The 112865-nt window shown below is 66.8% G+C and carries 98 protein-coding genes and 2 pseudogenes (2 of these 100 running past the window's edge); 47 read left to right on the forward strand and 53 right to left on the reverse strand.

Going from position 1 to position 112865, the window contains the following annotated elements; genetic code table 11:
- Together LPB04_RS16670 and LPB04_RS16675 are read right to left on the reverse strand one after the other, a co-directional pair.
- A protein-coding gene (locus tag LPB04_RS16670) for an ABC transporter substrate-binding protein (protein ID WP_193685629.1) crosses the window boundary here: on the reverse strand, positions 1–67 show its 5' end (the start). It extends 1088 nt beyond the left edge of the window; 67 of the gene's 1155 nt are visible here — the first part of the coding sequence; it begins with the start codon at positions 65–67; the stop codon falls past the left edge of the window.
- A gap of 115 nt (positions 68–182) precedes the next feature.
- Positions 183–989, reverse strand: a complete 807-nt coding sequence (locus LPB04_RS16675; RefSeq protein ID WP_193685630.1) for an IclR family transcriptional regulator — start codon at positions 987–989, stop codon at positions 183–185.
- A 313-nt stretch (positions 990–1302) separates the two neighbouring features.
- On the opposite strand from LPB04_RS16675, the gene LPB04_RS16680 reads away from it, so the two are divergent.
- The 7 genes from LPB04_RS16680 to LPB04_RS16710 all read left to right on the forward strand — a co-directional run bounded on the left by LPB04_RS16680 (position 1303) and on the right by LPB04_RS16710 (position 9537).
- Positions 1303–3423, forward strand: a complete 2121-nt coding sequence (locus LPB04_RS16680) for a 3-hydroxyacyl-CoA dehydrogenase NAD-binding domain-containing protein (RefSeq protein WP_193685631.1) — start codon at positions 1303–1305, stop codon at positions 3421–3423.
- 24 nt (positions 3424–3447) lie between these two features.
- On the forward strand, positions 3448–4629 hold the full coding sequence (locus LPB04_RS16685; RefSeq protein ID WP_193685632.1) for an acetyl-CoA C-acyltransferase: 1182 nt from the start codon (positions 3448–3450) through the stop codon (positions 4627–4629).
- Between the two features lie 21 nt (positions 4630–4650).
- The gene (locus tag LPB04_RS16690) at positions 4651–5859 is read left to right on the forward strand and encodes an acyl-CoA dehydrogenase family protein (RefSeq protein ID WP_193685633.1); all 1209 of its coding nucleotides are present in this window, start codon (positions 4651–4653) and stop codon (positions 5857–5859) included.
- Between the two features lie 12 nt (positions 5860–5871).
- Complete coding sequence (locus tag LPB04_RS16695) at positions 5872–7014, forward strand: acyl-CoA dehydrogenase family protein (RefSeq protein WP_193685634.1); 1143 nt, start codon at positions 5872–5874, stop codon at positions 7012–7014.
- Positions 7011–7811, forward strand: a complete 801-nt coding sequence (locus LPB04_RS16700) for an oxepin-CoA hydrolase, alternative type (protein ID WP_193685635.1) — start codon at positions 7011–7013, stop codon at positions 7809–7811. The genes LPB04_RS16695 and LPB04_RS16700 overlap by 4 nt, the downstream gene beginning before the upstream one ends.
- A 2-nt stretch (positions 7812–7813) precedes the next feature.
- Positions 7814–9019, forward strand: coding sequence for a CaiB/BaiF CoA transferase family protein (locus LPB04_RS16705; RefSeq protein ID WP_193685636.1), 1206 nt, complete (start codon positions 7814–7816; stop codon positions 9017–9019).
- A gap of 128 nt (positions 9020–9147) precedes the next feature.
- Positions 9148–9537, forward strand: a complete 390-nt coding sequence (locus LPB04_RS16710) for a CzcE family metal-binding protein (protein ID WP_193685637.1) — start codon at positions 9148–9150, stop codon at positions 9535–9537.
- Positions 9538–9549: 12 nt separating this feature from the next.
- On the opposite strand, the gene LPB04_RS16715 is transcribed toward LPB04_RS16710, so the two are convergent.
- From LPB04_RS16715 to LPB04_RS16740, 6 genes are all read right to left on the reverse strand, one after another.
- The gene (locus LPB04_RS16715; protein ID WP_193685638.1) at positions 9550–10731 is read right to left on the reverse strand and encodes an ABC transporter substrate-binding protein; all 1182 of its coding nucleotides are present in this window, start codon (positions 10729–10731) and stop codon (positions 9550–9552) included.
- Positions 10732–10792: 61 nt separating this feature from the next.
- Positions 10793–11500: an ABC transporter ATP-binding protein gene (locus tag LPB04_RS16720; protein WP_193685639.1), complete on the reverse strand. Its 708-nt coding sequence runs from the start codon at positions 11498–11500 to the stop codon at positions 10793–10795.
- Positions 11487–12251, reverse strand: a complete 765-nt coding sequence (locus tag LPB04_RS16725) for an ABC transporter ATP-binding protein (protein ID WP_193685640.1) — start codon at positions 12249–12251, stop codon at positions 11487–11489. The genes LPB04_RS16720 and LPB04_RS16725 overlap by 14 nt, the downstream gene beginning before the upstream one ends.
- Positions 12244–13266 carry a branched-chain amino acid ABC transporter permease gene (locus LPB04_RS16730; protein ID WP_193685641.1) on the reverse strand — a complete coding sequence of 341 codons (1023 nt, stop codon included), beginning with the start codon at positions 13264–13266 and terminating at the stop codon, positions 12244–12246. Before LPB04_RS16730 ends, LPB04_RS16725 begins: the two co-directional genes overlap by 8 nt.
- Positions 13266–14129 (reverse strand): branched-chain amino acid ABC transporter permease, encoded by an 864-nt coding sequence (locus tag LPB04_RS16735; protein WP_193685642.1) that lies wholly within the window; start codon positions 14127–14129, stop codon positions 13266–13268. Before LPB04_RS16735 ends, LPB04_RS16730 begins: the two co-directional genes overlap by 1 nt.
- A 60-nt stretch (positions 14130–14189) precedes the next feature.
- Positions 14190–14330, reverse strand: coding sequence for a hypothetical protein (locus LPB04_RS16740; RefSeq protein WP_193685643.1), 141 nt, complete (start codon positions 14328–14330; stop codon positions 14190–14192).
- A gap of 325 nt (positions 14331–14655) precedes the next feature.
- On the opposite strand from LPB04_RS16740, the gene LPB04_RS16745 reads away from it, so the two are divergent.
- The gene (locus tag LPB04_RS16745; protein ID WP_193685644.1) at positions 14656–15474 is read left to right on the forward strand and encodes an IclR family transcriptional regulator; all 819 of its coding nucleotides are present in this window, start codon (positions 14656–14658) and stop codon (positions 15472–15474) included.
- Positions 15475–15706: 232 nt separating this feature from the next.
- Entirely contained in the window at positions 15707–16516 is an 810-nt protein-coding gene (locus LPB04_RS16750; protein ID WP_193685645.1) for a hypothetical protein, read from the forward strand.
- A 15-nt stretch (positions 16517–16531) separates the two neighbouring features.
- Here the strand turns inward: LPB04_RS16750 and LPB04_RS16755 are convergent, their stop codons facing one another.
- The 5 genes from LPB04_RS16755 to LPB04_RS16775 all read right to left on the reverse strand — a co-directional run bounded on the left by LPB04_RS16755 (position 16532) and on the right by LPB04_RS16775 (position 21650).
- Positions 16532–16990 (reverse strand): PaaI family thioesterase, encoded by a 459-nt coding sequence (locus tag LPB04_RS16755; RefSeq protein ID WP_193685646.1) that lies wholly within the window; start codon positions 16988–16990, stop codon positions 16532–16534.
- A gap of 84 nt (positions 16991–17074) precedes the next feature.
- Complete coding sequence (locus LPB04_RS16760; RefSeq protein WP_193685647.1) at positions 17075–18208, reverse strand: porin; 1134 nt, start codon at positions 18206–18208, stop codon at positions 17075–17077.
- Between the two features lie 345 nt (positions 18209–18553).
- Positions 18554–20056, reverse strand: a complete 1503-nt coding sequence (locus LPB04_RS16765) for a tripartite tricarboxylate transporter permease (protein WP_193685648.1) — start codon at positions 20054–20056, stop codon at positions 18554–18556.
- A 12-nt stretch (positions 20057–20068) separates the two neighbouring features.
- Positions 20069–20530, reverse strand: a complete 462-nt coding sequence (locus LPB04_RS16770) for a tripartite tricarboxylate transporter TctB family protein (protein ID WP_193685649.1) — start codon at positions 20528–20530, stop codon at positions 20069–20071.
- A gap of 145 nt (positions 20531–20675) precedes the next feature.
- Complete coding sequence (locus tag LPB04_RS16775; protein WP_193685650.1) at positions 20676–21650, reverse strand: tripartite tricarboxylate transporter substrate binding protein BugD; 975 nt, start codon at positions 21648–21650, stop codon at positions 20676–20678.
- Positions 21651–21968: 318 nt separating this feature from the next.
- Here LPB04_RS16775 and LPB04_RS16780 point away from each other — a divergent pair, with 318 nt between their 5' ends.
- The 3 genes from LPB04_RS16780 (at position 21969) to LPB04_RS16790 (ending at position 25552) form a co-directional block, all read left to right on the forward strand.
- Entirely contained in the window at positions 21969–23252 is a 1284-nt protein-coding gene (locus LPB04_RS16780; RefSeq protein WP_193685651.1) for a sialidase family protein, read from the forward strand.
- Positions 23253–23291: 39 nt separating this feature from the next.
- Complete coding sequence (gene pnuC, locus LPB04_RS16785; protein ID WP_193685652.1) at positions 23292–23885, forward strand: nicotinamide riboside transporter PnuC; 594 nt, start codon at positions 23292–23294, stop codon at positions 23883–23885.
- A 266-nt stretch (positions 23886–24151) separates the two neighbouring features.
- Positions 24152–25552, forward strand: a complete 1401-nt coding sequence (locus LPB04_RS16790; RefSeq protein WP_193685653.1) for a GntP family permease — start codon at positions 24152–24154, stop codon at positions 25550–25552.
- 57 nt (positions 25553–25609) lie between these two features.
- Here the strand turns inward: LPB04_RS16790 and LPB04_RS16795 are convergent, their stop codons facing one another.
- The 10 genes from LPB04_RS16795 to LPB04_RS16840 form a co-directional block, all read right to left on the reverse strand.
- A complete protein-coding gene (locus LPB04_RS16795; RefSeq protein ID WP_193685654.1) occupies positions 25610–26761 on the reverse strand; it encodes an HlyD family secretion protein in 1152 nt (383 codons plus the stop codon).
- A gap of 12 nt (positions 26762–26773) precedes the next feature.
- On the reverse strand, positions 26774–28216 hold the full coding sequence (locus tag LPB04_RS16800) for an efflux transporter outer membrane subunit (RefSeq protein ID WP_193685655.1): 1443 nt from the start codon (positions 28214–28216) through the stop codon (positions 26774–26776).
- Between the two features lie 19 nt (positions 28217–28235).
- Complete coding sequence (locus LPB04_RS16805; protein ID WP_193689047.1) at positions 28236–29750, reverse strand: MDR family MFS transporter; 1515 nt, start codon at positions 29748–29750, stop codon at positions 28236–28238.
- Between the two features lie 49 nt (positions 29751–29799).
- On the reverse strand, positions 29800–30237 hold the full coding sequence (locus LPB04_RS16810; RefSeq protein WP_193685656.1) for a MarR family winged helix-turn-helix transcriptional regulator: 438 nt from the start codon (positions 30235–30237) through the stop codon (positions 29800–29802).
- A gap of 237 nt (positions 30238–30474) precedes the next feature.
- A complete protein-coding gene (locus tag LPB04_RS16815; RefSeq protein ID WP_193685657.1) occupies positions 30475–33747 on the reverse strand; it encodes an EAL domain-containing protein in 3273 nt (1090 codons plus the stop codon).
- 190 nt (positions 33748–33937) lie between these two features.
- The gene (locus LPB04_RS16820) at positions 33938–35515 is read right to left on the reverse strand and encodes an aldehyde dehydrogenase (NADP(+)) (RefSeq protein WP_193689048.1); all 1578 of its coding nucleotides are present in this window, start codon (positions 35513–35515) and stop codon (positions 33938–33940) included.
- Between the two features lie 104 nt (positions 35516–35619).
- The gene (gene kdgD / locus LPB04_RS16825; protein ID WP_193685658.1) at positions 35620–36534 is read right to left on the reverse strand and encodes a 5-dehydro-4-deoxyglucarate dehydratase; all 915 of its coding nucleotides are present in this window, start codon (positions 36532–36534) and stop codon (positions 35620–35622) included.
- A 218-nt stretch (positions 36535–36752) separates the two neighbouring features.
- Positions 36753–38600, reverse strand: a complete 1848-nt coding sequence (locus LPB04_RS16830) for a glycoside hydrolase family 28 protein (protein ID WP_193685659.1) — start codon at positions 38598–38600, stop codon at positions 36753–36755.
- A 75-nt stretch (positions 38601–38675) separates the two neighbouring features.
- Positions 38676–41372: a TonB-dependent receptor gene (locus tag LPB04_RS16835; protein WP_193685660.1), complete on the reverse strand. Its 2697-nt coding sequence runs from the start codon at positions 41370–41372 to the stop codon at positions 38676–38678.
- 168 nt (positions 41373–41540) lie between these two features.
- Positions 41541–42248, reverse strand: a complete 708-nt coding sequence (locus tag LPB04_RS16840) for a FadR/GntR family transcriptional regulator (RefSeq protein WP_193685661.1) — start codon at positions 42246–42248, stop codon at positions 41541–41543.
- A gap of 242 nt (positions 42249–42490) precedes the next feature.
- On the opposite strand from LPB04_RS16840, the gene garD reads away from it, so the two are divergent.
- The 3 genes from garD (at position 42491) to LPB04_RS16855 (ending at position 46466) form a co-directional block, all read left to right on the forward strand.
- Entirely contained in the window at positions 42491–44005 is a 1515-nt protein-coding gene (gene garD, locus LPB04_RS16845; protein WP_227496762.1) for a galactarate dehydratase, read from the forward strand.
- Positions 44006–44142: 137 nt separating this feature from the next.
- The gene (locus LPB04_RS16850; protein ID WP_456238194.1) at positions 44143–45579 is read left to right on the forward strand and encodes an MFS transporter; all 1437 of its coding nucleotides are present in this window, start codon (positions 44143–44145) and stop codon (positions 45577–45579) included.
- A gap of 2 nt (positions 45580–45581) precedes the next feature.
- Complete coding sequence (locus LPB04_RS16855) at positions 45582–46466, forward strand: SMP-30/gluconolactonase/LRE family protein (protein ID WP_193685663.1); 885 nt, start codon at positions 45582–45584, stop codon at positions 46464–46466.
- A 24-nt stretch (positions 46467–46490) separates the two neighbouring features.
- Here LPB04_RS16855 and LPB04_RS16860 read toward each other — a convergent pair whose 3' ends face one another.
- Positions 46491–47141, reverse strand: coding sequence for an FMN-binding negative transcriptional regulator (locus LPB04_RS16860; protein WP_193685664.1), 651 nt, complete (start codon positions 47139–47141; stop codon positions 46491–46493).
- Positions 47142–47161: 20 nt separating this feature from the next.
- The gene (locus LPB04_RS16865; RefSeq protein WP_193685665.1) at positions 47162–47785 is read right to left on the reverse strand and encodes a LysE/ArgO family amino acid transporter; all 624 of its coding nucleotides are present in this window, start codon (positions 47783–47785) and stop codon (positions 47162–47164) included.
- Positions 47786–47858: 73 nt separating this feature from the next.
- Between LPB04_RS16865 and LPB04_RS16870 the strand changes: the two genes are divergently transcribed.
- Entirely contained in the window at positions 47859–48755 is an 897-nt protein-coding gene (locus LPB04_RS16870) for a LysR family transcriptional regulator ArgP (protein WP_193685666.1), read from the forward strand.
- 28 nt (positions 48756–48783) lie between these two features.
- A complete protein-coding gene (locus LPB04_RS16875) occupies positions 48784–49638 on the forward strand; it encodes an oxygenase MpaB family protein (RefSeq protein ID WP_193685667.1) in 855 nt (284 codons plus the stop codon).
- Positions 49639–49650: 12 nt separating this feature from the next.
- On the opposite strand, the gene LPB04_RS16880 is transcribed toward LPB04_RS16875, so the two are convergent.
- Both LPB04_RS16880 and LPB04_RS16885 read right to left on the reverse strand, forming a co-directional pair.
- A complete protein-coding gene (locus LPB04_RS16880) occupies positions 49651–50877 on the reverse strand; it encodes a DUF4861 family protein (RefSeq protein WP_193685668.1) in 1227 nt (408 codons plus the stop codon).
- A 17-nt stretch (positions 50878–50894) separates the two neighbouring features.
- Positions 50895–52298 carry a glycoside hydrolase family 88/105 protein gene (locus tag LPB04_RS16885; RefSeq protein WP_193685669.1) on the reverse strand — a complete coding sequence of 468 codons (1404 nt, stop codon included), beginning with the start codon at positions 52296–52298 and terminating at the stop codon, positions 50895–50897.
- A gap of 142 nt (positions 52299–52440) precedes the next feature.
- On the opposite strand from LPB04_RS16885, the gene LPB04_RS16890 reads away from it, so the two are divergent.
- The 3 genes from LPB04_RS16890 to LPB04_RS16900 are packed head-to-tail and all read left to right on the forward strand — an operon-like array spanning position 52441 to position 55208.
- Entirely contained in the window at positions 52441–53280 is an 840-nt protein-coding gene (locus tag LPB04_RS16890) for an NAD-dependent epimerase/dehydratase family protein (RefSeq protein WP_193685670.1), read from the forward strand.
- 8 nt (positions 53281–53288) lie between these two features.
- Positions 53289–54209 (forward strand): aldose 1-epimerase, encoded by a 921-nt coding sequence (locus LPB04_RS16895; protein ID WP_193685671.1) that lies wholly within the window; start codon positions 53289–53291, stop codon positions 54207–54209.
- A 12-nt stretch (positions 54210–54221) separates the two neighbouring features.
- Positions 54222–55208, forward strand: a complete 987-nt coding sequence (locus tag LPB04_RS16900) for an alpha/beta hydrolase (protein ID WP_193685672.1) — start codon at positions 54222–54224, stop codon at positions 55206–55208.
- 99 nt (positions 55209–55307) lie between these two features.
- Here LPB04_RS16900 and LPB04_RS16905 read toward each other — a convergent pair whose 3' ends face one another.
- From LPB04_RS16905 to LPB04_RS16930, 6 genes are all read right to left on the reverse strand, one after another.
- Positions 55308–58784, reverse strand: coding sequence for a pectinesterase family protein (locus LPB04_RS16905; RefSeq protein ID WP_193685673.1), 3477 nt, complete (start codon positions 58782–58784; stop codon positions 55308–55310).
- Positions 58781–59560 (reverse strand): rhamnogalacturonan acetylesterase, encoded by a 780-nt coding sequence (locus LPB04_RS16910; protein WP_193685674.1) that lies wholly within the window; start codon positions 59558–59560, stop codon positions 58781–58783. The genes LPB04_RS16905 and LPB04_RS16910 overlap by 4 nt, the downstream gene beginning before the upstream one ends.
- A gap of 64 nt (positions 59561–59624) precedes the next feature.
- Positions 59625–62432, reverse strand: a complete 2808-nt coding sequence (locus LPB04_RS16915; protein WP_193685675.1) for a TonB-dependent receptor plug domain-containing protein — start codon at positions 62430–62432, stop codon at positions 59625–59627.
- A gap of 389 nt (positions 62433–62821) precedes the next feature.
- Entirely contained in the window at positions 62822–63520 is a 699-nt protein-coding gene (locus tag LPB04_RS16920) for a FadR/GntR family transcriptional regulator (protein WP_193685676.1), read from the reverse strand.
- A 102-nt stretch (positions 63521–63622) separates the two neighbouring features.
- Positions 63623–64372: a FadR/GntR family transcriptional regulator gene (locus LPB04_RS16925; protein WP_193685677.1), complete on the reverse strand. Its 750-nt coding sequence runs from the start codon at positions 64370–64372 to the stop codon at positions 63623–63625.
- 86 nt (positions 64373–64458) lie between these two features.
- Entirely contained in the window at positions 64459–68793 is a 4335-nt protein-coding gene (locus LPB04_RS16930) for a DEAD/DEAH box helicase (protein ID WP_193685678.1), read from the reverse strand.
- Positions 68794–68929: 136 nt separating this feature from the next.
- Between LPB04_RS16930 and LPB04_RS16935 the strand changes: the two genes are divergently transcribed.
- Together LPB04_RS16935 and LPB04_RS16940 are read left to right on the forward strand one after the other, a co-directional pair.
- Positions 68930–69124, forward strand: a complete 195-nt coding sequence (locus LPB04_RS16935) for a hypothetical protein (RefSeq protein ID WP_193685679.1) — start codon at positions 68930–68932, stop codon at positions 69122–69124.
- Between the two features lie 34 nt (positions 69125–69158).
- Complete coding sequence (locus LPB04_RS16940; protein ID WP_193685680.1) at positions 69159–69539, forward strand: hypothetical protein; 381 nt, start codon at positions 69159–69161, stop codon at positions 69537–69539.
- 47 nt (positions 69540–69586) lie between these two features.
- On the opposite strand, the gene LPB04_RS16945 is transcribed toward LPB04_RS16940, so the two are convergent.
- From LPB04_RS16945 to LPB04_RS16960, 4 genes are read right to left on the reverse strand one after another with little or no spacing between them, the layout of a single operon-like run.
- Entirely contained in the window at positions 69587–70807 is a 1221-nt protein-coding gene (locus LPB04_RS16945) for a CaiB/BaiF CoA transferase family protein (RefSeq protein ID WP_227496447.1), read from the reverse strand.
- The gene (locus tag LPB04_RS16950) at positions 70804–71586 is read right to left on the reverse strand and encodes an enoyl-CoA hydratase/isomerase family protein (RefSeq protein WP_193685682.1); all 783 of its coding nucleotides are present in this window, start codon (positions 71584–71586) and stop codon (positions 70804–70806) included. Before LPB04_RS16950 ends, LPB04_RS16945 begins: the two co-directional genes overlap by 4 nt.
- Before the next feature lie 47 nt (positions 71587–71633).
- Positions 71634–74666, reverse strand: coding sequence for an FAD-binding and (Fe-S)-binding domain-containing protein (locus tag LPB04_RS16955; protein ID WP_407943865.1), 3033 nt, complete (start codon positions 74664–74666; stop codon positions 71634–71636).
- Positions 74667–74671: 5 nt separating this feature from the next.
- A complete protein-coding gene (locus tag LPB04_RS16960; protein WP_193685683.1) occupies positions 74672–75379 on the reverse strand; it encodes a GntR family transcriptional regulator in 708 nt (235 codons plus the stop codon).
- A gap of 237 nt (positions 75380–75616) precedes the next feature.
- On the opposite strand from LPB04_RS16960, the gene LPB04_RS16965 reads away from it, so the two are divergent.
- The 4 genes from LPB04_RS16965 to LPB04_RS16980 all read left to right on the forward strand — a co-directional run bounded on the left by LPB04_RS16965 (position 75617) and on the right by LPB04_RS16980 (position 80006).
- Positions 75617–76840: a pyridoxal-phosphate-dependent aminotransferase family protein gene (locus LPB04_RS16965; RefSeq protein WP_193685684.1), complete on the forward strand. Its 1224-nt coding sequence runs from the start codon at positions 75617–75619 to the stop codon at positions 76838–76840.
- Positions 76841–76909: 69 nt separating this feature from the next.
- Positions 76910–77923 carry a Bug family tripartite tricarboxylate transporter substrate binding protein gene (locus tag LPB04_RS16970; protein ID WP_193685685.1) on the forward strand — a complete coding sequence of 338 codons (1014 nt, stop codon included), beginning with the start codon at positions 76910–76912 and terminating at the stop codon, positions 77921–77923.
- Between the two features lie 11 nt (positions 77924–77934).
- Positions 77935–78453 (forward strand): tripartite tricarboxylate transporter TctB family protein, encoded by a 519-nt coding sequence (locus tag LPB04_RS16975; protein WP_193685686.1) that lies wholly within the window; start codon positions 77935–77937, stop codon positions 78451–78453.
- 11 nt (positions 78454–78464) lie between these two features.
- Positions 78465–80006: a tripartite tricarboxylate transporter permease gene (locus LPB04_RS16980; RefSeq protein WP_193685687.1), complete on the forward strand. Its 1542-nt coding sequence runs from the start codon at positions 78465–78467 to the stop codon at positions 80004–80006.
- A gap of 37 nt (positions 80007–80043) precedes the next feature.
- Here the strand turns inward: LPB04_RS16980 and LPB04_RS16985 are convergent, their stop codons facing one another.
- Entirely contained in the window at positions 80044–81246 is a 1203-nt protein-coding gene (locus LPB04_RS16985) for an ammonium transporter (RefSeq protein ID WP_193685688.1), read from the reverse strand.
- 390 nt (positions 81247–81636) lie between these two features.
- Here LPB04_RS16985 and LPB04_RS16990 point away from each other — a divergent pair, with 390 nt between their 5' ends.
- The 5 genes and pseudogenes from LPB04_RS16990 to LPB04_RS17005 all read left to right on the forward strand — a co-directional run bounded on the left by LPB04_RS16990 (position 81637) and on the right by LPB04_RS17005 (position 85168).
- A complete protein-coding gene (locus tag LPB04_RS16990) occupies positions 81637–82434 on the forward strand; it encodes a creatininase family protein (protein ID WP_193689051.1) in 798 nt (265 codons plus the stop codon).
- An 11-nt stretch (positions 82435–82445) separates the two neighbouring features.
- Complete coding sequence (locus LPB04_RS16995) at positions 82446–83708, forward strand: YncE family protein (RefSeq protein WP_193685689.1); 1263 nt, start codon at positions 82446–82448, stop codon at positions 83706–83708.
- Between the two features lies 1 nt (position 83709).
- Positions 83710–83847, forward strand: a pseudogene (locus tag LPB04_RS24465) (cold shock domain-containing protein); the annotation flags it as partial.
- Between the two features lie 3 nt (positions 83848–83850).
- Positions 83851–84288, forward strand: a complete 438-nt coding sequence (locus LPB04_RS17000) for a DUF1294 domain-containing protein (protein ID WP_229515050.1) — start codon at positions 83851–83853, stop codon at positions 84286–84288.
- 79 nt (positions 84289–84367) lie between these two features.
- Entirely contained in the window at positions 84368–85168 is an 801-nt protein-coding gene (locus LPB04_RS17005) for a ferritin-like domain-containing protein (RefSeq protein WP_193685691.1), read from the forward strand.
- On the opposite strand, the gene LPB04_RS17010 is transcribed toward LPB04_RS17005, so the two are convergent.
- Both LPB04_RS17010 and LPB04_RS17015 read right to left on the reverse strand, forming a co-directional pair.
- Positions 85137–85418, reverse strand: a complete 282-nt coding sequence (locus tag LPB04_RS17010; protein ID WP_307727229.1) for a hypothetical protein — start codon at positions 85416–85418, stop codon at positions 85137–85139. The two genes, LPB04_RS17005 and LPB04_RS17010, sit on opposite strands and share 32 nt — an antisense overlap.
- Positions 85419–86100: 682 nt before the next feature.
- A complete protein-coding gene (locus LPB04_RS17015) occupies positions 86101–86976 on the reverse strand; it encodes a TIR domain-containing protein (protein ID WP_193685692.1) in 876 nt (291 codons plus the stop codon).
- A gap of 186 nt (positions 86977–87162) precedes the next feature.
- Between LPB04_RS17015 and LPB04_RS17020 the strand changes: the two genes are divergently transcribed.
- Complete coding sequence (locus LPB04_RS17020; RefSeq protein ID WP_193685693.1) at positions 87163–88095, forward strand: hypothetical protein; 933 nt, start codon at positions 87163–87165, stop codon at positions 88093–88095.
- Positions 88096–88204: 109 nt separating this feature from the next.
- Positions 88205–88309: pseudogene (locus LPB04_RS24100) on the forward strand (DUF455 domain-containing protein); the annotation flags it as partial.
- On the opposite strand, the gene LPB04_RS17025 reads toward LPB04_RS24100, so the two are convergent.
- Positions 88278–89507 carry an MFS transporter gene (locus LPB04_RS17025; RefSeq protein WP_227496448.1) on the reverse strand — a complete coding sequence of 410 codons (1230 nt, stop codon included), beginning with the start codon at positions 89505–89507 and terminating at the stop codon, positions 88278–88280. The pseudogene LPB04_RS24100 and the gene LPB04_RS17025 sit on opposite strands and share 32 nt — an antisense overlap.
- A 107-nt stretch (positions 89508–89614) precedes the next feature.
- Here LPB04_RS17025 and LPB04_RS17030 point away from each other — a divergent pair, with 107 nt between their 5' ends.
- The 3 genes from LPB04_RS17030 to LPB04_RS17040 all read left to right on the forward strand — a co-directional run bounded on the left by LPB04_RS17030 (position 89615) and on the right by LPB04_RS17040 (position 92001).
- Complete coding sequence (locus tag LPB04_RS17030) at positions 89615–90556, forward strand: LysR substrate-binding domain-containing protein (RefSeq protein ID WP_193685694.1); 942 nt, start codon at positions 89615–89617, stop codon at positions 90554–90556.
- Complete coding sequence (locus tag LPB04_RS17035; RefSeq protein ID WP_193685695.1) at positions 90553–91131, forward strand: flavin reductase family protein; 579 nt, start codon at positions 90553–90555, stop codon at positions 91129–91131. The genes LPB04_RS17030 and LPB04_RS17035 overlap by 4 nt, the downstream gene beginning before the upstream one ends.
- A 168-nt stretch (positions 91132–91299) precedes the next feature.
- Entirely contained in the window at positions 91300–92001 is a 702-nt protein-coding gene (locus LPB04_RS17040) for a pirin family protein (RefSeq protein WP_193685696.1), read from the forward strand.
- A gap of 57 nt (positions 92002–92058) precedes the next feature.
- Here LPB04_RS17040 and LPB04_RS17045 read toward each other — a convergent pair whose 3' ends face one another.
- The 3 genes from LPB04_RS17045 to LPB04_RS17055 all read right to left on the reverse strand — a co-directional run bounded on the left by LPB04_RS17045 (position 92059) and on the right by LPB04_RS17055 (position 94881).
- Entirely contained in the window at positions 92059–92970 is a 912-nt protein-coding gene (locus LPB04_RS17045) for a LysR substrate-binding domain-containing protein (RefSeq protein WP_193685697.1), read from the reverse strand.
- 73 nt (positions 92971–93043) lie between these two features.
- Positions 93044–93643: an outer membrane beta-barrel protein gene (locus tag LPB04_RS17050; RefSeq protein ID WP_193685698.1), complete on the reverse strand. Its 600-nt coding sequence runs from the start codon at positions 93641–93643 to the stop codon at positions 93044–93046.
- A gap of 185 nt (positions 93644–93828) precedes the next feature.
- A complete protein-coding gene (locus LPB04_RS17055) occupies positions 93829–94881 on the reverse strand; it encodes a branched-chain amino acid aminotransferase (protein ID WP_407943905.1) in 1053 nt (350 codons plus the stop codon).
- 189 nt (positions 94882–95070) lie between these two features.
- Here LPB04_RS17055 and LPB04_RS17060 point away from each other — a divergent pair, with 189 nt between their 5' ends.
- The 5 genes from LPB04_RS17060 (at position 95071) to LPB04_RS17080 (ending at position 101248) form a co-directional block, all read left to right on the forward strand.
- Entirely contained in the window at positions 95071–95937 is an 867-nt protein-coding gene (locus tag LPB04_RS17060) for a MaoC/PaaZ C-terminal domain-containing protein (RefSeq protein ID WP_193685700.1), read from the forward strand.
- Positions 95938–96027: 90 nt separating this feature from the next.
- On the forward strand, positions 96028–96504 hold the full coding sequence (locus LPB04_RS17065) for an acyl-CoA thioesterase (RefSeq protein WP_193685701.1): 477 nt from the start codon (positions 96028–96030) through the stop codon (positions 96502–96504).
- Positions 96505–96644: 140 nt separating this feature from the next.
- Complete coding sequence (locus LPB04_RS17070) at positions 96645–98633, forward strand: hypothetical protein (RefSeq protein WP_227496449.1); 1989 nt, start codon at positions 96645–96647, stop codon at positions 98631–98633.
- A 240-nt stretch (positions 98634–98873) separates the two neighbouring features.
- Positions 98874–100442 carry a S8 family serine peptidase gene (locus tag LPB04_RS17075; protein ID WP_193685703.1) on the forward strand — a complete coding sequence of 523 codons (1569 nt, stop codon included), beginning with the start codon at positions 98874–98876 and terminating at the stop codon, positions 100440–100442.
- A 137-nt stretch (positions 100443–100579) separates the two neighbouring features.
- A complete protein-coding gene (locus tag LPB04_RS17080; protein WP_193685704.1) occupies positions 100580–101248 on the forward strand; it encodes a glutathione S-transferase family protein in 669 nt (222 codons plus the stop codon).
- Positions 101249–101253: 5 nt separating this feature from the next.
- Here the strand turns inward: LPB04_RS17080 and LPB04_RS17085 are convergent, their stop codons facing one another.
- Entirely contained in the window at positions 101254–101985 is a 732-nt protein-coding gene (locus LPB04_RS17085; RefSeq protein WP_227496764.1) for a siderophore-interacting protein, read from the reverse strand.
- A gap of 37 nt (positions 101986–102022) precedes the next feature.
- Between LPB04_RS17085 and LPB04_RS17090 the strand changes: the two genes are divergently transcribed.
- Positions 102023–102499 (forward strand): MarR family winged helix-turn-helix transcriptional regulator, encoded by a 477-nt coding sequence (locus tag LPB04_RS17090; protein WP_193685706.1) that lies wholly within the window; start codon positions 102023–102025, stop codon positions 102497–102499.
- Here the strand turns inward: LPB04_RS17090 and LPB04_RS17095 are convergent.
- The 5 genes from LPB04_RS17095 to LPB04_RS17115 form a co-directional block, all read right to left on the reverse strand.
- The gene (locus tag LPB04_RS17095) at positions 102496–102885 is read right to left on the reverse strand and encodes a c-type cytochrome (protein WP_193685707.1); all 390 of its coding nucleotides are present in this window, start codon (positions 102883–102885) and stop codon (positions 102496–102498) included. The genes LPB04_RS17090 and LPB04_RS17095 overlap by 4 nt on opposite strands.
- Complete coding sequence (locus LPB04_RS17100) at positions 102882–103508, reverse strand: TetR/AcrR family transcriptional regulator (RefSeq protein ID WP_193685708.1); 627 nt, start codon at positions 103506–103508, stop codon at positions 102882–102884. The genes LPB04_RS17095 and LPB04_RS17100 overlap by 4 nt, the downstream gene beginning before the upstream one ends.
- Positions 103509–103523: 15 nt before the next feature.
- The gene (locus tag LPB04_RS17105) at positions 103524–103937 is read right to left on the reverse strand and encodes a hypothetical protein (RefSeq protein WP_193685709.1); all 414 of its coding nucleotides are present in this window, start codon (positions 103935–103937) and stop codon (positions 103524–103526) included.
- Positions 103938–104021: 84 nt separating this feature from the next.
- Positions 104022–105707: a 2-isopropylmalate synthase gene (gene leuA / locus LPB04_RS17110; RefSeq protein WP_193685710.1), complete on the reverse strand. Its 1686-nt coding sequence runs from the start codon at positions 105705–105707 to the stop codon at positions 104022–104024.
- Positions 105708–106100: 393 nt separating this feature from the next.
- Complete coding sequence (locus LPB04_RS17115) at positions 106101–106430, reverse strand: hypothetical protein (RefSeq protein WP_193685711.1); 330 nt, start codon at positions 106428–106430, stop codon at positions 106101–106103.
- A gap of 149 nt (positions 106431–106579) precedes the next feature.
- Here LPB04_RS17115 and LPB04_RS17120 point away from each other — a divergent pair, with 149 nt between their 5' ends.
- Entirely contained in the window at positions 106580–107704 is a 1125-nt protein-coding gene (locus tag LPB04_RS17120) for a branched-chain amino acid ABC transporter substrate-binding protein (protein ID WP_193685712.1), read from the forward strand.
- A gap of 199 nt (positions 107705–107903) precedes the next feature.
- Positions 107904–110000 carry a putative bifunctional diguanylate cyclase/phosphodiesterase gene (locus LPB04_RS17125; RefSeq protein ID WP_193685713.1) on the forward strand — a complete coding sequence of 699 codons (2097 nt, stop codon included), beginning with the start codon at positions 107904–107906 and terminating at the stop codon, positions 109998–110000.
- A gap of 9 nt (positions 110001–110009) precedes the next feature.
- Here the strand turns inward: LPB04_RS17125 and LPB04_RS17130 are convergent, their stop codons facing one another.
- The 3 genes from LPB04_RS17130 to LPB04_RS17140 all read right to left on the reverse strand — a co-directional run bounded on the left by LPB04_RS17130 (position 110010) and on the right by LPB04_RS17140 (position 111656).
- Positions 110010–110510 (reverse strand): ankyrin repeat domain-containing protein, encoded by a 501-nt coding sequence (locus LPB04_RS17130; RefSeq protein ID WP_193685714.1) that lies wholly within the window; start codon positions 110508–110510, stop codon positions 110010–110012.
- Between the two features lie 74 nt (positions 110511–110584).
- The gene (locus LPB04_RS17135) at positions 110585–111151 is read right to left on the reverse strand and encodes a M23 family metallopeptidase (protein ID WP_193685715.1); all 567 of its coding nucleotides are present in this window, start codon (positions 111149–111151) and stop codon (positions 110585–110587) included.
- A 127-nt stretch (positions 111152–111278) separates the two neighbouring features.
- A complete protein-coding gene (locus tag LPB04_RS17140) occupies positions 111279–111656 on the reverse strand; it encodes a hypothetical protein (RefSeq protein ID WP_193685716.1) in 378 nt (125 codons plus the stop codon).
- Between the two features lie 219 nt (positions 111657–111875).
- Between LPB04_RS17140 and LPB04_RS17145 the strand changes: the two genes are divergently transcribed.
- From LPB04_RS17145 to LPB04_RS17155, 3 genes are all read left to right on the forward strand, one after another.
- On the forward strand, positions 111876–112232 hold the full coding sequence (locus tag LPB04_RS17145; protein ID WP_193685717.1) for a YciI family protein: 357 nt from the start codon (positions 111876–111878) through the stop codon (positions 112230–112232).
- A 115-nt stretch (positions 112233–112347) separates the two neighbouring features.
- Entirely contained in the window at positions 112348–112773 is a 426-nt protein-coding gene (locus LPB04_RS17150) for a YciI family protein (RefSeq protein WP_193685718.1), read from the forward strand.
- 10 nt (positions 112774–112783) lie between these two features.
- Positions 112784–112865 carry the beginning of an SRPBCC family protein gene (locus LPB04_RS17155; protein WP_193685719.1) on the forward strand. It continues 458 nt past the right edge of the window, so 82 of the gene's 540 nt are visible here — the first part of the coding sequence; its start codon is at positions 112784–112786; its stop codon lies beyond the right edge, outside the window.

The following is a 112865-nucleotide window of genomic DNA, read 5'->3' on the forward strand; positions in this document are numbered from 1 at the left end:
GCTCGTCGGCCTGCGCACCTGCGCACAGGGTCATGATTGCCAGGGCGATGCTTGTTGCCTTTTTCATGTCTCCACCTTTTCAGTTATGTTCACGATCTGGTCCCGTGGCGGGACCGGCGTTGTTGCGCCGGCGGCTGTCGTGCCGCCGGCAAGGTTCTGCAATGCTGTGGGCGGGCCGCCCGCTACCCCAGGTTGCGGCCCATGCTCATTTCGACGTTGCGCACCAGTTGCACCAGGCGCGGGCCGAGGTCGTCGATCAGTTTTTCCTGCGGCAGGAGAAAAGAAGGGCCGCCGCAGTTGAAGGCCATGGTCTTGGCCGGGTCCGGATCGACCAGGGGCACGCCGACGGCGCTGATGTTCGCGTCCCACAGGCCCGAGGACAGGCAGAAGCCCCGGTCCTGGTAGTCGCGGAAACCCTGTTCCAGGTCGGCCTTGATCTTCGGCCAGTTGGTTTCGGTCTGCAGGCGGATATGGTCCATCAGGAAGTCGCGGTCGTTCTGCGGCAGGCCGCACAGGTAGGCCTTGCCCATCGCGGTGGTGGCCAGCGGGATGCGCGAACCGGCGTCGCGGCGCAGGGTCACGGCCGCGCTGCCGCGGCAGGCTTCCACATACACCATCGACAGGCGGTCGCGGATCCCGATCGCCACGCTGCACTGGGCGTATTCGGCCAGTTCCTGCATCGCGGGACGGGCAAGCTTGCGCACGTCGAGATTGGCCAGCAGCGTATAGCCGAGGGCCAGCACGGCCGCGCCCAGCTGGTAGCGGCCCTGGTCGGGCGAATAGCTGAGGTAGCCGAGCTTGGTAAGGGTATAGGTCAGGCGCGAAATCGTCGGTTTCGGCATGGCGGTGCGCTTCGCCATTTCGCTGTTGGTGAGATAGGTCTCGCCAGGGCGGAAGCAGCGCAGGATCTCCAGGCCGCGCGCCAGGGCCGTGACGAACTGGCGGTCCTTGGCTGCATCGTCTTCGAATGACTCGATCTCGTCTTGCATGGGTTCTTTCGTTGTCTCGGTGCCCAATCTGAGGCTGGGTCTGGGCGGATATTCACACACCGAAAACCGAAGTGTCAACAGTTTCGTGAAATGGTCGTTCGCACAGCGAAACATTTTACCGCCGCTCCTATATGTCGCCTGTCGCGCTCACCGATGCCTCATGGAAATGCTCTGCATACCGACTGTAAAGACTCCCCAACAAGGGCATTTACACCGCCGTTGGAAATGCGGTATCGTAGTTTTTGCCGCAATCTGCAAAACATAATTCCGCACAGCGAAACGCTTGGCGAAAACCTACAAGGAGACAGGCTTGATGAATACCGCTGAAGCTGCTGGAGCCGCCGCCGTCGCGTCTGCCCGCCATGACGATATCCTCGTCGTCACGATCGACAACCCGCCCGTGAACGCGCTTGGCGTCGACGTGCGGCGCGGCCTGATGGAGGCCATCGAAGCCGCCGACGCCGACCCGGCCGTCAAGGCGGTGGTCCTGCTCGGCGCCGGCCGCAACTTCCTTGGCGGCGCCGACATCCGTGAATTCGGCAAGCCGCCCCAGGCGCCCGCGCTGCCGGATGTCTGCAACCGCATCGAAGCCTGCTCGAAGCCGGTCGTCGCCGCCATCCACGGCGCGGCCCTCGGCGGCGGCCTGGAAGTGGCGCTCGGCGCGCACTACCGCGTGGCCCTCGCCAACGCCAGGCTGGGCCTGCCGGAAGTGCTGCTCGGCCTCCTGCCCGGCGCCGGCGGCACCCAGCGCACGCCGCGCCTGATCGGCGCAGCTGCCGCACTCGAGCTGATGCTGAGCGGCCGCCACATCGGCGCGCGCGAAGCATTGAAGCTCGGCCTGGTCGACAAGGTGGAAGAGGGTGATGACCCTGTGGCCGCGGGCCTGGCCTATGCGCGCGAACTGATTGCATCGAACGCGGCGCCGCGCCGCACCAGCGAAGGCACGGCCCTGGCCGACCGCCCAGCCACCCAGGCCGCGATCGACGCCGCCCGCGCCGACACAGGAAAGAAGGCGCGCGGCCTGTTCTCGCCCCTGAAGATCGTCGACGCCGTGCAGGGCGCGCTCGACCTGCCATTCCTTGAGGGCCTGGCGCTGGAGCGCACGCTCTTCCTCGCCTGCCTGGACAGCCCGCAGCGCGCCGGCCTGGTACACGCCTTCTTCGCCGAGCGCGAAGCGGCCAAGGCGCCCGAGACCCGCAGCGCGCAGCCGCGTGAAGTCAACAGCGTCGGCATCGTCGGCGGCGGCACCATGGGCGCCGGTATCGCCGTGGCGGTGCTGGACGCCGGCCTGCCGGTCGTGATGATCGAGCGCGACGAGGAAGCGCTGGCGCGCGGCCGCGCCAACGTGGAGAAGGTCTACGACGGCCTGATCGCCAAGGGACGCATCAAGCCCGAGGCGAAAGAAGCGATCATGAACCGCTGGAGCGGCAGCACCGCCTACGATGCCTTGAGCCAGGTCGACCTGGTGATCGAAGCCGTGTTCGAGGACATGGCCGTGAAGCAGGCGGTGTTCAAGGAACTCGACCGCGTCTGCAAGCCAGGCGCCGTGCTGGCCACGAACACCTCCTACCTCGACATCGACCAGATCGCCGCCTCCATCACGCGTCCGCAGGACGTGATCGGCCTGCACTTCTTCTCGCCGGCGAACATCATGAAGCTGCTCGAGATCGTGGTGCCGGCGAAAGTCGCGGCCGACGTCGTCGCCACCGCCTTCGAGCTGGCGAAGAAACTGAAAAAGACCGCGGTACGCGCCGGCGTCTGCGACGGCTTCATCGGCAACCGGGTGCTGGCCGTGTATGGCCAGGCGGCCCAGATGATGATGGAAGACGGCGCTTCTCCCTACCAGATCGACAAGGCGGTGCGCGGCTTCGGCTATCCGATGGGACCGTTCCAGGTCTCGGACCTGGCCGGCGGCGACATCGGCTGGGCCACCCGCAAGCGCCGCGCCGCCACGCGCGACCCGCAAGCACGCTATGTGCAGATCCCGGACCGCCTGTGCGAACGCGGCTGGTTCGGCCAGAAGACGGGCCGCGGCTACTACCTGTATCCGGACGGCGCCCGCGTCGGCACGCCCGACCCGGAAGTCGAAGCCATCATCGATGCCGAACGCCGGCGCGCCGGCGTGACGCCGAAGACCTTCACCGACGAGGAGATCGTGCGCCGCTACCTGGCGGCGATGATCAACGAAGGCGCGAACGTGGTGGACCAGAAGATCGCCCTGCGTCCGCTCGACGTCGACGTGACCTTCGTGCACGGCTACGGCTTCCCGCGCTACCGCGGCGGCCCGATGCACTACGCCGACACGGTCGGGCTGGACAAGATCCTGGCCGACATCCAGGAATTCGCGAAGGAAGATCCGCTGTTCTGGAAGCCGTCGCCGCTGCTGGTCGATCTCGTCGCGCGCGGCGCGAATTTCGCCAGCCTGAATAAATAAGAGAACACTCACAGGAGACTCGCCATGCGCGAAGCCGTCATCGTTTCAACCGCCCGCACCCCGCTCACGAAAGCGCACCGCGGCGAATTCAACATCACCACCGGCCCGCAACTGGCCGCCTTTGCCGTGCGCGCCGCCGTCGAGCGCTCTGGCATCGATCCGGAGCAGATCGAGGACGCCATCCTCGGCTGCGGCTACCCGGAAGGCACGACCGGCCGCAACGTCGCGCGCCAGACCATCATCCGCGCCGGCCTGCCGATTTCGATCGCCGGCACCACCGTGAACCGCTTCTGCGCTTCGGGCCTGCAGGCGATCGCCATCGGCGCCGGCCGCATCGTCGTCGACGGCGCCCCGGCCGTGATCGCCGGCGGCGTCGAATCGATCTCCCAGATCCGCACCCGCGATTCCGGCGATTCGGGCATGGACCCGTGGATCCTCGAAAACAAGCCGGCCCTCTACATGCCGATGATTGAGACCGCCGATATCGTGGCCGCCCGCTACGGCATCTCGCGCGAAGCCCAGGACCGCTTCTCCTTCGAGAGCCAGCGCAAGACCGAAGAAGCCCAGCTGGCCGGGCGCTATGCCGAGGAAATCGTCGCCTGCACCACGACGATGGCGGTGACCGACAAGGAAACGAAGGAAGTCACGCAGCGCGAAGTGACCGTCAGCGAGGACACCTGCAACCGGCGCGGCACCACCTATGAAGGCCTGGCAAAATTAGCGCCGGTCATGGGCGAAGGAAAATTCGTCACCGCCGGTAATGCCTCCCAGCTGTCGGACGGCGCCTCGGCCTGCGTCATGATGGAAGCGAAAGAGGCCGAGCGCCTCGGCCTGGCCCCGCTGGGCGCCTTCCGCGGCATGGCGGTCGCCGGCTGCGAGCCGGACGAAATGGGCATTGGTCCCGTGTTCGCGGTGCCGAAACTGCTCAAGCGCTTCGGCCTGACGGTGAACGATATCGACCTGTGGGAGCTGAACGAAGCCTTTGCTTCGCAGGCCATCTATTGCCAGCAAAAGCTGGGTATTCCGGATGAGCGCCTGAACGTGGACGGCGGCGCGATCTCGATCGGCCACCCGTTCGGCATGACCGGCGCACGCCTGGCCGGCCACATTTTGCTGGAAGGCCGCCGCCGTGGCGCAAAATACGCTGTCGTCACGATGTGCATCGCGGGTGGCATGGGTGCCGCCGGCTTGTTCGAGATTTTCTAAGGGACGCATTTAAGGATACCTATGGACCTGAATTTCACTCCGCAAGAAGAAGCCTTCCGTGCCGAAGTGCGCGCCTTCCTGGCCGATAAGCTCCCCAAGCGCCTGTCCGATAAAGTCGCCGAAGGCAAGCACCTGAGCAAGGCCGACATGGAGGAGTGGCACGCCATCCTCAATGAACGCGGCTGGCTGGCGAACCACTGGCCCGAACAATACGGCGGCCCCGGCTGGACGGCCGTCGAAAAATTCATCTTCGAGAACGAGAGCGCCATCGCCCATGCGCCGCGCATCGTGCCCTTTGGCGTCAACATGCTCGGGCCGGTGCTGATCAAGTACGGCAACGAGGCGCAAAAGGCCTACTGGCTGCCGCGCATCCTGAACGGCGACGACTGGTGGTGCCAGGGTTATTCGGAACCGGGCGCCGGATCGGACCTGGCGGCCGTGAAATCCACTGCCGTACGCGGGACCGACGCCGAGGGCGAGCACTACATCGTCAACGGCCAGAAAACCTGGACCACGCTCGGCCAGCACGCCAACATGATTTTCTGCCTGGTGCGCACCGACCGCGAGGCGAAGAAGCAGTCCGGCATCAGCTTCCTGCTGATCGACATGAACTCCCCTGGCGTCGAAGTGCGTCCGATCATCACGCTCGACGGCGAGCATGAAGTCAACGAGGTCTTCTTCACCGACGTGCGGGTGCCGGTCCAGAACCTGGTGGGCGAGGAGAACGCCGGCTGGACCTGCGCCAAGTACCTGCTGACCTACGAGCGCACTAACATCGCCGGCGTCGGCTTCTCGGTGGCGGCGCTCGCGCGCCTGAAGCGCATCGCCGCGACCCAGACCCGCAACGGCAAGCCGCTGTCGGAAGACCCGGCCTTTGCCGCGCGCCTGGCGCGGGTCGAGATCGATCTCGAGAACATGAAGACGACCAACCTGCGCGTGATCGCGGCGGTGGCCGGCGGCGGCGTGCCGGGCGCGGAAAGTTCGATGCTCAAGATCCGCGGCACCGAGATCCGCCAGGAGATCACCTCGCTGGCCCGGCGTGCGATGGGCGTGCATGCACGCCCCTTCACCCAGGACATGCTCGATGCGGACTACCAGGGCCCGACTTTCGGCCCCGATTTTGCGCCAGCCGCATCGGCCCAGTACTTCAACAACCGCAAGCTGTCGATCTTCGGCGGCTCCAACGAGATCCAGAAGAACATCATCTCGAAGATGATCCTCGGACTGTAAGGAGTAGGTCAGATGAACTTTGAACATACCGAAGAACGGCGCATGCTCGCCGACAGCCTGAACCGCTTCATCGCCGAGCGTTACAACTTCGAGACGCGTAACAGGATCGCCGGCAGCGCCGAGGGCTATTCGCCCGAGATGTGGAACCACTTCGCCGAACTGGGCGCGGTCGGCGCCCTGATGCGCGAGGAAGACGGCGGCTTCGGCGGCGCCGGCTTCGACATCGCGGTGGTCTTCGAAGCGCTGGGCCGCGGCCTGGTGCTCGAACCGCTGCTGGCGAGCGCGGTGCTGGCGGCCGAAGCGATTGCAAGGAGCGGCAACGAAACCCAGCGCGGCCTGCTGGAGTCGATCGCCGACGGCAGCACGATCGCCAGTTTCGCGCATGACGAGCCGGACACGCATTACGAACTGGCGCGCGTCGGCCTCATCGCCCGTCGCGAAGGCGAGGGCTGGTCGCTGAACGGCGTGAAATCGGTCGTGGCGCTGGGCGAGCAGGCCGGCGTCTTCGTCGTCTCCGCGCGTACTGCGGGCGCGGTCGACGAGCAAAACGGCATCTCGCTCTTCCTGGTCCCGGCCGGCACCGCTGGCCTGACCGTGCAGGGCACGCCGACCATCGACGGCGGCCACGTGGCCGAGCTGCGCTTCGAGAACGTGCTGCTGGAGCGCGGCGCGCTGCTGGGCGAAGAGGGCGCGGCTTACGCGACGCTGGAACGCGCCGTCGGCCGCGGCATCCTGGCCCTGTGCGCGGAAAGCCTGGGCGCGATGGAAGCGGCCAAGGAAGCGACCCTCGACTACCTGCGCACCCGCAAGCAGTTCGGCGTCCCGATCGGCAGCTTCCAGGCCCTGCAGCATCGCATGGCCGACCTGCTGCTGGAGATCGAGCAGGCACGCTCCGCCGTCATCAACGCGGCCGCCGCGCTGGACAGCGAAGACCGCATTACCCGCGAGCGCGCCCTGTCCGCCGCCAAGATGTCGATCGGCCGGATCGGCACCAAGGTGGCCGAAGAGTGCATCCAGCTCCATGGCGGCATCGGCATGACCTGGGAATTGCCGCTGGCGCACTACGCCAAGCGCCTGGTGATGATCGACCACCAGCTGGGCGACGAGGACCACCACCTCGAGCGCTACATTTCGCTCGGCCGGCAGCCGGCATGAGCGGGCTGCTGATCCGCACCGAGGGTGCGGTGCGCATCCTCGTCAACAGCAATCCGTCGGCACGGAATGCGATCACGCCGGCGCTGTACGACGCCTTGCCCGCCGCGCTGAACGAGGCTGCGGCCGACCCTGCGATCGGCGCGATCGTCTTTGCCGGCGACGGCGACTTCTTCTGCGCCGGCGGCGATTTGCGCCAGCTGGCGACGCGGCGCGAACTCCCGGTGGCGGGGCGCCTGGAGAAAATCGGGCGCCTGCACGACCTGATCCGCGCCTTGCGCGCCTGCCCGAAGCCGGTCATCGCGGCTGTGGAAGGCGGCGCGGCCGGCGCCGGCATGTCGATGGCGCTGGCCTGCGACATGCTGGTCGCGGCCGAGAATGCCTTCTTCACGATGGCCTATGTGAAGGTGGGGCTGAGCCCGGACGGCGGCGCGACTGCCTTTCTGGCGGAGTTCCTGCCGCGCCAGCAGATGATGGAGCTGTGCCTGCTGGGCGAGCGGATTCCCGCGCAGCGCCTGCATGCGCTGGGCGCCGTCAACCGCCTGGTGGCGCCCGGAGCGGCGCTGGCCGAAGCGGTGCAACTGGCCGAACGCATCGCCGGCGGACCCGCCAACGCGGCCGCGCGCATCAAGCGCCTGTGCGACAACGCGGGCCACGCCAGCCTGGACCAGCAGCTCGACCTGGAAGCGCAGCTGATGGCCGAGTCGCAGGGCGACGACGAAGCGCAGGAAGGCATCAAGGCCTTCTTCGAGAAACGCAGGCCGGATTTCGCTTCCCTACGCGGACGCACTGGAGACTGAACGTGACAACACAATCGAATCTGCCGCTGGCCGGCGTGCGCGTCCTCGACCTGTCGCGGGTGCTGGCCGGACCCTGGTGCGCGATGGTGCTGGGCGACCTCGGCGCCGAAGTGATCAAGGTCGAGCACCCGCAGCGCGGCGACGACACCCGCGACTGGGGCATGCGCGTGGGCGCCACCGAGACCGCCTATTTCAACAGCGTCAACCGCAACAAGCGCTCCATTTGCCTCGACCTGAAGACCCCGGAAGGCCAGCAGATCGCGCGCGACCTGATCCGTAAAAGCGATATCGTCATCCAGAACTTCAAGTTCGGCGACATCGAGCGCCTGGGCCTGGGCTACGAGCAGATGAAGGAAGAGCAGCCTGGCCTGATCTACTGCTCGATCACGGGCTATGACCGCACTGGTCCGGAAGCGGCCCGTCCCGGCTACGACCTCGTGATCCAGGGCGAGGCCGGCCTGATGGCCCTGAACGGCGAACCGACCCAGCCGCCGCTGAAATTCGGCGTCGCCGCGGTCGACATGATGACCGGGATGTACGCGGCCCAGGGCGTGCTCGCGGCACTGTACGACCGCGAGAAGACGGGCCTGGGACGCCACGTCGGCATGGCCCTGTTCGACTGCGGCCTGATGATCACGGCGTATTACGGGCTGGAAGCCCTGCTGCGCGGGAACGACCCGCCGCGCTACGGCAACGCCCATCCGTCGATCATGCCGTATGGGGTGTACGAGGCCGAGGACGGTCCGCTGGTGATTGCAGTCGGCAACAACAGCCAGTATTTGCGCTTCTGCACCGAGGTGATCGAGCGGCCCGACCTGGCCGAGGACGAGCGTTTCAAGACCAATCTCGAGCGCACGAAACACCGCGAGGAACTGGTGCCCCAGCTGCGCCAGGCCGTGGGCGCGCGCAAGCGCAAGGAGCTGCTGGAGCGCATGACCCGGGTCGGCATTCCCTGCGGCGAGGTGGCGGGGCTGTACGAGGCGATGACCTCGCCGCGAACGGTCGAGGCGGGCCTGGTCAACAAGATGCCGCATCCGGTGGCGGGCACGGTCGATGTGATGTCGTCGCCCTACCGCTTCAACGGCGAACGCCTGCCGGTGCGCAGCGCGCCGCCGACGCTGGGAGAAGGCACGAACGAGGTGCTTGCCGATTTGCTGGGTTTGTCGGAAGAGACCTTGAAAGCCTTGAAGAAACGCGGTGTCGTGTGATCATCCGGGTGCAATCGCCTGGTGAATGCGCCCGTCCCGCGACATTTTATTTTCCTATGCCGCTTACATTCCGCGCTCCGGGAGCTAGATTGAATAAAGAATCTTCTGGTTTTCCTTTGGAGCGCATCATGACATCCCGTCTGTTTGTTCCCGCCGTCGCCGCAGTGCTGGCGACGGCCTGCATGTCGGCCAGCGCGGTCGAACCGCGTCCTGACCTGCTCGGCTCGCGCGTCCCAAGCGCAGCCGCCGTCCGTACCGTCAACCTCGGCTCAGGGGTACAGTCGATCAACGTCGTCAGCGGCGACACTGTCCGCTTTGTCGGTAGCGGGGGAGAATTTGCCTGGACCTTCAATACCAGCCCCATCGTCCAGGTCTTCAACCTGAGCCAGGTGGCGCCGAACGGCACCGTGGGTCAGGAAACGCGCGTGTATGTCGCGCCCAGCCCGCTGTATTCCGAACGGGCGCAGTTCAACGACAACGACCGCCAGGATACGCGGCTCCCGGCGGTCGTCAGGTAGTGCGCGTGTTGCTTATTTTCCGGCGTTCAGGGCGCGCAGGAACTGCCCCTTGATCTTGCCGCCCTCGACCGTGCCCAGGATGGTATTGGCGATCGTGCCGCCCTTGCTGTCCAGGCCGTCGATGTCGTTCGGGTTGTATTCCGGCGGCAAGGTCGTGAAGGCCTTCTGCATCTGCGCCCGGATCGCCGTGGCATCGGTCGTGGTGCCGGCCAGCTTCATGGCGGCAACCGTGGCGTGCACGGTCGAATAGTTCAGGCTGATCTCGGTGCTCGGATCCTTGCCCGGATTGAGCTTGCGGTAGCGCTGGGTGAAGGCGACCGCTTCCGGACGGTCGTCGTTTGCCAGCGGCATCACGCCGATCGAGCCTTCCAGCGGCGCCAGGCCGCCCACGACCTTGGCCATCTCATCGATCTTGGCCTGGTCGAGGATGATGAAGCCGCCCTTGAAGCCCAGTTCGCGGGCCTGCTTGGCCACCAGCGCGGTCGGCTCCGAGGCGCCGCCGATGAACATGACGTCCGGCTTGGCCTGCACCGCACGGCTCACGCCGCTGTAGAAATCGGTCGCCTTGTTGTAGGACATCGGGTTTTCCGCGACGATCTTGCCGCCGGCGCCTTCCCAGACCGGCTTGAAGGCCGCTGCCCAGGCCTTGGCGTAATCGTGGTCGGCTTGCAGCATGGCCACGTTCTTGCCGTGCTTGGCCATCATGGCCTTGGTGAAGGGAGCGATGTAGCCGGTGAAATCGGGCGGGATGCGGATCGTCAGCTTGTTGCCGCGCTCGGTCACCTGGGGCAGGCTGGTGTACGCCAGCAGCAGCGTGTTTGCCTTTTCGTTGAAAGCCTGGACCGCGAACACGCCGCCCGAGTGCGGCACCAGCACGGCGGCCGTCTTGTGCTGCTGTACCAGGCGCTGGACGTTGATGGCGGTCTCGGCCGGGTTGTACTTGTCGTCGAGCGGGACGATCTCGACCTTGTAGTTCTTGCCGCCGATGGTGAGCGGCTTGGCATTGATTTCGGCGGCGGCCATTTCCATGCCGCTCAGGACGTTCTTGCCGTACAGCGCAGCGCCGCCGGAGAGCGGTCCGGAGTAGCCGATCTTGATGACTTCCTGCGCCTGGGCGCCGCCGGCGGCGAAGGCGAGGGTGGCTGCAGCGGCTGCCAGCAGGGTGCGGCGGGTGAACTTGGCTTGCACTTTCATGTGTGTGTCTCCTGAGAGTTGCTTGTTGTGGGTGCTACGCTTTACTTCTTCATCCCGGGATCTACGCCCCGATATACGCTTTGCGCACTTGCGCGTTGTTCAGCAATTCCTCGCGGCCGCCTTCCATCACGATGTGGCCCTGTTCGATCACATAGGCGCGGCTGGCGATGTTGAGCGCCGCGTACGCGTTCTGCTCGGCCAGCAGCACCGTCGTGCCGGCCTTGTTGATGCGCGCGATCACCTCGAACATCTGTTTCACCACCAGCGGCGCCAGGCCGAGCGAGGGTTCGTCCAGCAGCAGCGCCTTCGGGCGGCCCATCAGCGCGCGGCCGATCGCCACCATCTGCTGCTGGCCGCCGGACAGCGAGCCGGCCGCCTGCTCCTTCTTCTCATGCAGGATCGGGAACAGCTCGAACACTTCGTCCAGGGTCTTTTGCGTACCCTTGCTGTCGCGCCGGTGCACGTAGGCGCCCAGCGTCAGGTTCTTCAGCACCGACATGCCCGGGAACAGCTTGCGGCCTTCCGGGCAGTGCACCAGGCCGTCGGCCACGATCTGCGAAGGCTTGCGCCCGACCAGCTCGTGGTTGCCGAAGCGGATGCTGCCCGCGTCGGCGCGCTGCAGCCCGCTCATGGTGAGGAAAATCGAGCTCTTGCCGGCGCCGTTCGAACCGAGCAGCACCACCAGTTCGCCTTCTTCGGCGTGGATGGAGACGTCGTGCAGCGCGCGGAAGCTGCCGTAGGAGAGGGAGACCTTGTCAAGCCGCAGCATGTTCGCTCCCCAGGTAGGCTTCGATCACGACCGGGTTGGCGCGGATCTCGGCGGGCGTGCCCTCGGCGATCTTTTCGCCGTAATTGAGCACCAGGATCTTGTCGGCGAGGTTCATGATCATGTCCATCTTGTGTTCGATCAGGCAGACGGTCAGGCCGCTGTCGGCCATCTTGCGGATCAGCGCCGCAAGGCCCACGGTTTCCTCGGGATTCACGCCGCCGGCCGGTTCGTCCAGCAGCAGCAGGGTCGGATCGGTCGACAGGGCCAGTGCAAAGGCGACGCGCTTCCTTTCTTCCTGCGAGATGTCGCCCGCGATGCGGTTCTCGACATGGCCAAGCCCCACGAAATCCAGCGCCTGGCGTGCCTTCTCGCGGCAGATCCGTTCCTCGTCCTTCAGGCGTTTCGTCCCCAGCACGACGTCGAGCAGCGAGGATTTCGTCCGCAGGCGGTGGCCGACGATCAGGTTGTCGAGGACGGTGGCCGTGTCGAACAGGGTCGTGCTCTGGAAGGTGCGCGCCATGCCCAGGCGTGCCACCTGGTCGGCGCGCAGGCCGGTCACGTCGCGGCCGTCGAAGACCACCTTGCCCGAGGTGGGCGCGATCGCTCCGCTGACCAGGTTGAAGAAGGTGGTCTTGCCGGCGCCGTTCGGGCCGATGATGGCGTTGATCGTCCCGCGCGCGAAGCTGACGCTGACGTCGTTCACGGCCGCCAGGCCGCCGAAGCGCTTGGTGAGCGAATCGATTTCAAGCATGGGTCGCTCCTTTCGCGGTGGAGATCGAAGACAGGTCGCGTGGTGCGGACGAGGCCGCGGCTTGGGCCGCCAGCGCTTCCTTCCTGCGCTTGCGGTTCATCCAGGTGCCGACGATCCCGTAGGGCAGGAAGATCACGAGGATCACCAGCAGCGGGCCGAAGACGACGAAGCGGTAGTCCTGCAGCACCTGCAGGTACTGGGTCAGCCAGGGCACGCCGATCGCGCCCAGCAGGGGCCCGAGCAGGGTGCCGATGCCGCCGACCAGCATGTACATCGTCATGTCGAAGGTATGCTCGACGCTGGCCACGCCAGGGCCGATGAAGCGCACGAAACCGGCATACAGGCCGCCCGCCAGGCCGGCGAAGAAGACGGACAGCATGAAGGCGAGCAGCTTGTTGCGCATCAGGTTGATGCCGAGCGCCTGGGCCAGGTCGTCGCCGTTGCGGATCGCCATGAAGGTGCGGCCCAGCAGCGAGCGCACGATGCGGTGCATGATCCACAGGCTCGCGACCAGGAACAGCAGCACCAGGTAGTACTGCGGACGCGGCTCGGTGAAATCGATGCTGCCGATGCTCGGTGGCGCCGGGATGCCGATGATGCCGACCGTGCCGTGGGTCAGGCTTTCCCATTTCTCGATCAGCAGGTACATGATGTAGCCGACGCAGAGGGTAAAAATCGAGAAGAAGTGGGTCTTCAGGCGCAGCGACACCAGGCCCACGAAGAAGCCGAGGGCAGCGGCGACCACGCCCGCGAGCAGGAAGGCGATCCAGAACGGCACCTGGTGGTCGACCGTCAGGATGCCGACCGTGTAGGCGCCGACCGCCATGAAGCCGCTGTGGGCGAGGTTGTACTGGCCGGTGTAGCCCGTGATCAGGTTCAGGCCGATGGTGGCGATCGCGTAGATATAGGCGGTCGACATCACGGTCAGGTGGTAGTCGTTCCCGGCCAGGAAGGGGAAGGCCAGGGCGAGCGCCAGCAGCAGGAGCCAGCCGGTGGTTGAATTAAAGAGCTTCATCAGTGCGCCCCTTTCGCGAACAGGCCCTGCGGACGCACCGACAGGATCAGCACCAGTAAAGCGAAGGCGATGATGTCCTTGTAGTCGGTCGAGATGTAGAAGGCGCCGAAGGCTTCCGCGAAGCCGATGATCAGGCCGCCGACGATGGCGCCCGGCACACTGCCCATCCCGCCCAGCACGATGATGACGAAGGCCTTGGTGATGACCAGGTTGCCCATCGAGGTATAGACCAGGTTGATCGGCGCGTACAGCACGGCGGCCATCCCGGCCAGGGCGCCGGCGATCGCAAAGGTCAGCATCGCGACGCGGTTGGCGTCGATGCCGACCAGGGCCGCGCCTTCGCGGTTCTGGGCCATGGCGACGATCGTCGCGCCGGTGATGGTCTTTTTCAGGAACAGCTGCAGGAGCGCCACCAGCAGGAAGGCTGCGCCGATGATCAGGAGGCGCTGCGCCGGCAAGGTGAGGCCGCCGAATTCGAGCAGCTGGGTGTAGGGCGTCTCCATGCGGTGGAAGTCCGCGCCCCAGATCGCCTGCGCACCCGCTTCCAGGAACAGCAGGATGCCGATCGACGCAATCATGTGGTGCAGGTAGGGCGCCTTGCGCAGCGGGTGGAACACCAAACGCTCGGACAGCACCGAGATCAGCGCAACCACGACGGCGGCGCCCAGCATGCCCCACCAGTAGTTGAGGCCGAGTTTCGTCATGATGAAGAAGGCCGAATAGGCGCCCGCCATGTAGAAGGCGCCATGGGCAAAGTTCGGCACGTGCAGGATGCCATAGACGAGCGTGAGCCCGAGTGCGACCAGGCTGTAGACCCCTCCAAGGGTCAGCCCGTTGAGGACTTGTTGCAGGAAAAGCTCCAAAATCGTGTCTCCGTTATTGGTGTGATCGTGTTGATTTGGATGCTGCCGGCGCGGGACGTGTTACTGCATGGGCGCACCTCGCGGCGTGGAGCGGGCCGCTGCCGGCCGGAAGGGGGAGAGGGAAACGAGGATGGCGCGGCGGGCAGGACCGCTTGCGGCCTGCGCTGCCTTCGTATTCGCCAGCACATGGTCTGTAATCATGCGACTCCTCGAAGTGGGCGCGCTTATGCGTACCCGATGAACCCAGCGATTTTAGTTTTACTCTGCGAAACTGCAGGGTGTAAAATGGAACAAAAAAAGGATACGATACTTTCAGATGAGTAGCAACGTTTTGTTCGCGAACCGAATTTGCTGCCCAGTTCCTTGCCCGTGAGCGGCGCGCGGGGCCTGGAGGGACGGGTGATCATGGGTATGCCGCATCGAACAAAACTGCCCGCTCAGTGTGCCATGCCTCGCGCATCCCGCAAAGGCTCTTTTGCGGCGGCGGTCCGCCTCGTATTCCCAACGTCCAGACTGGGGTCCAACCATGCAGCTTAGCGACACGAACACCACCGGCCCGGGTCACGATTCCGGCGAGCTCATCGAGGGCGCGCGCAAGGGCGAGGAACGTTATTTCATCACGGCGCTGGCGCGCGGACTCGAGGTGCTGGCCTGCTTCCGCTCGGCCGACAAGGGACTGACGAACCAGCAGATTGCAGAACGCTGCGGCCTGCCGAAATCGACGGTCACCCGTTTCACCTACACGCTCACGCGCCTCGGCTACCTGGTGCAGGACACCAGCGGCCGCTACGTGCTCGGCACGGCGACGCTGGGCCTGGGCAGCGCGATGCTGGCGCGGCTCGACATCCGCCAGCTCGCCCGTCCGATGATGCAGGAACTGGCCGAGTTCTCCGGCACCACGGTCTCGATCGCGGTGCGCGACCGGCTGTCGATGATCTACATCGAGGTCTGCCGCAGCACGGCGGCCCTGGCCCTCGCGCTGCAGGTGGGCTCGCGCATGCCGCTCGCGGTCTCGGCCATCGGGCGCGCCTACCTGGTGAAAGCGAGCGAGCAGGAACGCAAGGAAATCCTGGCGCGCTACCAGGAGCTCGACGAGATGGCCTACGAAGCGGTGCTCGAGGCGATCGCGCGCGGCCAGCGTGACTATGCGCAGTACGGCTGCACCACCTCGTTCGGCGAGTGGCAGAAGGACGTCAACGGCATCGCCGTCGGCTTTTATCCGATCGGCGGCAACCAGCTCATGTCGATCAACTGCGGCGGACCATCCTCGAGCGTGTCGAAGGAGTTCCTGCTCGAGGAAGTGCGGCCGCGCCTGATCGAGATCGCGGCGCGGCTGGAGTCCTAGGGTGGGCTCCGCCCACGCGGTGATATGCGACCGCGAGATGGTCGAGCACGAAATCTGAACCAGTCACAATCTGACGCACGAGCGGGACGACCGAAGCTCCCGCGCAGCGGCTGTTCGCGTCAGGATGGACGCCATGAGCGTGTGAACAGATTTTCATGGCTGCCTTGCATCGGCTACGGAAATTGCACGGCTTGGCAGCCGCGTTTGGACCGCTATGGGCAAGGAGGTCGAGATGCTGACGTTTCGCGTTGACGTATTCGCATGGATACCACAGGCCGATGTTCCGAATCCAATCCACTCATTGCCGGGAGGCGTTGCGCGCTGGGGCCCGGGAGCATGCGGCCCACGCTTCGGCGGCGACGGCTTCGTCACGCCGCCGGCCACCCATGCCGGCTGGACCAGGCCCAGCTACAGGGCGAAACAGACGCTGGCGTTCAAGATACAGCGCTTCGGCGCCAGGCCCGACGCGGATGCCGGCACCGCCGTGGTGCCGGGATTGACGACCGTGTTGACCGGTCCCCGGTCCGCGGGTGGACGCGTCTGCACGTCGCTCACGCCAACCGTGACCAGATCGCAGGCGAGCGCCAGGTGGATGGACAGCGACGAGTGGTATGAAATGCGCCTGCAGGGAGCGGCGCACGACCCGATACCGGAGGCCGCCCTGAAGTTTTTTTCCGGCGGTGCCGGTTCCACAGTCGGCTCCGCGCTGACGCCGGACCTGGAATGGGACCTGACGATCCGCATCCAGCTCGACAAGGAAATCAGGTCGCGCCTGACGAAATTGCGTTACGGCGTGGCCGATGTCATGAACCTCGACGTATCCGAACAATTGACTGCTCCCCAGAACTTTGGCGGAACAGCCAATCTGGTGCATGGGCTGGCGTATGTCCGCCGCTTTCCGAGCTATGTCGTGTACGTGTCGGTGTCCGGCGACGGCAGGGCGCCGGCCTGCCTTCCGGTTTATTTCGCCGATGCCAGTCGCCGCAGCCTGGGTGAAATCATCGTCGGCCAAAGCGACCTGATTCGGCAGCTGGCGTGGTGAAGCCGGGGCAGCTGCTCAATACCCCGCGTCCAGCTGCGCCGCCGTCAAGGCCTTCATCACCGCAAACACGCCGCTCGCGCGCAGGATGCGCTTGTCCTTCACCATCAGTTCGCAGTCGGCAAAGGCCACGCGCGAGCCGATGCGGCCGATGTGGATGTGCGCCTCGACCCAGTCGCCGGGACGGGCGGCGTCGATGAAGTCCGTGCTCAGGTTGACGGTGACGAAGGAGTGCCTGTGGTCGCAGGAGAGCGTCAGCCCCAGGCCCAGGGCCGAATCGGCCAGGCTGGCGAGCATGCCGCCGTGGACGATGCCGCGCATGTTGGTGTGCTGGTCGGCCATGCGCATCGCGATCGTGATCTTGCCGGCTTCGCGCCGGCAGTACAGGTAGCCCAGGCCGGCCATGTAGGGGCCGCCGCGCTTGAGGCGTTCGAAGCCTGCGGGCACGTCGGCGATATCGGTGTGTTCTCGTGTCATGTGAAACAGTATCTACTCAAATGAACACGGCGGCCAGTGGCCGCCGTGTTGCTTCAGCTTAGCTTGTCAAGACAAGCCGCGGCATCAGAACATGTGCATCACGCCGACGACGAAGCGGTTCGCGCTGTCGCTGCCGACGCTCACGATACCCTGGGCCAGGTTGATGTTGCCGGCGGCGATGCCGGCCGCGGTGCCCGACGCCGCCTCGACCACCAGGTCGGTATTGGCGCGGGTGTAGGCGGCGTACACGGTGCTGCGCTTGCTCAGGGCATAGCGGGCGATCGCATGGTACTGCTGCGAGTCGTCACGGCGTGGGCCGGTGAGCTTGGTGTTGTAGAAGGCGCCGGTCAGCGTCAGGGCTGGAGCGACAGGGAAGTCGACGCCGACGCCGGCGACGGCGATCTTGCGGTTGTTGCTGTCGACTTCGTTGGTGATGTAGGTCGCCTTGATCACGGCCACCGGCAGCGTGTACTTGGCGCCGATGCCCCAGGAGGTCAGCAGGTCGGTGTTGACGCTGTTCTTCATGCGCGCATAAGCGCCGGCGGCGCCGAACGGGCCCGCATTGTAGAAGACCGACGCGCCCTGGTAGGAGCCGCGCTGGATGCCGCCGGCCTGTTCGCCGAAGGCGCGCATCAGCGCGAAGCCGGCGCCGCCCATGGTCGGCGAGACGTACTTGATGGAGTTCGACTGGCGCAGGGCGCTGTTGCCTGGGCCGTTGGCGCCGAAGCCGCCGTAGACGGCGCCGTTGTTCATGGCGCCGTACAGCACGTTCGGGCTGGTGGCGGCGAAGGCCAGGCCCATCGGGTCGGCCAGGCCGACCGAGCCGATACCCAGGATGTTCTGGCGGCCGATGTCGATCGAACCGAAGGCGCTGCTGACGCCGACGGTGGCTTCGCGGTCGAACAGGGCGGTCGAGTTGGCGGTGCCGCCCGGGGTGCCGGTGTTGACGCCGGCGCCGCCGACGTCGTTCAGCAGGGTGCCTTCGAGGGCGAAGCGGGCCTTCATGCCGCCGCCCAGATCTTCGACGCCCTTGAAGCCCCAGCGCGAGGTCTGCATCAGGCCTGCATCCACCGTGGTGCGGTCGTTGGCCGAGCCGTTGTTGTTGTCCACGTGGGCGAGGCCGGCATCGACGATGCCGTAGATGGTGACGCTGGTCTGCGCCGACGCGGTCGACATGCAAGCAGCAAGCACGGCCATTGCAAGGATGGTCTTCTTCATATTAATGCGGTCTCCTGGTTTTCGAGGTGCTCCGGCCCCGACGAGGCCGGACGGCGGGTAATTCAGGTATAGCGGCGGCGTTTCTCTTGGTGGAACTCAGCCATCTATTCTGAAACTGTATTTTCTTGCATCAATATTGTCAACGACTTCGTGGCACTTGCGACCTGTTTGTGCAATTTCGCACAGGAAGTGTGTTCAATAAGCGAAAGAAGTGGACAGGAGCGTCCGATTCGGCACGCCGACGGGCCGTGTAAGGAAGGAGAAAGGAAGGAGAGGTAAGGCGGCGGGCAAAAAAAAGCCCCCGGCATCCGCATGCCGGGGGCTTCTGGTCTGATCATTCCGCGATCAGTCTTCCTGGAAGGCTTCCTCGCGTTTCTGGCGCAGCGAAGGCAGCAGGACGACGGCCATCGCGATGGCGGCCAGGGCCAGCATCGTGGCGCTGATCGGACGCTGGACGAAGACCAGCGGGTCGCTGTGCGAGAGCAGCAGCGCGCGGCGCAGGTATTCTTCCATCATCGGTCCGATGATGAAGCCCAGCAGCATCGGCGCCGGCTCGGCACCCAATTTTGCGCAGATGTAGCCGAACAGGCCGAACAGGGCCATCAGGTAGACGTCGAACTCGCTGTTGTTCAGGCTGAACACGCCGATCGCGCAGAACATCAGGATGGCCGGATACAGGCGGTGGTAAGGCACCATGATCATCTTGACCCAGAGGCCGATCATCGGCAGGTTCAGCACGACGAGGAACAGGTTACCGATCCACATCGAGACGATCAGGCCCCAGAACAGGGCAGGCTGCTCGGTCATCACGGCCGGACCCGGCTGGATGCCCTGGATGATCATCGCGCCGATCATCAGCGCCATCACCGGGTTCGACGGAATGCCGAGGGTCAGCATCGGGATGAACGAGGTCTGGGCGCCCGCGTTGTTCGCCGCTTCCGGCGCCGCGACGCCTTCGATGGCGCCCTTGCCGAAATTGGCCGAGTTCTTCGAGACCTTCTTCTCGATCGAGTAGGAAGCAAACGATGCCAGCATGGCGCCGCCGCCCGGCAGGATGCCGAGAGCCGAGCCGATCACGGTGCCGCGCAGGACCGGAGCCGCGATGCGTTTGAAGTCTTCCTTGGTCAGCATCAGGCCCTTGACCTTCTTCATCATCAGCGTGCGCGATTCGTCGTGCTCGAGGTTGCGGATGATTTCGCCGATGCCGAACATGCCCATCGCGACGATCACGAAGTTGACACCGTCGGCCAGTTCGGGCAGGTCGAAGGTGTAGCGCGCGGCGCCCGAGTTGACGTCGGTGCCGATCAGGCCCAGCAGCAGGCCGAGGATCACCATGCCGATCGCGTTGAGCAGCGAGCCGCTGGCCAGCACGACCGAGGCGACCAGGCCCAGCACCATCAGCGAGAAGTATTCGGCCGGACCGAATTTCAGCGCCAGTTCGGCCAGCGGCGGCGCGAACAGGGCCAGCAGGACGGTGGCGACGGTGCCCGCGAAGAAGGAGCCGAGCGCCGCCGTGGCGAGCGCCTTGCCGGCATTGCCCTGGCGCGCCATCTGGTAGCCGTCGATGGCTGTCACCACCGAGGACGATTCGCCCGGCAGGTTGACCAGGATGGCGGTCGTCGAGCCGCCGTACTGGGCGCCGTAATAGATACCGGCCAGCATGATAAGCGACGAGACCGGCGGCAGGCCGAAGGTGGCCGGCAGCAGCATCGCGATGGTGGCGACCGGGCCCAGGCCCGGCAGCACGCCGACGGCGGTGCCGACGAAGACGCCGATCAGGCAGTAGAACAGATTGGTGAGGGTGAAAGCCGTTTCCAGGCCCAGCCCGAGGTTATGCAGGATTTCCATGTTGTCTTCTTCTTAAAAACCGAGCCAGGGGCCGAGGATGGGCATAGGCAAGCCGAGCAGCTTGACGAACACGACGACCGCGAAGACCGCCAGGCCGATGGCCAGCAGCAGCGAGGGTCCCCAGGTGAACTTGGGACTGGCATAGGCGCTCATCAGGACCAGTACCAGGACGGCCGGCACCAGGCCGGCGCCGCGCATCAGCAGGCCGAACAGCAGGACCGCCACCAGCACCAGCAGGATTTCCTTGATGTAGAACTTGCCGATCGCCTCGCCCGGACGCAGGAGGGAACGGATTACGCCGATGGCGCCGATCAGGGTCAGCAGGCCGCCGAGCACGCTCGGGAAATAGGCCGGGCCCATGCGGCCCGCACTGCCCATCTGGTAGTCGAGGCCGATGATGATGGCGGCCATGCCGATGGTGAGAAAGATGATGCCTGTCCAAAAGTCCTTTGGATGGCGGATGAATGATGGCACTGCGCGCTCCTTTTTATTGCTTATCGTTGGCTGGCCGCGGATTCCCTGCGCCGTCGCGGTCGTACGGCGGCCGCCGTACGGATGCGCAAAAATGCCGCGGAAGCAGGTCCCGCGGCAGTTCCGCCACCCGTGCGGCGGCGGTGAATCAGTCGGCGTAGACGCCGGCCTTGCTGATGATCGGCGACCAGCGCTCGATCTCGGCCTTGACGTGGGCGCGCAGCGCTTCAGGACGGGCGCGGCTCTCGGCGACCGGTTCGGTGCCGAGGTCGGCGAAGCGCTGCTTGACGTTCGGATCCTTGAGCGCGGTCTGCAGGGCGCTGGAGAGCGTGTCGACGACCTGCTTCGGCGTGCCCTTCGGCGCGTACAGGCCGTGCCAGACCGCCACTTCAAAGCCCGGCAGGCCGGCTTCGTTCAGGGTCGGCAGGTCGGGCATGTTCGGCAGGCGGGTCTTGGTGGTCACGCCGTAGGCCTTGATCTTGCCGCTCTTGATCTGGCTGGTGGTGTTGGTGGTCTGGTCGCACATGAAGTCCACCTGGCCGCCGAGCAGGTCGTTCATCGCCGGGCCGGTGCCCTTGTACGGGACGGTGGTGAGGTCGGTGCCGATCGCGGTCATGAACAGCATGCCGCACAGGTGCGAGGCCGAGCCGACGCCGGCGTTGGCGTAGGTGACTTTGTCCTTGTTGGCCTTGATGTAGGCGAGGAATTCCTTGAAGTCGCGCGCCGGGAAGTCCTTGCGCGCCACGATGGTCATCGGCACGTCGGTGACGAGGCCGATCGGCTCGAAGTCGGTCTGCGCGTTGTAAGGCAGCTTGCGGTAGAGCGAAGGCGCGGTGGCGTGGCCGATGTGGTGCATGAACAGCGTGTAGCCGTCCGGGGCCGCCTTGGCGACGCGCGCGGCGCCGATCGTGCCGCCGGCACCGCCGACGTTCTCGATGATGATCTGTTGCTTGAGCTTGTTACCCATCGACTGGGCCACCAGACGCGCAACCGTATCGGTAGGGCCGCCCGCGGCGAACGGGACGATCATCGTGATCGTCTTGGTCGGATAGGTCTGGGCTTGCGCGAATGCGCTGCCGAACAATGCCAGGCATGCGGCGGCGCGCATCAGGGTGATTTTCATGGTGTCTTCCTCGGTCTCTGTTTATAAGTTATCTGCTGCCGTCGCACCTGACGAGTGCGCGGGTGCCACGGGTGGTGCCGCGTGGCGCCAGCGTCCTGCCCTCTGTGGGGTTGGGATTTATTCATCAGGTATGTACGCAGGCTTGTTGTACCAGTAAATAGTCGCATTTGCAACTAAGGGAAAACCGCAATAGCCAGTTGACGAAATGCTCATCCATATTAGCGCGAAGACCGGGACGGTGGCGCAAGGTCGGCCTCCGGTGCGGCTTCCCGCGTCGGTCCGCCACGCCTGGTGTTAGCCTTGTGGAGGGAGGCCACCATGCTGCGCGCACTCTTTTTGTTGCTTCCGCTGGCCGCCGGGGCGCTTGCCTGGCAGGAGCCGGTCGAGATCGCCACCGGGCGCGGCGACAAGGGGCCGTGGCGTCAGAACAACTCGCGCTACGATTATGTGGACGACGGCACCGTCGCCTTCGTTCCCGGCGGCGGTATCGTCCTCGCCTGGGCTGACCAGAAAGGCAAGGATGTCTGGCTGCGCAGCCTGTCCCGCGGCCGGCTGACCGATCCTGTGAACGTCTCGCGCAGTCCGGGCACGTTCTCCTGGCTGCCGCGCATCGCCGTCGGCCGCGATGGCAGCCATCTCTATTTGCTATGGCAGGAGATCATTTTTTCGGGCGGCTCGCACGGCGGCGAGATCCTGTTCGCCACTTCGAACGACGGCGGCAGGAGCTTCTCGCCGCCGCTGAACCTGTCGCGCTCCCGCGGCGGCGACGGCAAGGGGCGCCTCAGTCGCGAGGTCTGGTCGAACGGCAGCCTCGATATCGCGGTCGGCGGCGACGGCGCCGTGATCGCGGCCTGGACCGAGTATCACGGCGCGCTGTGGCTGTCTCGTTCGCGCGACGGCGGCGCCAGCTTCGAGGCGCCGCGCCGGGTGGCCGGCGACGATGCACATCCGGCGCGGGCACCTGCGCTGGCCGCAGGCAGGGGAGCGACCGTCTGGCTGGCCTGGACCGTGGGCGAGGATCCGGCCGCCCGCATCCGGATCGCGCGCTCGCGCGACGGTGGCGCCAGTTTCGGGCCGCCGCAGCTGGTCGGCGATCCGCAAGGGCGGGCCGATGCGCCCGGGCTGGTGCTGGACGGCGCGGGCAGGCTGCACCTGGCGTACGCGCTGCATCCGGAGCAGGGCGGGGCGCCGGCGGTGCGCTACACGCGTGCGTCCGCCGGCGGCCGCTTCGCTCCGGCGCGCACGCTGTCGGCCGGCGCTGCCGCCTACCCCTCGCTGGCCGGTGACGGCAAGGACGGCCTGGCGCTCGCCTGGAACAAGATCGGGCCGGCGGGACGCCCGCGCTCGCTCGGCATCGCCCTCTCGCACGACGGCGGCCGCAGCTTTACCGTACCGGCCGAGGTGCCCGGCAGCGCCGCCCCGCCGGGCGGCAGCAATGGCAGCCAGCAGGGCTTGCTGGGCAGGAAGCTCGCCATGGACCTATCCGGCCGGATCGCGCTCGCCGCGAGCAGCCTGGTGCCGGAGCAGGGCAGCCGGGTGTGGCTGATGCGCGGAGAGCCGGCCACAGCCGGTCGGCAGCAGGGAGGGGCCGGCGGGCCTTAGAATACGGCAATACCTCCCGGACCCTGCAGGCGCCCATACATGATCGGACCACTCGAAATCACCGCCAACGCGGCGGCCACCATCGCCATCCTGCTCGCAGGGCGCAACAGTATCCACACCTGGTGGACCGGCATGCTCGGCTGCGCCTTGTTCACGGTGCTGTTCTTCCAGGCCAGGCTGTATGCCGACGTCGTGTTGCAGGTCTTCTTCGTGGTCTCGAGCGCGGTCGGCTGGCGCCAGTGGCTGCGCGGCGACCGCGGTCATGAACTGGCGGTGGCGCCCGCCGATTTTCGCAGCCTGGCGTGGACGGTGCCGGCCGGGCTCGCTGCCAGCCTCGCCTACGGCGCCTTGCTGCACTATTGGACCGACGCCTACGCGCCTTTCCTCGATTCCGCGGTACTCGTCTTCAGCGTGATCGCGCAGTTGCTGCTGATGGGGCGGCGGATCGAGAACTGGCTGTTCTGGCTGGCGGTGAATTCGGTCGCGGTGCCGCTGTATGCGAGCCGCGGGCTCTACCTGACCGCAGGCCTGTACGCGGTCTACTGGGTCAATGCCGTCGTCGCCTGGCGCTGGTGGCGCAGGCTGGCGCGGCAACCCGGGGAACTCGCACCAGCGCAGCGGGCGGGAGCATGAAGACGGGCGCCCGCGAGGCTCCAGTACGGTAATTCTACGTATTTCAAAACAACCAACGATCGCCAATAATCATGCCGCCCGTGCGGCCGCTATCCGCGCGCCCATCGTTTGCGTACGACCCTGCCTGTCGTGCGTTCTTTGGCAGACCTGGCCAAACTGGCCTCGACGTCCCGGCATGCCGCCGTGCGTCGAAAACAGGTGAAAGCAACTGAGAGCCGCCGCCCCGCACCACGCGGGCGGCCAATAAAAGAGAAAGAGGAGCACCCGTGTCATTTCTGATTGTTCTCGCCGCCCTGGCGTTCCTGATGTTCGCCGCCTACCGCGGCTACAGCGTCATCCTGTTCGCACCGATCGCCGCCCTCGGCGCGGTGCTGCTGACCGATCCATCGGCCGTCGCGCCGGTCTTTTCCGGCATCTTCATGGAAAAGATGGTCGGCTTCGTCAAGCTCTACTTCCCGGTCTTCATGCTGGGCGCCGTCTTCGGCAAACTCATCGAACTGTCCGGCTTCAGCGAATCGATCGTGGCCGCCGCCGTGCGCTACATCGGCCGCTCGCGCGCGAATGCCGTGATCGTCGCCGTCTGCGCGCTGCTGACCTATGGCGGCGTGTCGCTGTTCGTGGTCGTGTTCGCGGTCTATCCGTTCGCCGCCGAACTGTATCGCCAGTCGAATATCCCGAAGCGCCTGATGCCGGGCGCGCTGGCGCTGGGCGCCTTCTCGTTCACGATGGATTCGCTGCCGGGCACCCCGCAGATCCAGAACATCATCCCGACCACCTTCTTCAAGACCACCTCCTGGGCGGCGCCGGTGCTGGGCACGATCGGTTCGCTGTTCATCATCGTGGTCGGCCTGGCCTATCTCGAATGGCGCCGCCGCGCCGCGATGGCCAAGGGCGAGGGCTACGGCACCTCGCTCCAGAACGAGCCGGAACGCGTGCAGGCCGCGTCCCTGCCGAATCCCATGCTGGCGCTGCTGCCGCTGATCGTGGTCGGCGTCGCCAACTTCATGCTGACCAAGATGATCCCCGAGTGGTACGGCGCCTCGTTCACCGTGGCCCCTGAAATCCTGCCGGGCCTGAAGGCCCCGGTGACGACCCCGATCAAGACCGTGGTCGCGATCTGGGCGGTGCAGGGCGCGCTGCTGATGGGTATCCTGTTCGTGGTCGCGACCGCCTTCGGCCGCATCAAGGACCGCTTCGCTGCTGGCTCGAAAGCGGCCGTCGGTGGCGCGCTGCTGGCAGCCATGAACACGGCCTCGGAATATGGTTTCGGCGGCGTGATCGCCGCGCTGCCTGGCTTCGTCGTCGTCGGTAACGCCCTGAAAAGCATCCCCGATCCGCTGGTGAATGCCGCCGTGTCGGTCAGTTCGCTGGCGGGCATCACGGGTTCGGCCTCGGGCGGCATGAGCATTGCGCTGGCCGCCATGTCGGACCTCTTCATCCAGGGCGCACAGGCCGCGCAGATTCCGCTCGAAGTGCTGCACCGCGTGGTCGCCATGGCCAGCGGCGGCATGGACACGCTGCCGCACAACGGCGCCGTCATCACGCTGCTCGCCGTGACGGGGCTGACCCACAAGGAATCGTATCGCGAGATCTTCGCCGTCACCATCATCAAGACGCTGGCGGTGTTCTTCGTGATCGCGGTGTATTACCTGACCGGGCTGGTGTAAGGCAGAACCGGAGGGCAAGAAGCGGGCCGCGCAACGCGCCGCCCGCTTTTTTTACATCTAATCTGCCAGGTTCTTCGCCACAATCGCCTCCGTCGCCGCCTGCGCCTGCTGCAGCGGCTGATTCAGCGCCGTCGTGACATAGCGCGCCGGCGTTGCGGCTACGGCGCCCAGCGCGCCGCCTTCCTTGTGGCTGATGTCGACATCCACCGTCGCCGACAGGCCGACCCGCAGCGGATGCCGGGCCAGTTCCTTCGGGTCGAGCGAAATCCGCACGGGCACCCGCTGCACCACCTTGATCCAGTTGCCGCTGGCATTCTGCGCCGGCAGCAAGGAGAAGGCACTGCCGGTGCCGGCGGCCAGGCCCATCACCTTGCCGTGGAATTCGACCTTGTTGCCGTACATGTCGGCTTCGATCTTCACCGGCTGGCCGACGCGGATATCGCGCAGTTCCGATTCCTTGAAATTGGCGTCGACCCAGAGCTGGTCGAGCGGCACCACCGACAGCAGCGGCGCGCCCGGGGTCACGCGGCTGCCGACCTGCACGCTTCGCTTGGCGACATAGCCCGACACGGGCGCTACGATCGCGTTGCGACGCGATGCCAGCCAGGCCGACAGGTACTCGGCTTTTGCGGCGAGCACGCTCGGATGGTGGGCGGCGTCGACGCCGGCGACGCCTGCTTTCGCCGCCGCCACCTGCTTCAGGGCGACGTCGAGCGCGGCGCTGGCGTCTTCCACCGCACGCCGGGCATGGGCTACGTCTTCGCCCGATACCACCTGTTCAGCCGCCAGCGGCGCCCGCCGCGCCAGGTCTTCGCGCGCGCTTTGCAGGGCGACGCGGCGCTGCCCGACCACGGCCAGCAACTGCTCGACGTTCGAATAGCGTTCGCGCTGCTGGCGTACGGCGCTGCCCAGGCGCGCCTCGGCCTGGGTCAGGGCGATCTCGGCGTCGGCCGGGTCGAGGCGCACGATCTCGGCGCCGGCCTGCACCATCTGCGTTTCGTCGGCGCGGATCTCGACCACGCTGCCGGCGACCTGAGAGGAGACGTTGACCAGGTTGCCGCCGACATAGGCGTTATCGGTTTCGGCGCGTTGCGACAGCACCAGCGTGGCGTAGGCGCCGTAGGCGATGGCGCCGAGGGCGAACACGCCTGTGATGCCCAGCAGGACGGCCTTGCGTTTGTTTGGATTCGGTGTGGTTTCGGTAGTCATGGGAGCTTGCGCTTATTTGGTCAATGCGTTGGCGGCGGTGTGGACGGGCGCGGCGCGGTAGCCCCCGCCGAGCGCTTTTACAAGGGCCACCTGGGTTTGCAGCTGCGCGTCCTGGAGCTGCAGCGCGGCGCCGCGCTGGCGCAGCACTTCCAGTTGCGCCTGCAGGACGGCCGAGCGTTCGGCGAGGCCACGCGCGAGGCGGGCTTCGGCGCTCGCCGCCAGGCGGGCGCTGGCCTGGCTTGATGCGTCGTGCGCCCTCAGTTCGCGTTCGATGCCTTGCAGCGTCGCGCCCACCGCGGCAACGTCGCGTACCGCGTTCAGGACCGACTCGTTGTATTCGGCCAGCAGGGCGTCGCGCTCGGCGCGGGCGATGCCAAGGTTTGCATCGAGGCGGCCGCTGTCGAACAGCGGCAGGTCGAGCACGGCGCCCGCGAGGAAGGTCCGGCTGGCGCCGCGCAGCAGTTTACCCAGCGAGACGGCATTCAGGCCGACGGCGCCGGACAGGTTCAGGTCCGGGTAGAAGGCCGCTTCGGCGGCGGCGGCGCGGCCAAGGGCGGCTTCGACGCGCCAGCGCGCGGCCTGCAGGTCGGGGCGGCGCGCCAGCAGTTCCATGCCCAGTTCGCGCGGAAGCGTGGCCTGGGCGCCCTGCGGCAGACCGCGTTCCAGGGCGGCGAAATCGTTCGGGCCGGCCGCCACCAGCGCACGCAGGGCTTCGCGTTCGCGTGCGGCCTGCGTGTCGAGCAGGGCCGCCTGTTCGGCGAGCTTGCCGAGTTCGAGTTCGATGTTGCGCTGGGCGTCGACGGTCGCCAGTCCACGCGCGAGGCGCGCCTTGCGGTCCTGCAGCAGGCGCTGCTCGATGCGCAGCAGTTCGGACACGTTGTCCGCACGCGCCCACAGCAGCTGCAGGCGGAAGTAGCTCTGGGCGACGCTGGCCGCCAGCGCCTGCTGCGCCTGGCTGGCCTGGGCGGCGGCCGCGTTCTGCTCGCCGATCGCCGCCGCGACCTGGGCGCGGTGCTTGCCCCACCAGTCGACCTCGTAGCTGATGCGGCCCTGCACCGTGGTATCCGTGTACCAGCTGCCGCCGATCGGCGCCGGGAAGAAGCCGTTGGCGGAATAGCGCTGGCGGTTGATGCCGGTCTCCAGGCCTGCCTGCAGGCCGCCGGCGGCCCGTTCCGCGTTCAGCTGCGCGCCGGCGAGGCGCACGCGTGCGGCGGCCACCGCCAGGCTCGGGTTGCCGGCCAGGGCCTGCTCCACCAGTTTGTCGAGCTGTGGATCGCGGTAGTCCTGCCACCAGCGCTCGACCGGCCATGCATCGCGTCCGAGGTCGATCGCGGCGGCATGCTGGGCCGCCGTGAAATCCGGCGCGCGGGCCGTGCCCGCATCCTTCGGTACGTGGACGCAGCCGGCGAGAGCCAGCGCCGCGCCGGCGATAAGGGTAAGTCGAAAATGTCGCACTTGGGTTTCGCTAGTCATGTTAATCGAGGGCGGCGTGTTCCACCGGCGCGGTTTCCCCACCTTGCGCGGCCTGCGCCTTCGGCGGGCGGATCAGCAGCAGGGCCGGGATCACGGCCGCGGTGAGGATCATCATCAGCCAGTAGTCGTTGGTGTAGGCGATCATCGAGGCCTGGCGCGTAATCTCGCTGTCAATGAGGGCTGCGCCGGCTGTCGTGGCCAGGCTGTAGCCGCCGGCCGGATCGAGCAGCGCGGCATTCGATCCGTTGACCTGGGCCGCCAGCGTGGCGTGCATGGTCGCGCTGTTGCGCACCAGGAGCGTCTGCACCATGGCGATGCCGATGCTGCTGCCGATATTGCGGATCAGGCTATACAGCGCCGTGCCTTCGGCGCGCATCTGCGGCGACAGGGTGGCGAAGGTGGCCGCCGACAGCGGCACGAACACCAGGCCCAGGCCGATCCCCTGGATCACGCCGGGCCAGACGATGTTCGACTGCGACATCACCAGCGTGTACTGCGCCATCTGCCACAGCGAGAAGGCCGTGATCGCGAAGCCGGCGCCCAGCAGCAGGCGGAAGTCGATCTTGCCAGTGACGCGCCCGACCACCAGCATCGCCAGCATCGTCCCCAGGCCCGAAGGGGCGGTGACCAGGCCGGCCAGCGCCGCCGGATAGCCCATCAGGCCTTGCAGCATGGTCGGCATCAGGGCGCGCGTGGCGAACAGCACCATGCCGACCGTGAAGATGAGGAACAGGCCGGTGACGTAGTTCGGGTTCTTCAGCAGGCGGTAGTCGAGGAAGGACTGGCCGGCCGGGCGCAGCGCCGTGTGCGCGACAAACCAGGAGAGCGACAGCGCCAGCAGCACCGCCTCGATCCAGGTCTCGGTCGACGCGAACCAGTCGTTCTGTTCGCCGCGGTCGAGCAGCATCTGCAGCGCGCCGATCGCCAGGCTCAGGGTGACGAAGCCGAAGGCGTCGAAGCTCACGCGGCGGTTCGGGACGGTCGGCCGGATGTAGCGCCAGATGCCGTAGAAGGCGATGGCGCCGATCGGCACGTTGATGAAGAAAACCCAGCGCCAGTTATAGCTGTCGGTCAGCCAGCCGCCCAGGGTCGGTCCGAGAATGGGACCGATCATCACGCCCATGCCCCAGACCGCCATCGCCGAGCCGTGCTTCTCGCGCGGGTTGATGTCGAGCAGGACCGATTGCGAGAGCGGCACCAGGGCCGCCCCGAACACCCCCTGCAGCACCCGCGCGGCGACGATCTGGGCCAGCGACCCGGCCAGCCCGCACAGGACGGAAGCGAGCGTGAAGCCGGCCACCGAGACCAGGAACACCTTCTTCAGGCCGAAGCGGTCGACCAGCCAGCCGTTCAGGGGCGTGGCGATCGCGGCGGCCACGATGAAGGAAGTCAGGACCCAGGTAATCTGGTCGGTCGACGCCGACAGCGAGCCCTGCATGTGCGGCAGGGCGACGTTGGCGATGGTGCCGTCGAGGGCCTGGATGATGGTCGCCAGCATGATCGAGATCGTGATCATGCGGCGGTTGATCGGCGGGCTTGCAGCTGCGGTGGAGGCCTGCACGGTCCTAGTCTCCGCCTTCGATGCGCGCGCGCAGGGCTTCGAGCAGGTCGGCGGCGGCGCTCAGCGTCTCCTGCGGCACGCCCTCGAGCATGGTCAGGCGGAAGGCGTCGGCTTCCTTGCGCACCCGGGCGTAGAGCGTGCGGCCGTCGTCGGTCAGGTGCGCCAGCTTGACGCGCCGGTCGAGCGGGGAGGGCGCGCGCCGCACCAGGCCGTCGCGTTCCAGGCGATCGAGCATCGAGACCACCGACGGCCCTTCGATGCCGAGCAGGTCGGCCAGCTCGCGCTGCGAGGGCGGCTCCTTCGATTTGGCGATCATGGCGATCGTCATCCAGCCGGCCTGGCCGATGCCGAGGTCCTTCAGGCGCGCGTCGATCGCCAGGCGCCAGCTGCGCGCGGTTGCGTGCAGGGCGGCGGAGAAGCGCTCTTCGGGGGTTTGAGACATAGATAGGCGCCAAATGAGTAGGTATCTATCTAGTTTATCAAATGAAACGCTCTGCGGTAAAGTGGCGTTCGATTCGATGCGAGTGGAGTCGTTTGCGGTACGGGACGGTTGTGCACCGTAGGGTGGGCTCTCCGAGCCCACGCGCGATACGTACCGGCTCCGATGTCGTGCTCGACGATCTTGATTGCGCGTATCACCGCGTGGGCTCGAGAGCCCACCCTACGGTGCACCGCCGCCTCAGGTTACCATCTGGCGTTCCAGGAACACCTCGAAGGCCTCGCGCGGCACCGCCGGCGAGAAATGCCACCCCTGGATGTAGTCGCACCCGAACGCCGCCAGGATGTCGCGCTGGGCCGCGGTCTCGACGCCCTCGGCGATCGCCTCGATGCCGAGCCGGTGGGCGAGGTCGACGATGGCCTCGGTGAGGGCCTTGTCGCTGCCGTCCTCGGTCAGGTGGTTGATGAAGGACTTGTCGATCTTGAGGTAGTCGACGTCGAACTGCTTGAGGTAGGAGAGGGACGAGAAACCGGTGCCGAAGTCGTCGATCGAGACCCTGGCGCCGGCTTCGTGCAGGGCGTCGAGGCAGCGCCTCACCTGCTCGGCGTCGCTCACCAGAACGCCCTCGGTGATCTCGATCGTGATGCTGTTGGGCGGCAGGCCGGCGTTCACGACCCGGGTCAGCCAGGGCAGGCCGGAGCGCTGCTCGAACTGGACCGGCGACACGTTCACGCTCAGCTCGACGTCGATGCCGTAGGCGCGCTGCCAGCGTTCGATGCTGGCGATGGCCTCGACCAGCACCCATTCGCCGATCTCGTGGATCAGGCCCGCTTCCTCGGCCAGCGGAATGAAGCGCGCCGGGCTGATCATGCCGTGTTCATGGTGCTGCCAGCGCAGCAGGGTCTCGGCCTTGCGGATGCGGCCGGTCGCTGTCTCGACGATCGGCTGGTAGTGCACCTGCAGCTGGTTGCGCGCGAGCGCGGCGCGCAGGTCGTTGGTGAGCGCGAGCTTGTCGCGCGCGTGCTGCTGCAGGGCCGGCGTGAAATAATGGAAGCGTCCGCGCCCCGCGCCTTTCGCGAGATACACGGCCTGTTCCGCGTTGCGCACCAGTTCGGCCGCGTCCACGCCGTCGTCCGGGAACACGCTGATGCCGACGCTGGCCGACACGTAGGCGACGTCGCCTGGCCCCAGTTCGAGCGGTTCGGCGATCGCGCCGATCACGGCGTCGGCGGTGGTCTCGAGGTGGCGCCGGCCGTCGAATTCGCTCACCACCAGCGCGAACATGTTGCTGCCCAGGCGAGCGATGGTCGCCTCGCCCGGCACGCAGCGCGCCAGGCGCCGCGTCATCTCGACCAGCGCCCGGTCGCCCATGGCATGGCCATAGCTGTCGTTGATCTCCTTGAAGCGGTCGAGGTCGAGCAGCAGCACGCCCAGGCCCTGGCCGGCTCCCTGCGCCTTTTTCAGGTCCTGCTCGAGGCGGTCGAGGAACAGGCGCCGGTTCGGCAGGCCGGTCAGGGCGTCGAAATTGGTCTGGCGCCAGATCAGCTCATCCTTCTGTTTCTGCTCGCTGATGTCGTGGAACTGCACCACGTGGCGGTGCACCCGGCCGTCGGCATGGCGGATCACGCGGATGTCGGCATACTTGGCCGTGAGCGAGCCGTCCGGGTTGCGGTCGAGGATTTCGCCCTGCCAGTGGCCGTTCGCCAGCAGCGCCTGCCACAGGCGCTCATAAAAGCCGGCGTCGTGCATCCGCGATGCGAACAGGCGCGGCGTGGTGCCCAGCACCGCGCCCAATTCGTCGCCGGTCTGGCGGGTGAAGGCGGGGTTGGCGTCGACGATCCGGTTTTCCTCGTCGGTGACCACGATCGCCTCCCGGCTGGTCTGGTAGAGCAGGTTCGCCATGCGCATCGATTCCTCGAGGTCGCGCCGCTGCGTCACGTCCTGCACGGTGCCGCGCAGTTTCACCGGACGGCCGCCTTCGAACACGGCGCCGCAGACCGAGCGCACCCACTTGCGCTTGCCGGCGCCGCTGACCATCTCGAGTTCGATCGTGAACGGCCGGCCGTGTTTCGCGGCGGCGTCGAGCGTGCGCCCGATCAATTCCCGGTCTTCCTCGGCGTAGCATGCCGTGCACAGCGCCGGCGTGATGGGCAGGCCCGGCGGGATCTCGTAGATCCGGGCCAGCTCCTCGGTCCAGTGGAAGGCCTCGGTGGCGAGGTCGATCTCCCAGGCGCCGATCTGGGCCAGCGCGCTCATTTCCTTCAGGAGCCGCTCCTGTTCGCGGATCGTGCGCTCGTGCTCGCGCCGCTCGCTGATGTCGCGCGCCACGCCCAGCACGCCGATGAAGGTGCCGTCGGGCCGGATGACCGGAGTCTTGATCGTCTCGAAGACGAGCTCCCGGCCGCGTCCCGTGGGGGCCGTCTCCTCGAAGGTCATCGGCCCGCCGGCGCGCACGGCCGCGGCGTCGTCGCGCGCGAATTGCTCCGCCGTGGCGGGGTCGAACAGTTCGCTGTCGCGCCTGCCGAGGATCTGCTCGCGCGGCCAGCCGAAGATGCTCGCGGTCGGGGTATTGCAGGCCTGGTAGACGCCTTCGCGGTCCTTCAGCCAGACCAGGTCGGGACTGTTCTCGAGCAGGGTCCGCAACTGGGCCCGTTCGCGTTCCAGTTCGCCCGTGCGCACGCGCACCGCGCGCCGCACCGAGGCCAGCCCCACGACCAGCAGCAGCACCAGGCCGCCGAGCGCCACCAGCACCTGGACCAGGCGCCTGGCGTAGCGCTCCGAGACCAGCGGCCGGCCCATCCATTTGTCGTGCAGGGCCTGGCGTTCGCTCGCGCTGATCTGCGCCATGCCGCGCTCGACCAGGGCAAGGGTGGCCATGTCTCCCTTGCGCACCGCGCGCCGCAGCTGGTCGCGGGTGAGGTCGAAGGCCTTGACATAGGTGCGGTGCAGGCCGAGCCGGTACAGCTGGTAGTCGGCCGAGAATTCGTCCAGGCACAGCAGCTTGACGTCCTGGCGCGCGGCCGCGGCCAGCAGCGCCTCGTAAGTGGGAAACACGTGCAGGGTCTTGATGCCGGCGCGGGCGAGCTGCTCGGCGCAGGCGTCGGCCGCCTGCACCCCGACCCCGAAACCTTTCAGGCTGCGCACGTCGTGGATGCCGCCGATCGAGGCGTGGGCATAGATGCTGGTCGAGACCAGGGCGTAAGAGGGCGAGAAATCGAAGCGCTCGACCCGGGCCGGGGTCAGGAAAATCGGATCGATCACGTCCGCCTTGCCTTCTTCGAGCATCGGCAGCGCCTGCGCCCAGTTGGCCGGGATCAGCTCGACCGGCTGTCCGGTCTTTTTCTGCCACAGTCGCCACAGGTCGACCGTATAGCCTTCCAGCTTGCCTTCGGCATTGCGCCAGGTATAGGGCGGGTAGTTCTGGTCCATCACGACGCGTAGCGGCGCCGCCGCCGCCAGCGCAGGCAGGACAAGACAGGCGAACAGCAGCAAGCGCAGGAGGGCCCCCGGCATCGTTTCTCCCCGAATCGCAGTTGGCGCGACGCGACCCGGTTCGAGACCGGCGTGGCACGCGCCCTGCAAGTGTTTTGGCCACGATACCATGAACCCGCTGCCCGGCAGCGCGCCGGCGGTGCGGAAACGAAAACGCCCGGCCAAGGGACCGGGCGTCGATTTACGGCACTGGTGCGGGCTCAACCCGGGCTTAGCCCCTGAGCAGCTCCCCATTCTTCACGCGATGCAGTCCCAGCGGATTCGCATCCTGCAGCGCTTCCGGCAGCAGCCAGGCCGGCAGGTCCTGGTAGCTCACCGGACGCAGGAAGCGGTCGATCGCGCTCGCGCCGACCGAGGTCGAGCGGCTGTCCGAGGTCGCCGGGAAGGGCCCGCCATGCACCATCGCATGCGAGACTTCGACGCCGGTCGGATAGCCGTTGATCAGGATCCGTCCTGCCTTGCGCTCCAGGACCGGCAGCAGCGCCTGCGCCGCTTCCTTGTCCGCCTCGACCAGGAACACGGTCGCCGTCAGCTGGCCGCCCAGGTGCTCGGCCACTTCACGGAACTGTTCCAGGCTGGCGCAACGCACGATCAGCGAGGACGCACCGAAGATCTCGTCTTCCAGGGCCGGATTGGCGAGGAAGTTGGCGGCATCGGTCTCGAACAGCGCGGCCTGGCCGGCGCAGGCGGTGGTGCCGCACTGGCCGCGCGCGACCAGGCTGACGCCCGCTTCCTTGCCCAGCTTCTCGACGCCGCTGTTGAAGGCGGCGTGGATGCCGGGCGTGAGCATGGTGGTTCCGACCTTGCCCTGCAGGGCGGTCGATGCGGCCTCGCGGAAGCGGTCGAGCGCCGCGCCTTCCAGCGCGACCACCAGGCCCGGATTGGTGCAGAACTGGCCCGCGCCGAGCACCAGCGAGTCGATGAAGCCGGTGCCGATCTGCGCGGCCTTCTCGTCCATCGCGCCCGGCAGCAGGAACAGCGGATTAATGCTGCTCATTTCGGCGTACACCGGAATCGGCTCTTCGCGCGCAGCGGCGGTGCGCACCAGCGCCAGGCCGCCCTGGCGCGAGCCGGTGAAACCGACTGCCTTGATGGCCGGGTGCGAGACCAGGGCCTGGCCGATGGTGCGGCCGTCGCCGTGCAGCATCGAGAACACGCCTTCCGGCAGGCCGGCGGCCTTGACTGCCGCCTGCACGGCTTTACCGACCAGTTCCGAAGTGCCTGGATGGGCGCCGTGGGCTTTCACGACCACCGGGCAACCGGCTGCCAGCGCCGAGGCGGTATCGCCGCCGGCGACCGAGAAGGCCAGCGGGAAGTTACTGGCGCCGAAGACCGCGACCGGGCCCAGGCCGATCTTGCGCAGGCGCAGGTCGGGGCGGGGCGGGGTGCGTTCCGGCAGGGCCGAATCGAGGGCGGTGGCCAGGAAGTGGCCGTCGCGCACGACCTTCGCGAACAGGCGCAGCTGGCCCACGGTGCGGCCACGTTCGCCTTCCAGGCGGGCTTGCGGCAGGCCGGATTCCTGCATCGCGCGCTCGATCAGCTGCGGGCCGAGGTCGAGGATGTTCTGGGCGGCCAGCTCGAGGAAGGCGGCGCGCGCCTCCAGGCTGGTGTTGCGGTAGGTGTCGAAAGCCTCGCCGGCCAGTTCGCAGGCGCGTTCTACGTCGTCGACGGTGCCGCTGCTGAAAGACGGCTCGAATTGTTCGCCGGTGGCCGGATTGACGGCGCGGAAAGCGGCGGCGCTGCCCTTGACGGCGCTGGCGCCGATCAGCAGGTCGCCGTTGATGGTGATGGTCAAGATGGTTCTCCTTTTCGGATACAAGAAGGCGCGCCGGGGCTCGTTCCAGCCGGGGCGCGCCGCGAATCAGTTCAGTTCAGGTCAGCTCAGTTCGAAGCTCACTGTGGGCCGAGCTTGGCCATCAGGGCGGCCAGCTGCTCGGTTTCCTCGCCGGTCAGGTCGGTCAGCGGTGCGCGCACGGGACCTGCCGAGTGGCCGGCAATCGCCGCGCCGGCCTTGACGATCGACACCGCGTAGCCGGCCTTTTTGGCGCGGATGTCCAGGTAAGGCAGGAAGAAGTCATCGATCAGGCGGCCCTGGGTGGCGAAATCGTCGGTGCGTACGGCTTCGTAGAACTCGATCGCGGTCTTCGGAATGAAGTTGAACACGGCCGACGAATAGACCGGCACGCCCAGTGCCTTGTAGGCCGCGGCATACACTTCCGCGGTCGGCAGGCCGCCCAGGTAAGTAAAGCGGTCGCCCAGCTTGCGGCGGATAGTGACCATCGATTCGATCTCGCCGATACCGTCCTTGAAGCCGATCAGGTTCGGGCAGCGGTCGGCCAGCTTCAGCAGCGAGGCGGCGTTCAGCTTGCAGCGGTCGCGGTTGTAGACGACGACGCCGAACTTCACCGAATTACAGACGGCGGCGACGTGCTCGACCAGGCCGTCCTGGCTCGCTTCGGTCAGGTAGTGCGGCATCAGGAGAATGCCGTGGGCACCCAGGCGCTCGGCTTCCTGTGCGTAGCGGATCGCCATGCGGGTCGGGCCGCCGGCGCCGGCCAGGATCGGCACCTTGCCGCGGCAGGTCTCGACGGCGACCTTCACGACCTGCGTGTAGTCTTCCGGGGTCAGCGAGAAGAACTCGCCGGTGCCGCCCGCGACGAACAGGGCGGTCGCGCCGTACGGGGCCAGCCACTCCAGACGCTGGGCATAGGTGTCCGGCTTGAAATCGCCATTGGCGTCGAAGTCCGTGATCGGGAAGGACAGCAGGCCGGAAGAGAGGATTTGTTTGACGTCTTGTGGAGTGAACATGCTTGTGTCTTTCAGGTCGGGTTGAAAGGATGGGGCTGTCTCGCGCCTCACCAGTTATCAGTCATCGTACAACTTAAAATAAGGGATTGCAAGCGGCCTGACCAATTTATTTGAACAGACCGTAGGGTGGGCTCTCGAGCCCACGCGGTACCACGGTTGCGTGTCGAAATGACGATTCGACACGCGAACGCGGCGCAGCATGGGCACAAATGTCCATCCTACGAGGACAAAGTCGTGTTATGCACCTTCCCACCCACCGTCACATTCGTCAGCGTCACACTACGCACGTTGTAGAGATAAAACGGCTGCGCACTATTCACCGGCGTCCCGAAATCGCAGTCCGTGATCGTCACGTCACGGATCGGCAGGATCTGCGCCCCCTGCGGCCCATTGTAGTCGTAGGCCACCGGCCCCAGCAGCAGCAGCGCCTGGAAGCACGAGAAGGCCCCATCCTTCGTCTTCACATTCCCGACCTTCACCCCCGAAATGTGCATGTGCTCGACCACCGGCGGCCGGATGCGCACGTTGTCCGCCGTCGGCGCGTAGTCGCAATCGATCGTCACCACGGCCCCGGCCGAGGAGCCGACGGCATTCTTCGGGATCGGCGAACCGGGCAGGGGGTTGTAGTACTGCGGCTTCAGGTTGACGCCGTTCGGGATCGTCACGTTGCGCACGTAGAAGTGGCGCAGGAAACCGCCGCGGTTCATGTTGGTCTTCATGCGGATCGCGGTATTGAGCGGGTCGGTGGCCCAGTGCGTGTTGCGGAACTCGATGTCCTGCGCATACACGTGCTGGATCCCGCCCGACATCTCGCTGCCCAGGGTCACGCCGCCGTGGCCGCTGTTCATGATGCAGTTCTGGATCACGACGTTCTGGGTCGGCCCGAATTGCGTGTCCAGGTTCTTGCCGGCCTTGATGGCGATGCAGTCGTCGCCGCTGTTGAAGGTGCAGCCATCGACCAGCACCGTATCGCAGGCCTCCGGATCGAAGCCGTCGCTGTTCGGACCCATGCTGTCCATGTGGACGCCGCGGATTTCCAGCTTGCTGCAGTTGACCGGATGGTGCTGCCAGAACGGCGACTGGTTCACCTGGTAGCCCTGCAGCAGCACGTCCGTGCAGCCGATGAATTCGATCATGCAGGGACGCAGGTAGTGGCCGCGCCCGAAGACCCGCTTCGCCGCCGGCACGCCCGCTTCCGACAGCGTCGGCAGGTAGGCTTCGTCGGTGCGCCACTTGTCGTCCTTGCCTTCCATGAGCGCGACCTGGTCCGGGCTCAGGCCTGGCGCCACTGCGGTCACCGATGCCGGGTTCAGGGGATTGACGGCGTTCTGCGCCTGGTTCTGGTTCGGCCCCGCCTTGCGCTTGCCCTTCCAGTCCCACCAGGTGTCGCCGCGCATCGGGCCATCCTGGCGCGGCACGCCGCCCTGGCCGTCGAGGATGCTGGTCCAGTCCTCGCCGGTGAGGGCGATGTTGGTCTGGCCGTAGGCGTAGACCAGCGGCGAATAATTCAGGCAGTCGTTGCTCTGCCAGCGCGAGATCACCAGCTTGCCGTTGGCGCCGCAGTCATAGTCGCCGTACTTCGCGAAGTCGTCGGGGTCGGTGCTGAAGTAGACGTGGGCGCCTTTCGCCAGGTGGACGTTGACCTTCGATTTCAGGACGATCGGACCCTTGACCAGCCAGTTCCCGGCCGGGATCAGGACCCGCCCGCCGCCGGCCGTGCTGCAGGCCGCGATGGCCGCTGCGATCGCCGCGTAGCAGTCAGGCGCGCCCGGCACCGGCGTGCTGACCTTGCCGGACTCGTGGTGGGCGACGAAGCCCGTCACCTCGGTTGTCTTGCACGGCGCCGCGCCGTAGGCGGTGATCACGAAATCCTGCTTGCGGAAGACCAGCGGCTTTTTAAAACTGTCGACGATGCTCCGGGCGCGCGCCCAGGCATCACCCGCGGCCGGCGCTGCGCCGCGCCCGGCGCCGGCCGTCGTGCAGCCGCCCACCGTCAGCCCGGCGGCGGACACGGTGGCGGCGCGCAGCAGCGCGCGCCGTTGCGGGTTGATGTGCTTCGAATTCATCCTGTCTCCAATTGCGTATTGCTGTGTGTCGGGCCGGCCGGCGCGACCGGCCCGTGTAAGGCTGAAACCTGAAGCTCAGAACGTGTAGGTCACGCGCAGGTTGTACGAGCGCCCGATCGGATTGGCCGCGCTGCTCAGGTAACCATAGGTGTAGCCGCTGTGGTTCGTGATCGGCGGACGTTCGTCCGTCAGGTTCGTCACGCCGGCGGTGATGCCCACGTGCGGGATGCCGTTGTAGCTGGCCGTCAGGTTCCACACGCGGTACGGTTCGATGCGGCGATGGTACTGGGCGGCCACCAGGTTCTGGTCCTCATACGAGGAATTGTAATTCTGGGTCAGCTGGGCACCCATGTTCCGGTGGTTCCAGGCGAACTTCAGCGTGTGCTTCCAGCGATAGGTGATGATCGGGAAGCTGCTGGTGGTGCCGTTGCTGGCCAGGCCGAAGCGGCCGACGTTCGACTCGAAGGCGCTGTCGCGCTCGAGCTGGTTGTCGAACTGGGTCAGCCAGGTGCCGTCGAGCTCCGTTTTGAAGCTGCCGTATGCAGTCTTCGGGAAGCTGTAGCTGGCCGAGACGTCGATGCCGGCCGCCTTCTGCCCGCCCAGGTTCATCGTGATGTTTTTCACGTAGTTCAGGCTGCCGTCCGGATTGCGCACGAACAGGTCGGCGTATTTGGTCGGGTTCATGAAGATCGCCTGTTCCGGCAGGTTGGCCAGCATGTCGGTCATGCGGATGTTCCAGTAGTCGAGCGAGAGGGTCGCATTCCTGACCGGCTCCATCACCACGCCCAGGGTCCAGCCCTTCGATTTTTCCGGCTGCAGTTCGGGGTTGCTGCCGACCTGTTTCGGCAGCTGGGCATTACACACTTCCGAGGCGACGCGTCCTGGCGCCGCCGTGCCGGAACCGGCCACGCCGGGTTTGCCGCCCGGGCACAGCAACGGATCGTCCCAACGTCCATTGGTGGTGGCGTTGGCGCCCGCGGTACGGTAGCCGTAGCGGTCGAACAGGGTCGGCGCGCGGAAGCCGGTATTCGCCGAACCGCGGAACATCAGGCTCTTGGTCGGCTCGTAGCGGAAGCTGGCTTTCGGATTGAAGGTATTGCCGAAGTCCGAGAAATAGTCGTCGCGGGCGGCGAGGTTGAAGGTCAGCGTTTTGGTAACCGGGATGTCGAGTTCGGCGTACAGCGCCGAGACGTTGCGCGCGCCCTGGCCCTTGGCGGCGGCCGCATTGGCATAGGTGACGCTGTTGACGATCGGGAGTTTTTCGTCTTCGGTGGTGTCGCGGTGCAGGTCGACGCCGACCGCGAGGGCCAGCGAGCCGCCGCCGAGTTCCATCAGGCTGCGGCTGAGCGACGCGTCGACGCCGGCGAAGGTGCTCGTCGAATCGCGGTTCTGCCGGCCGTCGACGGAGATGCTCTCGAGGTAGGCCAGGCCGGCCGCGTCCTGCAGGCCGAAGGGATTGAGCGAGCCGTTGGCCAGGCCCGCATTCAGGCCGGCACCGGTGACATAGCCTTCCTTGTAGTAGTTCTTGCGGGTGCTGAGGCCGTAGACCAGGCCCGCCTTGTAGTCCCAGTTACCGACCCGGCCTTCGTCGCTCACCGCGAGGCGCTGGTTGACCTGCTTGTCCTTGGTGGCAGCCAGGCCGAGGTCGGCCACGCTCCAGGTGACGAACAGCGGCTGGCCGCTCAGGCCCGGCATGGCGGGAACACCGCCGGCGCCGCCCGGATACCATTTGCTCGACGAGGGCAGGGTGGCGGCGGCGCCGTTCACGGCCACGCTCTGGGTCGGATTGCGGGTGGCGACGATGTATTCCTGGCCACGCATGTAATCGATGGTCAGTTTATGGTCGTCGCTGAACTGGCGGGTAGCACGTGCGTAGAAGGTGATCTGCTCGTTGGCATACAGCGCCATGCCGTATTCCTGGTTGTTCAGGATACAGGTGTTCTTGCCGCCCTGGATCGAGTAGGGCGCCAGGCAGCCGCTCGCGTAATACGGGTTGGCCGCGGTCTTGTTGGTGGCGGTGGTGTAGTTGGCCGGCGCGGCGTAGCCGCCGCTGCCGAGTGTCGGCGCGCGGCCGATGCTGGCGAGGATCTCGGGCGTGGACAGCTCGGCGCGGTCGCGCGCGTTCAGGGCGCTGCGGCGATGCGCATCGACCGTGGCATACACGTTCCAGCCGTCGACGGCGAGGCTGCCTTTGCCGGCGGTGAGGGTGATGCGCTGTTCGTCGCCGCCGCCGTGCTTCTCGGGCTGGATGTATTGGGCCGTGACCTGCGCGCCTTCGAAGGTGGACCTGGTTATGAAGTTGACCACGCCGCCGATGGCGTCCGAGCCGTAGATCGAGGAGGCGCCGTCGCGCAGGATCTCGACCCGGGCGATCGCGCTCATCGGGATCACGTCGAGGTTGGCGTAGCCGTCGGCGATCGCCTCGTTGGCCAGGCGCCGGCCGTTGAGCAGGACCAGGGTGCGGTTCACGCCCAGGCCGCGCAGGTTGATGTTGGTGCCGGAGCCGGCGTTCGAGGGCGCCAGCGAGGACGATTGCGGCAGCGCCATCATGAGGTCGGCGAGGGTGGTCATGCCGCGCGCCGTGAGTTCCTGGGCGCTGACGGTGGTGACGGGGAGTGCCGCTTCGGCGGCCAGGCGTTTGATGCTGGAGCCGGTGACTTCGACCCGCTGCATCGGGCCTTCCTGGGCCCAGGCGGGGTTGGTCAGGGCCAGGACGGCCAGGGAAATCGCGGACAAGGCGAGGTTGCGGGCGGACTTGCGGGCGTGGTTCATGAAGCTGTCTCCTGAGATGATTATTGTTTTACTGTTTAAGAAGAGCCGGGCGCGAGCCGCGGCGCTGTCTGGACACCTCGCGTGTCCGGTGCCGGCGCGGCGAGGGCAGATGCCGGGGCCGCGCATGGTCAGTACTTCGGATAAGGCTGTGCTTCCAAACTCGTTCCGCTATCCGCGGGAAAAGGTCCGTGTCACCCGCTCCAGGTGGGCCCGCATCGCAGTCCGTGCGCTGGCCGGGTCGTGGGCGGCAATCGCCGAGAAGATGCGTCGGTGGTCGAGCAGGGTCTCCTGGCGCAGCTCTTCGGTCTGGAAGTGTTCCTTCAGGCGGTGCCACAGGCGCCCGCGCTGCTCCCACAGGTAATCGAAGGTGCCGACCAGGGCGCTGTTGCCGCTGGCGCGCGCGATCGAGAGGTGGAATTCGCGGTCGGCCAGCTCGTTGCTGGCGTAGATGTCGTGGTTGCGCTCCATCGCCTCGACGGCGCGCAGGATGGCGTCGATGGCGCCGTCGGTGGCGACGCGCGCGGCCATGGCGCAGACTTCGGGTTCGATCAGGCGCCGCGCGGCGAGCACTTCGAAGGGGCCGGGCCCGGCTTCGACTGGCTGGACCGGTTCGGCCGCGCAGACATACACGCCGGAGCCGCCGCGCACCTCGATACGCCCGCCGAGCTCCAGCGCGATCAGCGCTTCGCGCAGGGAAGCGCGGCTGACCCCCAGGCGGGCGGCCAGTTCGCGCTCGGGCGGCAGGCGGGTGCCGGCCGCGATGTTTTCGCTGCGGACCAGGGCGTCGATGCGGTCGGCGACGACGCGGTAGAGGCGTGTCTCGACGGCCCCGGTCTCCTGTCCTGCATGCTGTCCAGTCGGTACTCTTCTTAGCATCGCTGTCCGATCGTGTTTTGGTCAGGCCATTCTAAATTGGTTTGACCAATTACGCAATGCGGACTAGCCAGATCGTTTTTTTACTGTCATACTCGTTTCAAAAGAGGGGGTATGGCGGCCCATGCGCGCCACACCGCAACAATCACTTGGGCAGGTTGACTATGCAAAGCATCCAAATCGTGCGCGCCGGGCAGGACAGCGGCAGCAGCAATCATGTGGGCGACACGCCGCGCTACATCCGCATGCACGCCAACGACAACGTGGCCATCGTCGTCAACGACGGGGGGCTGAAGCCGGGCGCCGTGTTCGCCGACGGCCTGGCGCTGCTGGAAGCCGTGCCGCAGGGGCACAAGGTGGCGCTGGCCGCCATCGGCGCCGGTGAGCCGGTGGTGCGCTACAACGTCACCATCGGCTTCGCCGCGCGCGACATCGCGGCCGGCTGCTGGATCTCGGAAGCGAACCTGCGCATGCCCGAGGCGCTCGAACTGAGCGGCCTGCCGATCGCCACCCGTGCCGCGCCGGTGCTGGAACCGCTCGAGGGCTTCACCTTCGAGGGCTACCGCAATGCCGACGGCTCGGTCGGTACGCGCAACATCCTGGCGATTACCACCACCGTGCAATGCGTCTCCGGCGTGGTCGACTTTGCGGTCAAGCGCATCAAGGACGAACTGCTGCCGCTGTATCCGAACGTCGACGACGTGGTCGGCCTCGAGCACTCGTATGGCTGCGGCGTGGCGATCGAGGCGCCGAACGCCGACGTGCCGATCCGCACCCTGCGCAACATCAGCCAGAACCCGAACTTCGGCGGCCAGGCCATGGTCGTCAGCCTTGGCTGCGAAAAGCTGCAGCCGGCGCGCCTGTTCCCGAAGGGGACGATCCCGATCCTGAACGGCCGCGAGCCGGCCACGGTCTGCCTGCAGGACGCCGGCCACGTCGGCTTCATGTCGATGATCGATTCGATCGTGCGCACGGCCGACGAGCAGCTGAAAGTCCTGAACGCGCGCCGCCGTGAAACCTGCCCGGCATCCGACCTCGTGGTCGGCGTGCAGTGCGGCGGCAGCGACGCCTTTTCCGGCGTGACGGCCAATCCGGCAGTCGGCTACGCCACCGACCTGCTGGTGCGCGCCGGCGCCAGCGTCATGTTCTCGGAAGTGACGGAAGTACGCGACGGCATCGACCAGCTCACCGCCCGCGCATCGAATCCGGAAGTGGCGGCCGCCATGATCCGCGAAATGGAGTGGTACGACGCCTACCTCAAAAGGGGCGGGGTCGACCGCAGCGCCAACACCACGCCCGGCAACAAGGCGGGCGGGCTGTCGAACATCGTCGAAAAGGCCATGGGGTCGATCGTGAAATCGGGATCGTCCGCGATCACGGGCGTGCTGTCGCCGGGCGAGAAGCTGAAGCAAAAAGGCCTGATCTATGCGGCCACGCCGGCGAGCGATTTCGTTTGCGGCACGCTGCAACTGGCGGCCGGCATGAACATCCACGTCTTCACCACCGGCCGCGGCACGCCTTATGGCCTGGCGGCGGTCCCGGTCATCAAGGTTGCGACCCGCGACGACCTGGCGCGCCGCTGGCACGACCTGATGGACGTGAATGCGGGCCGCATCGCCAGCGGCGAAGCGACGATCGAAGACGTGGGCTGGGAGCTGTTCCGCCTGATGCTCGACGTCGCCAGCGGCCGCAAGACCTGGGCCGAGCACTGGAAGCTGCACAATGCGCTGACGCTGTTCAATCCGGCGCCGGTGACCTGAGTTGCCTTGCCCGGCCGTTTGCGAATGGCCGGGCGATCCTTTGTTGTAACTTGTTTGTATATGCCTTACGCGCTGACGGGCGACACCGCAGAAGTGTCCCCGGCAGCCTGGCTCCATAACCATAACGACGAGACATCATGCGAACCGAGACCCGCACCGACACCCTCATGCAGCCGGCCGGAGCCGCCCAGGCCGATTCGACTAGCGCCGCCGGCAGGATCGGCACCTACCGCTGGACCATCTGCGCACTCCTGTTCTTCGCCACCACGGTCAACTACCTCGACCGCCAGGTGCTGTCCCTGCTGGCGCCGGAACTGACGAAGGAGTTCGGCTGGTCGAACACCGACTATGCCAACATCACCGCCGCCTTCCAGTTCGTCTACGCGATCTCGATGCTGTTTGCCGGGCGCGTGGTCGACCGCCTCGGCACCAAGGCCGCCTTCGGCCTGGCGATCGTGGTCTGGTCGATCGGCGCCATCATGCATGCCGGCGCGATCGGCCTGGGCACGAGCGCCAATTCGCTGCTGGCCAGCGTCGGCATCGCCGCGCTGCCGGTCTCGGTGATCGGCTTCATGCTGGCGCGCGCCGTGCTGGCGCTGGGAGAATCCGGCAACTTCCCGGCCGCGATCAAGGCCACCGCCGAATACTTCCCGAAGAAGGACCGCGCCTTCGCGACCGGCATCTTCAACTCCGGCGCCAACGTCGGCGCCGTGCTGGCGCCGATCAGCGTGCCCTTCATCGCCGCCCACTGGGGCTGGCAGTCGGCCTTCGTCATCATCGGCGCCATCGGCTTCATCTGGCTCGGCCTGTGGACCCTGTTCTACGAAAAGCCGGCCGCGCAAAGGCGCATGGGCGCCGCCGAACTGGCCTATATCACGGCCGACGACGCGCCCGCCGCCGTCGACGGCACGGCGACCGGCCGCGCGCTGAGCTGGTGGGAACTGCTCGGCTACCGCCAGACCTGGGCTTTCGCCTTCGGCAAATTCATGACCGACGGCGTCTGGTGGTTCTTCCTGTTCTGGCTGCCGAAATACCTGACCGCCCAATACGGCATCTCCGGCACCGCGATCCAGCTGCCGCTCGCCATCCTCTACAGCATGACCATGATCGGCAGTATCGGCGGCGGCTGGTTTCCCACGTACTTCATCAACCAGGGCGCCTCGCCCTACGACGGCCGCATGAAGGCCATGCTCGTGATCGCGCTGTTCCCGCTGGCGGTGCTGCTGGCCCAACCCCTGGGCTACATCAGCTTCTGGGTTCCGGTGCTGCTGGTCGGCGTCGGCGCCGCCGCGCACCAGGCCTGGTCGGCCAACCTGTTCACCACGGTCTCGGACATGTTCCCGAAGCGCTCGGTCGGCTCGGTGGTCGGCATCGGCGGCCTGGCGGGCGGCATCGGCGGCGTGCTGGTCACGAAAGTGGGCGGCTGGCTGTTCGACTACTACGGCACGCTGGGCCACATCACGACCGGCTACACCATCATGTTCTCGTTCTGCGCGGTGGCTTACCTGATCGCCTGGGGCGTGATGAAGACGCTGGTGCCGCGCCATACCGAAATCCGCGAGCCGCAGGAGTGAGCATGGGACTGGCGATCGAACGCGTCGGCACGACGCGCAGCCTGGTGGGCGAATGCCCGGTGTGGAACAGCCTCGATGGCGCCTGGTACTGGGTCGACATCCCGGCCAGGACCATCTGGCGGCTCGACGGCGCCGGCCGCCTGCGCAGCTGGGTATGTAATGAAATGGTGGCCTGCATTGCGCCTGCGCGCGACGGCAGCATCCTGGCCGGGATGGAAACGGGGATCTTCCGCTTGACGCTTCAGGATGACGGCAGTGTCGGGGCGACGCGGCAGGCCGCGCCGCAGGGGCTAGAGGAGGGCATGCGTTTCAATGATGGACGCTGCGACCGCCAGGGACGATTCTGGAGCGGCACCATGTTCATGGATATGGCGGCCGAACGCGCCATCGGCGCGCTGTATCGCTACTGCGCGGCAGGCGGCCTGTCGGAGCCAGTGGTGTCAAGCCTGCTGACCCAGAACGGCCTGGCCTTCTCGCCGGACGGGCGCACCATGTACCTGTCCGACTCGCACCCGGCCAGCCAGCAGGTCTGGGCCTTCGACTACGACACCGATGCGGGCCTGCCGTCGAACCGGCGCAGCTTCGTGGACATGCGCGCGCACCCCGGCCGCCCCGACGGCGCCGCGGTGGACGCCGACGGCTGCTACTGGACTTGCGGGAACGACGCGGGCCTGTTGCTGCGCTTTACGCCGGACGGGCGCCTCGACCGCACGATCGCGCTGCCGATGGCGAAACCATCGATGTGCAGCTTCGGCGGCCCCGGGCTCGACACCTTGCTGGTGACCTCGATCGGCGCCGGCCAGGATCCGCACGACCCCTGGGCCGGCGCCACGATCATGCTGCGGCCCGGCGTGCAGGGTCTGGCAGAAACACCGTTCGGCGGCTAAGTCCGCAGGGGCGCCGGCGCCTCCTCAGGCGCCGCTGCGCTCCGCGTCGAGCGCGCCCTTCACCAGGTCGGCCAGCGCAGCCTTCGGGCGCACCAGGCCGCGCAGTCCTTCCACCGTGCCGAGCCGGTCGCGCACCGCCTCGTCCTGGCTCGCCTTGAGCTTGCCTTCGAAGCGTTCGACGGTGATCTCGATACCGACGATGGCGCGCAGCAGCCTGTCGATGTAGTCCGGCGGAGCGTCGGCGACGCGCCAGGGCGCCGGCTGCGCCGCTTCATGCGCGTTCGTCAGGCGGTCCAGCATGTCCATCAGCCAGGCCGGATCGTCGATCGCGCGCGCGACGCCGTGCGCGTGGACGACCGCATAGTCCCAGGTCGGCACCACCTTGCCGTGTTCCGCCTTGCCCGGGTACCAGTTCGGGGTGATGTAGCTTTGCGGACCCTGGAAGATCACGAGCGATGAAGCCTGCCCGTCCAGCATCCGCCACACGGGATTGGCGCGGGCAACGTGACCCACCAGCGTGCCGTGCGGACCCCGGCTGCGGTCGAGCAGGAAGGGCAGGTGGTTGGCGACCAGCCCATCCTTCCCCGCGACCACCCAGGCGCCCAGCGCGTGCTCGTCGATCAGCGAGAACATCGTGTCGACGTCGGTGAGCTGGTGGTCCTGCCTGATATACATGTGAACTCCTCTCGATTGCTTCAAAAAGCGTGCCGCACCAGCATGGCGCAGAGCACGAACATGGTCAAGCCGATCAGCGCGTCGAGCACCTGCCAGGCGCGCGGCCGGGCGAACAGGGGGGCGAGGCGGCGCGAGCCGAAACCGAGCAGCGTGAACCAGGCGATGCTGGCGCTGCTGGCGCCGAGCACGAACCAGCCACGCAGGGCGGCCGGCTGCCGGGCGCCGATGCTGCCGACCAGTAGCACCGTATCGAGGTAGACGTGCGGGTTCAGCAGGGTAAACGCGGCCGCTTGGGCCAGGACGGCGGTGCGCCCCAGCTGTTGGCCCCCTCCCGCTGCCTCGAGCCGGCCGGGGCGGCGCGCGCGTCCGAGTGCACGGTAGCCGTAGACCGCCAGGAACAGGGCGCCGGCGATGGCCAGGGCCCGCGCCAGGAGCGGGCTTTGTCCCAGCGCCTGTCCCATGCCCATGACGCCGGCGCTGATCAGGACCGCGTCGGCCAGCGCGCAGAACAGGACGACGCTGCCGACGTGCTCGCGGCGCAGGCCCTGGCGCAGCACGAAGGCGTTCTGGGCGCCGATGGCGACGATCAGGCCGAGGCCGAGCAGCAGGCCTTGCAGGAAGATGGGAAAGGCAGCAGGGTTCATGCAGCGATCTTGTCAGCCGGCGTGGATGAAGGCAAACTATCTTTCCTTCACACGCTTAAGCGGAACTTACGCCATGCTCGATTACGCCGCCCTCTCGGCCCTTGCCGCGGTCGTGCGCGAGGGCAGCTTCGAACGGGCGGCGCGCGCGCTGCATGTGACGCCCTCGGCCATCTCGCAGCGCATCCGCCAGCTCGAGGAGCGCGTCGGTTGCGCCCTCGTCGTGCGCGACCAGCCCTGCAGGCCGACCGAGACCGGGCGCCGCCTGTGCCAGCACGTCGACCGGGTGCGCCTGCTCGAGCAGGACCTGCAGGGCGCGCTGCCCGGACTCGATTTGCCCGGCCCGGCGCGCGTGGCACTTCCGGTCGCCGTCAACGCCGACAGCCTGGCGACCTGGCTGGCCCCGGCACTCGCCGCCTTCGCCGCGGCCAGTCCGGTGCTGATGGAAGTGGCGGTGGACGACCAGGACCACACCGCCGAATGGCTGCGCAGCGGCGCGGTGGTGGCCGCGGTCACCGGCCTGGCGCGCCCCGCCGCCGGCTGCAACAGCCGTCCGCTCGGGTCGATGCGCTACCTGGCCGCCGCCAGCCCCGCCTTCGTGGCACGCCATTTCGCCGATGGCGTCGGCGCGGGCAGCCTGGCGCAGGCGCCCAGCCTCGTGTTCAACACCAAGGACGAGCTGCAGGCGCGCTGGGCGCGGCGCCTCTGCCACCGTCACGTCGAGCTGCCGCGCCACACGCTGCCCTCGACCGAGGCGTTTGTCGCGGCCGGGCTGGCCGGCATGGGATGGGGCATGCATCCACAGGCGCTGATCGCCCCGCATCTGGCGGAGGGCACACTGGTCGAACTGGTGCCGGATGCGCCGCTCGATGTACCCTTGTACTGGCAGCACGCGCGCGCGGCCTCGACACTGCTCGATGCCTTGAGCGGCGCGATCATGGCGGCGGCAGGTGAAGCATTGCTGGCCCCGTGAGGCGCGGCGGCCGTGGAGGAGTCAGGGGATGTTGAAGACGATACGGGAATTGCTGCAGCCGCCGCCGGGCATGGCCTTCGATTTCAGCCTGCCGCCGGGCGAGCCGGCCCTGGCGCCGCAGGATGGCGTGGCCTGGCGCGTGTTCGCCAATCCGGTCTCGCTGTTCGTCGGCGGGGTGGCGGCGGTGCTGCTCGAGCTGGCCGAGCCCTCGGTACGCTCGGGCGTCTGGAGCCAGGGCGGCTTCCAGCGCGATCCCGGCATGCGCCTGCGCCGCACCGGATTCGCCGCCATGATGACCGTGTACGGCCCGCGCTCGGCGGCGGAAAAACTGATCGCGCAGGTGGTGCGGATGCACGGCCACGTCCAGGGCACGACGCCGGACGGGATCCCGTATCACGCCAACGATCCGCGCCTGCTCGACTGGGTGCAGGCGACCGCCGTGTTCGGGTTCAGCGAGGCCTATCACCGCTACGTGCGGCCGCTGTCGGCGTTCGACAAGGATCTCGCCTTCGTGGAAAGCCAGGCCTCCGCCCGCCTGTATGGCGCGACCGGCCTGCCGCGCTCCTGGGCCGCGTGGGAAGCGCTGCTGGCCGCGACCGCGCCGGGACTGGAAGGCTCAGGCATCCTCGCCGACTTCCTGAACACGATGTCGGAAGCGCCGCTCGTGCCCGCGCCGATGCGGCCGCTGCAGCGGCTGCTGGTGCGCGCCGCCGTCGAGATCAGCCCCGAACCGGTGCGCTCGCTGCCGCAGCTGCGCGGACGCGGTTTGCGCCTCGGCGAGGCTGCCGCCGTGCGTGCGCTGGCGCGCGGGGCGGCGCTGCTGCCGCTGGGCGATACGCCGCCGCGGCAGGCCGCCCGGCGCCTCGCAGCGGCAACGAAATGATCGCGCGCGTCCTCAGCGCGCGCCCAGGCTCACCCTGATCGGACTCTTCGCGCGCGCCGCGGCCTGCGCCACATGGGCCGCCCAGGACTCCTGCGACACGATCAGTCCCGCCCGGTCCCAGGCCGCGCCCGCGTAATAACGCAGCGGCTTGCCCGACTCCACCTTCGCCAGCACCAGGTGGTTCAGTGCGTCCTCGGCGAAGCCGGTGGCACCGGGCAGCACGATGGCGATGCCGATGGACCCATTGCTCTTCTGCCGGACCCACTGCAGCAGCGACGGATCGGCTTCGCTGCGCACGACGGCGATTTGCGGATCCTGCTTCTTGTCCGACGGCGTCTTGTTCAGGCCGATGCCCACGGTCAGCTGCTGTGGACCGGCGAAAGTAAAGGTGCTGTCGATCTGGTCGAACTGGTGGCCGGCGTCGACCGTGAAGCGCTTCACTTCCGATACCTGGGTGCCGCCGGCATCCCAGGCGTCGTAGCTCAGTTCGAACACGGCGCGCACCGGGCCGTTGGCCAGCACTTTCCAGGACCGGTAATTCGTACTGGTGAAGAGGGCGCCGCCGTCCCAGACGCCGCTGCCGCCGGCACCGCGCGACTTGCCGACGTTGTACATGTCCATGCCTTCGCCCTCGTCCTTGTGGTAGTGGTCGTGGCCCTTGTTGTACCAGCGGTCGATGATCGGATAATCGACGCGCTTGAACCACAGGTCCAGGCCACTGGTGACCAGCACTTCCTTGCCGCTGCCGGGCGGCGCGGGTGCGGCCAGCGCCGGGCCATAGGTGCGGTGGCTGATGCGATCGTTTTCCCAGGCGAAGTCGTCGAGCCGTTCCTGCACATAGCGTCCCCAGGCCTTGTTCGGGAAGACCGGGATCAGGGTGTCGGTTTTCTCGACCGTAAACGTCGCGCTCTTTTCGCCGGCCGCGAAGTCGTGCTGGAAAATCAGTTCGCCGTAGGCCGCACCCACGTTCTTCGGGTCCTTCGCCAGCGGCGCCACATTCGTCACCTGGTGCGGCAGCACGCGTCCCTGCGCATCCTTCACGACCAGGCGCTGGATCAGGGCGCCCGGCAGGACGCGGTTCACTTCCGTCCATGGGACCGTGATCGTCTCCGAGGGCCGCGCCAGCGCCAGGTCATGGCTGACGGTCACGGTGAGGGCGTCGGCGGCGCAGGCGAAGCCCGGGACGAGGGCGGGGACGAACATGGCCGCCAGCGAAATGCGTTGCAGGGTCGATTGCATCAGGAGTCTCCAGTGGATCAGTGATGTTCGCGGTAGCTGGTCTGGCCGCCGTCCTTCGGCACGAAGTGGTAAGTACGCACCCGGTGCTCGATGGCGAAGGCGGGGTTCTGCACCAGGCGGATGATTTCGGCGCCGGCCAGCAGCGTTGGGCCGTAGCCGTGCAGGGCCGCGGTGCTGGTCGGACGGTGGTAGTAATAGACCTGGTCGCTGGCGAAGGTGGTGCCGACGCAGGTGCCTTCGACCTGGCCCTTGTCGTTGATCTTCGTGGATACGCCCGCCCAGCCGGCCAGGGCGATCGAACCGTAGGTGGTCGGGCTGATCCAGCCCTCGTTCACGGCGTGCGCGAAGACATAGGTGAAGATGGCGCTGGCCGACGTCTCGAGATAGGAGTCGTTCCGGTCCAGCATCTGATGCCACAGTCCGCTGCCCGACTGCAGCTGGGCGATGCCCTTCAGGGTCCGGCGCAGCTGCTCCAGCACCTTCGGATAGCCGGGATGGTCTTTCGGCAGCACGTCGAGCAGGTCGGACATGGTCAGCACTGCCCAGCCGTTCGCGCGGCCCCAGTAGAACTGCGGAGCGTCCGGGTTGTTGGCGTTCCAGCCGTGCGTATAGATGTTCAGCTGCGGGTTGAACATGTAGCCCGACATCTGCAGCACGTTCTTCACCGCGTCGTCGAAGTAGCTGCGCTGGCCCGTCATGCGGCCCAGTTCCGCCAGCGCCGGCACGCCCATGTACATGTCGTCGGCCCAGAGCGACACGGCTTGCGGACGCTGGCGCGCCAGGGTGCCGTCGGGCAGGCGGAACTGTTGTTTGGCGACCCAGTTGCCGCAGACGGCGATCTGTTGCGAGAGGTCGGGACCGATGCCGGCGGCGCGCGCCCGCATCATCGCCGCGCACATCGCGCCGGCGTCGTCGAGCGAGCGCGGATCGAGGAAGCGCGAGAAGCTGTTCGCGCGCTCCAGCCTGAAGCGTTCTTCCTGGGCGCGGAAATAGGGCAGCTTGTCGGCGATGAAGCCGAGGTGGCGCGCGGTCATCTCGGTAAAGCGCCTGTCGCCGGTGACCTGGGCGGCTTTCAGCATGCCGGCGTGGACCACGCCCATTTCGTAGACCTGCAGGCCGAAGTCGGCCTCGCCCTCGGCCATCACCGCGTCCTTTACCGGGGTCCTGAAATCGGTGACCGGCGCGCCGGTCGACTTGCGCACGACGCGCGTCGGCGTCTGCGCTTCCATGTAGCCGCGGATGCGGTGCAGGGCGGCGGTGATCTCGGCGGCGACCGGTTTCCTGTACGGGACCGGATAGGTGCCTTCGCCGGGATCGTTCGCGCTCTTGTTGTCGGGGTTGCGATAGGGGCCTTCGGCAGCAGCGGTGCCGAGGACGGCGAGGCTGACGAGGGCGGCAAGCAGCTTGGCGGGCAGGGTCATAGCGTCTCTTGATGTGTTTTTTTGGTCAGGCCATTCTAATGTGGTCCGACCGCATTAGCAAGGCGGACTAGCCGGTTACGGATTGTTCATGGCATACTGGCGGCAGAGACAAGTTTTCGAACCCCAACAGGAAGAACCGGCAATGAACAACACCGTAGCGACGCAGCCAACCAAGCCAATCAAGCCTTTCAAGCGAATTCTGCTCACCGGTGCCGCAGGCGGCCTCGGGCGCGTCCTGCGCGAGCGCATCAAGCCCTGGGCCGAGGTCGTGCGCCTGTCCGACCTGGCCGAGATGGGCGAAGCCGGTCCCGGCGAGGAAGTCGTGCGCTGCGACCTGGCCGACAAGGCGGCCGTGCTGGCCCTGATGGAAGGCGTGGACGCCGTGCTGCATTTCGGCGGGATCTCGACCGAGGCCCCGTTCGAAGACATCATGCAGGCCAACATCCTGGGTGTCGCCAATCTCTACGAGGCGGCCCAGAAGCACGGCGTGCAGCGCATCGTCTTCGCCAGCTCGAACCACGCGGTCGGTTACTACAAGACCACCGACATGCTCGACGCCAGCATGCCGGCGCGTGCCGACAGCATGTACGGCATCAGCAAGTGCTTCGGCGAGACCATGTCGCGCTACTACTACGACCGCTTCGGCCTGGAGACGGTCTGCATCCGCATCGGTTCGAGCTTCCCGGAGCCGGCCAACAAACGCATGATGTCGACCTATTTCAGCTACGACGACCTGACCGAGATGCTGCGCTGCTCGCTGTTCGCCCCGCGCGTCGGCCACACCATCGTGTTTGGCATGTCGGACAACGACAGCGTCTGGTGGGACAACCGCTACGCGCGCCACCTCGGCTACAAGGCCAGGGACAGCTCGGCGCAGTTCGCGCACAAGTTCCCCGACACCGCCGCGTTCCCGGAGAAGGACGACGTCACCACGATCTACCAGGGTGGCAAATTCCTGCTCGACGGGCCGATGTTCAAATAAGGCCCATCATGGAGGCGATCTCGTTGCGCTGCGGCGCTCTCCACGCCGAAGTGCTGCCCGCCGCCGGCGGCGGCCTGGGCCGCCTCGACTGGCAACGCGGCGGCGCGACCCATGCGCTGCTGCGCCCCTGGATACGCACCGATGATGCGCCGCCGACCACGTCACAACTGGCATGCTTTCCGCTCGTGCCCTGGTCGAACCGGATCGACCCTGAGGGCTTCGTGTTCGAAGGCCGGCGCATCGCCCTGGCGCCGAACCGGCCGGGCGAACCCTGTCCGATCCACGGCGACGGCTGGCAGCATCCGTGGAGCGTGGCGGCGCGCTCGGCCACCGGCGTCAGCCTGCTGCTGGACCGGCGCGGCGGCGCGCGTGATGCGTCGCCTTTTGCGTCGCCTTTTTCATCGCCGTTTTCGTATGTTGCGCACCTGCGCTACGCGCTCACCGACTGCGCCCTGCAGGTCACGCTCGAGGTCACCAACACCGGCCCCGCGCGCCTGCCTTTCGGCCTCGGCCTGCATCCCTGGCTCGAGCGGCGCGAGGGCGTGACCCTGCGTGCACGCGCGCGCGGCACCTGGACGCGCGATCCCCGGGGCCTGCCGGCGGACGAGATCGACCTGCCGCCAGAATGGGACTTTGCTGCCGGCCGGCCGCTGCCGCCGGCCCCGGTCGACCACGCCTTCTGCGGCTGGGACGGCAGGGCCGAGGTGCACTGGCCGGACACCGGTGTGTCGCTCGCGATCGAGGCCGACATGGACTACTACATCCTGTACGCGCCGGCCGGCCGCGACTTCTTCTGTTTCGAACCGGTCGACCATGCGGTCAACGCCCACAACCTGCCGCGCGGCGCGGCGCGCAACGGCCTGACGACACTCGCGCCCGGCCAGACCCTGAGCCGGCGCGTGGTCTTCCGCGTACGCGGCGAATCCTGAATCGAGGTGTGCATGACATCCCTGCGACCGAAACTGATCGCTGCCACGCTGGCGGGCGCGCTGTCCACCGCCGCGGCCCAGCCCGCGCCCGCGAGCTATACGGCCGAGACCACGTATGACAAGCTCGTCGCCAGCTACCCCTTCATCAGGGTGGCCGCCAGCGCGGTGCCGGCCTCGGTGGAGGCGGTGCGCGACATCACCTACGTCCGCCACGGCGAGCGCGCTTTACAGCTCGACCTCTACCTGCCGAAAGCACGCGCCGCCAAGGCCTTGCCCGGCATCGTGTTCGTCCACGGCGGCGGCTGGCGCAGCGGGGTACGCGCCAACTTCGCGCCGATGGCGATCCGCATGGCCGAACGCGGCTATGCAGCGGCCACGATCAGTTACCGGCTCTCGGGCGAGGCGCCGTACCCGGCTGCCGTCATCGATGCGAAGGCGGCCTTGCGCTGGATGCGCGCCAACGCTTCCCGCTACGGCATCGATCCCGCGCGCATCGCCATCGGCGGCGGCTCGGCCGGCGGGCAGATCGCCAGCCTGGCCGGCGTCACCGAGGGCATCCCGCGCTTCGAGCCGGACGCCGGGCCGGGTGCCGTGTCGAGCGGCGCACAGGCGATCGTCAACATCGACGGCCTGTCGGATTTCACGTCGGAGGCGGCGCGCATGTACGAGGACGATCCGAACAAACAACCTTCCTCGGCCGGCGCCTGGTTCGGCGGGCGCTATGCGGAGAAGCCGGCGCTCTGGCGCGAAGCGTCGCCGACCTTTTACGTGAACCCGCGCACGCCGCCGATCCTGTTCATCGGCAGCGCGCAGGCGCGCTTTGCCGTCGGGCGCGAGGAGATGATCGTCAAGCTGGATGCGGCCGGGGTGCCGAACCGGGTGGTGCTGTTGCCGGAGACGCCGCACAGTTTCTGGTTGTTCGATCCGTGGCTTGGGCCGACGGTGGAGGCGACCGTGCGGTTTCTGGATGAGCATATGCGTGGGGCCGCGGGCAAGTAGTTGTTGGCGTCCTGCGCGGGTGTGCATGCGGTGAACCGCGTGGGCTCCCGAGCCCACGCGTTCTCGCCGCCCGAATATCGGCGCACTATCCAGGCCCGATTACGGCGCTGGATCCCACCCCTGCCCACCGTTAAACCCCGCAAACACCGCCTTCCTGCTGCCGAAGCGTTCCTTCACCTCGTCCGCACGCATGGTGTAGCCGCCCGCGCGGCGCGAGACATCCAGCGGCTTGCCCGCCAAATCCATCGACCCATACTCGCGCCAGCCCTGGCCGGCACTGGCCGTCGCCGGATTCGGCGCCGGCTCCTTGTTCACGCCCGCGCCCGCCCAGCCGACAGGCGCCACGTGCTCTCCCATCCGGGTATTGATGTAGGCAACGTTGTCCCAGGTCGACGCCGTCCCCGGACTGCGTGCCAGGTAGGTCGTCCCAGGCGGTACGCCATTGCCTTTCGGCCCCGGCCCCTGCGTCAGCACGCTGTTCAGGAACACGAACCCGGGGTCGTCCCGCGACACCGTGCGCGCCTGCACGACATAGCCGCCCGAGGCCGGGTTGCCGCTGTCGCCCACCGAACGCAGCTCGCTGTCCTCGAACAGCGCCGCCCGGTTCGCGCCCCAGATGAAGTCGACGTTGCCCTCGACCAGGGTGCGCCAGAACCAGGCATACCCCTTTACCTGGATCGTGTCCTGCTCGCTGAAGAAGCTGGCGTTCCTGGCCACCAGGCGCCCGCCGTCGCTGTTGAAGTAGACCGTCTCGGCCTGGCCGGAACGGGTATTTCCGCGCTGGGTCGTGTTGCGCAGCGTGAGGTTTTCCAGCGTCAGCATGTCGCTTTCCTCGACCGACAGCAGCGGACGTCCGCCGGAGAAGGAGGGTGAGCCCGCGCCCTGGCTGATGCCGGAACCGGGATTCAGGCCGTCGTTGTTCATCTCCTCGATCACGACACCCTCGCGGCTCTCGCCGCGGATGGTCAGCCTGTCTTTGCCGAGGACGAAAAGCAGCTCCGGGTAGCGGCCCTTGCGCACGTCGACCGTCACCGGCGCCGCTCTCGGCCAGGCGCGCATCGCGTGGTTCAGGGCGCCCTGCACGGTGCGGAAGTCGGCCGGGCCGTCGTCGTCGACGGTGATCGTCGCACCCTGCGGCGCACGCGCGGCGGTGCGGAAGGTCCAGCCGGACGCCTTGCCGATCCCCCTGAAAGGCGCACCGCCCAGCGCGGCGTCGCGTACCACGCCGTCGCCGACCAGCACCTCGTATTCCTCGCCATACGCCAGCCTGCCCGCGTGCGGCCGGACCAGCAGCGTGTCGCCTTCGACCGTGATCGGCGTGAAGCGCACGTAGCGTGCGCGGGCCAGGCCGGGATCGCCGATGGCGCGCACTTCCTGGCCGAGGCGGACGATGTCGGCCAGCTTTCCGTCCGCCTTGCGGACGATGCGCACGGAACCGCCGGCGCCGAGCGTCGGGGTAGCGTCGAAACGGATGCGCAGCAGCGTGTCGACCGGCACGTCGCGCGCAGCAGCGGCCGGCGAGAGCGCACCCGCCGGTACGGCGCCGGAGGCGGTCGCGGCGAAGGGCGCGTCGACGGTGGCGTCGATCGTGCTGTGCAGGGCGGGGTCAAGCAGGCTCGCGACGACGATCTGCGCCGTGCCGGGCGCCCTCGGCGTGACCAGGATGCCGCCCGTGCTTAGCGCCACCGACGCCACCGCCGGGTTGCTGGAGCGCGCGCCGTAGGGCAGGCGCGTCACGCCGTCGCTGCCGGTGGCGCTGATGCCAATGAACTGGGGCGGATCCCCGGCCTCGGCGCTGAAGGATTGGCCAGTCAGGGCAGGCGCGATGCGCGCCGGCTGTAGGCCCGGCACCCCGGCGCGCAGGTCGTCGAGTTCGAACACGCCGCCCTGGGCCAGGAGGCCGACGCGCGCCTCGCCTGCCGTAAACGCCGGCTGGGGCGCGGTGGTGATCTTTTCGCCGTCGAGGTAAACGGCCAGCATGGCCGGCGCCATCTCGAGGCGCAGCGTGGCGAAGCGGTGTGGCGCCAGGCGCGCACGCGGCACCGTCTTCAGCGTCGTCAGGGCGCCATCCTGCATCTTCACCAGCTGGATCCGCATCGTGTCGCCGCCTGCCGGCAGGTCGATCCCGGCGCCGACCCAGTTACGGGCGTCGCGGTAGCGGCCGACGAGGAACAGCGAACGGGCCGGTCCGCCGCCCGCCGTGCGTACGCGCCCCTCGACAAACGCTTCCCGGCCTCCGGCGGAGCGCAAGCCCGCATTCCTTGACAGCGCCATTAGTCGACCGCTGCCGCCGATCTGCAGCAGGTGGTTCGCCGCGTCCGCGCGCAGCGCCAGCACGGCCGCGCCGCTGCGCTCCAGTTCCCACTGGCCGGCGCCGCGCTCGAAGCCTTCGCAGGCGAGGAAATCGCTGGAAGGGCAACCGGCGACGCTTGGACGCAGCGCGATCCTGCCGGCGCCGGCCTGCGCCAGCACCCAGGCGGCGACCGTGTCGGCAGGGCGCGGCGTGAACGGGTAGGGCACGACCCAGGCCGGCGTGGTCGCCTGGCCGCAGGGCGCGATCGAGGCGCCGTTGAGCAGGGAACCCGTGTCGGTGAAGAGACCGTCGTCGTGGGCCGGGTCCTCGAATGCCTTGATGGCGTCGCGGCAGGAGCGCGCACCGGCGATCTCGAAGGCGTTCGCGTGCGAGACGATGCGCGCGCCCTTGGCCACGCCGACGCTGTAGTCGTGGCCATAGGCCGGATCGCGCCGGTCGCCGACGTGATAATTGTTGAACAGGTGGACCTGGCCGTAGCGCACCCGCGGCGCACGGCTGGCGACGCGCTCGAACAGGTTGTTGCTGATGCTGATGCGCAGGTGCCCGATGTCGCCCGTGGCCTTGTCGCCGGCGCCGATCAGCATGTTCTTCTGGTGCTGGGCGAAGCGGTTGTAGGAGACGGTGACGAAGTCGGACGCGTCGCGGATGTCGAGCGCGCCGTCGTGGCACTGCTTGTGCTTGCCGTTCTCGACCGGCAGCCGGTCGTCCGTGAACGGCGCATCGGTGAAGCTGTTGTGGTCAATCCAGACATGGGTCGATCCGACGATCGAGATGCCGTCGAATTGCGAATTCCAGTTGCCCTGGGCGCCGTCGTGCGGGTCCCATTCCGGCGTCACGTCGCAGGGGTTGCGCAGGTTCAGGTTACGGATGATGACCTGCGAGACCTTGACCACTTCCAGGTGCGCATTGACGAAACCTGCGTCCGCGCCGAGACCTACCAGGGTCGTATTGCTGGGAAGCGCCACCCGGCCGCGCCTGGCCTGGTCGGCATTGCTGGCATACGGCCGGCCTTCGCTCATGTCGATGGTGCCCGCGACCTGGACGATGCGGCTGCCGGTGTGCTTCGGGTCGAGCGCGCGCCGCAGCCCGGCGGCATCGACCACGGTGACGATGTCGGCCGCATCGGCGCCGCCGCGGGTGCCGCCGTCCTGCGCGGCCCAGCCGTCGAGCGGGGCTTCCTGGCGCGCGAAGAAAGCGGACGGCGCCGTCCAGGCGAGGCTGCTGGCGGCCGCCAGCATCAGGGCAAGGGCAGGTCGCTTCATGGGCTCACCGCCAACTGGTTCTTCAGGTCGGGAAACAGGCGCACCAGCTCGGACGCGACCATGCCGGAGAACAGCGCCGCGCCTTTGGCGCCGACGTGGGTGCGGTCGAACGCGCTCTTCGGCGTGCCTTGCGGCTCGGTGCCCGCCGGCGCCGCCGGTGCGCCGAAATTGGCGGGACGCGGCGCCTGCGCCAGGGTATCGGCCTCGTCCTGGCCCATCTTCTGGACGGCGGCGGCGCTGATCGCGTTCAGGTCGATGAGTGCCGCCTTGCGCTGCGCCGCCACCCGGCGGGTGGCGGCGGCCCAGGGGGCGAGGTCGTCCTTCAGGTAGTCGCCCTTGAAGCTGCGGCGGGTGAGCGGCGTCACCAGGACGGGCACGCCGCCGAGCGCCGCGACTTCGGCCGCGTAGCGTTCCATATTGGCGGGGAACTGCGTGACGAGGTCGGTCGAGCGGCCCGGCTTGCCCGGCTGGTCGTTGTGGCCGAACTGGATCAGGACATAGGTCTGTGCAAATGAAGCGCCATCCTTCAGCAGGCCTTGCACCTCGTCCCAGCGTCCTTCGGCGCGGAAGCTGCCGGAACTGCGCCCGCCGCGCGCCAGGTTGATGCAGCGGACCTGCGGCTTGAAGCGCGCGCACAGCGCATCGCCGTAGCCGGATTTCGTGGCCATGGTGGAATCGCCGACAAGGATGATGCGGGCAGGCCTGGATGGCGCGTCGGCGGCGAAAGCCGGTGCGGCGAAGAGGGAGAGGGACAGGAGCGCGGCAAGATGCTTCATTCGGGACCTCGAAAGAAAGGAAGCACGGTGGGCCGATTGGCCGCCCACCGTGCGAAGGACCAGCTTAGAACGTGTAGTCGGCCCGCACCGTGTAGGCACGCCCGATCGGCTTGGCGATATTGCGTGCAAAGACGACGCGCGAGGACAGGCGCTGGTTCGACAGCGGCGGATCGGCGTCGAACAGGTTGTTCACGCCGGCCGAGATCTTCAGGTTGCCATTCACCTTGTAGCTCGTCGTCAGGTTATAGACGCGATAAGGCTCGATCACGTTGTAGAACGGCTGGCCCGGCTTCTGGGTCGCCAGGGCGTTCGTGTCTTCGTAGCTCGACGAATACTGCTGCGTCAGCTGGGCGAAGAACGGGCCGTAGTTCCAGTTCACGCGTGCCGTGTGCTTCCATTTGAAGACATAGGTGTTCGACGAGGTCGAGCCGGTGGCGAGCGCGCCGACGCGGCCGACGAAGTCGATCCACTCGCTGCCTGCTTCGTTCTGGCCCTGGTACTTGTCCGTGTAGGTGCCGTCCAGCGAGGCGCCGAAGCGGCCCCAGTTCGCGGTCGGCAGCAGGTAGCTCATGCCGATGTCGATGCCCTGGGTCTTCAGGCCGCCCATGTTCAGGCGGGTCTTCGTGATGTACTGCAGGGTGCCGTCGGGGTTGCGCACGAACAGGTCCTGGTACTTCGCCGGATCGCGGAAGATGGTCGCTTCGTCGATCTGCGCGATCGTGCCCTTCATGTCGATCTTCCAGAAGTCGACCGTGGCCATGAAGTTCCTGAACGGCTCGACCACGAAACCGACCGTATAGGTCTTCGCCTTTTCCGGCCGCAGGTCCGGATTGGCGCCGGTCAGGGTCGTCAGGCGCGTGTTGCAGATGCGCGAAGGATCGAGGTTCAGGCCGGCGTAGCGCGGATCCGGGGTACCGGTGTTGGGCACGTTCGGCGTCGCGCCCGGGCACAGCAGCGGGTCGTCCCAGAGCGAGGTCGATGGGCTCAGGGTACGCGGCGTGCCATACAGCTCCGGCAGGGTCGGGGCACGGAAGCCGGAGCTCACCGTACCGCGGATCATGAGCTGCTTGAGCGGCTGGTAGCGGAAGCTGGCCTTCGGGTTCCAGGTCGAGCCGAAGTCGCTGAAATGGTCGCCGCGGACGGCGACGTTCAGGTTCAGCTCTTTCGTGACCGGTGCATCGAGTTCGACATACATGCCGGCCACCTTGCGCTGGCCGCTCGGGTTGCGCCCCGGCGTGCCCGTCACGTTGTAGGCGACCTCGTTGCCGAGCATGGTCGAGTTTTCTTCATAGGTCTCGCGGTGCCAGTCGCCGCCGATCGCCACGCCGAGGGCGCCGCCGCCGAGCTCCATGAAGGTGCGCGAGAGGTTGAAGTCGCCGCCGTAGTAGCGCACGTCGCCTTCGCGGTAGACCTGGCCGTCGGCCGAGATGCTCTCGAGGTAGTCGCGGCCGGCCTGGTCCTGCGGTCCGAACGGGTTCAGGATGCCGTTGGCGACGCCGGCGTAGACGCCCGGCGTGCTGACATAGCCGTCGCGGAAGCCGACGTCGCGGTGGCTGTACGCATAGGAAGTACCGACGCGGTAATCCCAGCCCTTGAATTCGCCTTCGTCGGCGACGACGACGCGGTGGTTGGTCTGCACGTCGTGGCCGATCGCGCGGCCCAGTTCGTCCAGGCTCCAGTTCAGCGCCAGGTCCTGTCCGGTCACGCCGGCCACTGCGGGCACGCCGCCGCTGCCGCCCGGATACCACTTGCTCGACTTCGTCATCATCAGCGGCTTGCGCGAGGCCGTCAGGCGGTCGTAGTCGACGTTGGCGCCGAACGGTTGCGGCGCGTCGCCCGCGTCGATGAAGGAGCGGGCCAGTTGCAGTTCGACGGTCAGCAGCTTGCCGTCGCCGTGCGCCAGCGAGCCCCTGGTGAACCAGGTCGTCTGCTGCGCTTCCGGCAGCAGTTCCGGGTAGATGGTCGGATCGGTGACGCACACGCGGCTGCCGGCGCCGGAGGTGCGGGTCGACGGGACCGTGGTCTGGGTCGTGAACGGGCTCGCGCAACCGGCGGCGAAGTACGGATTGCCGGTGGTGGCGGTCGCCTTGCCCGCGTTATAGACGGTAAAGTTGGCCGGCGAGGCCGCGCCGACACTCGACGAGTTCGGCACGAAGGCGGTGCCGCCGAGCGCGACGATGGTCGCCGGGTCGGTGATGTTCGGGCGGTCGCGCTGCAGCAGCGAGTCGCGTTTCTGGGTGTCGAAGGCGGTGTACAGGTTCCAGCCGTCGGTGGCGAGGTCGCCCTTGCCGGCGACCAGGCCGAAGCGGCGCTGCTCGCCGCCGCCCTTGTGTTCCGGCTGCACGGCGCTGGCGCTGACCGAGACATCCCTGACCGATTTTTTCGTGATGAAGTTGACGACGCCGGCGATGGCGTCGGTGCCGTACAGGGCCGAGGCGCCGTCGCGCAGTACCTCGACGCGCTCGATGGCCGCCATCGGGATCACGTCGACGTTCACCGAGCTGTCGCCGATGGCTTCGTTGGCCAGGCGGCGGCCGTTGAGCAGGACCAGGGTGCGGTTGGTGTTCAGGCCGCGCATGTTGATCATGGTGCCGCCGCCCCCGCCGCCGACCGGCTCGTTGGTCGAGGCGACCGTGAGGGCGGTCGCCACTTCCGACATCGTGGTCAGGCCGCGGTTGACCAGTTCTTCGGACTTGATGGTGGTGAGGGGCAGGGCGTTCTCGCTGGCGAGGCGCTTGATCGAGGAGCCCGTGACTTCGACGCGCTGCATCGGGGCTTCCTGGGCGCCGGCGCTGTTGGCCAGGGTCAGGACCGCGACCGCGACGGCCGACAGGATGAAGCGTGGTTGCGTAATGCCGTTCTGGTGTTGCACTGCGTGTCTCCTGCGTGTGATCGTCAATCGCGTCCGGATGTACCCCCCGGATCGCTCGAATGGGATACCTCGCGTATCCCTGCCGTTGCGACGAGAGCCAGTCTGGCCGAGGTCACCACCGGTCGATTATTCGTGCCCACGCCCGGGCAGCTTCCCGGACGCCTGGCGCGCCGTCAGGAATACCTGCGACGCAATTGTTGTGTGGGAATTGTACTTTGGTCTGGCCAGTTCTGCAATCTGGCTGTGCCAGTTAATTTTCCGGCCTGAACGCTGTACGTACGTGGTCAGCCAGCGGCGGCAGCAGGCGGGGCGGGCGGGGACGGCAGAGGAGCGGAGGAAGACTGAGGCGGCCGCAGTCGTTCGCGCGGCCGCCTTGAGTGCGGCGTGGATCAGCCGCGCGAGAAGGTGCGCGTGACGCGGTCGAGGTGGGCGCGCATCGCGGTGCGGGCGCCGGCGACGTCGTGCGAGGCGATCGCCGAGAAGATGTTGCGGTGGTCGAGCAGGGTCTGCTGGCGCAGTTCCTCGGTCTGGAAGTGTTCCTTCAGCTTGTGCCAGAGCGAGCCGCGCTGGCTCCACAGGTATTCGATGACGCCGACCATCGCGCTGTTACCGGTGGCGCGCGCGATCGCGAGGTGGAAGTTGCGGTCGGCCGACTCGTTGCCGCTGCGCTCCTCGTGGTGCTGCTCCATCTCGAGCACGGCAACCAGGATGGCATCGATTGCCGAATCGCTGGCGTGCTTGGCGGCCAGGGCCGCGACCTCGACCTCGATCAGGCGGCGCGCGGCCAGTACCTCGAAGGGGCCGGGACCGGCGGTCGGCACCTCGGCCTGCGGCGTGGCCTGCTCGCTGACGTACACGCCCGAGCCGCCGCGCACTTCGACGGTGCCGCCCAGTTCGAGGGCGATCAGCGCTTCGCGCAGCGAGGTGCGCGAGACGCCCAGCTTGGTCGCCAGGTCGCGCTCGGAGGGCAGGCGCTCGCCCGGCTGGATGTTCTCGGCCCGGATCAATTCCTCGATCTTGCTCGACACCACCCGGTACAGTCGCGGCTCGTTGGCACCGGCTTCGTTCGGGGCAGGGATCTTCTTCATTGTGCGGGTTCGTCCTGGAATGGTGGTGTGATCAAAAACTAGTGGATCTTAGTTGGCCGGGCGGGATGTTGCAAGTGGGTCAACGAAAAATGGCAGACGCCACTACACGCCGGCCGCGTCGCTCGCTTCCTGCGCCCGCCGCAACCTTTCGCGGCTGTTACTCAAATGCGTCCGCATCGCCGCCCGCGCGCTTTCCGCGTCGCTGCGCGCGATCGCACTGTAGATGTCCTCGTGCTCGTTGATCACCCGCTCCAGGTACTGCGCCGGATCGTCCTGCGCGATGCGCGCCGAATTCAGGCGCGCGCGCGGGATGATGTTGGTGCCGAGGTGGCTCAGGATGTCGTGGAAGTAGCGGTTGCCCGAGCTCTGCGCGATCAGCAGGTGGAAGGCCATGTCCGGCGCCACCGTCTCGACGCCCTTGCGCGCGCAGTCCTCGAAGCTGTCGAGCGCCGCGCGCAGCACGCGCAGCTGCTCGTCGCTGCGGCGGCCGGCCGCCAGCCCCGCCGCTTCGGTCTCGAGGCTGATGCGCAGTTCCAGCAAGGCCAGCACGTCGCGCATCGTCACCACCGTCGCCGGGTCGAGGCCCATCGGCGCGGCCGGGGCGGGTTCGAGCACGAAGGTGCCGATGCCGTGGCGGGTCTCGACCAGGCCGGCCGCCTGCAGGTGCGAGATCGCCTCGCGTACGACGGTGCGCGACACGCCCAGGATGCGCATGATCTCGGATTCGGTCGGCAGCTTGTCGCCCGGCTTCAGGCTGCCGCTCTTGATGCTGTCGGTGAGGTGGGCGACGACGCCCTGGGCCAGGTTGCGGTGGCGCTTCAGGGGTGCTGCTGTTGGCGAGGATGTATTCATGATCGGGAAATTGGTCGCGCGCCGCCTGGTCGACGGGCGACGCGATTATACGCCGGGCGTTTGTCTGATGACAGACGATAGCTGCTTTAATAATGACGCCAGACCAGGCGGGCATGCTGCAGCTCGCGTTCAGGCCCTGGATCGGCCAGCCAGGCGATCTTCCCCGCCACCACGGTCGCCACCGGAACCCCGTCGCGAAACAGGATGCGGTTGCCGCCGAGCGCCGGCACCTTGTCGCCGGGGAGCAGGGTGCCGCACAGGTTCAGTGGGTCGACGCCGGAGATGAGGACCAGGGCGCCGTCGAGCGGGCGCCGGCGCACTTCACGCAGCAGGGGAATCGCTTCCGGCAGCGCGAACTGTTCGCCCGAGAAGCCGGCGACGAAGCGCCCGCCGCGGATCTCGCCGCGTGCTTCCAGCCGGTGGTAGACCGGCAGCAGCTCGCGCCAGGACGGCATCCAGGCCGCCTCGCGTTCGAGCAGGCGCCAGAACATCACGCCGTAGCGGCGCAGCAGGGTCATGGCGACATGCTCGAGCGTCTCCGGATCGAGCTTGCGCCGGCGCGGCGGCGTGGCGGGGTTCTCGTCAGACGGCTGCGCGCGCCGCACCAGCGCCCAGCGGCCCGCTTCTTCCATCGTCGGGCCGGCGCCACGGCGCTTTCTACGATCATTGCTGGCGCGCTTCGATGCGGGGAGCAGCATCGCGCGCAGGCCGGCAAAGCTGTCGGCGTTCACGAATCCGGTCGCCACCAGTTCGCCCAGGGCGTTTTCCAGTTCCACCGGCAGCATGCGCGCATCGAACTGCAGTTCGTCGAAGAACATGGCGCCGTCGCGCCGCAGCGCCTCCAGCACTTTCGACGCACGCGGCGAGATCTCGGGCGGCCCGCCCGGCAGCGGCAGCGCATGCCAGAGCGCGACCTGGCGCCGCGGCAGCAGCACGATCGGCGTGCCGCGCACCGGGCCGCCGGCGGCTGCGCGAGGGGCATCGATGCGGGTCCAGACCAGTTTGCCGGAGCGGCACAGGTCGTCCAGCCAGAGCATCGAATAGTCGCGCAGGCGCAGGCCGAGCAGGTCCGCCTCCCAGGCGCCGGCCGCGGCCTCGTAGCCTTCGAGCTGGGCCAGCAGCAGGGGCAGGGCGTCCTGGCCCTGCCATTGGGTGTCCTCGGTCAGGTGCTGCCAGTCGAACAGGAAGCGCATGTAGTCGCGCAGTTCGACCGGCTCGATCTCGCGCCGCAGCCGCTTGATGGTGTAGCGGTGGATGCGCGCCAGCAGGTGCCGTTCGCACCATTCTTCTTCCTCCGCACCCGGGGTGAAGCGGCCACGCATCACATAACCCTGTGCTTCCAGCGCACCAAGCGCGATCGCCGCCGTCGATTCCGGCAGCGCCAGCGCGGCCGCGATGTCCGGCAAGGTCTGCGGCCCGAAGCCGGTCAGGCGCGCACGCATGATCTCGACCAGGGCCTCGTCGCGCGTCCACGGTTCGCCATCGTTGCCGCAGTGGCTGTCCGGGATCCTCAGGGCGGGCGTGCATTCGGCGCCCGGATAGGCCGCCAGCACGCAATCGAGGCGTTCGAGCGCGACCCAGGCCTGCAGTCCGTCGCCGCGCACGCGGGTCGCGCGGCCGGCTTCGGCCAGCTCTTCCAGCCACTGCGGCCAGCCCGCGCGCGCCAGGGCCTCCTGCTGCGTCACGAGGCTCAGGGCCACGAGCGCTTCCTGCACCTCGTCGCTGTTCCTCGTCTCTGGCCAGGCTTCCTCGGCCACGCCGGCGATCGCCTCGAGGTCGAGCGCGCCCATGTCATCCGTTGTCGCCGGGTCGCTCCAGCGCCGGTTGATCACGGCCTGGGTGCGCCGTTCTTCCAGCGGCGCATCGTCGAGGAAGGCGTAGGGACGGGCGTTGAGGATTTCCGCCGCCAGCGGCGAGGGCGCCGGCAGGTCGCGCGCGACCAATGCGATCTCGCCGTTCTCGATCCGGCGCAACAGGGCCAGCCAGCCTTCGCTGTCCATGGCCTCGTGCAGGCAATCGTCCAGGGTCTGCTCGACCAGCGGGTGATCCGGCAGCTCGCGGTCACCGGCGATGTTTTCCAGGCAGGCGGCGCCGTCCGGGAAGATCGAGGCCAGTAAATCGTCGCTCTTCATGCGCTGCAGCTGGGGCGCGACTTTACGGCCGCCGGCAAAGCGCGGCAGGGCCAGCGCCGTGGTCGCGTTCCAGCGCCAGCGCACGTTGAACAAGGGTGCATCGAGCAGGGCCTGCACCAGGATCGGTTCCGCGGTAGCCGCTTTCAAATAGCGCCAGACTTCGTCCAGCGGGAAGCTGTGGCTGGTCGAGAGCGAGAGGATGATCGCGTCCTCGGTGGCCGCGGCCTGCAGCTCGAAGTTGAAGGTACGGCAGAAGCGCTTGCGCAGGGCGAGGCCCCAGGCGCGGTTGATGCGGCTGCCGAAAGGCGTGTGGATCACCAGCTGCATGCCGCCGGACTCGTCGAAGAAGCGCTCCATCACCAGCGTGTCGTGGGTCGGCAGGGCGCCCAGGGCCGCGCGCGAACGGGCCAGGTAGTCGACGATCTGGCGTGCGGCATCCTCATTCAGGCCGAGGTGCTCGAGCAGCCAGTCGACGGCCAGGTCCAGCGCGGCCTCGCCCGAGCTGCTGGCAAGCTGCGCTTCAATCTCGGCGCGCAGGCGTGCCACGCCCATCGACAGTTCATCGCTGCGACCGGGCGCTTCGCCATGCCAGAAGGGGATGTTGGGCGCGGCGCCGCCGGCGTCTTCCACCCGTACCTTGCCGCTTTCGACCTTCATGATCCGGTAGGAGGTATTCCCGAGCTGGAAGACGTCGCCCGCCAGGCTCTCGACGGCGAAGTCCTCGTTCACGGTGCCGACCGAATGGCCCTGCGGTTCGAGCAGCACCGTGTAGTCGGCATTCTCCGGGATCGTCCCGCCCGAGGTGACGGCCGCCAGCTTGCCGCCGCGCCGGCCGCGCAGCGAGCGGGTCGCGGCATCGCGGTGGATGTAGGCGCCGCGCACGCCGTTGCGGGTCGTGTAGCCCTCGGCCAGCATGCGCAGCAGGGCGTCGTACTTGTTCCGTTCCAGTTCCGCATACGGCGCCGCGCCGCGCACCAGTTGGAACAAGTCGTCCTCGCCCCATTCGCGGCTGCCCACTTCGGCCACGATTTGCTGGGCCAGCACGTCGAGCGGCGCGCGCGGGATGCGCAGCAGGTCGAGTTCGCCGCGCCGCACGCAGTCGAGCAGGGCGGTGCATTCGATCAGGTCGTCGCGCGAGGTCGGGAACAGGCGCCCCTTCGGCGTGCCGCCGACCTGGTGGCCCGAGCGGCCCACGCGCTGCAGAAAGGCCGCGATATTCCGGGGCGAGCCGACCTGGCAGACCAGGTCGACGTCGCCGATGTCGATGCCCAGTTCCAGCGAGGCCGTGGCGACCAGCACCTGCAGCTCGCCACGCTTCAGGCGCTGCTCGGCCTCCAGCCGGAATTCCTTGGCCAGGCTGCCGTGGTGGGCGGCCACGTGTTCGCTGCCCAGCCGGTCGCCCAGGTGGCGCGCCACGCGTTCGGCCATGCGCCGGGTGTTCACGAAAATGAGCGTGGTCCGGTGCAGTACCACGAGTTCCATCATGCGGTCGTAGACCCGCTCCCAGACTTCGTTCGGCAGCACCGCCTCCAAGGGAACTGGCGGCAGTTCCAGCCCCAGGTCGCGCGCGCGGACGTGGCCGACGTCGACCACGGCGCAATCGCCGCCGGCGCGCCCGACCAGGAAATCGGCCACCAGCGACAGCGGTTTCTGGGTCGCCGACAGGCCGACCCGCACCGTGCGCCGGCCGCACAGGGCATCGAGCCGCTCCAGGCTGAGCGCCAGGTGGCTCCCGCGCTTGCTGCCGGCCACGGCGTGGATCTCGTCGACGATCACGGTGCGCACCGTCGACAGCATCGCCCGGCCGCTGTCGGAACCCAGCAGCACATACAGCGACTCGGGCGTCGAGACGAGGATATGCGGGGCGCGCTTCCGCATCGCGTTGCGCTCGGCGGTCGTGGTGTCGCCCGTGCGCACGGCGGTGCGGATGCCGTGCGGCGGCAGGCCCATTGCTTCGAGCTGGGCGCCGATGCCGGCCAGCGGCCCCTCCAGGTTGACGCGGATGTCGTTCGACAGTGCCTTCAGGGGCGACACGTAGAGCACCTGGGTCTCGTCGGGCAGAGGGCCGTCTTCGCTCTCGCGCACCAGGTCGTCGATCGCGGCCAGGAAAGCGGTGAGGGTCTTGCCGGAGCCGGTCGGCGCCGCGACCAGGGTGGGGCGGCCGGCCTGGATCAGCGGCCAGGCGCGCAACTGCGCCTCGGTCGCGGCGGGAAAGCTGGCGGCGAACCAGCTGGCCACGGCGGGGTGGAAATCGTGGCGGAGATGTTTCACGGGGGCGCGATCGTTCATCGTCAGCAGATGGGGGCGCAAATGGAGAAGGCAAGATGGCTTGGAGGGCGGAAGCGCAGCCGTACACCGGATCGCGCTGTTCGGTGTTAGTCTGTGAAAGAGCGCCACCTGGGCGAAGGGCAAGCAGGAGGTATCGATGACCGTAAAAGTCTACCGCTACGCGCAATACGCATTCGACCATGACGAAAACTTGTCGCACGGCTACGCGACGATGGGGTATATCGTCCTTAACAAGCTCACAGCGATACCGGACAGCGAAATGGACGTCGATCCGGCGCACGTCGACGAAGAGGGGCGCTACCTGGGACTGAACGGCAGTCGTCCGGCCTGAAAAGCGGCCGGACAAGGTTCGCGGTGACGCGACGATGCTCACCTGCCTGATCACCTGCGTGATCGCCTGCGCGAACGAAGATCCGCCCGGACGCGTGCCACTGCCCGCATCCTGTTACGATGTCCCTTCCACCAGGAGACGCGCCATGGACCGAGTGGGCACCTACCGCGGTTACGATATTGCAGTCAGCCTGCACTCGGACGGGCGACCGAAGACGCCGAAATGGCATTCCTCCATTCAGATAAGCCCAGTCGGCAGGGCGGCGACAGAACCATGCTTTACCACCGAGCCATCGTACGGCACGGTGAGCGAAGCGAGGAACCGGGCCATTCGCATCGCCCGGTTTGTCATCGACGAGCGTCCAAATGCCGCGCCCATTGGCGACGACGATTTGTTGGAGGAAGAGCGCAGCTGAGGGCCGAATCCGTCCTTCGCCAGGCGGTGACGACCCTCCCTGTCCCCTCAGCCCGCCGCTTCCTCGATCACCCCCGCCTCCACGAACCCATCGATCTCCGCATCGCCATACCCATACTCGCGCAACAGTTCGCGCGAATGCTCGCCCAGCATCGGCGCCGGCCGGTCGATGCGCGTCGCCGTCTTCGAGAAATGGATGGGGCAGCCGAGCGCGCGGGTCGGTCCGGCCTGCGGGTGCACCAGGTCGACCACCATCTCGCGCGCCAGCGTTTGCGGGTGCGTGAGCGCCTCGGCGATCGTGTGCACCGGGCCCACGGGCACGCCCGCTTCGTCGAGGATGGCGATCCACTGCGTCCTGGTGCGGCTCGCGACGATCTCGCTCATCATCGAGACCAGCGCTTCGCGGTTTTCCATGCGCTGCGTATTGGTCGCAAAGCGCGGATCCTCCCGCCATTCCGGGCGCCCCAGCGCGACCGCGATGCGCTCCCAGTTGCCCTGGTTGGCGCCGCCGATGTTGATCCAGCCGTCGCTGGCTTTGAAGGCCTGGTAGGGCGCGGTGAGCAGGTGGGCGGAGCCGGTCGGGCCCGAGGATTCTCCGGTCGCGAAATAGATGGCCGCCTGCCAGTAGGTCTGCTGCAGGGCCGCCTCGATCAGCGAGGTGTCGACGATTTGCCCTTCGCCGGTTTTCAGCTTGTGGACGTAGGCGGCGGTGATGCCGGCCATCGCGAGGATACCGGCGTTGGTATCGGCGATCGAGTTGCCGGTCTTGACCGGCGGTCCGCCCGGCTCGCCCGTGACCGACATCAATCCGGAAAAGCCCTGTGCGATGAGGTCGAAGCCCGGCTTGTCGGCGTCGGGACCGTTGCGGCCGTAGCCGGACACGGCGCAGTAGATCAGGCCCGGGTTCACCTTGCTCAATACGTCGTAGCCGAGTCCCAGTTTTTCGAGGGTGCCGCGGCGGTAGTTCTCCGTCAGGACGTCGGCTTCCTTCACCATGCGCAGCAGGATGTCGCGGCCCTGCTCGAGTTTCAGGTTGAGGGCGATGCCGCGCTTGTTGCGGTTCAGGATCATGAAGGGCGCCGAGACGCCGTTCACGCGCGGCTCGCGGTAGGCGCGGGCGTCGTCGCCGCCCGGCAGCTTCTCGACCTTGATGACGTCGGCGCCCATGTCGGCCAGCATCATGCCGCAGGTCGGCCCCGCCATGATCTGCGCCAGTTCGAGCACGCGCATGCCGGCCAGGGGACCGGTGTGTGTTGGTTTGGTCGTCATGCTCCGGTCCATTGAGGGCGCTGTTTGTCGAGGAAGGCGTTCACGCCGATCTTGAAGTCGCTGCTGCCGTAGGCGGCGCGGATCAGGTCTTCGCCGTCGGGCAGGCCCGCATTGACGAGGCGGCGGATGGCTTCCTTCGACACCCGCATCGTGACCGGCGCATGGCCGGCGAGGCGCTTGCACATGCCGGCAACTTCGGCGTCCAGAGCGTCCGGCTCGGCCACCCTGGTGACGAAACCGCTGGCCTGCGCCTCGGCGGCGCTGATGGTCTCGGCCAGCAGCAGCAGGCGCTTCGCGGTCGGCACGCCCACCGCGGCGACGACCCGCGCCGTGTTCTTCATCGACAGGCAGTTGCCGAGCGTGCGCGCGATCGGCACCCCGAAGGCCGCGCTCGGGGTGGCGATGCGAAAGTCGCAGGCGGCGCTGAGCGCCAGGCCGCCGCCGATCGCCCAGCCTTCGACGATGGCGATGGTCGGCATCGGCAGGCTTTCGACCTGGCCCACGCGCTCGTCGATGGCCTGTTCGTAGGCGATGCCGTCGTCTCCGCCTTTGAAGGTGGAGAACTGTTCGATGTCGGTGCCGGCGACAAAGGCTTCGCCGCCGGCGCCGCGAATCGTCGTTACCCGGATCGACAGGTCGCCCGCGATCCGCGTACAGATGCTCCCCAGTTCTTCGTACATCGCCCAGGTCATTGCGTTGCGCGCCTGCGGGCGGTCGATCAGGATGGCTGCCACGCCGTCCTTGATCGTCAGGTGTACTCTGCCATTCTGCTCGGTCATGATGTCCTTTCAGGTGTAGGGTGGGCACGGGGCGCCCACCCTACGGATTACGCCTTCAATGAGCGCGCGAGCACGCGCGCCACGTGGACGGCTTCGCGCTGGGCGCCGTCGGCGATCTGGTGGCGGCAGCTGGTGCCGTCGGCCACGAGCACGGTGTCGGCGCCGGCGGCGCGCACCGCCGGCAGCAGGGACAGCTCGGCCATCTGCATCGACACGGCGTAGTGTTTCGCTTCATAGCCGAAGCTGCCCGCCATGCCGCAGCAGCTCGATTCGATCAGTTCCACCTTCAGGCCCGGGATCAGTCCCAGCACCGTCTGCACCGGCCGCACGGCGTCGAAGGCCTTCTGGTGGCAGTGGCCATGGAGCAGGGCGCGCGCTTCCGGCAGCGCCTTGAGGTCCAGCTTGAGCTTGCCGGCCGCGTGCTCGCGCGCCAGGAATTCCTCGAACAGCAGTGCCTGCGCGGCCAGTGCTTCGGCATCCGCGCCCAGCCCCATCACCAGGAATTCGTCGCGCAGCGTCAGCAGGCAGGACGGCTCCAGCCCGACCACGGGCACAGCGCGCGCCACGAAGGGGCGCAGCGCCTCGACCACGCGGCGTGCTTCGGCCCTGGCTTCGTCGACCAGTCCGCTGGCCAGGTAAGTGCGCCCGCAGCACAGGGGACGTGCGGGTTCGGCGTCACGGGAAGCCGGCCGCGCCACGTGCACCTTGTAGCCGGCCGCCTGCAGCACCTGCAGCGCGGCCATGGCGTTCTCGCTCTCGAAATAATTATTGAAGGTGTCGGCGAACAGGACGACGTCCGCCTGCTCCGGCGCCAACGCAGGCGCCTGGAGGCGGGCCATGAAGGTGTCGCTGCGCCAGGTCGGCAGCGAACGCCTGGCCGAGAAGCCGAACAGCTTCTCGGACAAGCCGGCAGCTCCCGGCACCGTATCGCGCAGGTTGGCCAGCCAGGGCAGGCGCGCCGCCCACGGCGCCCAGCGCGGCAGGTTGGCGATCAGCTTGTCCTTGCGCGACAGGCCGTGCTTCTTCTGGTAGTGGTAGAGGAATTCGGTCTTCATGCGCGCCATGTCGACTCCCGTCGGGCAGTCGCGCTTGCAGCCCTTGCAACTGACGCAGAGGTCGAGCGTCTCGCGCATCGCCTCGGAGGTAAAACCGTCTTCGCCCAGCTGGCCGGAGAGGGCCAGGCGCAGGGTGTTGGCGCGGCCGCGCGTCAGGTGCTGCTCGTCTTTCGTGACGCGGTAGCTCGGGCACATGGTGCCGGCGTCGAACTTGCGGCAATGGCCGTTGTTGTTGCACATGTCGACCGCCTTGGCGAAGCCGCCGGCCGGGTCGCCGCCGGCGCCGGGCGCCGTGCTTTCCTCGGTCACCGGGTCGACCTGCACGTTCCAGGCCGACCAGTCGAGCGCCGTCGTCAAGGCCGCCGGCTGGTAGCCCGGTTTGTAGCGGAACAGGGATTTGTCGTCCATGCGCGTGGTACGGACGATCTTCCCGGGGTTCATCAGCCCGGCCGGATCGAACAGCGCCTTGATCTCCTCGAACGCGCGCATCAGTCGCGGGCCGAACTGCCAGGCCACCCATTCGCTGCGCACCAGGCCGTCCCCGTGCTCGCCCGAGAAGGCGCCCTTGTACTTGCGCACCAGCGCGCCCGCTTCCTCGGCAATCGCCCGCATCTTTTCGGCGCCGCCGCGGCGCAGGTCCAGGATCGGCCGCACGTGCAGGGTGCCGACCGAGGCGTGGGCGTACCAGGTGCCGCGCGTGCCGTAGCGTGCGAAGACTTCGGTCAGGGCGCTGGTGTACTCGGCCAAATGCTCGAGCGGCACGGCGCAGTCTTCGATGAAGGAGACCGGCTTGCCGTCGCCGCGCATGCTCATCATGATGTTCAGGCCGGCCTTGCGCACTTCCCACAGCGCCTTCTGGGCACCGGCGTCGACCATTTCGACCACGCTGCCGGGCAGTCCCAGCTCGGCCATCAGGCTCACCAGCCGGGCCAGGCCTGCGCGTTGTTCGTCCATCGATTCGCCGGCGAATTCCACCAGCAGGATCGCATCGGGCGCGCCGATCAGGGCTTTTTCGATCACCGGGCGGAAGGCGGGGTTGTCGCGTGCCAGCTCGATCATGGTGCGGTCGACCAGCTCCACCGCCACCGGCGCGAGCTTGACGATGTGTTGCGTCATTTCCATCGACTGGTGGAAGGTCGGGAAGTTGACGACGCCGAGCGTTTTATGTTTCGGCAGCGGCTGCACCTTGAGCACGATGCGGCGGGTGGTCGCCAGCGTGCCCTCGCTGCCGACCAGCAGGTGGGCCAGGTTGACGCTGCCGTCCCCGGTGTAGGGCCGTTCGCTCTGCGGGTGCCAGATGTCGATGTTGTAGCCGCCGACGCGGCGCATCACCTTCGGCACCATGCGCGCGATTTCCTCGTGTTCGCGGGCGGCGATGGCGCGCAGGCCGGCCAACAGTTCGCGCACGCGCGGCGGCGCATCCTGCATCATCCGTTCGTCCTGGAAGCGGGCTTCGGTGCCGTCCGACAGGATGGCGTCGATCGCCACCACGTTGTGCACCATGTTGCCGTAGGCGAGGGAGCGCGAGCCGCAGGAGTTGTTGCCGGCCATGCCGCCGAGCGTGCACTGGGCCGCCGTGCTGACGTCAACCGGGAACCAGACGCCGTGCGGCTTCAGCCAGGCGTTCAGGTGGTCGAGCACGATCCCCGGCTGCACCGTCACCGTCATCGCGGCCGGGTCGAAATCGAGCACCTGGTTGAGGTATTTGCTGTTGTCGATGACCAGCGCTTCGCCCACGGTCTGGCCGCACTGGCTGGTGCCGGCGCCCCGCGGCAGGATGGGCACGCCCATCTCGCGCGCGATGGCGATTGCCAGCTCGACGTCGCGCTCGGTGCGCGGCACGAACACCCCGACCGGATCAACCTGGTAGATCGAGGCGTCGGTGGAGTAGCGGCCGCGCGAGGCGGCGTCGAACAGGACTTCGCCCCCCGTTTCGGCCGCCAGCCGCTTTGCCAGTCCTTGCCCATTCATTCGGGAAGCGAGTTGTTCGCTCAACTTGATCGGTGCGGCGGCGGGTGCGTTCATGGGGGCTAGGCCTTTTGGGTGGCTTCGTATGCGCGCAGGTCGGACACGACCGTGAAGCGCTTGGACTGAAGGTGGTGTTCGAGGATGGCGCGCAGGGCAGGGCCGTCGCGCCGCTCGAGGGCGTCGAGCATGATGCCGTGCTCCTTCATCGCCGCATCCCACTTGTCCTGGTTGAAGTTGGAACGGAAGCGCAGGTTCTGGATGCGCGCGTTCAGGTGCAGGTAAGTGGTGGTCAGCACCGCGTTGCGGGCCGCGGCGTTGATGCGGTCATGGATTTCGTGGTTGATCTTGTAGTAGGCCGCCAGGTCGCGCCGCGCATGCGCCGCCTGCATCTCGTAATGCAGCGCGCGGATCTCGACGACTTCGGCATCGGTGATGCGTTCGCAGGCCAGCTGGCCGGACAGCGCCTCGAGCGCGCCCAGCACCTCGAAGGTCTGCTCGATGTCGGCCATCGACATTTCGGCCACCTGGGCGCCGCGGTTGGGAAGAAGTTCGATCAGGCCTTCGCCGGCCAGGACCTTGAACGCCTCGCGCAGCGGCGTGCGCGAGACCATCAGCTGTTCGCACAGCACCCGTTCGTTGAGCCGGGTGCCCGGCGCCAGGGTGCCCTCAATGATCATGTCGCGCAGGCGTACCGTGACGGCGGAAGCCAGGCCCTGGCGGTCGATGACGGCCGGACGGGCTGGGGGTGGGAGTATTGGTTCGTGAATCATGAAATATATTGTATACGATTTTTCGAGCGTCAAATGATTCTTTCGACACCGTCCGCCCCGGCTGCCAGGCTCGCCACGCCTTGCGCATCGACTATAGGGTAGCGGAAAAGACTGCGATTGCCGCGCTGCGGCGCAACACGATATTTTCTTGACACTGCCGCGTTTAAGTATATTGTATGCAAAGTTGCTCGTCGCTCGAATATCTCTGACTGCGTTGGCCCTTCTCTAGGAGTTGCAATGTTGAAGCTGAATTCCCACCCGTCCGGACGGCATTTCCTGCAGATCCCCGGCCCGACCAATGTCCCCGACCGCATCCTGCGTGCCATGGACTATCCCACCATCGACCACCGCGGTCCCGAGTTCCAGCAGCTGGGCAAGAAAATCCTGGGCGAGATCGGCCAGATCTTCGGGACGACGCAGCCGGTGGTGATCTATCCGGCCTCCGGCACCGGCGCCTGGGAAGCGGCGCTGGTCAACACGCTCTCGCCAGGCGACACGGTACTGATGTACGAGACCGGTCACTTCGCCACTCTGTGGAAGAAGCTGGCCGAGCGGCTCTCCCTGAAACCCGAATTCATCGGCGACGACTGGCGCCGCGGCGCCGACGCCGCCCGCATCGAAGCGCGCCTGCTGGAAGACACCGCGCACCAGATCAAGGCCGTCTGCGTGGTGCACAACGAAACCTCGACCGGCGTCACCTCCGATATCGCCGCAGTGCGGCGCGCCATCGACAAGGCCGGCCACCCGGCGCTGCTGCTGGTCGACACGATCTCTTCGCTCGGCTCGCTCGACTACCGCCACGACGAATGGGGCGTGGACGTCACCGTGGCCGGCTCGCAGAAGGGCCTGATGCTGCCGCCCGGCCTGTCCTTCAATGCGGTGTCGCAAAAGGCAATTGCCGCTTCGCGGACGGCGAAGCTGCCGCGCGCTTTCTGGGCCTGGGACGAGATCATCGAAGCCAACAAGAACGGCTTCTGGCCCTACACCCCGGCGACCAACCTGCTGTATGGCCTGTCGGAAGCCTGCGACATGCTGCTGGAAGAGGGCATGCAGAACGTGTTCGCGCGCCACCAGCGCCATGCCGAGGCGACCCGCCAGTGCGTGCGTGCCTGGGGCCTGGAGATCCTGTGCCAGAACCCGGCTGAATACAGCGGCGTGCTGACGGCGGTGGTCATGCCGAATGGCGCGAACGGCGAACGCCACAACGCCGACGCGCTGCGCAAGCTGATCCTGACGAATTTCAATATGTCGCTGGGCCAGGGCCTCTCCAAGCTGAGCGGTTGGGTGTTCCGCATCGGACACCTGGGCGATTTCAACGACCTGACGCTGATGGGCACCCTGGCCGGGGTCGAGATGGGCCTGGCGCTGGCCGGCGTGCCGCACCAGGCCGGCGGGGTGGCCGCGGCGATGCGCTCGCTGCGGGAATCGCTGCCGGGCCCGTCCCTGCAGCGGGCGGCATAGCATCCTTTCGCGACTCACCTCTGGAACAACACTAAAAACAAGGGCCACGGCCCGGACAGGAGACGGTTCATGAACAGCCTCACCCCGAATTTCAAGCTCAAGCATGCTCTCGCAATCGCAGGTCTGACGGTCGGCATGGCGCACGGCGCCATGGCCAAGGACTGGGAACCCACCAAGTCGATCGAGTTCATCGTGCCCTTCGGCGCCGGCGGCGCCACCGACAACATGGCGCGCGCCATCCAGGGAATCATCGCCAAGCATAAACTGGTCAGCCAGCCGATTGTGGTGCAGAACAAGGCGGGCGCCGGCGGCGCCGAAGGCCTGCTCGACATCAAGAGCACGCCGGGCGACGCCCACCGGCTCGTCGTGTCGTCCTCCGGCCTGTACACGGTGCCGCTGGCGACCGGCCTCGATTTCAACTGGCGCGACCTGACGCCGGTGGCGATGGTGGCGCAGGACGAATTCGTTTTCTGGGTGAACAGCGAAACCCCATACAAGACGCCGCTCGAGTACCTGGCGGCAGTGAAAAAGGAACCATCGAAATTCAAGATGGGCGGCACCAGCTCCAAGCGCGAAGACCACATCATCACCGCCCTGGTCGAGAAGGCGGCGGGCGTCAAGTTCGTGTACATCCCGTACAAGGGCGGCGGCGAGGCGGCCACCCAGCTCTCGGGCAAGCATATCGACTCGAACCCGAACAATCCGTCCGAATCGATCGCGCAATGGCGCGCCGGCCAGCACCGCGCCCTGTGCCTGTTCGCCGACAAGCGCAGCGCCTATACCGAAAAGGTGACCGATACCCAGAGCTGGGCCGACATCCCGACCTGCAAGGAAAAGGGCCTCGACGTGCAGTACCAGATGCTGCGTGTCTTCATGTTGCCGGGCAAGGTCGCGCCGGAGGTGACCAAGTACTACACCGACCTGATGATGAAGGTGGTCGCCACCCCTGAGTGGAAAGAGTACGTGACGAAGAACGCCTTGAAGTCGACCGTCATGGTGGGCGACCAGCTGCGCGCCTACCTGGGCAAGGACGAACAGAACCACCGCCAGATCATGAAGGCGGCCGGTTTCATGGCACCGTAAGGGACGCGTCCATGAACTCCCAGGAAGACATCGACGGCAGCGTCGCGCCATCGGCGGCCGTCATCACCAAGCGCACCGCGGAAATCGTGGTCGGCATCGTGGTCGCCGCGTTCGCGCTGCTGGCCATCGTCAGCAACTACAAGCTCGGTGCCGGCTGGGCGGACGACGGCCCGCAGCCCGGCTACTTCCCGATGCGCATGGGGATCGCCATTTTCCTCGCCAGTCTCGTGGTGCTGGTCCAGGCGCTGCGCAAGAACGACCGCTCGGCATTCCTCGAGCAGGCCCAGGCCAAGCTGGTGGCGATCGTGCTGCTGCCGCTGATCGTCTACATCGCGGCGGTCCAGTTCATCGGCATCTACGTGGCCTCGGCGCTGTTCATCGGCATCTTCATGTGCCTCGTCGGCAAGTTCAGCTGGTACCGGTCGGCCCTCACGGGTGTGATCGTCAGCCTGGTCCTGTTCTGGATTTTTGAAATCATGTTCACGGTGCCGCTGCCCAAGGGCCCGCTCGAACAGTTGTTCGGTTACTGATCGGATATCACATGGATGACTTCAACGCGCTGCTCAACGGTTTTGCGACCGTCCTGTCGTGGCATAACGGCGGGCTGATGATCGTCGGCATCCTGCTCGGGATCGTGGTCGGGGTGCTGCCCGGGCTCGGCGGCCCGAACGGCGTGGCGATCCTGCTGCCGCTGACGTTTACGATGAACCCGACTTCGGCGATCATCCTGCTGTCCTGCATTTACTGGGGCGCGCTGTTCGGCGGCGCCATCACCTCGATCCTGTTCAATATTCCGGGCGAGGCATGGTCGGTGGCCACCACCTTCGACGGTTATCCGCTGGCCCAGCAGGGCAGGGCGGGCGAAGCGCTGACCAGCGCCTTTACCGGCTCCTTCATCGGGGCGCTCGTCGGCGTGCTGATGATCACCTTCCTGGCGCCGCTGGTGGCGAAATTCGCGCTGCGCTTCGGGCCGCCCGAATTCTTCGCGGTGTATTTCCTCACCTTCGCCAGCTTCATCGGCATGGGCAAGGAATCGAAGGCGAAGATCGTGATCGCCATGTGCATCGGCTTCGTGCTGGCGGCCGTCGGCCTCGATACCATCTCCGGCCAGTTGCGCATGACCTTCGGCGCCCCGCAGCTGCTGCGCGGCTTCGACTTCCTGGTGGCGGTGATCGGCCTGTTCGGCATCAGCGAAATCCTGATCACGATCGAGGAAGGCCTGGCCTTCCGCGGCAAGAACGGCAAGATCGACCTGAAGGTGGTGTTCAAGACCTGGGCCACGATGCCGCGCCACTTCGCCACCCTGCTGCGCTCGTCGGCGATCGGCTGCTGGATGGGCATCACGCCGGGCGGCGCCACGGCGGCCTCGTTCATGGGCTATGGCGTGGCCAAGAAATTTGCCCGCGACCAGGACAGCTTCGGCAAGGGCAATATCGCCGGCGTGCTCGCCCCGGAAACGGCGGCGCATGCGGCCGGCACCAGCGCCTTGCTGCCGATGCTGGCGCTGGGCATCCCGGGCTCGGCCACCGCCGCGGTGCTGCTGGGCGGCCTGATGATCTGGGGTCTGCAGCCGGGTCCGCTGCTCTTCGTCGAGCAGAAGGATTTTGTCTGGGGACTGATTGCCAGCATGTATCTCGGCAACCTGTCGGGCCTGATCATCGTGCTGGCGACGGTGCCGCTGTTCGCCGCGATCCTGCGCATTCCGTTCTCGATCATCGCCCCGGCGATCCTCGTGGTGTGCGCGATCGGCGCCTTCACGGTGCACAACGCCCAGTTCGACATCTGGCTGATGCTGGCCTTCGGCATCGTCGGCTACGTGTTCAAGAAACTCGACTACCCGCTGGCGCCGCTGGTGCTGGCCCTGGTGCTGGGCGACCGCGCCGAGGACGCGTTCCGCCAGAGCATGCTGGCCTCGCGCGGAGGGTTGGGGATTTTCTGGAGCAACGGGCTGGTCGGCACCATCATGACCCTCGCCGTGGCCGGGCTCGGCTGGTCGTTGCTGGGTTCGCTGCGCGAGCGTTTCTTTCCGCGCGCCGCAGTGACTGAATCGGCCGGTGGCGGGGCAACCCAGCCGCAAGGCTGACCTTGTGGGGTGGGCGGAGCCCGCCCTACATTCCCTTTTACCAGCTCGTCTCGCGCTCGGCCGTCGCGCTGATCTTGTGGATCGACAGGTCGGCGCCGTTGTACTCCTCTTCCGGATCGAGGCGGATGCCGACGGTCTTCTTCAGCAGCCCGTAAATGATCCAGCCGGACGCGGACGCGATTCCGATGCCCAGCAGCGTGCCGAGCAGCTGCGCGAAAAAGGACACGCCGCCGAGGCCGCCGAACGCGTGCTGGCCGAAGATGCCGGCCGCAATGCCGCCCCAGGCGCCGCACAGGCCGTGCAAGGGCCACACGCCCAGCACGTCGTCGATCTTCCACTTGTTCTGCGTGAGCGTGAACATCCAGACAAAGACGCCCCCGGCGATGGCGCCCGTCACCAGCGCGCCCAGCGGATGCATCAGGTCCGAGCCGGCACAGATGGCGACCAGGCCGGCCAGCGGTCCGTTGTAGGCGAAGCCCGGGTCGTTCTTGCCGGCCAGGACGCCGGCCAGGGTGCCGCCCACCATCGCCATCAGCGAATTGAGCGCCACCAGGCCGTTGATCTTGTCCAGCGTCTGCGCGCTCATCACGTTAAAGCCGAACCAGCCCACCGCCAGCACCCAGGCGCCGAGTGCCAGGAAGGGAATGCTCGACGGCGGGTGGGAAGAAATCGCGCCGTTTTTCGAATAACGGCCGCGACGCGCGCCGAGCAGGATCACCGCCGGCAGCGCCACCCAGCCGCCGACCGCATGCACGACCACGGAACCGGCGAAATCGTGGAACTCCGCGCCCAGCGCTCCCTTCAGCCAGGCCTGGATGCCGTAGTTATGGTTCCACACGATGCCTTCGAAGAAGGGATAGACGAAGCCGACCAGCAGGGCCGTGGCGACGAGCTGCGGGTGGAAACGGGCGCGCTCGGCGATTCCGCCGGAAATGATGGCCGGGATGGCCGCCGCGAAGGTCAGCAGGAAGAAGAACTTCACGAGCTCGAAGCCGTTGCGCTGGCTGAGCGAGGCGGCGTCCGAAAAGAAGTCGACGCCGTAGGCGATGGTGTAGCCGATGAAGAAATAGGCAATCGTCGAGACCGCAAAATCGACCAGGATCTTGACCAGCGCATTGACCTGGTTTTTCTTGCGCACCGTGCCAAGCTCGAGGAATGCGAAGCCGGCGTGCATGGCCAGGATCAGGATTGCGCCGAGGAGAACGAACAGGGTGTCGGCGCCGTGTTTGAGTGCATCCATCCGAAAAACTTTCTAAAAAAGTGCATGGTTGAGACGTAAGCGTGTTTCTAAGCAAGTTCCGGGCCGCCTGCCGCACCATGCCAAGTCCTTGATTTGACAAGCGAGCCGGCCTGGATTGAACATCATGCACTGGAATCGTGCATTGGCCGCACCATATTGGACAGAAGGCTGCACCAGTTGTCGCACCAATAATGAGCGTACTGCGGCTTTGCAACAGAGACGGGCAAAACACCTTTAACATCGGTTTTGCATGGGCCGCTTGCTCTACAATGTTGAAGTAATGACGCGCGGCAAGCGTCCGCTCACGCAGTCAATCGCCCTGGAAAACGGAACACGATGCTTCATCCGCAAAAAAGTCGGCAGCGCAAGGTATGTGTGGTGGCCAGCCTCATGCTGGCGCTGGCCGCGCCCACGCTCGCGGCCGCATCGGGACCTGCCAGCGTCTATATCGAAGACCTGACTTCGCCCGAGCTGCGCGACCGCATCGCGGCCGGTGCCACCACGGTGCTGGTGCCGATCGGCGGCACCGAACAAAGCGGTCCGCATATCGCCCTCGGCAAGCACAATGTGCGCGCCCGCGTGCTGGCGGGCCGCATCGCCCAGGGCCTCGGCAATACGCTGGTGGCGCCGACGATTGCCTACGTGCCCGAGGGTGCGATCACGCCGCCGGCCGGGCACATGCGCTTTGCCGGCACGATCTCGATACCTGACGCTGCCTTCGAGTCGGTGCTGGAAGCGACGGCGCGCAGCTTCTGCCAGCATGGGGTGCGCGACGTATTCTTCCTCGGCGACCACGGCGGCTACCAGAAAAACGAAGAAAAGGCCGCGGCACGCGTCAACCGCGCGCCATCTTGCCGCGTTCACGCCTTGCTCGACTATTACCGGGCAACGCAGAGCAGTTATGTGGCCGAGCTGAAGCGGCGCGGCCATGGCGATGCCGAAATCGGCATGCACGCAGGGCTGGCCGATACGGCCCTGTCGCTGGCAATCGATCCGGCGCTGGTACGCCAGGACGCGCTGGCGGCCGGCGCAAAGGCAGGCAAGGCGGGCGGCGTCGACGGCGATCCGCGCCGGGCGACGGCCGAACTGGGCCGGCTCGGCGTCGACCGCATCGTGTCCGCTTCGGTCGCCGCCATCCGCGCCAGTCTGCAAGAACACCCAATCCAGAACCCATCCAGGCAACCGTAAAGAACTCCATCGTGCCATCGAAAAAAGTAGTCGTCGCCGCCGTCCTTGCCGCCGCCATCGCCGCCGGCGCCTTCAGTGTCCTCCGTGTGCGGGACGTCGCGCCTCCCGTCGCCGCTGTCAAAAAAACGCCCGTCGTCACGGAGGCGGGCATGCCGCCGGTCGTCGATTCGCTCAACCTGTACAGCGAAATCGGCTCGACCCACCTGAGCGCAGCGGTCAGCAAGGACCTCGAGCGCGTCTACGTGCCGAACCTGCGCTCGAACGATGTCAGCGTGATCGATCCGGCAACGATGAAGGTGGTCGACCGCTTCAAGGTCGGCATCAGTCCCCAGCACGTGATCCCGTCCTGGGACCTGCGCACGCTATGGGTAGCGAATAACGCCGAGCGCAAGAACACCGGCAGCCTGACGCCGATCGACCCCGCCACCGGCAAGCCGGGCCCCGAGGTGGAGGTCGACGACCCCTACAACATGTACTTCACGCCCGACGGCAAGTCGGCCATCGTGGTCGCCGAGGCGCGCCGCCGGCTCGACTTCCGCAACCCGCACACGATGGCGATGCAGTACGCGATCGACGTGCCCCAGTGCGGCGGCATCAACCACGCTGAATTCTCGATCGACGGCCGCTACGCCATGTTCACCTGCGAATTCGACGGCTCGGTCGCCAAGATCGACCTCCCCAACCGCAAGGTGCTGGGCTACCTGAAGCTCAGCATGCCGGCCACGCGCGTGCGCGAAGGCTTCGATCCGCGCAACCCGGGCGCCAGCGAGATCTGCACGAGCAAGAAGGGCATGCCGCAGGACGTGCGCATCTCGCCCGACGGCAAGCGCTTCTATATCGCCGACATGATGGCCGACGGCGTCCACATCGTCGACGGCGCGAGCTTCACCAAGGTCGGCTTCATCCCGTCCGGTCCCGGCACCCACGGCCTGTATCCCAGCCGCGACGGCAAATTCCTCTACATCACCAACCGCGGCACCCACCGCATCCACGGCAAGCGCAAGGGCCCGGGCAGCGTCGACGTGCTGGAGTTCGCAAGCGAAAAGATCGTGGCCCACTGGGCGATTCCGAACGGCGGCAGTCCCGACATGGGGAACGTCAGCGCCGACGGCAAATGGCTGTGGCTAGCCGGACGCTTCGACGACGTCGTCTACCGCATGGACACCGCCAACGGCGACGTGCGCCAGGTAAAAGTCGGCGGCGAGCCGCACGGGCTGACGGTGTGGCCGCAGCCGGGGCGGTATTCGCTGGGGCATACAGGGAACTTGCGCTAGCGTGCGGTACCAGGGAAAAATCACTTCCTGGAAGGATGAGCAGGGCTTCGGGTTCATTACTCCGAACGGCGGAGGGCCGGCGGTTTTCGTCCACATCAAATCGTTCTCCGATCGCAGTCGCCGTCCGGCAGCCGACAACGTAGTGACCTATGAGCTGAGCGCAAACGACAAAGGGCAGCCGCGGGCCGAGAACGTCGCTTTCGTGCGGCTTGGTGCGCGGCGTCAGGCGAATGCCCGCACGGGAGGCATTTCGCTGGTCATTGCAAGCTGTTTCCTCCTGCTCCTGGCCGTTGCCGCGTTGGCGGGGAAAGTGCCGGCTTTCCTGTTTGGCCTGTATATCTGCTTGAGTGTGATGACGTTCATCGCTTATGCAGTCGACAAATCCGCCGCGCAGAACAATCGGTGGCGCACCCCGGAAAGTACGCTGCATATGCTCTCCCTGGCCGGGGGATGGCCGGGCGCCCTCGTGGCGCAGCAACTGCTCCGGCATAAGTCGAAGAAAGCATCCTTCCGCATGGCGTTCTGGCTGACTGTCCTTGTCAATTGCGGCGCACTCGGCTGGTTCCTGTCTTCAGCCTGAGGCTGATCTGGCAATATCCGACGCGGGCTATCGGCCGCCGGGCTGATACACTGCCGCCTTTATCCGCACGAGAACGACCATGCCACACGTCCCGGAATTGCGGGCTGGCGCGCTGCGCTGCCTGCTCGAGACCGATCCGCTCATCAAGACCCGCGAAGTGGCGGCACTGGCCCAGGCGTTTGCCGCCGGTGCCATCGCGCTCGACAGCGGCACCGCGCTGCAAGCGGATGGGGCGATTCCCGGCCGTCCCGCGCGCCCCGAACTGGTATCGCCGCGCCTGGTCGGCCGGCGCTCGATGACGAGCGTCGAGGGCCGCGCCATGCTCGCCCACGCGCTGGCCCATATCGAATTCAACGCCGTCAACCTGGCGCTCGACGCCCTGTGGCGCTTCCCCGGCATGCCGGACGCCTATTACGCCGACTGGCTGCAGGTTTCGAAGGAGGAGGCCTACCACTTCACGCTGCTGTCCGACCATTTGAAGACGCTGGGTTATGCCTACGGCGACTTCCCCGGTCACGACAGTCTGTGGGAGATGGTCGACAAGACGAAAGGGGACGTGCTCGCGCGCATGGCGCTGGTGCCGCGCACGCTGGAGGCGCGCGGCCTGGACGCGATTCCGCCGCTGCGCGCGAAACTGGCCCAGGCCGGGGACATGGCGGCGGCGAGGATCCTCGACATCATCCTGCGCGACGAGGTCGGCCACGTGGAAATCGGCAACCGCTGGTACGGCTTCCTGTGCGCGGCGCGCGGGCTTCCGCTGCGCGCCACCTACGACGATCTGGTCGTGCGCTACAAGGCCCCGGTGCTGAAGGGGCCATTCAACCTGGAGGCGCGGCGGCGCGCCGGCTTTACCGAAGAGGAGCTTGCGCGCTTTGCGTGAGGCGGCGCTCGGCCGCCCACTCGCTCGTCCAGTAGACCAGCGCGGCTGCGGGGAAGGCGAGGCCGGTCAGTAGCGCGGCCTGCCAGCCGTGGCGGGCATACACCCACGCGCCCAGCGCGGAACCGACCGCGCCGCCGGCGAAGAACAGGGCGAAGAAGATGCCGTTCAGGCGGCTGCGCACTTCGGCGCCGAGCGCGAAGATGGCGCGCTGGCTCAGCAGTATGCCTTCTTTCGCCTTATTGAGGATCATCCGCCGACGTGATTAGACCTGTCCTGCAAGTACACCGTGCTGTCTAAGCCACTCGTAGAGAGCTTCAAGAGGATCTTGCTTTTGTGCGCGGTCTCACTTGCTGCATAGGCCAATTACTTCAGGTCTTCGAGGCAGAATTGCATTTACAAATTAAGCATCCAATTGAGCTTGATGCGTTCGTCGGCAGTTAGGAAATTAATACATCAGTAATCGCGGACTGGCCTATGGATGCCAGCATGCGATCGCGAATAGCGTATATTAGCCTTCGACGCCGACTGTCCTTTCGTGAAACAATCAAGTACTATTTGAACTACCTGTGCGCTGATTAGTTCAGTCATACGTCTTTGATTGTTGAGCTGTCTAGTATCCAACGTGAATAGACTACTCCTGCACGTACTCGGCACGTCTGGTCCACGCTTAAACCCTTTGAACAGCATCTTATTGCCATGCAACGTCATCAGCGTCACGTCGAGCAGGGGAGGGATGAGCGGCTTAGCCTGTTGGTCATCATGGGCTGACAGCTTCAGCTTAGGTACGCCGCCGCAGTAGAACATGGTGAGGTCGCCCTCGGTAGGTGCCGCCGAGAGGATTTCGCGCTCGTGCTTGCGCTGGCCCCTTCTCCTCAATGGTGTAACTTTACTGTGCATACATACAGTAAAGCGTACTGCTACAAGAGCTAGGTTTAAGACAGTCCAGCATTTCTTACGGCATTACGCACAAACTCCGCCGGGATGTCTTTCCCTTGTATCTTTGCTTCAACAGTTGCCAGTCTAACGAACAGTTCCATCATCGTTTGGTCGTATCCCATATCCTCGCCTTCTTTAATGAGATCATCTAAGGGGTGTCCCGCAACAATCCTTTCTTTCATCCGACTTACGATAAGTTGCTGGGTAGTAACGGCGCTTGGTACCGAAACTGCGGCGCTGATTCCTTTCCCTTGCTTGTGCTGCCAGGACGGGAAATGTTCGGAAGCGCTTTCAAGCTTTCTAATCCGCTGAGTCATCCCTCGTACATGCTCAAGTACCTCACTCATAATGTCGTCGGCGGGTCGCTTCACGACCTTTGTCTCTTGCGGGATCTCAGTGATCAGTTTGCTCCAGCGCGTTTGGAATTGATTCCAATATGCGTCGAAAGCGTCCGTTAAGACAGCGTCGTCAAGGGCAGCGTCGCCAAGCTGCCTATTAAGAGTCCGTGCCAGTTTGCGCATGTCCTCCTCGGTCGGCTGGGTATGGTTGAACTGCGCGAGCGGGTCACGAATATCGCTCGGTTCAAGGTCCACTAAGAACGTACACACTCGACTGTTCGACAGCCCCTTGGCAAGCGCACCTGCCTCGAACAAAATCCAAGGGCGATCTTTGTTCTCTTGAGTCAGACAGACGATCCCTATCGCCGTATCGCTGAGATTATTGCTGATCTCAGAGAACCAAAGAGAGCCGCGGTCGACGTCTTCTGTAGAGATCCATGGGCGTGCCGCCTGAATGATACTGCGCGTCCACCATTTCAACAGCTCCGCAGCAGCGCGGCTACGTGAGCCAGACCAGCTCATGAATACCTTCATCAACCACCTCAAGAATTTGTAAGTCTTGCAAGTCTACTCCAACCGCTCATCAAGCGGCGGGGAAGCGATAGTTTGAATTTAAATAGCACGCGATCGAGGCCCAAACTGCCAGAACTTATGAGGAGTTGTCATCCGCTAAGTTAGGGTCTACTATGGTTGCCTTTCTTGCATCTAGGTGACCGATAGATGGACGACCTCATCAAAACCATGAAGGCTCAGCTATACGATCGAGCCAGCAGCCCACTCGTTTTCTCCTTCATATGTTCTTGGATTTTCTGGAACTATCGGCTGATCGTTATCTTGTTTTCAGGCGGAAAATCATCTGAAAAGTTCGCCGACATTGAGGCATTACCCAAGAGGTTCGATAACTTCACGATACTTGGACAGTCGATTTCACCTGATTATTACTGGCTGTGTGTGGGATTTCTTGGGCCGGCATTGGTGACGGTGTTTTACCTCATGGTCCTCCCATATTTCGAGGAGAAAGCGTTCGAGTTATCGTCGCGAAAAGCGGTGCGTATGAAAAAGATTAAGCTCGCAACCGAAAACGATACGCCTATCGGGGAAGAGGAGCGGATGAAGCTTAGGGAGACGATCCGAGCGGCTGAGAAGATGCGTGACGAAGGTATTGAAGAACAGAGAAACCTTCGTGCAGGTGAGATCGCTGATCTGAGGTCGCAGCTTGACGTTAGCCGTAATGCTTCCACTACGATTGAGAAGAACTTGAATAAGCAGATCGATGATTTGCGACTAGAGTCAGACAAACTACGCCGGGAAAAGCTTGAAGTTGAGGAAAAGACGGCCAGCTCAAATGAGGTGATAGCGAAGGTTTTCTATCTCGACGAATTGGCTCGCGCGTTATTTGGTTCCATGGCTGAGGCTGAGGTAAGCGGCGCAACCTTCACTCCAGGAAATGGCGATAATGCTCAACGCATTCTTAAGCAGCTCGAAAACGCTGAGCTAATCGAGCCCTACAGGGACGCTCACAGGCTGACAGGCTTCGGCCATGACATACACCTCCGCCGTGTGCTAACGACCCCTCAAAATATTGCACGGTGGGGAGTTCTTCGGCCCCAGAGCGTTGGACCGCGAGGAATAGAGTTAGACGCTTCGTCCTGACAATCGGCGCATGCGTCGAGCCTTCAGCTCGCTGTTGAGGATACAAAGGTACTGGCGAGCCCAGAGGTGTTTGGACTCTGCTGATGATGGAGTCATCATCAGAGAGCAGGAACTGGTCGTACGCTACAAGGCCCCGGTGTTGAAGGGGCCTTTCAACCTGGAGGCGCGGCGGCGCGCCGGTTTCACTGAAGAGGAGCTTGCGCGCTTTGCGTGAGGCGGCGCTCGGCCGCCCACTCGCTCGTCCAGTAGACCAGCGCGGCTGCGGGGAAGGCGAGGCCGGTCAGTAGCGCGGCCTGCCAGCCGTGGCGGGCATACACCCAGGCGCCCAGCGCCGAACCGACCGCGCCGCCGGCGAAGAACAGGGCGAAGAAGATGCCGTTCAGGCGGCTGCGCACTTCGGCGCCGAGCGCGAAAATCGTTCTCTGGCCCAGCACCAGGTTGGCGGCCACCCCCATGTCGAGGATGATCGAGGCCAGTACCAGCAGGCCGAGCGCGACCTCGCGCGAGCCCGGGGCGAACAGGGGCAGGACGAAACTGACGACGCCCAGCAGCAGCGCGGCGGCGGTCGCGAACAGGGTGTGCCCCTTGTCGGCGAGACGTCCCGCCACCGGCGAGGCGACGGCGCCGGCCATGCCGACCAGGGCGAAAATCGCGATCCCTGTCTGCGACAGCCCGAAGCCGGGACCGGCCAGCACCAGCGGGGTGACGGTCCAGAACAGGCTGAAGGAGGCGAACATGGCCGCATGATAGGCGGCGCGCCGGCGCAGCACGGGCGTGGTCGTCAACAGCTGCCACATCGAACCGATCAGGCGGCCGTAGGGCAGGGACGAGGCAGGGGCGCGTTGCGGCAGGCGCGCACGCAGCACGAAGGCCAGCGCCGCGATCGCCAGCGCCGCGCCGCCGTACACGGCATGCCAGCTGAAGTGGTCGGCAATCAGGCTGGCGGCCGGCCGCGCCAACATGATCCCCAGCAGCAGGCCGCTGACGACCTTGCCGACCGTCTGGCCGCGCGTTTCCTCGCGCGCCAGGTGGGCGGCGAAGGGCACCAGTACCTGGGCGGCCACCGAACCGAGTCCGATGCCGAGCGAAGCGGCCAGGAACAGCGCGGCGCTGCTGCTGAAGGCGGCGGCGGCCAGCATGGCGCTGGTGCCCAGCAGCAGGACGAAGACCAGCTTGCGGTTTTCCAGCAAATCGCCCAGCGGGACGATGAACAGCAGGCCGAGCGCATAGCCGACCTGGGTCAGCGTCACGATGAGTCCGGCCGCATCGAGCGAGAGGCCGGTGGCCGCGCTGATCGGTCCGACCAGGGTCTGGGCGTAATAGAGGCTGGCGACGATCAGGCCGGCGGCGAGGGCGAGCAGGCGGATCATGCCGGGTGAAATATCGTCTGCAGGGGAATGAATCGGTGTCATGGCGGCTCCTCGATAAGTTGCCCCCATTCTAGCGAGGCGCACTGTAAAGATAATTACCCGGTTCATCTCCTATACAATTCGTTTTATATGAACAATCGGGGCAGGCCGTGGACCGGATCAAAGCCATGCAGACCTTCGTGCGCATCGTCGAGGCGAGCAGTTTTTCGCGCGCGGCGGAAACCCTGAACCTGCCGCGCGCCTCGCTGACGGCGACCATGCAGAACCTGGAAGCCTATCTCGGCACCAGGCTGCTGCTGCGCACGACACGTTCGGTGGCGCTCACCACCGACGGCGCCGAATTCTACGCCCGCTGCGTCGAGATCCTGGCCGCCGTCGAGGCGGCCGAGGGACGCTTTCGCAGCAGCGAAGGCGTGCCGCGCGGCCGCTTGCGGATCGAGCTGCCGGGCGCGGTCGGGCGCCGCGTGGTGGTGCCGCGCCTGGCGCAGTTCCACGCGCGCTATCCGGACATCGAACTGGTGGTGAGCCTGGCCGACCGCCTGGCCGACCTGACCCGCGACGGCATCGACTGCGCGCTGCGGGTGGGAGAGCTCGACGATTCTTCCCTGATCGGGCGCCAGGTCGGCAGCATGCGCTTCGTGACCTGCGCCGCGCCGGCCTACCTGGCCAGCCACGGCGTGCCGGAGACCCTGGAAGATCTCGACGGGCATCGCGGCATCGTGCATTTCTCGGGCCGCACGGGCCGCCCCTTCGACTGGGATTTCAGCGTCGGCGGGCGCATCGAGCGGCGCCGGCTGCCCGGCATGCTCTCGGTCAACGACGCCGACGCCTACGTCTCCTGCGGCCTGCAGGGCCTGGGCATCATCCAGGCCGCGACCTACATGGTCCACGATCACCTGGCGAGCGGCGCGCTGGTCGAGGTGCTGGCAGACTGTCCGAGCGTGCCGATGCCCGTGTCTCTGGTCCATCCGCAAGGCCGGATGGCGAGCCCGAAGCTGCGTGTGTTCGCCGAATGGGTCGAGGACCTGTTCGCCGCCGACCCGCATCTCTGCCGCGCACCGTCCTTACCGTTATCTTCGGAGAATGCATGAACCAACACATCCAGCCGGTCCCCCTCGATAAAGCCTACCGCCTGCTGACCCACGGTCCGACGGTGCTCGTGTCCGGCCACTTCGAGGGCGTCGACAACGTCATGGCCGCTGCCTGGGCCTGCGCCCTCGATTTCGCACCGCCCAAGCTCACCGTGGTGCTCGACAAGGCGACCCGCACGCGCGCGCTGATCGAGGCCAGCGGCCGCTTCGTGATCCAGGTGCCGACCGCCGCGCTGCTCGAGCTGACCAACCGGGTCGGCAACCGCAGCCTCGACCAGCACCCCGGCAAGCTGCGCGAAGCCGGCGTCGCGCTGCTGCGCCTTGGCGGCGACACGCTGCCCTTCGTCGCCGGTTGCGCGGCCTGGCTCGAATGCCGCCTGGTGCCCGAGCCGCACATCCAGGCGACGTATGACCTGTTCATCGGCGAAGTGGTCGCCGCCTGGGCCGACGAGCGCGCTTTTCGCGACGGCCACTGGCAGTTCGAGAACGCCGGGCCCGAGTGGCGCAGCATCCACCACGTGGCCGGCGGCCAGTACTACGCCATCGGCGAAGCGCTGCGGGCGCAGGAGGATTGACCCGTTCGAAAATTTCGATGATAGCCGTGCAAACTACTCGCTTTTTGATCCGGCAGGGGGCGCGCATAATTCAATCCATGCACAACACGGCCAGCGTTGAACCGGGAGAGCCCGGGGAGGCAGCGAGATTCGAATCGTTCGAACGGCCGATAACAAAAGGAGCGCATCATGTTGAAAGTACGTAAAAGCGAAGAACGCGGCGTCGCCAATTTCGGCTGGCTCGATTCGAAGCACACCTTCTCGTTCGGCCACTACCACGACCCGGCCCACATGGGCGTCGGCCCGCTGCGCGTGATCAACGAGGACCGTGTCTCCGCCGGCCGCGGTTTCGACGCGCACGGCCACCGCGACATGGAAATCATCTCCTACGTGCTCGACGGCGCGCTGGAACACAAGGACAGCATGGGCAACGGCTCGGTCCTGCGCTATGGCGACGTCCAGCGCATGAGTGCCGGCGACGGCGTGGTGCACAGCGAGTTCAATCATTCGAAGACGGAACCGGTGCACTTCCTGCAGATCTGGATCCAGCCGAACGAAGTCGGCAAGCCGGGCGGCTACGAAGAGAAGCATTTCGACGTCGCCTCGAAAACCGGCCGCCTGCGTCTGGTGGCCTCGCCTGACGGCCGCGAAGGATCGGTCTCGCTGCGCCAGGATGCCTTCCTCTACGCGGCGATCCTGGACGGCAGCGACGACCTCTCGTTCCCGCTGCGGCAGGGCCGGATCGCCTATGTCCACGTGGCGCGCGGTGCGCTCAACGTGAATGGCGTGGCATTGAAAGCCGGCGACGCGGTGCGCATCGACGCCGAGGAGAAGGTGACGCTCGACGGCGCGGTCGACGCCGAAGTGCTGCTGTTCGACCTGCCGCTGTAAGCGACGGACACCTGCGGCACGATGTCCGTAGGGTGGGCATGCCCACCCTACAAGGCGTCAACGCGGCTCGATCAGCCGCGCCGCGCTGCCCGAGGTCCGCAGGCGCTCGCGCCACCAGCGCAGCGCCGCGCCTTCCTCTCCGGTGCGCCAGGCGAGATACAGGGTCTCGTCCGGCTTCGGTTCCTCGACTTCCTTGACCACGAAACGCCCCTGCGCAATGTCCTCGCGCACCCAGGCGCCGGGCAGGAAGCCGAAGCCGAGGCCCGCGCGCTGGAAGTCGTACTTGGTCTGCATGTCGGGCGCCGCCAGCGTGTCCTGGCCGAACAGCAGGCCGACGGTGCGCGCCTGCAGCTGGCGCGCCGAATCGGACACCGAGACCGCGCGATGGGCCGCGAGATCGCTTTTCGACAGCGGATGGTCGACGCCGGCCAGCGGATGTCCGGGTGCGACCACGAACACGAAGGCGATCGTGGCGATCGGCTCGGCCGTGTAGCCGCCGCCCGGCGGACCCATGCCGGCCGCACCCACCAGCAGGTCGGCGCGGCGCTCGAGCAGGGCTTCCCAGGTGCCCGAGAGTGCTTCCTTCATCAGGCGCAGGCGGGTCTGGTCGGCGATGCCGTAGAAGGCCGTGATGTCGTCCATCAGCGCGCAAGGCGAGAGCATCGAATCGATCGCGATCGTGAACTCGGTCTCCCAGCCGGAGGCCACGCGCCGCACGCGCCGTTCCAGGTCGCCGGCGGCTTTCAGCAGGTAGCGGCCTTCCTTGAGCAGCTCGGCGCCGGCGGCGGTCAGTTCGACGCGCGGGCCGAAGCGCTCGAACAGCTGCACGCCGAGGTCTTCCTCGAGCCTGGAGACGGTGTAGGAAATCGTGGACGGCACCCGGAACAGCTCCTTGGCGGCGGCGGCAAAGGAGCCGCGGCGGGCGATGGTGTCGACGGTGAGCAGTGCGTCGAGGCTGAGTTTGAGCATGCGGTTCCAGGTCCCTCAAAAATGAAAAACCACGATCGCTCGTGGTTTCCGGTTGTGCGTTCCGAGGCCGGCCTCAGAAATAGACGTTCACGAACAGGCCGACGTGGTCGCCCTTGACCGGGATGCGGCTGATTTTTTCCTTGAACTTGTCGTTCGCGTAGCGCAGCCTGAAGCCGACGCGCGGCGAGTAGGCGTATTCGATTTCCGCCACCGCACCGGTGCTGTCGGTGAAGTCGTAATCGCCGACGTCGGAGGCGCCGCCGCTGCTGAACGCGACCTTGGTGACGTAACGCAGGCCGCCGCCGACGCGCACTTTCTCGCCCACATGATAGAAGCCCAGCAGCTCGAGTGGGATGCGGTCGAAGCGCATGTGGCCATTGCGCGCGTTCAGCTGGTCGACGTGGTAGCCGATCGTGCCCTGCATCGAGAACCGGGGGTTGACGCGGTAGTCGATGCCCAACTGCAGGGCGATCGAGTCGCCGGCCTTGATGTTCAGTTCGCTGTCGTCTTCGTAGAAGGCGGTCGCGATCTTGTCGCCGCCAAGGGTCAGGCCGGCGCCGAACACGAAGCGCAGCGGCCTGGCGGCGAGGTCCTCGACCGGAACGAAGGTCTGGGCCTGGGCCGCGCCGAGCGAAGCGATGGCGAGGGCAAATGCAAGTGCAATTTTTTTCATGTCGTTATCGTTGATTTTATCGTTCGGCAGGACGCAGGCATGCGTGGTCCGTGGATCGACATGATAAAGAGACAATTGTCTAGATGCAATCAATTGCTTGCTGGTTGTTGTCTCAATGGAACATTGACGATATTGCCGGCGAGGGAAGCGGCCTGCCGCTTCCCTCGCCGGCGCGATCGAAACGATCAGAACACGCGCTGGATCCAGCCGTGCTTGTCTTCGGCGCGGCCGTTCTGGATGTCGAGCAGCGCAGTCTTGAGACGCGTGGTGACGGGACCTGCTTCGCCGTTGCCGATGGCCGCTTCGAAGCCCTTGCCCTTGACCTTGCCGATCGGGGTGACGACGGCGGCCGTGCCGCAGGCGAAGGCCTCGGTCAGGCGGCCGCTGGCGGCGTCCGCTTTCCACTGGTCGATCGAATACGGCTCTTCGCGCACCGTCAGGCCCATGTCGCGCGCAAGCACGATCAGCGAATCGCGGGTGATGCCCGGCAGGATGGTGCCGGTCAGCGGCGGGGTCTGGATCGAGCCGTCTTCGAACACGAAGAAGATGTTCATGCCGCCCAGTTCTTCGACCCATTTGCGCTCGACGGCGTCGAGGAAGACGACCTGGTCGCAGCCTTCGCGCGTGGCTTCGGCCTGGGCCGCCAGGCTGGCGGCATAATTGCCGCCGCACTTGGCGTCGCCGGTGCCGCCGGGCGCGGCGCGGATGTAGTGCTCGGAAACCCACAGGGTCACGCCGGCGGCGCCGCCCTTGAAGTAGTTACCGGCCGGCGAAGCGAACACGCAGAACAGGTATTCGGCGGCCGGACGCACGCCCAGCGCGACTTCGGTGGCGATCATGAACGGACGCAGGTAAAGCGCGGCGCCTTCCAGTTTCGGGATCCAGTCGCGGTCGGTGCTGACGATCGCGTGCACGGCTTCCAGGAACAGTTCTTCCGGCAGCGGCGCCATCGCCAGGCGGGTGGCGGAGTTGCGGAAGCGGCGCGCGTTGGCGTCCGGGCGGAACAGGGCGGCGCCGCCGTCCGGCTGCGGATAGGCCTTCAGGCCTTCGAAGATTTCCTGCGCATAGTGCAGCACCATCGTCGACGGATCGAGCGGCAGCAGGCCGCGCGCCTCGACCTTGCCGTCGTGCCAGCCGCGGCCCTCGGTATAGCGGATCGTGACCATGTGGTCGCTGAACGCGCGGCCGAAGCCCGGGTTCTCGAGCAGCGCGGTGCGCTCGGGGGTGGGAAGGGGCATCAGGCTTTGCTGGATCGACAGGGTCGATGGACCAAGTTTGTTCATACAGTCTCCGAGAAACAAAAATGCGCGACAGTGCGGTAGTGCGTCGTCAGGCTGTATTATCGACCAATCACAGCATTTTGGCAGCGCCGAGTTGATCCCGGCCGGGTAAACATTGCGCTTTGACCGTCAATTGAGGGAGAAAACGTGCTTCGATCGATCGCCGCCGGCACCGCGCCGGCCCTGCCGTCCATGGGACCCGGCCTTGTGCTGCGGGTGTTGTCGAAACGTCCCCGGCCGGCGGCCGGCGCTCCCGGTCCGTTGACCTCGGAATTCGTCCTTCCCGGCCTCGACCTCGATCACGTCGCGCGCTATGCCAGGGCGCTCGGCTTCGCTCCCGGCGCCATCCCGCTCACGTACTGGTACCTGCCGGTACAGCGCGCCCACATGGCGACCCTGCTGTCGGATGCCTTTCCCTACCGGCTGGCGGGCATCGTCCACGTCGAGAACGAACTGGTGGCGCACGCCGACGTGGCGCCCGGGGTTCCGATCCGGATCGCGACCCGGATCGACATCCTGCCGCCGACGCAGTCGGGCGCCGTCTACTGCACGCTCGAAACCGTCGGCTCCGCACGCGGCGAGCCGGTCTTCACCAGCACCAGCAAATACCTTGCCGTGCGCGGGCAGGGTGGCCGCGCAGAATCGGCGGTAAAGCGGGCCGCGAAGCCGGCCGTGCAGCCAGGTGCGACGATCGACAGCTGGAGCGTGGGGCCAGCCAGCGGCCGTGCCTATGCACGCCTGTCGGGCGACTGGAATCCGATCCACCTGACGCGCTGGAGCGCCCGGCTGATGGGGCTGCCGGCGCCGATCATCCACGGCATGCAGTCGCTCGCCAAAACCTGCGCGGCGCTGGAGAAGTCGGCCGGGCGGCGCGTGGCGCGCATCTCGGTGCGCTTCACGGCGCCGGTCCCGCTCGGCTCGACGGCCGAGCTGACGGCGGGCAGCGAGCCCGGCCGCTACCTGCTGTTCTGCGGCGGTGTGCGCGCAGCCGAGGGCGCGTATACCCACGGCTGAAATTGCAGGATTGAAAGTAACGACGGGAAAACCGCCGTACAATGGTGCAGCGCACAAGCGCGCCTTTATCCATTGCCAAGCGAGAACGACATGAACGACCACCAAGGCAGACCCATCCACGAGCTGACGATGACGGTCCTGATGACCCCCGACATGGCCAATTTTTCCGGCAACGTGCACGGCGGCACCATCCTGAAATTCCTCGACAGCGTCGCCTATGCCTGCGCCAGCCGCTATTCCGGCTCGTACGTCGTGACGCTCTCGGTCGACCAGGTGATGTTCCTGCAGCCGATCCACGTCGGCGAACTGGTGACCTTCCTCGCTTCGGTCAACTACACGGGCAGGAGTTCGATGGAAATCGGCATCCGCGTCGTCACCGAAAACATCCAGCAGCGCACCCAGCGCCATGCCAACAGCTGCTATTTCACGATGGTGGCCGTGGACGCGCAGCGCAAGCCGCAGGCGGTGCCGCCGCTGGAGCCCGAGACCGAGGAGCAGAAACGCCGCTTCGACAAGGCGGAAGAGCGGAAGCGCTCGCGCCAGGCGCTGCACGGCAGGAAGGGCTGAAGGGGTCGCGCGCGCGGTCCGCGCGTTTGCAATTTAGTTCCCCTGCTGGGTTAGAGCGGGCTCAGGGCGGAGTCCGGCGCGGAATCTACAGTTGACGCTGTGGTTCCCCAACTCCCTGACCGAGGCTCCCCATGACATTCATGCTCAGCAACAAAGCCCGCCTGCGCTGGGCCGGCGTGTTCGTACCCGCCGTCACGGCCCTGTGCGCCACTGCGGCTCCCACCGGAACGCCAGCCGAAGCGGCGCAGGCGGCAATATCCGCGCGCCCGGCCGGGTACAGCGTCGTCAACCTCGGTCCGGACGCATCGAAGGCGATGCTGAACGAGCGTGGCCAGGCTGCCTTCGTGGTCTCGACCGGCGACGAGTGGCTCAACTGGTTCTTCGACGGCAGCCGCCTGCATGCCCTCGGTTCCCTGGGACGCTCCTTCGCCTACCTGAGGGGCCTGAACAATCGCGGCGTCGTCGTTGGAACGGCGCAGAATCCATTCGCTCGCAGCGAGGCCTTTTCCTGGAGCCTTGCGGGAGGCATGCGCCTGTTGCCGGGTTCTAGCTCGGCGGACGCGTTTGCCATCAACGACTGCAACCAGGTGGCGGGCACGGTGGAGATGCCCGGTTCGGCCCTCATGATGCGCGCCAGCCGCTGGAATGTCGACGGCAGCATGACTGCCCTCGGACCGCCGCCGGCAACCTTCTCGGCCGCCTGGGCCATCAACGAAAGCGGCGTCACGGCCGGCGCCGCCGCTGACGAGAGGCGCTTCCTGCGCGCTACCGTATGGGACGCGGCGGGCAGGGCCACGGACCTGGGGGCCCTCGGCGGATCTTCATCGGCCGCCTCGCACGTGAACGCAAGCGGCCAGGTGCTGGGCACCGCCTACCGGGAGTTCGGCGGCGTCGGTTTCCTGTGGAGCCGCCAGACCGGTATCGTGCAGATCGGCCCGGACGCGGGCAACCGCGATGTCACCGCGCTCAACGACAACGGCGACGTTGCGGGCAACAACCAGGTCGAGGACGACGTCCCCGGGGTGAATCACAGGCCCTTCATCTGGTCGATGCGGGGCGGCCTGCGTCCCTTGCCGCTGGCCGGCGCACCCTACGGCAGGGCCGAGGCCCTGAACAACCGCCGCGAGATGGTCGGCTACGTCCAGGACACGCCCATGGATGCGCTCAGCCGGCGCGCGGTCTACTGGAACGATGTGTCCACACCAGTCGACCTGAACACCCGGCTCTACCGTGCGCCCGCCGGGCTGGTGCTGTATTCGGCAAGGGCGATCAACGGCAGCGGCAGCATCCTCGCCGATTCGAACGCCGGACTGGTCCTGCTGCGCCCGGGACGGGAGGGGCCGGCCGCACCGGTGCTCGGCCCCATCGCCGGCGTCGCGGAAGACGTCGGGGTGAGGTCGGGCGACACGGTCGACCTCACCGTCAACTTCACCGACAGCGCCGTGGGCGAGTCGCACCTGGCCTCGGCCAGCGTCGACGACGGCTGCCCGCAGGCCGCCCCCAGCCTGCGCGAGCGGCGCGGGGTGGGCGACGTCAGCCTGCGCCACACCTTTTGCCGGCCCGGCTTTGCCACGGTCAAGATCACGGTGACGGACCGCGCCGGGAATGCCACGCAGGTGCAGCGCAGGCTGTTCGTCATCGACCGGTCGGTGGCAACGCTGGCCGGAGAGGGCGTGCTGGCGCCGGCGGCGCGGGCTGGGGCGCGCTCCGGCAAGGCGCCGCTGCGCTTCGCCGTGTGGGCGCCGCTGGACGCCAATCCTGGCGCCGGTGCGCGCGCTGCCGCAGCCCCGGTCGTCACGCTGACTGGTCCCTTCCACTTCCGTGCCGACGCCGTCGGCAAGCCCGAGCGGAACGGGCAATCAGTGCGGCTGGCCGGCACCGGCCGCCTCGACGGACGCCCTGGCTATCGTTTCAGCATCGAGGCCGGCCCGGGAGACGCCGGGCGCGGCGCTGCGGATCGCCTGCGGGTACGTATCAGCCATACCGATGCGGCAACCAGGGCCGAGCTAGTCGACTATGACAACGGGCCAGGCACGGCGTCGATGGCGTCGCTGGCCGCGGCGCGGGCACCTGTCGATGCAGCGGACGGAACGCTGGTCGCCCGCGGCAGTCTGCGCATCGCCGACTAAGTCTCGCCCGGCAGGAAACGTAGGCGCGCAAGCGCCCGAATCAGGCAGCGCATCTTGCCTTCAAAAAACATCCGATTCCTGCCGAGTCTGTTTTCGTTCACACAATGAAGGAGTCGTTGCCGAGCCCGTCTTTTGCCAATACACTGAGTCGATCACATCCATTCGCATGTGAGCGGACACAACCGCAATCCCGCAGCCGCGTCGCGGGCGACATCATAAGTATTCACACGGAGAAGACTCATGGCAAGCAACGACACCCGCGCAACGACACCCTTCAGCATCTGCCTGGCCGCACTCCTGGCCGCCGGCGTATTCGGCAGCGCGCAGGCCGCCGCACCCGACACCACGCGCGTCATCGTGGCCTTCAAGCCCGGCGCATCCGCCCATGTCAAATCGGCCGTCAGCGCAGCGAAAGGCGCCGTCAAGCACGAGATCTTCGGCATGAACGCAATGGCCATCGAAGTGCCGATCGTCGCCCTGAAAGGCCTGGAAAACAACCCGAACGTGGAATACATCGAAGAAGACGTGATCCGCAAGCCCTTCGCCCTGACCACGCCTTCGACCGGCACGCCCTACACCAGCGGCCAGCTGGTCCCCTACGGCATCAAGCTGGTCCAGGCTGACCAGCTGAGCGACTCGCTCGCCAGCAACCGCAAGGTCTGCATCATCGACTCCGGCGTCAACCGCGACCACGAAGACCTGTCCGGCAATAACTTCACCGGTGAATACGACAGCGGCACCGGCTGGTGGTACACCGACGAAAACCACCACGGCACCCACGTGGCCGGCACCATCGCCGCAATCAACAACAGCGGCGTCGGCGTCGTCGGCGTGAACCCGAACAAGCAGCTGAAACTGCATATCGTGAAGGTGTTCGGCGCCGACGGCTGGGCCTATTCGTCGACCCTGGCCAGCGCCGCCAACAAGTGCGGTGCGGCCGGCGCCAACGTCATTTCGATGTCGCTCGGCGGCGGGGCGAAGAGCAGGACTGAAGAGAACGCCTTCAATACCTTGTACACGACAAAGAACGTGTTGAGCGTGGCGGCGGCGGGCAACGACGGCAACCGCGTCGTCTCCTATCCTGCCGGTTACGCCAGCGTCGTGATGGTCGGCGCGCTCGACGAGAACAAGCAGTGGGCCAGCTTCTCGCAGTACAACAGCAAGGTCGAGCTGTCCGGCCCCGGCGTCAGCGTGCTGTCGACCGTGCCGACCGGCGCCGGCATCGACGCCGCCCTGGCCGTCGGCGGCACGAACTATGCCGCCGGTGCGATGGAAGGCTCGCCCCTGAAAACGGCAACCGCGCCGCTGGCCGACTTCGGCATCGGCGATGCCATCAACACTGCTGTCTCGGGCAAGGTCTGCCTGATCGCCCGCGGCACGGTCGACTTCGCAACCAAGGTCTCGAACTGCCAGAACAGCGGCGGCGTCGGCGCCGTCGTCTACAACAATGTAGCCGGCGCCTTTGGCGGCACGCTGGGCACCACCGTCACCAGCATCCCGTCCGTGACCGCGACCGATACCGATGGCGCGGCCATGAGGGCGAAGCTGGGCCAGAGCGCCACCGTCGCCGTCAAGGCCAGCAACTACGCCTATTACGACGGCACCTCGATGGCAACCCCGCACGTCTCGGCCGTCGCCGCCCTGGTGTGGAGCTACTTCCCGACCTGTACCGCGGCGCAGATCCGCACCTCGCTCGACAACAGCGCGCTGGACCTGGGCGCGGCCGGGCGCGACGTCAAGTACGGCTACGGGCTTGTGCAGGCGAAGGCGGCCTATGACCGCATCAAGTCGGCAGGCTGCGGCAAGTAATCGCTGCCGCAGGCTGCAAGGGAGAGGACGCCATATCGGCGTCCTTTTTTCGTTGGCCCTCGCGTCGGGCTGTTCCGTGCTCGAATCCGCATGCTATAAACACGCTCTCGAGCTGAAGACACCAGGAGGCGTACCCGATGATCACCCTGTACCACTGCATCGCGGCGCGCTCGTTCCGGCCGCTCTGGGCGCTGGAAGAACTGGGGCTCCCGTACGAACTGAAGATGCTGCCGTTTCCGCCGCGCGCGCACGAGCGCAGTTTCCTCGCCGTGAATCCGCTCGGCACGGTGCCGGCCATGTTCGACGGCGAGCTGCGGATGACGGAATCGTCGGCGATCTGCCAGTACCTGGGCGCCCGCTACGGCGATGGCAGGCTCGATGTCGCGGTGTCCGATCCGGACTTCGGTGCCTACCTGAACTGGCTGCACTTCGGCGAAGCCACGCTGACCTTTCCGCAGACGCTGATCCTGCGCTACGAGCGCTTCGAGCCGCCGGAGCGCCAGTCGCCACAGGTCGCACACGATTACAAGCGCTGGTTCCTGGGCCGGCTGCGCACCCTGGAACCGGTGCTCGATGGCCGCTCCGCCATCTGCGCCGGCCGCTTCACCATGGCCGACATCTCGGTCGGCTATGCCTTGCTGCTCGCGGAGTACCTGGGGCTGGCCGGCGAGTTCCCGCCGGCGGTCGCGCGTTATCTTGAAAGCCTGAAGGAACGCCCCGCGTTCAGGAGGGCGCAGGAAGCGGAGGCCGCCGCGGCGGGCGAGCAGGGCGTGAGTACCGTGCCGGCGCCCTTGACCTTGCCCTAGCACGCTTAATCGAGATCCTCGTGGTGGTCGGTCACGCCACGCTTCCAGTAAGCCGAGACCCGCATCGCCTCCTTCGGCAAGGCCTTTTCGGCGGCCAGCACTTCGCGCAGGGCACGCATGGCTGCCGCTTCGCCGCCTGCCCAGGCAAAGCCTGCGCCGGGCGGCAGCGCGAGCGCGCGCACGGCGCCGGCCAGCGCAGCCGCGTCCTCTACCCAGTGCACCTCGGGGAGGGACGCGCCCGCGAACGGGATCCGGTCTGCTTCGCCGGCGGCGGCCACGACGATCACGCGCGCAGCGGCCGGCAGTTCCTCCAGACGCCGGCGCATCGCCGGCAGCGCGCTGGCATCGCCGGCCAGCAGGTGCCAGTCGACATCGGGCGGGATGATCATCGAGCCGCGCGGCCCGCCGATGACGGCGGCGTCGCCCGGCCGCGCACAGCGTGCCCAGTTCGAGGCGGCCCCCTCGCCGTGCAGCGCGAATTCGATCGTCAGCTCGCGCGCTTGTGCGTCGAAGCGGCGCGGCGTATAGTCGCGCCGCACCTGTTCGCCGTCCGCTCCCTCGAACATGAACTTGACGTGGTCGTCGAAGGACAGCGAGACGAAACCGGCCAGCGAATCGGCGCGAAAGGTGATCGCGACAAAGTGGGCGCCGAGCGGCTCGACCCGCGTGACCACGACCTCGCGCCGGTGAAGTTCGTGGCGCACGCGCTGGACGCTCCTGCGATTATCCTGTTCCATCATCGGACCCTCAATTTAGTTGATAATGTCTCCCATTATGAAAAAACACGTTGATAAAGTCAACCAAAATTCCCCTGCCTCGGGTCAGGCCGTGTTCGAGGCCATCCATTCGATCATGCATCTCTACCGCGCGCGCCAGATGCGCGCGGCAGGCGCCGGCGTGCCGGAACTGACCCATATGGAAGGCAAGGTGCTGGGCTTTTTTGCGCGCCGGCCGGGGGCGACGCTGAGCGACCTGGTGGCGCATTCGGGGCGCGACAAGGCCCAGCTGACGCGCCTGATCCGCGCCCTGCGCGAGCGTGGACTGCTCGATGCGCAGGCCGACGAACAGGATCGCCGCAGCACGCGCCTGCGCCTGAGCGGCAGCGGCGAAGCGATCCACGCGGGTTGGCACCGCCAGGGCGCCGCGGCGGCCGAGGAGGCCTTTAAGGGAGTGCCGGAAGCCGAGCGGGCCGCCTTGCTGGCGCTGCTCGAGCGCGTGCGCGCCAACCTCGACGCGCAGGACGGGAACTAGCGCTGCGGGGGAACCGGCGGCGCGGCCGGGATGCTGCGCAGGTAGCCCAGCAGGTCGCCGACCTGCTGCGGATCGCTCATGCCCCAGAAACGCATTTTGGTGCCGGGGACGAGGTCGCCCGGCGAATCGAGGAAGGCGGCGAGCGTCTTGTCGTTCCAGACGATGCTTGACTTCAGCATCGCCGGCGAATAGCGGAAGTCGGGCGTGCTGCCGGCGCGCCGGCCCATGACGCCGTTCAGCTGCGGGCCGAAGCCGGCGCGTGCCGACGGACCTACCGCGTGGCAGGATGCGCAGCGCGAGGCGAACAGGCGCTGGCCCTTGGCCAGGTCGGCGGCGCCGGCGGCAAGCGGAAAGCAGGCGACGAGGAGCAGGGACAGTCTGTTCATGAGGCGTCGGTGGCGACCGGCAGGGCAGGGGCCCAGGCGCGCAGGAAGGCCGCCAGGGCGAATTCGATTTCCTCTTCGACCTGGCCGGGGCCCGGTCCGCTGCCGTAATCGAAGAGCACCCGGTCGAACCAGGACGCCTCGAGCAGCGCCCTGAATTGCTGGGCGCTGCCGCGCGCATCGCCGCCGCGCAGGGCGCCGGCTTCCATCTGCGCGCGCAGGTAGCCCGCCAGCGCGGCGTCGATGCGCGCCGCACCGAGGTCGCGGCAGCGCAGGTCCAGTTCGGAGCGGCCGGCGCCGGCGGCGAGCACGCGCCGCAGGCTGCAGACCGATGGCGACAGCGCATACGACAGGTAGCGTCCGGCAAAGCGTTCGAGCGTGACGGCCAGGTGCGGGCCGGCGCCGGCCAGCACCTCGAGCATCGCCGCGACCCCGTTTTCGGTCGCCTCGTCGACGAGGGCGGCGAGCAGGGCCTCCTTGGCGCCGAAATAGCCGTACAGCGTGGTCTTCGAAAAGCCGGTGCGCAGGCCGATGTCGGACATCGATGCGCGCTCGTAGCCCTTGTCGCGAAACTCCTCGGCAGCGGCATCCAGGATCGCCTGCCGCTTTTCAGGCGTGCGTTTCATGGCGTCCGGCGCCGCTCAGTCGACCCGGCGCACCTTGGCCGACTGGTTCGTGCCTTCGACGCTCAGGAACATGGTGCCGAACATGTTGCGCGCGATGCGCACCTTCGTGCCGCTGCGCCGCGGCAGCACGGCCGAGCTGTCGTCGACGATGCGCCAGACCTGGCCGTTCGCCAGCTTGATGCGCGAGTTCGGGCCCCAGCCTTCGAACTCGCCGGCGACCGTGCTTTCCATTGCGGCCGGCAGTTCGTCCGGCTTTTTCTTGATGGTCTCGCTGCCGAAACCGGCGGCCGGCGCGGCACCAAGCGGCATCGCATCGTAGCAGGCGAGCCGGCTCGCCGCCTCCGGCAGGGCGCGGCACTTCAGGACGGCGTCGTCGTCCGCCAGCGCGGCACTCGATACGAACAACAGCAGGGTCAGGCTTTTTTTCATGAACGGTTCCGGAAAAAGCGCCGCACGGTGCGGGCGCAGCAGCGCCGATTATAAAGGCAAGCGCGCCAGCCGCGCCCGGCCGTGTCAGGCCGCCAGGGCCGGCGCACCCTCCGCCGCGCTTCCCATGTGGCGGTTCACGGCCGACAGCACCGCCTTGAACGAGGCCGTGACGATATTGCTGTCGATGCCGGCGCCGAACAGGGTCGGGCCGTTGCCCACCCTCAGTTCGACATAGCAGGCCGCGCGCGCATTCGCGCCCGAGCCGATCGCGTGCTCGTGGTAGTCCATCAGGCGCACGTCGAGGCCGAGCGCATTCACGAAGGCGTCGATCGGACCGTTGCCGGCGCCGCGCAGTGCCCGCTGCACCTGCTCATGGCCCGCCGTCACTTCGACCTGCACCTGCTCGCCGGCGGCCGTGTTCTCGCTCATGCGGTGCGAGATGTAGCGGTAAGGCGCTTCCTGTTCGAGGTATTCGCGCACGAACAGGGCGTGGATGTCGCTTGCGGCGATTTCGCGCCCGCTGATGTCAGCCAGGCGCTGCACCACGCGCGAGAACTCGATCTGGAGGCGGCGCGGCAGGGCGAGGCCATATTCCTGCTCGAGCAAATAGGCCATGCCGCCCTTGCCGGACTGGCTGTTCACGCGGATCACGGCGTCGTAGCTGCGTCCGAGGTCGGCCGGGTCGATCGGCAGGTAGGGCACTTCCCAGACCGCGTCCTTCGGCTGCACCGCAAAGCCCTTCTTGATCGCGTCCTGGTGCGAGCCGGAGAAGGCCGTGAACACCAGGTCGCCCGCATACGGATGGCGCGGGTGCACCGGGAGCTGGTTGCACTCCTCGACCAGCTGGCGCACGCTGTCGATGTCCGAAAAATCGAGGCCCGGATGGACGCCCTGGGTGTAGAGGTTCAGCGCCAGGGTCACCAGGTCGACGTTGCCGGTGCGTTCGCCATTCCCGAACAGGCAGCCTTCGACACGGTCGGCGCCGGCCAGCACCGCCAGTTCGGCCGCCGCCACGGCGGTGCCGCGGTCGTTGTGCGGATGCACGCTGATGACCAGCGCTTCGCGGCGTTCGAGGTGGCGGCACATCCATTCGATCTGGTCGGCATACACATTCGGCGTGCTCGCTTCCACGGTCGAGGGCAGGTTGACGATCATCCGATTGTCCGGGGTCGGCTGCCATTCGGCGCTGACGGCGTCGACGATGCGCTTCGAGAATTCCAGCTCCGTGGTGGAGAAGGATTCCGGCGAATATTCCAGGCCCCACTGCGTCTGCGGGTGCTGCGCCACGAGTTCCTTGATCAGGCGGGTGCCGTTGACGGCGATCTGGACGATCTCGTCCTGGGTCATGCCGAACACGACACGGCGGAACACGGGGGCGACCGAGTTGTAGACGTGGACGACGGCGCGCCTGGCGCCGGCCGCCGATTCCACGGTGCGGCGAATGAGTTCGTCACGGGCCTGGGTCAGGACGATGATGGTGACGTCGTCCGGGATGCGGTTTTCCTCGACCAGCATGCGCACGAAATCGAAGTCGGTCTGCGAGGCGGAGGGGAAACCGACTTCGATTTCCTTGACGCCGATTTTGACGAGCATCTCGAAGAAACGGAGCTTCTTTTCTGGGCTCATCGGCTCGATCAGGGCCTGGTTACCGTCGCGCAGGTCGGTGCTCATCCAGATCGGCGGACGGGTGATGGTGTTACCCGGCCATTGGCGGTCGGCGATCTCGACGGCGGGGAAAGGACGGTATTTCGAAGATGGGTTGGTCAACATGTTCAGTACTCCTGCTAAAAACGAAGGGTGCCGGGTTCGGCGCGGGAGTGGCGAAGGGCTGCCGGGCGGGCCACGAGAACGCTAGGCCCGGCAACCGATCGGTAGTTTTAGCAGTAGACGAAGCGAGGCCCGTGCGCCGAGTGGCAGCGTGAGGACAAAACTGATGGAGTGCGGAGAAACGTACATCGTTGCAACCTTCCTGTAACTACTTTGAACACCGGCGGGGGCCGGAACGCGTGAGAATCAGGCGCGTAGTAGCAGCGCCGGCGCTAGCAGGCCGGTCAGCGGTAGAAGGTTCGACAGATGCAGTTGGGTAGTCATTGACTTGACTCTAAGCGGGATGCCGGCGCCCTGTCAAGCATAAATTTGTGCAGCGCAAAATGGCCGCATGCCTCAAGGCTGCTGCGGCTGGGTCAGGAAGATCCAGGCGACGGTAATGACGACGGTGCCGGTCGCCGTAATGCAGGTCCAGGTGAAGAACCAGGCCGACAGCAGGGTGGCCTGCAGCGCGCGTTCGACCAGGCAGCCGAGCGCGAAATCGAGGACGGTGAGGAAGGACCAGCGGCGCAGGTAGACCGGCAGGTATTTGCTCATGCGCCGGTTGTGCTGGGTCGCGGCATGGCGCTCGATCGGCGTGCGCGCCCCGCCGACGTCCTGGAACAGCCAGTCGAAAAAGATGAAGCGGTAGAGCAAGGTGCGAAAGCGCAGGTGCTCGCTGGTCATGCGCACTCCCTGGTGGGTGGTTCGCCTCAGTATGCCGCAAGCGGGGCAGGCGCCGGCGCGCGGATCGCACCTGGCATGCTCATCCTTGATATCATCGCTTCTTTCGGCGCCGCCCGCTCCGGCCGCGTCCACATCATCAAGAGGAATGCATGAAGAAGACCCTGATCACGGCCGCGCTGCTGGCCGCCGGCCTGGCCAACGCCCAGGAAGTCGTCAAGATCGGCCACTCGGCCGCCGTGACCGGCCCGGTTGCGTATTTTGGCAAGGACACCGAGAACGGCGCCCGCATGGCGATCGAGGCCCTGAACGCGCGCGGCGTCAGCGTCGGCGGCAAGAAGGTGCGCTTCGAGCTGGTCGCCGAGGACGACGGCGGCGACCCGAAGCAGGCGACCAGCGTCGCCCAGAAACTGGTCGATGCCCGCGTCAACGGCGTGGTCGGCCATGAAACCTCGGGCACCACGATCCCGGCTTCCAAGATCTACCACCAGGCCGGCATCCCGCAGATTTCTCCCTCGAGCACCAGCCCGAAATACACCCAGCAGGGTTTCAATACCGCCTTCCGCGTCGTCGCCAACGACATCCAGCTCGGCCAGGCGCTGGGCCACTATGCGGTCAGGAACATGGGCGCAAAACGCGTGGCCGTGATCGACGACCGCACCGCCTACGGCCAGGGCCTGGCCGTCGAATTCGCCAAAGGCCTGCAGCAGCAGGGCGCCCAGGTGGTGGCGCGCGAATTCACGCACGACAAGGCAACCGATTTCAACGCCATCCTCACCAAGATCCGCGCCAGCAAGCCGGACCTGGTCTTCTTCGGCGGCATGAGCGCCGTGGCCGGCCCGATGTTGCGCCAGATGAAGCAGCTCGGCCTGAACGTCAAGATGATGGGCGGCGACGGCATCTGCTCGGACGAGATCCACAAGCTGTCCGGCGGCGCCATGGCCGACGGCCAGGTCTTCTGCGCCGAAGCGGGCGGGGTCGATGCCGCCGGGCGCGCAGGCCTGGACAAATTCCGTGCCGACTACAAAAAGCGTTTCGGCATCGACGTCCAGATCAATGCGCCCTACGCCTACGACGCCGTGATGACGATGGCCGAGGCCATGACGAAGGCCGGCTCGACCGCGCCGGCCAGCTACCTGCCGGTGCTGGCGAAAATCCAGCACAAGGGCGTCACCGGCCCGATCGCCTTCGACGCGCGCGGCGATATCCGCGACGGCACCATCACCCTTTACACCTTCAAGGGCGGACGCCGTACGGTGCTGGCCGTGACCAAGTAACATCGCCCCGGCCAGCCAGGCCGTGAGCGATGGCAATCTTTCCGCTGTGGCGGCTTTGCAGCTTTTTGGCTCCGACGCCCACGGATGTGCCGAAAGTCGGGGCAAGGGCGCTACACTGGCGACTGCGCATGCCCGCCGTACAGGGCGCGCGCACCGGTCCCGCAGCACGACGCCGCACACGCCAGGGAGGACAGGCAGGATGAAGATACCGAAGCAGGCTGAGGCTGCCGATGCGGCGGCCGGCGCGCAGGCTGTCGATCCCGACCAGCTGCAAAGCCTGTGGACGCTGGTCGACAATCTCGACGTCCTGTTCTACGTGAAGGACCTCGACGGCCGCTACCTGTTCGTCAACCAGGCGCTCGCCGCGGTGTTCGGCTCGGATCCGGCCAGCATCGTCGGCCGCACCGACGAGGGCTTCGTCGACGTCGCGGCCTCGGGCATCGCCGCGACCGACCGCCAGGCCCTGGGCAGCGAGAAGGTCGACACCGACGAAGTGGTCTGCCTCAAGAACGGCGACTGCCGCATCTTCCGCACCGTCAAGGTGCCGCTGTTCGATGCGCAGCGCCGCGTGACCGGCCTGTGCGGCATCTCGACCGACATCACCGAGCAGCGCCGCGCCATCGAAGAACTCGTCCAGCGCAACGAACTCCTGAACACCATCCTCGCGAATGTCGACGCGGCGATCTACCTCAAGGACCAGCAGGGGCGCTACCTGTACGCCAACGGCCCGGTGCTGGCCCTGTATGGGCGCGAGTTGAGCGACCTGATCGGCCGCACCGACCGCGAGCTGATGCCGCCCGAGATCGCCGCGCGCGTCGCCGAATACGACGCCGAGGTGTTCGCCGGCGAGGGCGGCGAGATGCGCGAGGAAACCATCATCGGCGCGGACGGCTGCAAGCACCATTTCAGGTCGCGCAAGGTGGCGCTGCGGCTGCCGGGCCAGCCGGTCTGCCTGATCGGCTTCTCGAGCGAGATCACCGAACTCCGCGGCCTGCGCACGCGGCTGGAGCAGGAACGCATCACCGATTCGCTGACCGGGCTGGCCAATCGCGTCATGTTCGAGTCGGCGCTCGAGGAACAGCTGGTGATGGCGGCGCTGCACGGCGCCCGGCTGGCCGTGGTCATCATCGACCTCGACGGGTTCAAGTACATCAACAATACCTTCGGACAGGGCATCGGCGACCAGCTGATCCAGCTGGTCGGCCAGCGCATCCAGCAGTGCAATGTCGCGCTGGGCAGCCTGGCGCGCCTGTCGGGCGACGAATTCGCCTTCACCCTGCCGCGCGCCGCCACCAGCGAGGAGGTGGCGCGCCAGCTCGACCAGATCCGTGCCTTCCTGGCGCAACCCTATGCGGTGCTGCGCCAGCCGCTCCACCTCACCTTCAGCGCCGGCATCGCCATTTCGAGCGACGGCAAATACGGCGCGGCCGAGCTGCTCGGGCGCGCCGAGGCGGCCATGTACTCGGCCAAGGACAACGGACGCGACCAGTACCGCTTCTATTCGCCCGAGCTGGGTTCCACTGTCGCACGGCGCGTCGAACTCGAGCGCGACCTGCGGGCGGCCGTCGGCAGCACCGAGTTCGCGCTGTTCTACCAGCCGAAGATGCGGCGCGACGGCAGCATCGCCGGCTTCGAAGCGCTGATCCGCTGGAACCGCCCGGGCGTCGGCATGGTCGCGCCGGATAACTTCATTCCGCTGGCCGAGCAGCTGGGTTTGCTGTTGCACCTGGGGCGCTGGGTGATCGAGCAGGCCTGCCGCCAGATCGCAGCCTGGCGCGACGCCGGCCTCGGGACGATTCCGATCGCGGTCAACCTCTCGACCAGCCAGCTGACCAGCGCCGCGCTGCCGGACTACGTGTTCGACCTGATGCGCGAGCACCGCATCGAAGCCGGATGCCTGGAAATGGAACTGACCGAATCGATGATGATGTCCGACCCCGATCTTGCGATCGCCATCCTGCACCGCCTGCGCGGCGGCGGCGTGGCGCTCTCGATCGACGATTTCGGGACCGGCTTTTCCTCGATGTCCTACCTGCGCCAGCTGCCGGTGAACTACCTGAAGCTGGACCGCTCCTTCGTGCAGAACTGCGCGGTCGACCCGAAGGATGCCGACCTCTGCGCCGGCATCATGGCCCTGGCCCACAAGCTCGACATGCATGTGGTGGCCGAGGGCGTGGAGACGGCCGAGCAGCACCGGACCCTGACCGACTGCGATTGCGACCTGTTCCAGGGCTTTTTGTTCAGCCGGCCGATGTCGGCCCGGGCTGCGACGGAATTCCTGCAGAGCCGGCACTGAGGCGCGGCTTCAGCCGCCGTCGAGGATCCTGTTGAGGAAGTCGACCGCCTCGACGGCGCCCATTCTGGCCGCCGCCTCGCGGATCGGGATGCCGGCCGCATCGGACAGATGCGGGTCGGCGCCGCGTTCGATCAGCATGCGCATCATCTCGACCCGGTTGAACATGGCGGCGATCATCAGGGCCGTCTTGCCGTTCGGACCGGCGGCATCGACCTGCGCGCCGCGTTCGAGCAGCAGCGCGACCACGGCGGCGTCGCCCTTGAAGGCGGCCCCGGCGAGCGGGGTCTGGCCGGCATCGTTCAGCAGTTCCGGGTCGGCGCCATGTTCGAGCAGGACGCGCGCCGTTTCCAGGTGGCCGTGGTAGCAGGCCAGCATCAACAGGCTGTCGCCCCGCTCGTTGCGCAGGTTCGGCGGCAGGCCCTGGCCGAGCAGCGCACCTAGTTCTTCTGTTTGGCCAGTTCGCGCGAACTGAAAAACGCGCCTGGCGAATTCAAGGGTTTCTTCGTCCATCTGGCTCCTTTCGATCTCGTGTTGCTCTCAGCGTAACGTAGGGGTGACAGAGGCCAGTGGCCTCTGTCACGGTTTCACCGGGCACCGCCCACGCGTTCGTGCTCATGCGTGGGCATACCGCCCCCGACAGCCGTCAGCATCGGATACGGATTGATCGCCCCCGCCGCCCCATAAATCCCATAATGCAAATGCGGCGGCGTCCCCGCCGCATTCCCCGTGGTCCCCACATACCCGAGAACGGTCCCGGCCCGCACCCGCTGCCCCTTCTCGATATCCGCATAGCGGTCCAGGTGCGCATAATAATGCCGCTGCCCGCCCGGCCCCAGTACCCAGACGACTTGCCCGCCCAGCCGGTTGGTGCCCACGCGCAGCACGACGCCTTCGGTGCTGGACGTCACCGCCGTGCCGCGCCTGGCGAAAATGTCGATCCCCTCATGCCTGCGCCCCTCGCTGCGAGCCCCATGCCAGGTATCGCGCAGGCCGCGCGGCGCAACGCCGCGCACCGGCACCGGCAAAGCGGCCGGCGGCGCCATCGCGGCCAGCCGCATCGCATACAGCATGTTCTTCAGCCAGGGGCCGAGCAGCGCGAAGCCGCCCAGCAGAAGAAAAAGGAGCAGGGCGCTGCGCAACAGGTTTCGCATCGGGTCTCCTCGGCGCGGTTTGGCAAAATGGCGGGCGCGGCGACGCGAACGCCGGGCCGGGAGCGGGGCGTTCGCCGATGTCGATGGCGCCGCAAACGGGCGCCGTGAGATGGGATATGGTCGCGGCTTATTGCTCCTTGCCCATCACGTCCTGGTCCAGGCTATGGCCGAGGCCGCCCTGGGCGCTCTGGCCTTTCTGTCCGCTCTGCTGGCTGCCGCCGCCCTGGCTCCCCTTGTTGCCCTGGCTGCCCTGTCGTTGCTGGCTGGCGTTCGAGCGGGTGCCCCTGCCGAGGGCAGGCGTCGTGTCGCCGTCGTCCAGGTCGGCCGACTGGCGGTTCCCCGCACGGTTGCCGCTGTCGCCGGCCGAAGGCATGCCGATGCCGCCGTCGCGGGTGCCCGTATTCAGGTTGCCGGTGGTGCCGGTGATGCCCGCACTGCTCGTACCCACGCCCGTCAGTTCGTCGTAGTTGCGGCCTTTCGTGCCCCTGCCTTTGTTCTCTGCCATTGCTGCCTCCTGCTGTGGGTGATCGGTTCCCCGATGGTAACGCCAGCCTGAGGACGAACAATAGGCGCATGGGAGAGAGCCTTGTAGGAGCAGTCGCACGCGGTCTCATCCGTACTATTCCGTCGGCAATGAGCTCAAGCATTGGTCCAGGCTTTACTCGACCACCGACCCGTTGCATACTGCTTGCTCTTGTGTCTACATTGTTCGAGGGGACAGTCGATGTCGTACATGTTGCTGATACACGAGCCGGTCGGCCAGCGCGCCACGCGCACCGAGGCCGAAGGGCGCGCAGTCTATGACCGCATGCTGCGCTTCGGCGACGCGCTGCGCGAGGAGGGCGTCCTGCTGGGCGCGCAGTCGCTGGCGCCCCTGAGCCGCGCCACCCGGGTGCGTGTGGAAGGCGGCAAGGCCAGCGCCGTCGACGGCCCCTTTGCCGAGGCCAAGGAAATGATCGGCGGCTTTTACCTGGTCGACGTGGCCACCCATGCCGAAGCCGTGGCGCTGGCGGCGCGCTGCCCGGCTGCCGAATGGGCCACGGTCGAAGTGCGGGCGCTGGCGCCCTGTTACGAAAGCTGAGGTCTTTTTTTCGCACGGCGTGTCGATTTGCGGTGCGCCCGTTCGTCGTGTCAATGGAAACGGATACAGCGCGGCAGGGGCCGCGCGCCGTCCATCACACAGACAGGAGAACAGCATGCGTTACATGATCATCGTCAAGGCCACCCCCGAGTCCGAAGCCGGCGTCATGCCCGGCGAAGAACTGCTGGGCGCCATGGCCGACTTCCACGGCGAACTGGCCCGCGCCGGCGTCCTGCTCGACGCCAACGGCCTGCATCCGAGCAGCCGCGGCTGGCGCATCCGCTACCGGGGCAAGGAGCGCGGCGTGATCGACGGCCCGTTCACGGAATCGAAGGAAATGATCGCTGGCTATTCCATGATCAGCGTGCGCACGCCCGAGGAAGCTTTGGCGTGGGCGCGCCGCTTCCCGAACCCGCGCGGCGAGGGGCTGGACGCCGAGATCGAGGTGCGCCGGGTGTTCGAGCTCGACGATTTCCCGCAAACCGGAAATTTGGAGCGGTTCCGCGAACTCGAAAACGGCCAGCCTGCGCCGCAAGCCTGAAGGAACACCGATGTTGACTTTATTCCTGCTCGCCGCCGCCGTGCTGGCGATTGCCCTGCTGGCCGCCAGCCGCAGGCCCGACGCCTTTCGCG

Origin of the sequence: Massilia litorea (assembly GCF_015101885.1) — a bacterium.
Lineage (GTDB): Bacteria > Pseudomonadota > Gammaproteobacteria > Burkholderiales > Burkholderiaceae_D > Telluria > Telluria litorea.

What these genes read in the sequence shown, in the direction of transcription:
- LPB04_RS17065 (WP_193685701.1), top strand. Translation starts at nt 96,028, where the DNA reads ATGAACGACCACCAAGGCAGACCCATCCACGAGCTGACGATGACGGTC.
- LPB04_RS16905 (WP_193685673.1), bottom strand. Translation starts at nt 58,784, where the DNA reads ATGAAGCGACCTGCCCTTGCCCTGATGCTGGCGGCCGCCAGCAGCCTC.
- LPB04_RS16795 (WP_193685654.1), bottom strand. Translation starts at nt 26,761, where the DNA reads ATGACTACCGAAACCACACCGAATCCAAACAAACGCAAGGCCGTCCTG.
- LPB04_RS16975 (WP_193685686.1), top strand. Translation starts at nt 77,935, where the DNA reads ATGAACTCCCAGGAAGACATCGACGGCAGCGTCGCGCCATCGGCGGCC.
- kdgD (WP_193685658.1), bottom strand. Translation starts at nt 36,534, where the DNA reads ATGTTCACTCCACAAGACGTCAAACAAATCCTCTCTTCCGGCCTGCTG.
- LPB04_RS16780 (WP_193685651.1), top strand. Translation starts at nt 21,969, where the DNA reads ATGCTGCGCGCACTCTTTTTGTTGCTTCCGCTGGCCGCCGGGGCGCTT.
- LPB04_RS16850 (WP_456238194.1), top strand. Translation starts at nt 44,143, where the DNA reads ATGCGAACCGAGACCCGCACCGACACCCTCATGCAGCCGGCCGGAGCC.
- LPB04_RS16970 (WP_193685685.1), top strand. Translation starts at nt 76,910, where the DNA reads ATGAACAGCCTCACCCCGAATTTCAAGCTCAAGCATGCTCTCGCAATC.
- LPB04_RS16730 (WP_193685641.1), bottom strand. Translation starts at nt 13,266, where the DNA reads ATGAAGCTCTTTAATTCAACCACCGGCTGGCTCCTGCTGCTGGCGCTC.
- LPB04_RS17085 (WP_227496764.1), bottom strand. Translation starts at nt 101,985, where the DNA reads ATGGAACAGGATAATCGCAGGAGCGTCCAGCGCGTGCGCCACGAACTT.
- LPB04_RS16710 (WP_193685637.1), top strand. Translation starts at nt 9,148, where the DNA reads ATGACATCCCGTCTGTTTGTTCCCGCCGTCGCCGCAGTGCTGGCGACG.
- LPB04_RS16745 (WP_193685644.1), top strand. Translation starts at nt 14,656, where the DNA reads ATGCAGCTTAGCGACACGAACACCACCGGCCCGGGTCACGATTCCGGC.
- LPB04_RS17115 (WP_193685711.1), bottom strand. Translation starts at nt 106,430, where the DNA reads ATGACCAGCGAGCACCTGCGCTTTCGCACCTTGCTCTACCGCTTCATC.
- LPB04_RS16715 (WP_193685638.1), bottom strand. Translation starts at nt 10,731, where the DNA reads ATGAAAGTGCAAGCCAAGTTCACCCGCCGCACCCTGCTGGCAGCCGCT.
- LPB04_RS17035 (WP_193685695.1), top strand. Translation starts at nt 90,553, where the DNA reads ATGAACCAACACATCCAGCCGGTCCCCCTCGATAAAGCCTACCGCCTG.
- LPB04_RS16980 (WP_193685687.1), top strand. Translation starts at nt 78,465, where the DNA reads ATGGATGACTTCAACGCGCTGCTCAACGGTTTTGCGACCGTCCTGTCG.
- LPB04_RS17150 (WP_193685718.1), top strand. Translation starts at nt 112,348, where the DNA reads ATGCGTTACATGATCATCGTCAAGGCCACCCCCGAGTCCGAAGCCGGC.
- LPB04_RS17125 (WP_193685713.1), top strand. Translation starts at nt 107,904, where the DNA reads ATGAAGATACCGAAGCAGGCTGAGGCTGCCGATGCGGCGGCCGGCGCG.
- LPB04_RS16750 (WP_193685645.1), top strand. Translation starts at nt 15,707, where the DNA reads ATGCTGACGTTTCGCGTTGACGTATTCGCATGGATACCACAGGCCGAT.
- pnuC (WP_193685652.1), top strand. Translation starts at nt 23,292, where the DNA reads ATGATCGGACCACTCGAAATCACCGCCAACGCGGCGGCCACCATCGCC.
- LPB04_RS16910 (WP_193685674.1), bottom strand. Translation starts at nt 59,560, where the DNA reads ATGAAGCATCTTGCCGCGCTCCTGTCCCTCTCCCTCTTCGCCGCACCG.
- LPB04_RS17050 (WP_193685698.1), bottom strand. Translation starts at nt 93,643, where the DNA reads ATGAAAAAAATTGCACTTGCATTTGCCCTCGCCATCGCTTCGCTCGGC.
- LPB04_RS16685 (WP_193685632.1), top strand. Translation starts at nt 3,448, where the DNA reads ATGCGCGAAGCCGTCATCGTTTCAACCGCCCGCACCCCGCTCACGAAA.
- LPB04_RS16680 (WP_193685631.1), top strand. Translation starts at nt 1,303, where the DNA reads ATGAATACCGCTGAAGCTGCTGGAGCCGCCGCCGTCGCGTCTGCCCGC.
- garD (WP_227496762.1), top strand. Translation starts at nt 42,491, where the DNA reads ATGCACGCCAACGACAACGTGGCCATCGTCGTCAACGACGGGGGGCTG.
- LPB04_RS16985 (WP_193685688.1), bottom strand. Translation starts at nt 81,246, where the DNA reads ATGGATGCACTCAAACACGGCGCCGACACCCTGTTCGTTCTCCTCGGC.
- LPB04_RS17010 (WP_307727229.1), bottom strand. Translation starts at nt 85,418, where the DNA reads ATGATCCTCAATAAGGCGAAAGAAGGCATACTGCTGAGCCAGCGCGCC.
- LPB04_RS16880 (WP_193685668.1), bottom strand. Translation starts at nt 50,877, where the DNA reads ATGCAATCGACCCTGCAACGCATTTCGCTGGCGGCCATGTTCGTCCCC.
- LPB04_RS17095 (WP_193685707.1), bottom strand. Translation starts at nt 102,885, where the DNA reads ATGAACAGACTGTCCCTGCTCCTCGTCGCCTGCTTTCCGCTTGCCGCC.
- LPB04_RS17105 (WP_193685709.1), bottom strand. Translation starts at nt 103,937, where the DNA reads ATGAAAAAAAGCCTGACCCTGCTGTTGTTCGTATCGAGTGCCGCGCTG.
- LPB04_RS16870 (WP_193685666.1), top strand. Translation starts at nt 47,859, where the DNA reads ATGCTCGATTACGCCGCCCTCTCGGCCCTTGCCGCGGTCGTGCGCGAG.
- LPB04_RS16925 (WP_193685677.1), bottom strand. Translation starts at nt 64,372, where the DNA reads ATGAATACATCCTCGCCAACAGCAGCACCCCTGAAGCGCCACCGCAAC.
- LPB04_RS17080 (WP_193685704.1), top strand. Translation starts at nt 100,580, where the DNA reads ATGATCACCCTGTACCACTGCATCGCGGCGCGCTCGTTCCGGCCGCTC.
- LPB04_RS16855 (WP_193685663.1), top strand. Translation starts at nt 45,582, where the DNA reads ATGGGACTGGCGATCGAACGCGTCGGCACGACGCGCAGCCTGGTGGGC.
- LPB04_RS16815 (WP_193685657.1), bottom strand. Translation starts at nt 33,747, where the DNA reads ATGCCGGGGGCCCTCCTGCGCTTGCTGCTGTTCGCCTGTCTTGTCCTG.
- LPB04_RS16930 (WP_193685678.1), bottom strand. Translation starts at nt 68,793, where the DNA reads ATGAACGATCGCGCCCCCGTGAAACATCTCCGCCACGATTTCCACCCC.
- LPB04_RS16835 (WP_193685660.1), bottom strand. Translation starts at nt 41,372, where the DNA reads ATGAACCACGCCCGCAAGTCCGCCCGCAACCTCGCCTTGTCCGCGATT.
- LPB04_RS16760 (WP_193685647.1), bottom strand. Translation starts at nt 18,208, where the DNA reads ATGAAGAAGACCATCCTTGCAATGGCCGTGCTTGCTGCTTGCATGTCG.
- LPB04_RS16940 (WP_193685680.1), top strand. Translation starts at nt 69,159, where the DNA reads ATGCTCACCTGCCTGATCACCTGCGTGATCGCCTGCGCGAACGAAGAT.
- LPB04_RS16740 (WP_193685643.1), bottom strand. Translation starts at nt 14,330, where the DNA reads ATGATTACAGACCATGTGCTGGCGAATACGAAGGCAGCGCAGGCCGCA.
- LPB04_RS17040 (WP_193685696.1), top strand. Translation starts at nt 91,300, where the DNA reads ATGTTGAAAGTACGTAAAAGCGAAGAACGCGGCGTCGCCAATTTCGGC.
- LPB04_RS17145 (WP_193685717.1), top strand. Translation starts at nt 111,876, where the DNA reads ATGTCGTACATGTTGCTGATACACGAGCCGGTCGGCCAGCGCGCCACG.
- LPB04_RS17090 (WP_193685706.1), top strand. Translation starts at nt 102,023, where the DNA reads ATGAAAAAACACGTTGATAAAGTCAACCAAAATTCCCCTGCCTCGGGT.
- LPB04_RS16720 (WP_193685639.1), bottom strand. Translation starts at nt 11,500, where the DNA reads ATGCTGCGGCTTGACAAGGTCTCCCTCTCCTACGGCAGCTTCCGCGCG.
- LPB04_RS17075 (WP_193685703.1), top strand. Translation starts at nt 98,874, where the DNA reads ATGGCAAGCAACGACACCCGCGCAACGACACCCTTCAGCATCTGCCTG.
- LPB04_RS16695 (WP_193685634.1), top strand. Translation starts at nt 5,872, where the DNA reads ATGAACTTTGAACATACCGAAGAACGGCGCATGCTCGCCGACAGCCTG.
- LPB04_RS16830 (WP_193685659.1), bottom strand. Translation starts at nt 38,600, where the DNA reads ATGAATTCGAAGCACATCAACCCGCAACGGCGCGCGCTGCTGCGCGCC.
- LPB04_RS17045 (WP_193685697.1), bottom strand. Translation starts at nt 92,970, where the DNA reads ATGCTCAAACTCAGCCTCGACGCACTGCTCACCGTCGACACCATCGCC.
- LPB04_RS17100 (WP_193685708.1), bottom strand. Translation starts at nt 103,508, where the DNA reads ATGAAACGCACGCCTGAAAAGCGGCAGGCGATCCTGGATGCCGCTGCC.
- LPB04_RS16920 (WP_193685676.1), bottom strand. Translation starts at nt 63,520, where the DNA reads ATGAAGAAGATCCCTGCCCCGAACGAAGCCGGTGCCAACGAGCCGCGA.
- LPB04_RS16950 (WP_193685682.1), bottom strand. Translation starts at nt 71,586, where the DNA reads ATGACCGAGCAGAATGGCAGAGTACACCTGACGATCAAGGACGGCGTG.
- LPB04_RS17130 (WP_193685714.1), bottom strand. Translation starts at nt 110,510, where the DNA reads ATGGACGAAGAAACCCTTGAATTCGCCAGGCGCGTTTTTCAGTTCGCG.
- LPB04_RS16675 (WP_193685630.1), bottom strand. Translation starts at nt 989, where the DNA reads ATGCAAGACGAGATCGAGTCATTCGAAGACGATGCAGCCAAGGACCGC.
- LPB04_RS16765 (WP_193685648.1), bottom strand. Translation starts at nt 20,056, where the DNA reads ATGGAAATCCTGCATAACCTCGGGCTGGGCCTGGAAACGGCTTTCACC.
- LPB04_RS16960 (WP_193685683.1), bottom strand. Translation starts at nt 75,379, where the DNA reads ATGATTCACGAACCAATACTCCCACCCCCAGCCCGTCCGGCCGTCATC.
- LPB04_RS16885 (WP_193685669.1), bottom strand. Translation starts at nt 52,298, where the DNA reads ATGACCCTGCCCGCCAAGCTGCTTGCCGCCCTCGTCAGCCTCGCCGTC.
- LPB04_RS17140 (WP_193685716.1), bottom strand. Translation starts at nt 111,656, where the DNA reads ATGGCAGAGAACAAAGGCAGGGGCACGAAAGGCCGCAACTACGACGAA.
- LPB04_RS17005 (WP_193685691.1), top strand. Translation starts at nt 84,368, where the DNA reads ATGCCACACGTCCCGGAATTGCGGGCTGGCGCGCTGCGCTGCCTGCTC.
- LPB04_RS16860 (WP_193685664.1), bottom strand. Translation starts at nt 47,141, where the DNA reads ATGTATATCAGGCAGGACCACCAGCTCACCGACGTCGACACGATGTTC.
- LPB04_RS17120 (WP_193685712.1), top strand. Translation starts at nt 106,580, where the DNA reads ATGAAGAAGACCCTGATCACGGCCGCGCTGCTGGCCGCCGGCCTGGCC.
- LPB04_RS16725 (WP_193685640.1), bottom strand. Translation starts at nt 12,251, where the DNA reads ATGCTTGAAATCGATTCGCTCACCAAGCGCTTCGGCGGCCTGGCGGCC.
- LPB04_RS16990 (WP_193689051.1), top strand. Translation starts at nt 81,637, where the DNA reads ATGCTGGCGCTGGCCGCGCCCACGCTCGCGGCCGCATCGGGACCTGCC.
- LPB04_RS16945 (WP_227496447.1), bottom strand. Translation starts at nt 70,807, where the DNA reads ATGACGACCAAACCAACACACACCGGTCCCCTGGCCGGCATGCGCGTG.
- LPB04_RS16865 (WP_193685665.1), bottom strand. Translation starts at nt 47,785, where the DNA reads ATGAACCCTGCTGCCTTTCCCATCTTCCTGCAAGGCCTGCTGCTCGGC.
- LPB04_RS16890 (WP_193685670.1), top strand. Translation starts at nt 52,441, where the DNA reads ATGAACAACACCGTAGCGACGCAGCCAACCAAGCCAATCAAGCCTTTC.
- LPB04_RS17070 (WP_227496449.1), top strand. Translation starts at nt 96,645, where the DNA reads ATGCTCAGCAACAAAGCCCGCCTGCGCTGGGCCGGCGTGTTCGTACCC.
- LPB04_RS17015 (WP_193685692.1), bottom strand. Translation starts at nt 86,976, where the DNA reads ATGAAGGTATTCATGAGCTGGTCTGGCTCACGTAGCCGCGCTGCTGCG.
- LPB04_RS16755 (WP_193685646.1), bottom strand. Translation starts at nt 16,990, where the DNA reads ATGACACGAGAACACACCGATATCGCCGACGTGCCCGCAGGCTTCGAA.
- LPB04_RS16700 (WP_193685635.1), top strand. Translation starts at nt 7,011, where the DNA reads ATGAGCGGGCTGCTGATCCGCACCGAGGGTGCGGTGCGCATCCTCGTC.
- LPB04_RS16900 (WP_193685672.1), top strand. Translation starts at nt 54,222, where the DNA reads ATGACATCCCTGCGACCGAAACTGATCGCTGCCACGCTGGCGGGCGCG.
- LPB04_RS16690 (WP_193685633.1), top strand. Translation starts at nt 4,651, where the DNA reads ATGGACCTGAATTTCACTCCGCAAGAAGAAGCCTTCCGTGCCGAAGTG.
- LPB04_RS17025 (WP_227496448.1), bottom strand. Translation starts at nt 89,507, where the DNA reads ATGACACCGATTCATTCCCCTGCAGACGATATTTCACCCGGCATGATC.
- LPB04_RS16955 (WP_407943865.1), bottom strand. Translation starts at nt 74,666, where the DNA reads ATGAACGCACCCGCCGCCGCACCGATCAAGTTGAGCGAACAACTCGCT.
- LPB04_RS17020 (WP_193685693.1), top strand. Translation starts at nt 87,163, where the DNA reads ATGGACGACCTCATCAAAACCATGAAGGCTCAGCTATACGATCGAGCC.
- LPB04_RS17135 (WP_193685715.1), bottom strand. Translation starts at nt 111,151, where the DNA reads ATGCGAAACCTGTTGCGCAGCGCCCTGCTCCTTTTTCTTCTGCTGGGC.
- LPB04_RS17055 (WP_407943905.1), bottom strand. Translation starts at nt 94,881, where the DNA reads ATGCCCCTTCCCACCCCCGAGCGCACCGCGCTGCTCGAGAACCCGGGC.
- LPB04_RS16895 (WP_193685671.1), top strand. Translation starts at nt 53,289, where the DNA reads ATGGAGGCGATCTCGTTGCGCTGCGGCGCTCTCCACGCCGAAGTGCTG.
- LPB04_RS16965 (WP_193685684.1), top strand. Translation starts at nt 75,617, where the DNA reads ATGTTGAAGCTGAATTCCCACCCGTCCGGACGGCATTTCCTGCAGATC.
- leuA (WP_193685710.1), bottom strand. Translation starts at nt 105,707, where the DNA reads ATGTTGACCAACCCATCTTCGAAATACCGTCCTTTCCCCGCCGTCGAG.
- LPB04_RS16840 (WP_193685661.1), bottom strand. Translation starts at nt 42,248, where the DNA reads ATGCTAAGAAGAGTACCGACTGGACAGCATGCAGGACAGGAGACCGGG.
- LPB04_RS16805 (WP_193689047.1), bottom strand. Translation starts at nt 29,750, where the DNA reads ATGATCACGATCTCGATCATGCTGGCGACCATCATCCAGGCCCTCGAC.
- LPB04_RS16810 (WP_193685656.1), bottom strand. Translation starts at nt 30,237, where the DNA reads ATGTCTCAAACCCCCGAAGAGCGCTTCTCCGCCGCCCTGCACGCAACC.
- LPB04_RS16875 (WP_193685667.1), top strand. Translation starts at nt 48,784, where the DNA reads ATGTTGAAGACGATACGGGAATTGCTGCAGCCGCCGCCGGGCATGGCC.
- LPB04_RS16775 (WP_193685650.1), bottom strand. Translation starts at nt 21,650, where the DNA reads ATGAAAATCACCCTGATGCGCGCCGCCGCATGCCTGGCATTGTTCGGC.
- LPB04_RS16935 (WP_193685679.1), top strand. Translation starts at nt 68,930, where the DNA reads ATGACCGTAAAAGTCTACCGCTACGCGCAATACGCATTCGACCATGAC.